This window comes from Aquimarina spongiae (genome assembly GCF_900141785.1).
GTDB lineage: Bacteria > Bacteroidota > Bacteroidia > Flavobacteriales > Flavobacteriaceae > Aquimarina > Aquimarina spongiae.
Window position 1 is genome coordinate 57,672 of record NZ_FQYP01000007.1, and the last position, 115,343, is coordinate 173,014.

The window sequence follows — 115,343 nt, forward strand, 5'->3', positions numbered from 1 at the left end:
CCTGGAAATTTCAGGACAAGAAAAAATTAAAGAGATTAAGGAAAAGAAAGGGAGAATTAGAAAGAGAGATAAAACTGAATTAAAAAAGTAATGCTAAAAAAACATACAAAAAGATAGTAAAGTCAATAAAAGTAACTAGTTTCAATACAACATACATGATCATAATTCACTAACAAATCAATAAAATACGCAGCATTCGTATTAGGCAATTAAAAAACAAAGTTCATCACAGATTTACTACCTTAGTAACACATAGGAGATATGAATTTCCAAAAACTTGCAATAAGTGATCTACAAATTGGGATATACCATGTTTAAATCTGTAACACAAAAAATAAAAACGAATACAATGCTAAGAGCTCAAACCATCTTGGTATTGATATTCTCCTTTTTTGTTGTAAATAGTTACGCACAAAATATAGAAAAGCATCAATGGAGGAATAGAATATTAATCGTTAAAACACAAAATACAACATCAAAAAAGTATCAAAAACAATTGAAAGAATTTGTAAACGCCAATGACGAGCTCATCGAAAGAAAATTGATACTCTATAAAATAACTAAGAATGATTTTACTCTAGCCAATTTTGAGAATAGTAAATGGAATGACTCAGGAAAACTATCAAAAGGATTTGCAGATAGTATTTTGAATAAACAAGAGGACTTTGAAATAATCTTAATAGGCTTAGATGGACAAACAAAACTACAACAGAGCGAAGTTCTAACAAAAGAAGAACTGTTCAAAACCATAGATGTTATGCCTATGAGACGGCACGAAATCAGGAACTAAAAAGCACATATCCTTACTAGGATCATTAGATGTAATTCATGATTAAAAAAGAACATAAATTTTTGAAAACCCCAAACAAGAACTCTAATTCTATATTTGATCTTTTGGAAATGACCGGAAAAGTTGGGGAATTCCTTGTATATCTTGTCCCCTATTTGATTCTTACCTCGATAGGTACATTGATCAAAATGACCTTTTTGACCTTGATTTCTTTGGCAACCTTTAATCAGTGGATCAAACTAAAGAACTTATGGAATCGAAAATATATCAGCTCACAAATTGGTAATCCCTAGAATTGTATCCTATCTATTGTCTGTTTTATTTTAATGATAAGCTTAACTTAACAACTAAAACTACCTGTAACAATATCCATAATTAATTGTGATTGTAATGTTAATTCGAATGGTTGTTTTATTCAATTAAAATATATTGTATCCTGAAAGGGAATCTTTGAGAAACCTGCAGCCACTATGCACAAAGTGTTTTTACCAATTCAAGAACAATAATTACCATGCTAATACAAAAACGTACACTATTTGTTTTACTGCTGATATCACTGCATGCTTACACACAACAGTTTTCTGAAAAGACAGGTGTTATTAACAGCTTTGAAATAGCATCAAAACACTTAGCCGAAAAAAGAACTATAGAAATATACCTCCCTCCCAGTTATCAAAAATTAGAGGAAAAAAATTACCCGGTGATGTATGTCATGGACGGGCAAGAGTATTTTTTACATCCGGTCGCATATCAAAGGATGTTACGATTCAAAGACAAATCCCCAGAATTTATTGTGGTGGGTATAAACACCGACAGAAAGAGAAGAAGAAAACTACTATATGAAGATGCTAACAAGTTCGGCAATTTTTTGATGGAGGAACTCATCCCCCACATAGATAAAAATTACAGAACATTAAAAGAGAAAGAACGTATATACTTTGGTTGGGAAATGTCTGGAGGTTTCGGACTAGAGATTTTAACGCGACATCAAAATGCCTTTAATGCCTTCTTTATAGCAAGTCCTACGCATATTACTGAAAATAGAATTAATGCCTTAAGTAAAAATATAGCAAACCATTCTTCTGACACCAAGTTTCTATATTTCTCTATAGCACCCGAAGAAACCTATATAGAACAATCATTACATCAAACGGATAGTATTCTCAAAATCAAGAATCTTTCGAATATCGTGTGGAAAATTGATCATTTATCAGATGAAGATCATTACACTACACCTTTTCAAACTGTAAACAATGGTTTAAGGAACCATTTTCAGGACTATAACACCTTACGATTTTATACCCTCAAAGAATTTGATGATTTTGGGAGTTTAGAAAGTATCAAAAAGTATTATCAACATCGAGGGAATCGTTATGGTATTTCTACAGACGTTCATAGAACTACAAAGCATTTCTTACTGTTTAATGCCATGAAAGAGAACAATTTTGAGCGTTTCGAAGTATACGCCAAAGAGTTTAAAGAATACTTTGAAGACCCTACTTTGGAAATATGGGCCATTAGATTTGGAGATTATTTTGCCAAAAACGACAAAGATCAAGATGCTTTAAAAACTTATACTGCAGGATTGGCAAAATTCCCAGAATCAGCAGCAATTCATCATGCAGTTGGTCGGTTTTATAAAGACAAAGGAGACCGATCAACAGCAAAGGCGCATTACACGAAGGCGATTGCGTATGCAGAAAAAAGTAAAGACTCAAATCTAGAGCAATATAAAACTGCCTTGGAGCAACTATAATTATAAATGATCACTGTTTTTGTCACAAAGTCATTGAAGTAACATGAAAACACGATTCACATTTTCGTTTGTATTAATCACTATTTCAATTTTATGTTGCAGTTGCAAAGTAACGTCAACAAATGGCAAAACTCCATAGTGGGCACATAGAAAAACAACTCAATTGGAGTTAAAAGACTTCATGAAAAATGTCATTTACCATGTAAAGATTTAGTTTTTACTTTTGTTTTGGAAGGATTATATTATTACAGTAGAGTTTACGTTGACGGAGATAAAATCATAGAATTAATGGCGATCTATGATAATCCAAACGAGTATCAAAATTTTAGGCAAGTCTATGAATCATTTGGAAAATGAAAACTGTATTTTATATCTTACCTTTGAAATAGCTATCTCCAATCGAGATGTATGAATAAACTTCTTTTCTATATCACCATGCTCTCTGGCTGTATAACTTATGGTCAACAAAAGGAAATCTGGTGGAATAGAGATTTGATTGACAGTATACACTCCAAAAGACTTTGCACGGATTACCCTGGATTAACCAGATTAAAAAGTACTCAAGAGGCTTTTGAAGAATCCGAAGTAGTATTTACAGGAAAAGTCATCGAGATTATTCGAATAGAAAAAATGGAACCCTCTGATTATGGGTCTGGGCCAAATGGAGAATCCATACCACTCGATTTTCAACCTACACAGCATTACTGGTACATTCTTGAACCGAATAGAGTTTTTAAAGGCAAGAAAAAGAAACGAATAAAAATTTATTCAAGAATCTTTAGCACTATATCTCCTTTACTTTTTTTGGATAGAGAATATCTGATTTATGCCGTAAAGGGCGAGACTCAAAAATCACCTTATATTTATTGTAATGGAAACTCTAGTCATATACAATATGCCAAAAAGGATATTCTTGAGCTAGAGCAATTGAGTAAACAATAAACTTATATTGAAAAAAAGCTTGAACGAATACGAAAACATACTCACTAATATTAATAGATACGTTTCTTTAAATGAGGAAGACGAAAAACAATTTTGTGCAATTGTAAGAACAACAAAAGTTAGGCGCAGACAATTTATTGTCCAACCCGATTTTGTATGCTCACATCAGACTTACATATTAAAAGGTGCTTTTCGTAGCTATTTTGTTAATAATGAAGGAGTTGATCACACCATACAATTTGCTATAGAAGATTGGTTTATAAGTGATTTCAACAGTTATATTAATCAATCACCAGCCTCTTTATTTGTAGAGGCACTTGAAGACTCTATAGTTCAGCAAATTTCATACACAGACGTTGAAAACTTGTGTCGCGCAAATCCAAAATTCGAACGATTCTTTAGACTAGTAGCTCAAAAATCATTCGCCTTTTCGCAAAGACGGGTATTGTCTAATCTGGGCAAAACTGCAGAAGAGCGCTATGTAGAATTCGAGAATTTGTACCCATCGATTGTAAAACGCGTTCCACAATATACTCTGGCTTCATACCTAGGAATGTCTCCCGAGTTTTTAAGTAAAATCCGGAAGCGTTTGATACAAAAATCTTGAACTACTTCAAGAGAATTTCCTAATCCAGTTCATTTTTAAAGTTCCTATATCGCTACACCTTTGTATTGTCGATTTTGACATAATTAAAACAAAATAAGATGAATACAAAAACAATTTCTTATCAAGAAGGATTACAAGATTTGCGAAACAATTTAGGTACAATGCTTCCCAAAGAGGCGCTGGATGTATTTGACAAAGACGCAGTGCATTTGCAAGAGCACCATCAATCTATACTAAAAGTACAAGCAGGTGACAAAGCTCCAGACTTTTCCCTTTCAAATGCTACTCTCAAAACAATAAAACTCTCAGATGTACTCAAAAAAGGAAAAGTAGTTCTTACTTTTTATAGAGGTTCTTGGTGTCCGTATTGTAATTTGCAATTATCTCACTATCAAAATTCACTTAATGAGATTCATGATTTGGGCGCACAATTGGTTGCTATCTCACCTCAAACCCCGGATGAATCTCTAAATATAAAAGAGAAAAACCAACTCAACTTTGAAGTTTTAAGTGATAATGGCAATATAGTAGCGAGAAAATACACCACTGTATTTACTAATGCTGATGCCCCGCTACAAACAATGACAGCACTCGGTTTTGATTTTGACGCTCATTATTCTGACGATTCGAGAGAATTACCGGTTCCCGCTGTATTTGTTATCGAAAAGGACGCAACGATTTCCTTTGCAAAATCCCTGGGTGGCGATTATAGAAATCGTGTAGATGTTTCAGAAATCATAAATGCATTAAAAAAGTAGATCAAGGCGAACAGGGCAATCACAGAATCAGTAATGGACAAAGCTGGTTTTATGATTGCTCTATTTCATCAAAAATCGCTAGAAGAATTATCACATAAAAACACCTTTTCACCAAAGCATATGAGCATTCGGATTCCATAATTTCTGATTTCAAGATCTACTCCTCCTGGTCAAAACATTGTAACATATACAATAATCTTAAGACCTATTAAGTACACATAAAAGCTGACCAAATGACTGAGGAAACAAAAAAAGAAGAATCAAAAAAACACAATGGATTGCATTGGCAAACCGAGGCAGACTCCGAGCTTAATTCTTCTGAGTGGATTGGAGCTATTCTTCGATATTTTTGGCATCTGAGAAGAAAAAAATTTGACACTATTTACAACCCAAAACAGTTAAAAAAGAATGCAATAATAGGATGGTTATTTAAAATGACCATACTACTTACCATGATTTACATTGGATATCGATATATGAGTTCCATTTAAAATCTTGTTATAACAGCCTACACAGCTCGTTGTTTCCAAATGTCATTACAATTTTATTACTTTGGTACTACCTGGATTTTAAACCACCAATCCCCTAAACGTTAGAAATGAATGACCCTAAAACAACATGGAAACCTGAACTATATAATGAAAAACATGCTTTCGTTTATCAATATGGAGAAGACCTGATACAACTACTTGATCCAAAAAAAGATCAAAGAATTTTGGACCTGGGGTGTGGTTCTGGACAATTGACTTCCAAAATAAACGAATTTGCCAAAGAGACGATTGGAATCGACAAATCTGCTGAAATGATTGCCGATGCCAAATCCAAGTTCCCTGACATTAAGTTTGAAATTGCAGACGCCAGTAATTTTGGATTCAGTGAAAAGTTTGATGCTATATTTTCGAACGCCACGCTGCATTGGGTAAAAGACTACAAAAATGCTATCCGCTGCATGTACGAAAATTTAAATCCTAACGGAAAAATTGTTTTGGAGTTTGGTGGCAAAGGAAATGTACAAACCATAGTCCACGCATTGCGAGACTCATTAAACAAAAGAGGTTACGTCAAACAATCCAATCTGGATTTGTGGTATTTCCCTTCGATCGGAGAGTATACTACTGCACTCGAATCCGCAGGATTTAGAGTTCTTTTTGCTCAACACTACGACAGGCCTACTGAGCTTGCTGACGAGCACTCTGGTATCAAAGACTGGCTTTCGATGTTTGCAGAAAGCTTTTTTACTGGAGTTGCAGAAAATCACATAGAAGAAATTAAAAATGAAGTACAGGAAAATACCAAAAAACAATGTTTAATCAATCAGAAATGGTTTGCAGATTACAAAAGAATTAGAATAGTAGCTAGAAAGGAAAGCGGGTCTGATGGCGATATATGATGAAAACGTATTTCAAGTTGAATCAAATATATCATACATATAATTAATTATCCAATCCATACGTAGCTTATTTGGATGATAAGGTAACATTTTGCTTTCCTACGACACCAATAATGAACTCAGATATTTATTAGTAATGACAATAGAAGAATTAAAATCTAATTTAAAATGGTGGGAATCCAAAAGATGGATTTACAATGTCTTAGTTGGGATATCTGGAGTAATCGCTATCTTCAATGCTCTTGCAGAAATCCCCTACCAATGGGGACTTGAAGACACTTTAGGAATAATTATATGGGGAATTGGAGCAAATATCTTTTATTCCTTAGGAACCTTGTTCGAACTGTTTGAATGGTACTATTTGAACAATAAAATTGGAATCAAAAATTTCAGGTTATTCTTTTTCATTTCTGGTACTTTTGTAAGTTCCATCTATACTTTTTGGTGTGTTATTGTATATTTTAACGATTATGTTTGATTGTAAAATGGATAAATATGTTGAATTGGTTTAAAAAGAACAAAAAGCCCAAGTCAGAATCTGAAGTTCTAAAAACAAATTCTGATGAATATTCTTTTCGTTGGTTTGAAGAAGAAGACCCTGACAACCCATTTAACAAAAGAATTCTTGACATTAGTCCCTACACGACAACAGCAATGGCATTTACCAAAGAAAAGGCCGTTGCAGAAAAGTACAATGAATTAAGGGCTTCTTTGGGAAAGGAACTAATTGAGATTGACACTTCGGGTTTTGATACAACATCGGCTAATCTTCAATATCCACATAATGGAGAACAGTTAGAAGGTATCGCATTTAAGGCTGATTCTATGGATTGCAAATGGGATATTTACGCTTATGATAATTATCTGTTTTTCTCCAGAAGTTGGGACGGACGATTGGTTTATAAAGCCAAATATACCATTACAACCGAAAAAATATCGATACCCGAAATCCAATTTGAGAATGATTTATCAAAAAAAGAAGCAATAAACGATGTCCATTTTTTAATTAAAACCCATGCGGTGGGTCAAGCCTTCCCTCATATGATCCCAAAAGACATAAAAACTGAGGCCCAAATTGCACAATGGTCTTTTAGCAAATTTGGAAATCGAGCCTATTATGCCTGTTATGATGATATTACCGATACTCTTATTACATCAAAAAAATGAAAAAATAAGGTAACGTTTTACATTGATGCAACATACATATTCAATGTTACAAACTATTCAAACCCAATTTTAGAATATGAAAAAAATGACCTTAATACTGGTAACTATTACCACATTGGCAATAATAGCATGTTCATCAGATGATCATTCTCCAATTGAGAATGAAGATATAACTAGTGAAAGTGAGGATACAACCTCTGAAGATGAGGACACAAACAATGAAAATGTAATCAAACTTTATAAAAAGTCTGAAATGTACCGTAATGGTGTTTTAGTTTTTGATAAAGTCATAAATTACAATTCCGAAAATAAGATTCAATCTATTATTACAACTAATTATGAGCACTTTATAGAGACCATCACGGCTACTTATTCAGAAAATACAATTACTAGCATTACAAAAATAAACACCTTCAAAGATCCTGATAGACCTGAAGAACATTTGACCTTTGAAGTAATCATGGGGGATAATATAATTACCTTGAAATCAAATACTTTTAGCGTAGAGATAAAACATTCAGATGGCTATGTAGATTCTACTAGAAGACCTCATATTACGCATCCAAATATTACATTACAAAAGTTTACCAGAGATTCAAATCAAAATTTACTTTCAAACACAGCTGGAGACGATGAAATTTCTACATATTACTATTCAGATTTTGACTCTGATAAAAAGGTTGATCCTCTCGGTAGCGTAACATTTTTTTCATATGCTGACTTTTTCAGAATATTGGGTCTAAAAGTAACAAAAAACAATCCCTTAACTTCTAATTACAATGGCTCAGGTGTAATCTCTACCACCCATATACGCTTAGAATACGATGCATCTGGATACGTTACCAGAACATTTAACGAGCCAAATACTGATAATACCTATATAAAACATGAGTACATTGAATTGTAAAAAGCTTTGGATAGAAAGCTATATAAGTAACGATTGGGCTTATACAACACAATAATCCTTTTTAATTTTGGATCAATCAACTAATGGGTTAAGAAAACCATATAATTTAGAAATAAAAGTACTGAATCCAATATCATTAATTCCCAAATTAAAAATAAAATGAACGCTAAAAATAACCTTTTAACTCTTTTCTTATTTTTTGCTGCTTTTTCTCTAAACGCTCAAATAAACATTCCTTTTTTCGAAGACTTTAATAATGATTTCTCTTTTGTGGAACCCGATACTTTTGCGCTTCAAATAGCAGGAAGAGATGATCGATATGCTCTCGGTTTTGTAGAAGATCCCAATCCTAACTCCCCATCCTGGAGAGATCAATATTTTGAATGGCTAAGCGATACTATAAATGGTCCTAAAGGCTATAGTATTGACTTTGGAGAAGAAACTAATAACAAATACTTAAAACTTACCGTTAACCCAGGAGATATGCCTCCAAACGGAAATGGTAATGAAAGAGCCGAGACCGGGATAGGCACCAGATTCCAGGAAGGTAAAACCACTTTCTTTTCTTACAATTTTCGAATACCTCTAGATGATACATTCACAGATGTGGATGATCATTGGTTAATGATAGGACAACTAATAAGTGGGTCAAAATCCTTTTCGGTTGAATATGTGAATGATACAAGTTTGAACGACAACGAAAAAAGGAGTTTATTTTTACCATTGTATGACACAAAAGAGATAAGAAGAGGTAACGTCCGTATTAAAAACGCTATAAAAAAAGGGGTATGGCATGAAATAATACTTAAAGTCAAAGCTTCAAAGGATGAAATCTTTCACAATGTTCAAGATATTAATGATTTTAATACTGACAACGGTTATCTATCGATATGGATTGATAAAAAACCAGTTATCCTAGAAAAATTGTTCTTTGATGATACAAACAGAAAATTTTCTTATGACTGTAAAATAGGAAATACAAATGATAATGAAGCTAGATTTATGCACTCAACGATTAGAGAAAATGAGATTTCTAGAATCTTAAATATAAAATTTGGACAATATCGAATGGCTACAAACATTTCGAATACGGTACATTTTGATAATTTAAGAATTACAGACATTTTCCCTGATAATCGTACGAAGTTAAAGTCCGAACATTGTAATGCCATAGTTCCAATTGATAATTATAAATTACACATTTATAAAATAATTGGTGCTACAGAATACGTTGCTCAATTTGAATCTGGTGGAGAAATCAACTATGTTGGTATGGGAAATTCAACTGAAATAAATCTCAATTACTTAAACTTTCTTGAAGCTGGCAAAACCTATAATGTTCGTGTTCGAGCCAAGGGAGTAACTAATAGTGGATATGGAGAAAGTTGTACAATTACCATCCCATCAAAAACAAAATTAAAAACAGAATACTGCAATGTCATTGTTTCTACCAACAACAATACATTGAAAGTTTATGAAATACCTGGCGCAACAGAGTATGTTGCTCGATTTGAATCTAATGGAGAAATTAACTACGCAGGAATGGGAAATTCTACTACGCTAAATTTAAATTATATAAACTTTTTAGAAAGTGGCAAAACTTATAACGTTCGTATTCATGCAAAAGGAGTGGTAAACAGCGGCTATGGTGAAAGTTGCTCTGTAACAGAAAGCAATTTTGGAAGTGGAAATGAGAATTTAGCCCCTGATCATAAGATTTCAGGAAGCAAAAAACACTCTAACTATAAAGAAATTATTTACCCAAATCCTTTTAAAGATTTTCTACATCTAGATTTCCAAAATAACTATATTAATGCAGAGCTATACAACACAAAAGGAAGTAGTATTTTAAATATAAACTTTAAGAATTCAACATCAATTAATTTATCAGAACTCTCGACAGGTATTTATTTCCTTAAAATAATTAATATGGATAATGAAGTAATAATTCATAAACTAATAAAAAATTAATATTAATCAATGATTTACGATTCTCTATTTGATAAAATGCTGTGATCAAAATGAGTATCATAAAATAAGATCATGTTCTCATTTTAAACAATAAATCAATATATGAAAAACCTCTTTTTAGTCTTCACCCTTTCAATACTCTTTTTTTCATGCAAACAGAAAAAGGAAACTCCAAATACCCTAGAAAATAGTTCTGCTGCAATAAATGATACATTAACAAAGAATTTGAAATCAGCTTTTGAAAAAGAGGCTATTATTGGTTTTTCGGTTGCTGTAGTAGACGATAAAGGATTGATTTACGAGAATGGATTTGGATACACCGATATCGAACAAAAAAAACCTTATACTTCTAATACCACTCAAAACATAGCCTCGATATCAAAAACGTTGATCGGAATTGCACTCTTGAAAGCTCAAGAATTGGGTAAGTTGAATATCGATGATCCAATCAACAATTATTTACCATTCAAAATCATCAACCCACATTATCCAGAACAACCTATATTGATCAAACATCTGGCCTACCATACCTCCTCAATTACAGATCTTGACGAGGTTTATTCGAAATCCTATGTTTTAGAAAAGTCCAAACATAACGACAATGAAGGCGTATACGAATGGTTTTCAAAGCCAGAAGACAAGATTTCTCAAATTGAATTTATGAGAAATAGTTTGACCGAAAATGGGAAATGGTACCAAAATGAAATCTTCCTAAAAACAGAACCGGGAAAAACACGTGAATATTCAAATATTGGGGCTGGACTTTGTGCTTACATCATCGAATCAGCTACAGGTCAAAGCTATGAGTCTTTTACAAAAGAATATATCCTAAAGCCTTTGAAAATGAAAGCTTCGGGTTGGTCATCAAAAGATATAGACACTACAAATCGTTCTAGGTTGTTTGCCCATCAAAAAATGATGATTGCCGAATATTCGCTTATTACCAAAGCGGATGGTGGGTTTATTACCTCTAGCCAGGATTTAGGATTATTCTTAACAGAGTTAATCAAAGGATATAAAGGCTCTGGTACATTACTAAGCAAAGCATCCTATCAAAAATTGTTTGAAAAGCAGCAATTTCCTAATGTAAAAACCAATCAGGAATTTGGCATTTTTATGGAATTCAGCGATGAGTTTATACGAATTAAAGATCAAATCATTGGTCACAATGGATCCGACCCTGGAGTAATGACCGCTATGTATTTTAACCCCGAAACTGAAATAGGTAGAATACTGTTAGTCAATACAGATTCTGATTTTAATGATAATTTTTGGCCCGAAGTACAGGAAATTTGGAGATCTTTAATTCACTATGAGTCTCAAATAGACACTAATCATACCAACAGATGAGAATAAGTAACTACCATTAGATCAAAAGCGATGAAGTTAAAGAGCATCTTGGCAAAATATCAAAAATACTTACTTGTAATTGCTATTGTAATATCTTCTATAGCTGTTTCTATACAATCTAGTGAGGGGAAAGTTAAATTAGTCTTGCGCGATTATCCTTTCCTCATTTTCTTAATGGTAGTAATAAGCTCATTCTTAGTGATCATCTATATTCAAATAACCAAAAGAAAAATCGAAACGCTTTCGGATCAAATTAGGAATCAGTCCAAAACTAAAAGTGAAGAAATTGAGGTACTTCTACATGAATTAACGGAGAGGCAACGAGAAGTCTATAATTTAATTCTTTCTGGAAAGACCAATAAAGAAATAATGTCCGAGCTATTTATCTAACAAAGCACGCTGAAATCACATATTAATCAGATATACAAGAAGCTAAACATTAAAAGCAGGAATGAATTAAAATCAAGATTAAAAACCTAAAATTTTATCTCAGGGTATAAAATCAACCTTTTATCAACCCTGGATAATTTGTTCATATAGACGCATCTCATGAAATTGCCGACAACAATTTTAATCAAAACTATATCTATATGAAAAGCGGCTTGTTATACGTTTCCATGTTTCTAATCATCTTGTGTATTCCTTTTAGTGGAGATGAAAATGAGATACGTTGGTTATGGTCAGACCTAATTGAGGTCCCTGTAACATTACTTTGTACTTCATTGACCTGTATCGCATTGTATTTGTTTCAAAAAGAATCAACACAAAAACGTACTAAGAATGGTGCATAACCAAGTTTGAGAAGTGAACGATTATAGCTATTTGTTTTTATAACTACTTAAGCTTGGTGAATCCAAATGCTAAATAAGGCCCTTAATAAGGTTTTTTTCATACGAATTCGTTATTTTTAAAGTTTAACTCCTGTTGTAACCCTAAATACACCTACTTTGAAAATTAAAAAATTCTGGAAACGAATTTTATTAGCACTACTCCTGGTCCCCATAATAGTAGTTGGAGGGCTAATGCTATATATCCAGAGCAACCAATCCGAAATCATTAAAGGAGAGATCGCAAAGCTCAACCAAGAACACCAAGGTCTCATTCGCGTTGGTGAAAGTGAATTATCACTTTTTGGCAATTTCCCGTATACCTCTATAAAAGTTTATGATGTAGGCATTTTTGAAACCAAAGCAGACAATGCACCGGTCATCATGGATGTAAAAGACATATACATTGGTTTCAACCTCATCGATATTGTAAAAGGAAACTACGACATCCAGTCTTTAATTATAGAAGAAGGAGTATTAAATCTTGTTATTCACGAAAACAACACCACGAATATTCAGAACTCTTTGGCTAGTACCTCAGAAACAGAAACCCCTTCTACCAATATTCACCTCAAAAAAATAAAATTTAAAAATCTGGATATCCATACTCTGGATGAAGCCACCAATACAGATGTCGAAAAATTCATGTATGCCGGCACAGGTGGTTTTAGTCAAAAAGACAGCATCATTGCCGGGCATATCGATACTCATTTTGAATTAAATGTGATCAAAGATGGGGATACCACTTTTATCCATAATAAACACTTTGAAGTGCACACCGATGTTGTATTTAATGAATCTACGGGTATTCTCGATATACAACCCTCTGGTATTGCCATGGAAAATGGAGATTTTGAATTAGAGGGGTCTATCGATACCAAAAATGATGTAGACCTCGACCTTTCTATAAAAGGTACCAAGCCTAATTTTGATATGCTTATTGCCTTTGCTCCTACAGATGTCATCCCTGTTTTGGAGAAATATAGAAACGCTGGCGAGATTTATTTTAATGCTACTATCCAAGGTCCTGCCAACAAAGGGAACCGACCTTTTATCAATGCTAATTTTGGAGCTGGAAAAGCCTATTTGGAAAATACTCAAAGAGCAAAAAAGATAGATCACATGGGCTTCAACGGTCATTTTACCAATGGTGCCAATAGAGATGCCAGTACCATGGAGTTCTCGCTAACCGATATGACCGCATCTCTGGAAAAAGGAGAGTTTGAAGGGTCTATTTTAGTAAAGAATTTTGAGTCCCCAGAAGTCGATATGAAAATCAATTCGAATTTCAATCTGGATTTTATTGCAGAGTTTTTTGAACTAGAGCAAGTACAGGAAGCCTCTGGAGAAGTGTCGTTGAAAATGAATTTTCATGATATTATCGATATTGACCAACCCGAAAAAGCATTGCAAAAACTCAATCAGGCATACTTTACCGAGTTGATTGTAAAAGACTTGAGTTTAGTCTCCAAAAATCTTCCTGCTCCCTTACATAATTTGAATATCAATTTGGTAATGAATGGCAAAGAAGCCACCTTGAATCAGTTTGAAATGTTGATGGGAAATTCGGATCTATCCATAAGTGGTTTTCTTTCAGACTTACCTGCAATAGTACATCATACTGCAATCCCAGTAGAAACTCATTTGGATATAGCTTCCAAAAACCTTGATATTGCGGAATTAACTGGTTTCTCAAAACAAGATTCTACTCAAAACGGTGTTGATGAACAAATAAAAGACCTTAGTTTGGGACTTTCTTTCAAAGCTTCTGCCAAAGATTTTACAGAATCTGAGTACTTACCCAAAGGAGAATTCTTTATCGATAGTTTGTATGCAGACCTGAAACATTATCCGCATAATCTGCATGATTTTCATGCCGATGTATTAATCGATGACAAAGACTTAAAAATTGTGGATTTTACCGGTTATATAGACGATAGTGATTTTCATTTTGACGGGCTCATCCATGATTATGCATTCTGGATGCAACCCGAATTGAATGGAGATGTAGATTTGGATATCAACCTCAATTCTAAAAAACTAAGGCTGGAGGATGTCTTTTCGTATAAAGGAGAAAATTACGTCCCAAAAGAATACCGACATGAGGCTTTTGATGAATTGGCTTTTCATTTTGCCTCCAGTATGCATTATAAAGACTCTGCATTACATTCCATCGATTTGGCTCTAGACAAACTAGATACAAAAATGAAATTACACCCCCTTCGTTTTCATGATTTTAGAGGAAACATCCATTACGAAGACGAGCATTTGGTGATCAAAGATTTTCATGGGGAAATAGGAACCACCAATTTCAATTTTGCGTTAAACTATTACCTTGGGAAAGATCCACAAATAAAGAAAAGGGACAATTACTTCGAGTTAAAAGCAAATTATATTGACTTTGATGCATTGTTTAATTTCGATTTAAATCCACCAAAATCTACAGAAGCAGTTACTTCAAAAACTGCAGATGTAAAAGAACATGCAGAGGCTTTCAATTTATACGAATTGCCATTTACCGATATGCAATTTAAGGCCGATATTGCGCATTTTATTTATCATCGCATAGATCTTCAAAATATCAAAGCAGATTTAAGAACTACTCCGGATCATTACATCTATATTGATACTTTACATATGGATGCAGCGGGAGGAAATATTCGATTAAATGGGTATTTTAACGGTAGTGACCCTAAACATATCTACATGCAACCGGATTTGGTGATGAACAATGTCGATTTGGATAAATTACTATTCAAATTCGAGAATTTTGGGCAAGATCATCTCGTTTCAGAAAATTTACAAGGGAAACTCACCTCCAGAATCAAAGGGAAAATCAGAGTATACCCAGATATGGTACCAGATCTGGATCAATCTACCTTAGAAATGGATGTAAAAGTATTGAACGGAAGATTAAAAAATTACGATCCTATGCTTGCACTTTCAGACTATATGGGGGATCGAAACCTACAAAATATTCGGTTTGACACCTTGCAAAACAGCTTGGATATCAAGAAAGGAAAGATTACTATTCCTGCGATGACGATCGAATCTACTTTGGGTCATATGGAATTATCTGGTACTCATGATAACAATCAAAATATAGATTACTATCTGCGTATCCCCTGGAAAACGGTACGCAAAGCCGCCTGGCAAAAATTATTCGGGAACAAGAAAAATGATTCCATCAGTACCGGGCAAGAAGATGAGATTGTAGAAGTAGATCCCAACGAAAAAATAAAATACCTCAACCTTAAGATCAAAGGAAATATAGATGACTACAAAGTATCCTTAGGTAAGAAAAAAGAAAAGTAACATTTTGTCTTGACTATACACCTATACTAAAAGGTTGTATACAATTAAAGCGTTATGAGAATATCACTCCTCATTCTGGTATCTTTTCTATTTGTACTCTCTTGTAAATCTGAATCAAAAACAGATCTTTCGAACTCGAGCAAAGACACGATAGAAGAAGGAAAACTAAAAAATCAGGTCAATCCAAAAATTAAGGATAGTATCATAGAAAAATTCTTCCCCGATACAAAAGATCCTATCAAAAATGATACTTTGATTCAAAATCGTGGGATACGGATTTCTATTGTACAAACCCCATTAGATTCTTATGTTGTCAATGAGTTTAATAGTGATGGAATTAAAAACATCCATAAATACCGCGACTTTGAAAATCACCTAATCATTGAAACGGATTCTAAAATTTTGACCGACACCGTATTCAGAAAGGTAAATTTCTTAGAAAACACCGGTCAAGAATTCCAGGAAATATCGGTATTTCATGGGTATTGGTTTAGTGAAATAAAAGATAACCAAATCGAATTATTTGGAATCTTATCAAAGCCAGAAACAGATTACTCATTCGGTTTTCAGCATTTTTTTGATATAACTTCTGGCGAGTTCAAAATTCAACCATCTATCGAAGAGGATTATTAAAAAACACCATGCTAAATTACCTGCAGCTCGTTGTAGATTTACTACCTTAGTAGCGCTTTCAAATATTCTATAATAAAGCGCTATGTGCCATGCCAGCAAAAAAATCAAAGAGAATTTATATTTTGATCGCTAGAGAGATCCCTAGAATACGTAAGAACTATCTGGTTTTTCTTACAATTTTTCTTTTACCATTCGCTATACATGAAGTAGTAGCACAATCATCAGATTCGATCAAGACAACAGAAGTGACCTTCGAGAGTGAAGGAGTTACTCTGGCAGGTACCTTATATGCTCCCAAACAACCTGATGCTGCTGTAGTAATTGTACACGGTTCTGATCGCGTTCCAAGAATGCCAAAGTTTGCCGAATTATTGGCAAAAAACAACTTGTTGGTACTCACTTATGATAAACGTGGAGTTGGAGCATCTGGTGGAATGTACGCAGGCCCCGAAGTGGGCACTAACAATATCAGTACAGATAATTTAACGCTATTAGCAAAAGATGCAAACGCTGCTGCGCAAATCATTCATCAACATCACAACGATGTACCAATAGGTTTGGTAGGTTTTAGTCAGGCGGGATGGATCATCCCCATTGCTGCCCACAATAACCCACTGATTGAATTCATGGTGTTATTTAGTTGCCCTACCATTACCACGCTCGAACAACTGAGATTTCAGTTTTATACCAATGGCAGAACTGATTTTTGGGAAAATCATACCGAAAAAGATGCGCGCTACCATATCAAAAACGATCCCGATCAATATCAATTTACAGCCACTGATCCAAAAGACATGTTGAGCAAACTTTCAATTCCGGGATTATGGTTGTTTGGCGAAAAAGACATTCAAATCCCTGTAAAAATGGGTATGGAGCATTTAAACACCTTCAAAGCCCAAGGTAAACCGTTTGAATATGTACTTTTCCCAACATTAGGACACAATACTGCTTTTGCAGATACGACAGAACCAGTTGATATTTCTATTCATTGGATACAACAAGAGGTTTTGAAGATTAAAAAAAATGCGAGATAAAGAATAAAAATCCATTATCACTTTTGAAAAAATATCTATCGTCATTTTACGAAGTAAATGAACCCATTCTGGAGTCGTATATCTCTAATTGGTCAGCATATACTGTACCCAAAAGGACGATCATCACCGAATCCGGAAAAACGGAACGATATCTCTATTTTGTAGAAGAGGGAATTCAAAAATCATATTACTTAAATGATGGCAAACAGCATGTGATGTTTTTTGCATATGCACCTTCCTTTAGTGGTGTCGTCGAATCCTTTCTCACACAAACACCTTCAAAATACTACCTGGAAACCATTACCGATAGCAAGTTGCTACGCATACCTTTTGCCAAACATACCGAATGGATACAAAAGCATAGAGAATTGGAGACACTCTTCAGAAAAATTACCGAATCTTTTTTATTAGGAATCATTGAACGACACCATGAATTAATGGCTTTTAATGTGGAGACTCGTTTTAGAAATTTTGCACAAAGAAGTCCTCATTTGCTCAATATGGTTCCTCAAAAAGATATCTCCTCTTACTTGCGAATAGATCCTACCAATTTCAGCAAATTAATCAACGCTATCAACATCTAGAAATCTTGGTTTTTACCAAGATTTAGCTTAAAGACGTTTTAGAACTTTGTCATCATATCAATGACAAAAAAGAAAACTATGACAAATCAAGAAATTGTAATCCAATTCTTAAACGGTTTCAATGACCCTCAACGTATTCATGAATCTCTGGCTTTACTGGCAGATCATTATCGATTCAAAAACCCTATGGTAGCGCTTAATCATAAAACCGAATTTATCACATTAGCTACAGAAATGGGTAAAGTATTAACAGGTGTAAAACTGATTAGTACCGCCCAAAATGAAGATTGGGTAGCTACGCATTATGAATTTCAATCCTCTATCCCAGGTTTGGAAAGTAATCTTGCTTCAGAATGGTTTCGATTGGAAAAGGGCATCATTCAAGAGTCCATTTTGATATACGATGCCTCCAAATGGCGAAAAGTGTATGAGCAAATGAAAGCATAGAACCATTGCTGATCAATTACAAATGCAATAGCGGCTTGATCGTAAACTCAGACCGCTATTCTGTTTATTTAAGTATCTTGGCCAACCAGAAGTTAAATTGCATCTATTCAAACCCGTTATGTCCCATTCCAAAAATATGCTGATCAAAAAATACACTGCTGATTGGATTACAAACTTTACTCATTTAAAAAATGAAATTGAAAAAGGGTTAAGTGGGCTAGCATATCAAATAGAACATGTGGGGAGTACCTCGGTTCCCAATTTGGATGCAAAAGATATCATTGATATGGATATCATCTATGAATGTGAATCAGAATTTGAGAAAATAAAGTCAGGATTACTTAAAATTGGATATTACCATAACGGGAACCAAGGTATTGAACAGCGTGAGGTTTTTAAACGAAACGGAGCGTTCAAAAATGAAGTTTTGGATACAATAATACACCACCTGTATTTATGCCCAACAAATAGCAAAGCCTTAGAACGACATATTTTGTCCAGAAATTATCTAAGAAAAAATGAGTGGGCAAGATTGAAATATCAAAAGATGAAGTATGAACTCGCAGAAAAAGCCAATCAAAATAAAACCATCTATGCCGAATTGAAAGAACGCTATGTAAATGAATTCATAGATCTCATCATAGAAAAGGAAAAAAACAATCTATAAGATGATATGGGTGAACTTAGCATGTAAATGATTTTGTATTTAAGGTGACATACTCTATCCAAAAAAATAATTAATAGTGTCCTACAAAGAAGTATATGACGATTAAGTCCATATTTATTATCGCCAAAGTATCCTAAGGGCATAGTACAAGCAACAAAATTCGTAACGATTTCCCTATCTTGGTGCTTGAGTGATATATTTCCAATATACCTAACTTATACAACCGAAACAGACAACCATTATGAAATACGACGATCATTTTAAAACTTCTTGTGAAAAAAGAGACAACTATTGGAAAAGTATCGGCGAACCTTTTTCTGATGTTGTAGGGAACATGATTAATCCATCCTTTATGGGAGGTCCCCGATGGCCGTCTATGAGACAAGCGCATATCGGAGTTCAAACCGATCAGGGAACCATTATCGCTACCGATGGGTTGAGTGATCCTTATGATGACTTCGATACCAACGCCGACAATCAAGGATATAATGGTATTGGAATTGAGTTGTATACCCTAACAGATAATAAGTACACCAACATCCAAGAGATCATTGATTCCTGGGAGTTTAAAATTTTGAGGCAAGTAAGCAGTATGGCGGCTTCCAATCCAAATATCTCTTATATGCTGAATGACTACACCTACCTGTCTTCGGCTGTAAACGGAGATGGTTTACCGAATACCTTCTTAGGAGAAAATGGAGAGGCTGGTGTTTTAATGGGATTAAAAACCAACGAAGTTTCAGATAAAATTCAATTAAGTATTGAAGAGGTAATGTTGGTCAATGTAGTTCTTTTAACCAAGGAAGAGCTATCATATATTATGCAAAATGGCGCCAAAGGTAGAATTGAAGTTGCAGAAAAATTGATGGAGCAAGGCTATTACAAATTATTAAACGATAGGCCGTCTATGGTATAAACTCGGCAACTAACAATTATTTATCAGAAGTAATTGTTTCTCGATTTGTTGGGATATGAATACTATAATATCTGGTACTCATTGTTATTTTTACCTTGATACTCATGGCGAAATTCTGTAAAGGAGTTTCAAACGACATACATTAGACTTTGTGAACCATTAAACAAGAAAGTTTACATGAAAAATTTGATTTTGAGATTTTCGCTCCCTTTAACCTTTATTTCATTTGCGCTCATAACAAAATGGTGGTATGGAGTTGTAATCGATGGACCAGATGTATTTTTGTATGGATTTCCGATGATTTATAAATGTTCGGCATTCCATACTTCATTGGCTACGCAGTATTTTTTATTAGAGCTAATCGTTAATCTAGCAACTTACTTTGCTTTTTGGTTAATGATCGGTGTATTCATCAATAAAATTTGGACAATTCACATTCCGCGCAAAATTTCTATCCTATTTTGGATAGGGTGTTCCCTGATTATCGCAGGAGCCATATTTATTTCATATGAATTTAATGATGTGTATCTAACGAAACGTGACTTTGAAGTCAAAATATTTGATAGTGGTTGCTCCATACTCGAACAAACTCCCGACAGAGAAAAATACATCAAGGAAGTACAAGAATGGTTTGAGAAATAAAACATAACAAATAGAAATCAAATACAAAATGCCTAATACTTTTCCCATTTTAGAATCCGAACGTGTAACCTTGAGACAATTTGTACCGTCAGATATAGAAAACGTTTTTAAAGGACTTTCTCATCCTGATATTATAAAATATTACGGAGTTAGTTTTGATAGCCTGGAGGCAACAAAAGAACAGATGATTTGGTTTGCTGACCTCGAAAAAAACCAAAAGGGTATTTGGTGGGCAGTTTGCTCAAAAGATGATGGAAAATTTCTGGGAGCAGGTGGTCTAAACGATCTGAGTACAAGCAATAAAAAGGCTGAAATTGGGTTTTGGTTATTGCCAGAAAACTGGAGTAAAGGATTAATGACAGAAACCATACCCCTCATCTTAAAATACGCTTTTGACACCCTTGGGTTACACAGAATTGAAGGTTTTGTTGAAACAGAAAACCAGAATTGCAAAAAAGCGTTGGCAAAACTACAATTCAATTTAGAAGGCACTATGCAAGACTGTGAGGTTAAGAACGGAGCATTTATCAGTATCGATATTTATGCAAAATTAGCAGATAAGTAAAGTGTATTGCAAGATATCGGTTAGTGTAAAAACAGAAAATTTAAGCTAATGGATATTTCAGAAAAAATCTTGATCACTAGAAAAGAAAAAGGCTTTACGCAACAAATTCTGGCAGATAAAGCCAACTTATCCTTAAGCACCATCAAACGGATCGAAAATGGGAAAGTGATCCCTAGAGTCTATACCTTAACTATCTTATCAGAAATATTGGAAATAGAATTACTCCCTGCCTCGTTAAGCAACGAAAAAAGTAAAAATGAGGTAATCACTTTACTAATATCCACACTTCTAACTTTTCTTCCTCCTCTCCATATCTTGTTTCTTTTAAGGTATCGATCAAAAAGCAATAAGAATTTGAATCGATTCTTAGTATTTCAGAGTTATTCTTTTATCCTATTCTTGGTATTACTATTCCTTGTACCTGGTATTACTTATATCCTTACAGGGCAAAAGATGTATGGTCAATATAATAGTCAGTTGATATTGTATATCTCTTTTATTGTCTTCAATACGATTTCATCAATATACTTGATAAAACCAGTCAGTTCTGAAAAAGACACCTCAATGACACCTGACTGATACTAATGGTTCCCCCTTTTCTAATACCTTGTTTCAAATAACAGTAAAACAGTTCTTGGTATATGAAAAAACTAATTGTTTCTATCGTTTTAACAGGAGTTATCACCACTTTAGCCATATTAACCATCTTCGAATTCAACGCTCAGAAAGCCCAGCTTAACGCCAGCAATATCGAAACTATAGATTCTTCTATTTTAGGAGAAGGGCGAAAATTACTAATTCACCTACCCAAAGATTATTCTTCAAACACCCAAAAAAGATTTCCCGTCATCTATGCGCTGGATGCCACATCACATGATCGGGATATTCTTAACGCAGCGACGATACTAAGTCTTGCCAAACACATCCCTGAGATGATCATTGTTGGCATTGTAAATGAATACAGAAATAGAGATTTAACTCCGCACTATATCTCCCAAAGCCAGGATGCTTCTGAACCAGGTAGCGGAGATGCATTCTTAAAATTTCTGGAGCGCGAAGTAGTTCCCTTGATTGACAACAATTATAGAACTACTGATTACAGAATGATCTCTGGTCATTCTAGAGCAGGTCTTTTTGTGTTGTATGCCATGCTAGAAAAACCTACTCTTTTTAACGGATATTTTTGCTATAGTCCTGCATTTTGGAGGGATGATACCATAATTGCTCAAAAATTAGAAGCGGCCATGGCCAAAAACACATTTCACAATTTTATATATCTTAGTCTCGGGCAAGACGAGAACGAGAAGATGAAAAATGGATTTGATAAAGTGATCAAGATTTTGGATCGAGATAATTCAACAGCATTGAAGATGCATTATGAATTTACCCAAAATGCCAATCACGGAACCAATGCGTTTTATTCTATACCCAAAGCCTTAAGAATTTGGAATGAAAATCATTAGCCTACCATAGCTATCTAAATTCTGTCTTCTATCGGCCTTGCTTAACATGATTTACCTAAGCATAACTTATAGAAATGAACAAACTCAAAATTATAGTATTAGTCACCATTAGTTTTTTGAGTTGTAAAAATGATCCCGTAAATCTCAAAACGCGGTTCCTGTCTCAGGAGATTCCCAAAGATGTTCCAATGATTTTTAAGCAAGATATCGTTCCTGCACATAGAATCATACATCGAGGTATATTCAGCCCAGACTTCGAAGCATATTATTATACGTTATCCGATAAGGACTTTCAAAATTTTGACACCTATGTCATCCGCAAAGTAAATAATACCTGGTCTGAGCCTGAAAAAGCTTTTTTCAATACCACATACAACGAACATGGGATGAGCTTTTCTCCGGATGGAAATTCAATCTATTTCAGTTCTACACGACCTGTGGGTATCGATAGCTTACCCTCTACCTGGCATATTTGGAAGTCAGATAAAGTCAATGGCCAATGGGCGAAACCTGAGTTTGTCGATATTCCAAATTTAAGAGACAAATTGGTATCCCACCCAACCATTACGAATTCTGGCACTTTATATTTTCATGCCAGTAATTTAGATTATAGCGAAATGGATATTTATCGTTCAAAACAAGTGAATGGCACATTTGAAGATGCAGAAAAAATTGCTGTATCTATACCCAAAGATCCAGGAAAATGTACTCCTTATGTTGGTCCCAATGAGGACTTTCTCATTTTTGCTACGATCGGAAATCAACTGGATTTGCAAGTAAGTTTTAACGATGGAGAAGGGAATTGGACTACAACCAAAAAATTAAATGATACCATCAATAACTTGGGGCAAGGAAATCCGTATGTAACCCCAGATCATCAATTTCTGTTTTTCGCAACTGGAGATCATCATGAGAAAAAATGGAACATAAAATGGGTGAATATTGCATCTGAATTAAAAATAAATTAGTTCGTTTGATGTATTTATGGTATTAAAACGTAATTTATACGAATCATTAGACCACCATTCCAAATGAACCAGAAATGACATTCTATCAAGAGAAACTGAATCATATCAAAAATGTCTGTTATTCGAATGATGCACAGATTAAAGCGATAATAGACACTCGTCATTTCATTGATCATAATTTTGAGAAAGACTTAAAACTAGACGTTTTATCTCATATACGATTTACTTCCAAATATCATTTACAAAGACTGTTTAAGAGGTATTATGGACTTACACCCAGGCAATACTTAATTGATAAACGGATTGAGAAATCAAAAGAATTTCTAAAAAACGGAATGACTGTTACAGAAACCTGTTTTGCAGTGGGTTTTGAAAGTTTAGGCTCTTTCAGTAAATTATTTAAAACAAAAACAGGGAAATCACCCAGTAAATTTCAAAAAGAGCAAGTTTCGAGAAGCAAATTAGATACAGACTTCTAAACTTTGAAAAATAAATAAAAATAGATCAAAGATGAAAGTAACACTAATTAGCATTCCGGTAAGAGATCAAGAAAAAGCATTACAATTTTACACTGAAAAATTAGGCTTTCTCATAAAAAAGGATGCACCGTTGGAGGGGGGAAACAGATGGATAACCTTGGTATCAAGGGAATGGCAAGACGGACCAGAATTATTATTAGAACCAGCTCCAAATCATTTTGAACCCTCCAAAGTATTTCAAGACGCATTGATGGAAGCAGGAATTCCGTATACACAATTTGATGTTGATAATGTGGATGCCGAATATGAAAGGCTTTGCAAGCTTGATGTAGTTTTTAGTGTAAAACCAACAGAGATGGGAACTGTAAAATTTGCTGTTTTTAATGATACATGCGGGAATAACATTCAAATTGTAGAAACACTTTAAATAAAAACAACTAGATATTGAAAATAAAAAAAACGTACCTAAGTGGTAAGTCGGTATTCTTTATATCCCTAATCGTAGTCATAATTGCCGCACTCACAGTGTATCTTACCGGGATAAATTACAATCGTAGCATAACTTCCAACTTATACATATCGCTATCCATTATTGCTACTGCTCTGTTTTCATTTATGACGTATGGTCTTTTTACCGGAATAGGACTAAAAGACGATTTGCCCAACTTTAAAATCCTCGAAACAGGAAATTTGATTGGTAAATCGGGAACTATCCCGGATTTACCAGACATCGATGGTGATGATGATATCGGAGCAATTGTCTTATCAATAGTCCTATGGATAGTGTTGACCATTCTTTTCATTATCTTATTGCTATTATTAGAAGCCGTTTTCTGGATTTCAATTTCAATAATTGTTGGAATGATGTATTGGATCTTTTTCAGAGCGCTAAAGCTTGTTTTTTCCAAATCCTTAGATACCAAAGGTGAAATTGGAATTTCAGCCTTCTATGCTCTGGGGTATACCACTTTATATACTGGATGGATATTTGGAATTGTATATCTCACCCAAATATTGAAATAGGATATGAGTAAAATTATAGTGAATCATTTACCGCAGCATAAAATAAACCTAAACGCCCTATGAATCCTGAAAAGATCAAATACCAAAGAGGTGATCAGAACCTTAAAAAGGATTTTGTGAGAGCAGGAAGACTTTTGCAAAAATTCAATACAGTCGATTACGAACAGGAAAGTATAAAAACAGAAATATTAACTCAACTTCTGGGTACTGTTGGCTCTGGAATTTTTGTAGAGCATAATTTCCATTGTGATTTAGGATATAATATACATGTGGGCAAGAATTTTTATGCAGGTTTTAACTGCACCATATTAGATATGGCAGCAGTACGAATAGGTGACAACTGTCTGATAGGGCCTAATGTTGGTATGTATACGGCAGGGCACAACATACATCCTGTCGATCGACACAAGTCTGGATTTGCGAAACCCATAACTATAGGAAACAATGTCTGGATCGGGGGACATTGTGTAATTGTAGGAGGCATAAAAATTGGGGATAACTCAATTATTGCAGCAGGTGCAGTATTGACAAAAGATGTTCCCGAAAACACCATTTTTGCGGGAAATCCGGCCAAAAAGATAAAAGATATTACTCTTTGAAAAACAATAGGTAAAAAAGTTACAAAATGCGTGGTAACTTCTTGCCTTGTTCATACACGTACAATAAACATCCAAAAACAACACGTTAAGTAATTACTATGAAAAATCTAAAATACCTATTCATTATCAGCCTGTTTATCATCGTATCCTGTAGCTCTGATGATGATGGTCCAAACAATACCAGAGTAACCAATTTCTTAAACAACTTGGTGGATCAGATGCAAGCCAATTCAATGAATCGAAAGACCATCGATTGGGATAATTTTCGAACTCAGGTTTTAAATGCAGCTGCGGATGCGCAAACCTTTGATGAAACTGATGAGGCCGTAATTCTTGCATTGCGGTTACTTGGAGAAAACAGTAGTTTCATCGAAAAAGAAGATGGAACATTTCTTGCTGCCACTCCGTCAATTTGTAGCCTTTCGAATATCTCCCCCGTTACCTCCGTGCCTGATGGTATTGGATATGTACGTGTCAATGGGTTCCGAGGAACAACAGCTGAAGCTGTAGCATTTGCCGAAAATATGCACGAAGATATTAGATCGCAGGATAACCAAAATATCAACGGTTGGATTGTTGACTTAAGAGATAACTTGGGCGGTAATATGTTTGCGATGATAGCCGGCATCGGACCTATTTTGGGAGAAGGAACTGCAGGTTTTTTTATAGATGCAGATGATAATATGCAAGCTTGGTCTTATGAAGATGGAGCGTCCAGATTAGATCAGGGAAGAGTAATAGTAGTACCAAATCCTTATGAATTGATCAATCCCAATGCCAAAGTAGCCGTTTTAATTAATAATGGAGTTGCTTCTGGCGCAGAGGCAGTTGCTATATCTTTTATTGGTAGAGCTAATACTCGAAGTTTTGGAAGTGGAACCTGCGGTATTGCAGCCGACAATGCTCGATTTTCTTTGTTAGGTGGTTCAACATTGTTTTTGGCGGTAGAATCCATGGCGGATAGGAATAAAGTTCTTTATGGATCGATATCTATTACTCCTGATACGTCTACCACAGACGAAAATGTTCTTCAAACGGCTATAGACTATATTAACAACTAAATCGGAAGTATCAACTGTATTATCTATGGTTGTAAAAATAAAATATCAATGGCTTGATGATCTCAAACCATTGATATTTGTATTTAGAAAGGCTTCATTTATTGTTAAAAGGTCTTAAAATCCCTTAAAATGACCTAAATACGACATTTTTATACGCTGGTAACCTCTATTTTTATGGAATGAGTTTTAACATCCCAAATCCATTTCAACCAGAGCTAACAGATGCAATTCTAAAGTTTGACAATCAAACCTTTATACAATTTCATAAAAAGGAAGAATGCTCTAAACGCCCCATAGAATTAGAACAACATGTCATTACTATAATTCTAAAAGGAAAAAAAGTACTGATTTCGACAGAACAGGAGATCACTGCCGAAAAAAATGAATTGCTTTTTGTGCAAAAGGGAACGTATTTAACTTCGGAGAAAATACTTGAAGATGGAACGTTTTCTTCTCTTTTATTTTTTATTCATGAAGATTTTCTAAACACTTTTAAGAAAAAATACCATGGTTACTTGACAAAAGTAGTCAGCACTCCCGTCTCAAAAATGTTCAAGGTAGAGCGATCCGAAAATTTGGATACCTATATCAAATCTCTACTCCCTTATTTTGATCATCCTCAAAAGACCGCACAACCTCTTTTACAAATAAAACTAGAAGAATTACTGCTCAGTCTTTTATTGTCGGACACCAAAAATCAACTTCAAAACTATTTACTATCATTAGATAAGGTTGTTAACACATCTTTTAAAGAATCCATCGAGAATAGCATATTCAAAAACCTCACCATAGAAGAAAGAGCTTTTTTGTCTAATCAAAGCGTATCAAGTTTTAAGCGAAAATTCAAAGAAGTCTTTCAGGATTCACCTGCACATTGGTTGAGGGAACAAAGACTAAAAAGAGCAAAGGTTTTGATTAATGCTACAGACAAAAGCATTGCTGATATTTCTTACGAAGTCGGTTTTGAAAGCCCTTCACACTTTATCCATATTTTTAAAAAGAAATATGGAGTCACTCCAAAAAAACTGTTGACCAAATAAGCTATTTTTTGAACTAAACGAGCTATCATAGAGGGCACTTCTCACCTCATCTTTGCAACATAAATTTTAAAAAAAAGATTATGAATGTTGTAAAATTAGTATCTCTTTGTCTTGCTATACTCATATTTGGATGTGACAAAGATGACGAAAGACCTAGAGTTTCTATCCCAGACCAGATTTCTATAGAAGAAAACGGTTTATATCCAGAAGGGGTTGCTTTTGATGCTGAAGAAAATGTGTTTTATGTAAGCTCTGTAGCCAAAGGAAAAATAAGTAGGGTAACGCTCGATGGAAACATCGAAACTTTTGCTGATAGCCCTAACTTGGTTACTACATTGGGGATGGAAATTGACAAAGCAAACAATCGGTTATTAGTATGTGTTACCGATCCGGGATTTAATCAGGCAAGAAGTGATTCTACCACTTTGGCTCAGCTAGCAGCGATTGCCATCTATGATTTATCTAGCGGGAATCAAACAGATTTTATTCAATTAACCAACGGTGCTCCACATCTTGCTAATGATGTTGTCTTGGATAAAGCAGGAAATATGTATGTCAGCGATAGTTTCTCGCCAAGTATACATAAAATAGATACCAATGGAAACGTAACCACCTTAATTACGGATGCTGCATTTCAACCTCAACCCATGAATTTTGGTTTGAATGGATTAACGTATCACAATGATGATTTTTTAATCGTATCCAAATACGATGAAGGGAAATTATTTAAAATACCATTATCCAATCCGAATAATTTTTCTGAAATAACCATTACCAATGGTACTATTCCAGCGATCGATGGTATTCTGCTTACAGATAATAATACACTTGCAGTTTCCAGTAACAATCTTACAGGTACTGCCCCAATTACCGAAGCACTCTATCAATTAAAATCGACGGATAACTGGGCCACAGCCTCCATAGAAAAAACCGTTCAAGCTGGTACAAATTCATTTCCTACCACATTTACTATGGTCGATGATGCTTTGTTTGTTCAATATACCCGTATTCAAGCGCTAGTGGCTGGCAATAATCCTGCTGCAACAGATTTCCCAATTGTTAGGGTGAACTTTTAACCATTAAAAAATAGTAACAATATGAATAACGAAAAAGTCATTATGATCGTTAGTGCTCAAATTAATCCAAACCAAAAAGAAGCATTAGATGGCTACCTTGAAGCTGCTGCGCCTATGTTTAAAGCTGCAGGAGGCACCCCCATTAACAAATACAAAATTGAAGGTCAATTAGTAGGTAGCCATCCCACAAGTTTAGTCTCAATTATGGAGTTTCCGAGCCAAGAAAGTTTATTGAAAGTTTTTGAAAGTGAAGATTATAAATTCATTTTACCATTACGAGACAAAGCATTTTTAAATTTAGATGTGTACATCAGTGAATCATAAGCTTCAGTAAAAAAGTGGAATTGGGTATAAGCGGTAATAAGAGTTATAGTTCTTATTCCCGCTTTTTGACATTTTAATCTTCTTCAAACTATGTTTTTAAAAAAATCTAGATAAAAAATTCACAGTTTCCATGTATGACTGTCTAATCAAATGTAACCGAAACAAATCGATTACATAAACTCTAAAAATTATGCAAAAGACAGCATTCGTATTTATTGCATTGTTATTGGGAATCATCTCTAATGGAAATGCACAGGTAAAACAAAAAGAAAATCATTTAAAAACAAGTAAAAACATGGAACACAATTTTAATGAAGAACAAAAAAAAGTATTTGGTACTATTCAACAAATGGTAGCTGCTTTTGAGAAGAAAGATATTGATGGTGTACTGGAAACCTACGAAGAAAATGCCATAGTAATGTTCGAACCTCAACAACCCGTTCAAGGTAAAGAGAACCTGAGAACATTCTTTACTCAGTTTGTTTCGATGAATCCAAAATATACATTTGGTGAACACGAAGTGTATATTGCAGAGAATATTGCCACTCATATTGCTCCGTGGCACATGGTTGGCAGTATGCCCGATGGAACTAAAATCGAACAAAATGGATTGTCGGTGGCTACTTTAAGAAAACAACCTGATGGGAAATGGTTGATGATACAAGATAATCCTCACGGACAATTTTCAATAAATAAGTAATAAAAGAAAAAAACGGGTTAAATTTAGGTTTAACCCGTTTCTAACATTGTAGATCATGACGGAAAAAGAACTTATCGCATCGTGCGTAGCTGGCAATAAAAAGAGTTTTGAACAACTCATCACTACTATACAGCCTTTGGTATTCAATATATCACTCCGGTTTTTATGGAATCGAGCAGATGCCGAAGATGCTACCCAAGAGATTTTAATAAAAATCATTACTAACCTTGCCAAGTTTAACCATCGCAGTAAGTTAAACACCTGGGTGTATCGAGTAGCAACCAATTATTTAATCAGTCTGAAAAAAACCGCTATCGAGAAATCTCCTTTGTCATTTGATTCATTTTCAAAGGAATTGCAATCCATTAAAGAACCTGTAACCTATGATTTACCGGATAAAAATTTGTTAGAAAAAGAAATGAAAACCGGGTGTACCCTAGCAATGTTGCAATGTTTAAGTAGAGATTTACGTATAGCTTTTATACTGGGAAGCATTCTGAAACTAAAAAGTAATATCGCCTGCGAAATCGTAGATACCACTCCAGAAAATTTCAGAAAAAGACTGGAAAAATCAAGAAAGCTAATCGGTTCCTTTTTGGGTGCAAATTGTGGAGTTTATAATCCTAAAAACGGCTGCAGATGTAATAAAAGAATACCTTCTGCTCTTACAATAGGTAGAATAGACAGAGACAATTTGAGTTTTGTAGATCCTCTGGAGACTTACAATAAAGAAATGGAAGAATTAAATTCAATGGCTGGGATCTACAAAAACCATGGAAACTTCAAAAATAAATCTGATTTTCTTGAACAAATAAACAAAACTTTGGCTACAAAGAAAATCTTTGATGCTTAAGAGAAGTTGATAGTTCTTCAGATCCATTCACGAGTTTGAAAATTCCTTCAAAGTATGATACGACATCATAGTATCTGTTGCGTATAGATAGTTAATTTTCCACTGGAAAAATCATAACTGTTTAGTATTAATGCTTTCCTAAATTCATCCAAAAAATCAAGTGCATTACTTATATTTGATGGAGCAGAGTATCTGTGGTAATCTCTCATCCTTCAATCAATTGCAAACAATGGAAAAACACAAAACTTTTGATACAGAACGACTACACCTAAGGCCAACCACAGAAGAGGATGCTTCATTTATTTTTGAATTATTAAACACGCCCAAATGGATCAAGTATATTGGAGATCGAAATGTTACTTCAATTGAGAGTGCTGGGGAGTACATTCGATCAAAAATGACCCCACAACTTATCGAACTCGGGTATTCAAGCTACACTGTAATTACAAAAGAAAGCAATCAAAAAGTAGGGACTTGTGGGCTATATGACAGAGAAGGTTTGGAAGGGATTGATATTGGATTTGCCTTTCTTCCTGCATTTGAAAAAAAGGGATTTGCTTTTGAAGCTGCAAACCGGATAAAAAATGCGGCTTTTGAAGAATTTGGAGTTGACACCATTCATGCGATAACCACACAAGACAATATCTCTTCGCAAAAATTATTGGAAAAACTTGGACTAGAATTACAAGGCACTACCAAAATCCCTAATGATGATGAAGAGTTACTATTGTATACGATTGAAAAAGGAAATTAAAGAACGGTAAACCTCTAGGCATTGTATCAAAAGCTTTTCATTGGTAAAGCTTGGTACATATCTCAGGTTTCATGCAGTTTTGGCATCTTAGTAATGAAAAGGGATGCTATTTAAAATCATATATCAAACTTCAATTGTTATGAAAATAATAGTAATGTTTTTAAGCTTATGTATCGTATCGATTCATGGATATGCACAAGAAAAAAAAGTGCCCGAACTAGACTCTAATTTCACAGCAATTATCGTAACAGATATAGATGTTTCCTCTACATGGTATACAGAAATTTTGGGGTACGATGTTGTTGATAAAAGAGAAATAACAGAAATTGGGTTAAAACAATCAAACTTAAAACGCGGAAATGCTCATATAGAACTTATCGAACTAGATTCAGCTTTACTCCCTCAAGAAGTAATTCCAAATCACAATCCCAAAACAAAACTAATCGGATTATTTAAGATTGGATTTCTAGTATCAGAATTTGATCGTTTTATAGACCATATCAACAAAAATAAAGTGAAACTTCACGGTAACATTGTAACTGACAAAGCAACCGGAAAAAGAATGGTAATTATTATGGATCCAGATCACAATAGAATTCAAATATTTGAAAACTAGCCACATACGCACAAAACTCTAAAAAACACAAGTAGACGCTACAAAAACGAATTGAACATTCATATTTCCAGAACATTCGAAGGTATGTTAAGCTATCCTTAAAACAGAAGCATACTTGATACAAAACCACAAAACATTATTATCTTACTTTCTAAAACAAAAAAATGAGCAGGAAAGTACAGGTAATCAGGAGCGTATCTAAATTCATTTTCATTATTCTTTTTACTCTTTTAGGAGTGCATCAAGTAAGTGCTCAGGAAGCGTCAAAAGCTCATAAAGATTCACTTAACGCTATCGTTAAGCAATATTATGATCTAAACCTGAAGATATTTCAGGCAAATTCTACAGTAGAAGACATTGATAAGGTTTTTGAGATTTTCACAGAGGACTTTACCTATGTTCACCCAAAATATGGAGGAACGTATAGTAGAGAAGATTTGTATAACGGATATGTCAGAAATCAAAAAAACGGGGGTTATGATGGAACGGTTACTGATATCGAAATAGTAAATAAAATTAGTGGTTTAAATGCAGTGGTTACTCAAAAAAGATTTATCGAAACTAAAGATGGAAAAGTAGAAAAAGGAGAACCACAGATGGCTCTTTTTGAATTTAAAAAAGGAAAAATATCCCGCATTTTCGAGTATTGGTAACTACAAAAGCCAATCAAACACTATAGCCTGTTTTTCTTAATTACTAGTAGTACCTATATGAATACTTTGATCAACTATATCATTGACCAACTTACAGAGATTCAACATGGAAAAATATGGATCGGAAGCTCTTATCAAAGTAAATTGAGTAAGGTTGACGAACATCTATTTTTTACAAGACCAATTGAAGGGTTACATAGTATTGCGGAGATCTTTTCGCATGTCACCTTATGGAGACAGGAAACCATTTTAAAAATACAAACTGGGAAAGGAAGTAAAACAGATGACTGCGAAGAAAATTGGTTACCAAATGAAGTGCTAAAAACCAAAGGTTGGGAACGCATAAAATCAGAATACGATACTAGCTTATCGCAGCTCATTAATCTTCTAAAAGAAAAAGAAGATAGTTTTCTGGATGAGAAATATTATGATACTGATTTTAAAGGAGAGTATGCCTATAGTTTTTTAATCAACGGTATGTTACAGCATGATATTTATCATCTTGGGCAATTGGGAATCATCATCAAGTATTTACATCAGTAATTTCTTTGGTCTTGTGATCAACACACTAAATTTTAATAAGCCTTATACACCTAAAACCCATGATTTATTTAACCATGATGATTTTTGTAAAAGAAGGTAAAGAAGCTGTTTTTCATCAATTCGAAGAATTTGCCATCCCATTGCTCGAAGACTATAACGGAAAGTTAATATATCGTATCAGGCCAACAAAAGACACCTTTGTTTTGCAGCAGGATGAACTTCCTTATGAAATTCATTTTTTATCATTTGAATCTGAAGATGATTTCTTGAATTTTACAAAAGATGAAAGACGTAAGGATTTTTTACATCTTAAAGAAGAATCAATACGTTACAGTTACCTTATTAAAGGCACTAAACTATGATCGTACACTTAACAATCTAATAATTAAAAAAAGAAACCATGAGACTTATTCTTGCACTATTTATCCTAAGCTTTACTTCTTTGTCCTATGGACAATTAGACCAAAGAATTTCAACAATGGATTTTGTTCAGATCTTGAACAATAACAAAAAAGAGGTAACCTACTATTATCAAAACAATTGGAAAGTACTACGGGACATGGCCATAAAGAAAGGGTATATCGAATCTTATCAAGTATTAGAAACCCCTTTTAACGAAGAGCAACCTTTTGAAATCATCCTAATTACTACCTATGCCAACAAAGAGCAGTATGACCAGAGAGAAGATCATTTTCAAGAGCTAATCAAAGAGAAAGGGGCATTGGATTTATTGAACGAAAAAAAACCCGGAGATTTTAGGAAAACGCTATTCAATAGAGAAATAGTAAGGCATTGGGAAACTCCACATAAAAACAAAAGGTAAATAGCAAAATACACTGTATTTCAAAAATCAATAAATAATATCTGGTACTTTAGTACCTTTGCAATACCGTATGAAAGTAATTGCAATCATATTAGCACTTCTCCTATTCTCACCTCCAGCGGTTCCCTGCTCTGATGAGAACCCTACTGAAGATCTGTGTCAAAATGAAACTGGTGATGACCATAATCATCAGGATGAGAATGAGGATTCGTGTGCTATGACTTGCATTTGCAGTTGTTGCGGAACTACTATTACCTATCAACCTATCCCAACTTTTGATTTAGAGTTAAATGCGGATATTTCTTCCTCATTATTCTCTACCTATCAATCAATTTATCGATTTGGTTTTCTAGCCAATATCTGGCAACCTCCAAAGGTGATTAGCTAAAATACACGGATTTAAAATCATTTTTTTAGTTAATCTACTTTACATTTTCAATGAATACATACCGATTGAGCGTTATGCTCACGCTTATAGCTTGCCTTTGTGTAAAGGCACAGACTTCTGAAATAACTATAACCGTAATTTCAGCATCCGAAGAAAAGCCCATACCCGGAGCTACCATCTATTTTGAAGCACTGGATCAAGGAACAATCACCAATTTTGAAGGAGTCGCAACCTTCAATGAAATTCCCTACGGAAATCATGCTGTTAGTATTTCTTATTTAGGCTTTGAAACTCTAAACACCAGTGTTCAAGTATCTGCAAATTCGAACTTTGTTTTCAAACTAAAAACAGCACATGACGAATTAGACGAAGTCATTATTCAATCTTCAAGAAGTACCAGGACCATACAAAAGATCCCTACAAGAATTGAGTTTATCGGACCCGAAGAATTAGGAGAAAAGGTAACTATGAATCCAGTCAACATCTCGATGACTCTTCGGGAAAGCACTGGAATCCAGATGCAGCAGACTTCGCTGAGTAGTGGGAATACCAATATTAGAATACAAGGGCTAGATGGTCGATACACACAACTTCTTAGAGACGGATTCCCACTCTATGGAGGATTCTCCAGTGGTTTGAGCATCCTGCAAATCCCACCCGTGGATTTACAACAATTTGAAATCATCAAAGGAAGCTCATCCACGCTGTATGGAGGTGGTGCCATTGCAGGTTTGGTCAATATGGTATCCAAAACACCCAAAATGGAACCTACATTAGATATTATGTTAACCCAAACACATGCCTTAGGAAGTACTGTAAATACTTTTTACAGTAAAAGAAATGAAAAGTTTGGGGTCTCTATTTTTGGTTCGGGAAATTACCAAAAAGCATATGATCCCGAAGATGATGGCTTTAGCAACCTACCGGAAACAAAATCCGTAGTATTAAATCCTAAGTTTTTCTATTACCCTTCAGAAAAAACTACATTTTGGCTGGGTGTAAATGGAACATATGATGACCGTATTGGAGGGGATATCTCAAGAATTGAAAATGGTGATAACGGCACAGATCAATATACCGAAGAGAATCTATCCAAAAGGTTGAGTACTCAAGCGGTTTATAAAACCCAAATTGACTCCATAGCTTCGCTAAGTATCAAAAATAGTGTTTCATTTTTTGATCGTAATCTCGCTATTCCTAATTTCAACTTTGAAGGCAAACAGATCAATACCTTTTCTGAAATCACTTATAAAAGAGAAACCACTAAAACCAATTGGATTTTTGGTGCAAACGTATATTCTTCGGACTTTGATGAAAATGACGATGCACCACTACAACGCGATCAAAAAGACCTTACCTACGGAGCATTTATCAATAACATTTATGACTTTTCAGATCATTGGATACTCGAAACCGGATTAAGAGCAGATTATGATACTGATTTTGGCTTTTTCCCTTTACCAAGAGTATCATTGTTGTATAAAAACGATAACGGATTTTCTAGTAGAATTGGTGGAGGATTAGGGTATCGAATTCCTGATATTTTCACTGATGAAGCAGAATCTATTAATTTCGAAAATGTTCTTGCCATAGACAAATCTATAGTAGATGCAGAGCGCTCCTACGGAGCGAATTTTGACGTAAATTATCAAACACAATTGTTCAATACTATTGGTTTTTCTATCAACCAATTGTTTTATGCCACAGTGATTGATAATGGTTTACTACTAAATCCTGCAAACAATGGTTTTTTTGAATTCGAAAACGCCCCAGATAGGATTGTTAGCAAGGGAGCAGAAACCAATATTAAGTTTACCTACAAGGATTTTAGATGGTTTTTAAACTATGCCTTGATCGATACGCAACTGAATTACCTTCCAGGAAACCCACAAAGACCATTAACTGCCAGACATAACGCAGGTAGCGTATGGATGTATGAAGGTGAAAAATGGCGATTGGGATTCGAAACCTACTACACTGGAAAACAATTATTGTCTAATGGTACCGAAACTACAGATTACATAAGTATGGGATTGCTTATTATTCGAAATTTCAAATTTGCCAGTGCGTATATGAATTTTGAAAATTTTACAGATCGAAGACAAAGTAGATTTTCTCCTTTGGTGTTACCACCTATAGAAGATCCCGTTTTTCCTGAAATATATGCTCCGACAGATGGATTTATTTTTAGTATTGGTGTTATTATCAAACCCTTTGGAAATCACCATGACCATTAAATATTGATCTTATATAATTTGATCTCTATTACCAACACAACTGAGAATACGGTTTAAGTTTTTCTTAAACCGTTTTTTGTTTCTAATTCTGTAAATTTAAATCCTACACTTATCCGTATAGCTATTACGATTAGAAAATAGGAAACCAATGAAAATTTGTATTGCTCAAATCCAATCTTTGAAGGGTAACATTCAAAAGAATATTCAAAATCACTTGGAGATTATTCAACATGCCATTACATTAAACGGTGAGATGGTCATATTTCCCGAGCTTTCTGTTACAGGTTACGAACCAGAATTAGCAAAAGCACTTGCTCTGGAGGTTAATAACCCTATTTTTGATCCTTTTCAACAACTCGCTGATGATCATGATATAGTAATAGGGGTAGGAATGCCAACGATAGCACCAAATGGAATACACATCAGCATGTTAATCTTTCAGGCCAAAAAAGACAGGTCGATATATGCAAAACGAATACTACATCAAGACGAACTTCCTTACTTTGTAAGTGGTGATCATCCTCCATCTTTGGATCTGAAAGGAGAAAAAATTGCTATAGGTATCTGTTATGAAACACTACAAAGAGAACACTTTATAAATGCTGTTCAGAATGAGGTAACGGTTTTTATAGCCAGCGTAGCCAAGCCAGAACGAGGGTTGGAAAAAGCATACGTTCACTTTCCATCGATGGCCAAAGAATTTGAAATTCCTATCCTTATGTCGAATAGCATTGGCTATTGTGATAATTTTTTAAGCAATGGGCAAAGCGCCGTTTGGAATGATAAGGGAGAATTATTATCGCAACTTGACCAGGAAAGACCAGGTTTATTAATTTATGATACTCAAACCAATCAGGTTGACAATTTTTATGTAGACCGTAAAATAAGATCATCAGTCCACAAACTTTAACAGGCTTTAACCTATCTAAACAAATCATTTTTACATCTTATGAAACAAAAAATAACACTCACCTTTACGCTAATTCTATTATTTGCAATGAGCGTTAAAGCCCAATCCAAAGAGGATTCTTTGGCCATTAAAAGAGCTGCACTAGATTATATCGAATCACAGCACCTCGTAAAACCAGAATTATTTGAACGTTCTGCACACCCCAGAATGGTAAAAAGAACGTTCTGGAAAAATAAAAAAACCAATACCGAATACTTGAGAGAAACCTTTACAGATGCTATGATCTTATTGGCCGAAACCTATAACCAAAAGGGAGATAAGTTTCCAGAAAATCCTAAAAAAGAAGTAATTATTCTAGATGTTTTTGACAAAACTGCTTCTGTAAAACTCATTGCCGATGATTGGATTGATTACATGCATATTGTAAAATTAAACGACAAATGGCAAATCGTAAATGTACTATGGCAGTTTAATGACTCCAAAGAGCATTAATACATACTGCGATCAAAATATTGACTAATGAAAAATTTTGAAGAACGCTTAAAAGGAGGGCATCCCAATTCTTTGGGAAATACGGTAGAAATCGTTGACGAAGTTCTTGCTCAACATGAACTGTTCAATGAGTTGTTCAACTGTTACTTTAGTAATGACGAAATTGTTAGGTTAAGAACATCCAATGCGATGAAAAGGATTTGCAAGGCCAAGAAAGGATTACTTATCCCCTATGTTGATCGATTTCTACATGAAATTTCTAAAATAAATCAAGCCTCTACACAATGGACACTTTCTCAATTGTTTGGATTGTTGGAAAAAGATATGAATGAGTCCCAAATCGAACATGCCAAGAAAATTATGAAAGGAAATCTTGCCCATCATAAGGATTGGATGTTCTTAATCAAACTATGGATACCCTAACCCAATGGTCTGCAAAAGACAGTGAGTTAAAGCAATGGATGATTCCACATTTGGAACTACTACAAGCCGACGAAAGAAAATCAGTTTCAGGTAGAGCAAAAAAAATGTTGGATAAACTGAGCTAGTCTTCTTCAAAAATTATAAATAACCTATTTCATCAAACCAAACGATTGGAAAAATAGTAATTAAACAATCTTCACTTTAAGGAAAAATACAATGAAACAATCTATTATTCATATTGCATTGGTCGTAAAAGATTATGATGAGGCCATTCACTTCTACACCCAAGTATTAAACTTTGATCTTATTGAGGATACGTATCAGCCAGAACAAGATAAAAGATGGGTGGTTATTGCTCCTCCCAATTCTACGGGAACTACTATTTTATTAGCAAAAGCTTCAGCTCCAGAACAAGAAACCTTTATTGGAAATCAAGCAGGAGGAAGAGTTTTCCTATTCTTAAGTACGGATGATTTTTGGAGAGATTATAACGAAATGACTTCAAAAGGAGTCGAATTTATAAGAGAACCCGTAGAACAACCATATGGAACTGTGGCAGTGTTCAAAGATCTTTATGGAAATCTGTGGGATTTGATACAATTAAGTGCCAGCCATGCTATGGTAGACCGAACAAAATAAAGTACCTAACCACTTTGCAGTTGGCTTTTATGGGCCTAAAGCGTAACAAATTATAAAAACATTCGTCCTCATATTAGGTTAGAGATCATTTTATGCAAAAAATCAAAACCTATATCTGGACACAAATCTTCATTATCTATACCCGATATCTTATTGGTGGGGCTTTTGTTTTTGCTAGTATCATAAAGATAAAAGGAAAACGATTTACTACAGATAGTGGCGCTTCAAACCCGATAGATAGTGCATGGCATTTTTTTGAAACCATGTATCAATCAGGACTCTATTGGAAATTTATAGGCGTTGGACAATTGATCGCTGGTATGTTGCTGATGACACAACGCTATTCAAAACTTGGGGCTCTGATCAATCTGCCCATAATAGTAAATATCTTTGTGATTACACTATCCTATTACTTTGCCTACACTCCTGTAGTTACAGGCTTAATGTTGTTGGCTAACCTTATTCTTATTCTCTGGGAGTGGAACGAAATCAAAATTTTGTTCAACTTACCAACAGTTATAGATACCGACTACAGACTAGAAAAAGACCCTTGGTGGCAACTCATTGGTTTGCTCTTGTTTTCTTTTACCTTCTTGTATAGACTTATCATTGATAAATACAATATTGGATTTTGGTTTATGGTTTGTTTTACCATTGGTCTTGTTGGTTTGATTAATGGAATATTGAGAAATAAAAAAAGAAAGAAGCTGAGAGTGCATCTCTAACTTCATCATCACAATTTGTAATTTCATAACATGAGAACATTCATATACATCTTTACACTTATATTTTTAGGATTTATCTCCAATGCACAGCCTACCAAAGCAAGTTTTAATTTTGAGTTTGAAGGAGTCGTTTTGAATGGTGTATTAAACATTCCCGAAACCACTACACCAAAAGGGATTGTTCTTATTGTTCATGGTTCTGGAAAAACAAATGCGGTAGCTCAAGATTGGTATGCTGATGTGAGAAATACCATGATTAATGCCGGTTATGCCACTTACATGTGGGATAAAATGGGATGTGGTGCCAGTCAAGGTACTTTTGATTATAATCAAGCCGTTTCTAATAGCGCTTTAGAAGTAATCGCCGCAATTCGTACTTTGCAAAAAGAGAAAGTACCAGGAGCAAAAACTATTGGATTATGGGGGATTAGCAGAGCGGGTTGGATCAATCCGATTGTAATTAATCAATATAAAGATATTGCATTCTGGATTTCGGTAAGCGGTGTTGATGATAAAGAAAACTTCAACTATCTTTTTGAAGAAAACCTAAAAATACAAGGAGTTCCCAAAGACACCATTGCTCTATTATCCAAAGAATTAAAAGAAGGTGCCCGCCTGTCTTATGAAGGAAAAAGTTTTGAAACCTATATGAAAGCCACACAAAACCTTAGAAAAAATGAATTTTTGCAAAGGTTTAATAATCACACTGATGTTACAGAGAAAGGCTATTACGATTACCAGAAAAAATTTATGCAAGAAGAATTTGATCAGGAGACAGGACTGCAGATATACGTCAAAGATTTTGATACCATACTATCCAATGTAAATTGCCCCGTTTTAGCATTATTTGGAGAAAAAGACAAGAACGTGGATTGGCAAAAAACCAAGGTCCTATATCAAAAAACATTAGGAAAAAATACCGATCTTGCAGTAGTCTCGTTTCCTAATGCGAATCACAATCTATTTCAATGTGAAACGGGAGGGTTTTATGAGTTTCAGGATCACAATTTACCATGGATAAGACCTGAAGACTTTTTGAAAACAATGGCCCAATGGTTGAATGAAAAGTTATAACACACATGCAGTATACACCCAAAGATGGATTTCCTTATTACTATAGTTTAGTAGAAGATAAAGAACTGTATGCGCTGTTTTCTTCAAATACTAATTTTTCGCTACTACGATCAATTGATGATAATAAAGGGAATTACCGATATGCTGCAGACAAATGGTCGATTAAACAAATTATTGGCCATATTACCGACCACGAGCGAATAAAAATGTTTAGAGCTTTTCAACTTAGCAGAAAAGAGGTTGTTGAACTATGGGGATATGATCAGAATCTTCTGGTAGACAACGCCAGATTTGATGAACTCTCAGTAGAACAATTACTAAGCGACCTTTCCAACGTTAGACAATCATCTATTAGTTTTATCGCAAGCTTATCTCCTCAACAGCTACAAATCAAAGGCAACGCAAGAACGCATTCAATTACTCTTCAGCAGTTCCTAAAGTCAATTATTGGTCACGAATGGCACCATATCAATATCATCAAACAGAAGTATTTATCTTTCGAATAAATAAAAACAGACCGTTAAATACTGCTTAAATTACTTCAAATAGTTGGATCAAAACCCAATAGTAATTTGACGCATTTCTATGTATATTGTAAGGGCTTAACTACACTAATTTTCAAAAGATAAATAAACACTCGAACCATGAGTAAAAATCGAGTTACAAATGCATTATTTTCCATAGTAATAGGGATTATATCTATACTAAATGTAACGGGGCAGGACACTAATTTTCATATTTATTTAGCTTTTGGGCAATCCAATATGGAAGGGCAAGGCACTATTGAAAATATGGACAAGGACGTTGATCCTAATTTTTTGGTTCTGCAAACCTTGGATTGTCCTGAAATCGGAAGAAAAAAAGGAAAATGGTATAAAGCCACACCACCCCTTTGTCAGTGTAATTCTGGGTTAAGCCCATTAGACTATTTTGGTAGATCTATGGTTCAAAGTTTGCCCGATAGTATTAAAGTGGGTGTGATCAGCGTAGCCATAGGAGGCTGCGATATCAGATTGTTCGACAAAGACATTTACAAAGATTTTGATACCACCTATAACGAGGATTGGTTTATGAATAAGGTAGCATCTTATCATGGAAATCCTTACCAATATCTAATCGATCTTGCTAGAACGGCCAAAAAGGATGGGGTTATCAAAGGAATTTTATTACATCAAGGAGAAACCAATACTGGTGATTCACAATGGCCCAAATATGTACAAAAAATTTATCACGATATGCTCAACGACCTATCCTTGGATGCCACAGAAGTACCTCTGCTTGCCGGCGAGGTGGTAGCTGTAGAAAATAGTTGTTGTTCTGATATGAATGCAATCATTAATAAACTACCAGAAGTAGTAGCTACGGCTCATATCATTTCGTCAAAAGACTGCACCGCTCAGGATAATGCTCATTTTGATTCAGCTGGCTACAGAGAACTAGGGAAAAGATACGCTTCAACAATGCTGTCAATATTATCGAATGAAAAGTAAAACCATATCTCTATTATTTCTGTTGCTGATTTCTTGCCATAACAGTCATCATACAAATCCAAAAGTGGTTGATGAATCTCAAAAAATCAAATCAGATACAGCAATCTCAACTTCAGAACAGAAAAATTCTGAGCAATTACAGGAATATAACAATCATTTTTCCGGTTTTAATGCAGACGAGCAACTGATGTTAGTCTTACGAAGGGTATTTCAAGATAGTCATCAAAATATGTGGTTTGTTGGTGATGGCGTTTTTTGTTATACCGGGAAAACGCTTATCGATTTGTCTAATCATCCTATTTTTAATAAAACGGTCGTACGTCAAATTACAGAAGATCAAAAAGGAAATATCTGGTTTGGGACTTCAGGTGGAATAATAAAATATCAACCACAAGAAGATATCCATCCAGAAACTGGTACATTCACAAAGTTATCCAAACAACATGGACTTATCGACAATGATGTTTGGAGTATGGCTATTGATCATAAAGGGATTATCTGGATCGGTACTTTAGAGGGTCTAAGTAGATTTGATGGTCAAGAATTCACTACTTTCCAGATTCCAGAGGCAATTCCAGACAAAAGCAGAGGAGTTACAAGCGCCAAAATCGTTCACGATATTACCGAGGACCGTAAAGGAAACATCTGGTTTGGCACCAATGGTGGTGTTTATTTTTATGATGGAAAAACGTTACACCATATTTCTGAAAAAGATGGCCTTTGTAATAATACCATAAATGATATTTTGGAGGATAGGCAAGGAAACATTTGGTTTGCCTCTCATCATAATGGAGTTTGTTTTTGGGATGGAAACTCAATTACTCATATCACTGAAGAATTAGAATCACAAGATCTAGAAGTATGGAGCCTTTATGAAGACAAATCTGGCGCTGTTTGGTTCCCGGTAGAAAACAAAGGAGTATACCGTTATAAGGGAACTTCATTAACTAATTTTCATCAAGAAGAGGGACTCTCGATCAATGGAGTACATTCGATTCTGGAAGATAAAAACGGGAATCTTTGGTTTGGAGGATTTAACGGATTATACCGTTATGATGGTAAACGTTTTGTAGCCATGACCAGATACAGCTCCTGGTAAATTACTACCAAAAAAAAACAACATATATTTCTTCAAGAAAGGACCGCAATATATTTTAACTACTCAAAAAATATGGATACAACCAATTCATTGCTAACCAATTTTATCAAGAGTGTAATCCCGATCCCAGAAGTTGATGCCAAGGCAATTGCCGACTCATTTCATTTTGTAGCAATTAAAAAAGGTGATCTATTCCTGAAAGAAAATCAAATTAGTGATGATTACTTGTACCTGAAGCAGGGAGTAATGCGAATTTTTCTGTATGATCTGGAAGGAAATGAAATCACCACCGATATTTTTACTGAAAATAACATTGTATTTGAAATCACTTCTTTCTTTAACCGGGTAAAATCTGAAGCTAATATTGAAGCTATAACTGATTGCGTAGGGTATCGGATTTCTTATCAAGAATTAAATAAACTGTTTCATGACAAACCAGCATTTAGAGATTTTGGAAGAGCTATTTTGGTAAAAGAATTTATTACTTCCAAGAAGAGAAACTATTCGATGATCAATCAAACTGCGGAGCAACGTTATCAAAACCTATTGACCAACAGACCTGATATTATAAAACACGTGCCTTTAAAATACATCGCCTCCTACCTTGGGATTACAGACAGTACCCTAAGCAGAATCCGAAAGAAAATCTAGCTATTAATTTTCTTGCCTTTTGTCAAGTAGCATCCATTTTTTACATCATACTTTTGGTTGTATACTTAAAAAATAAGGACATGGCAGAAGTTTCAATTTTCATTTCCCTCGCACTTATAGCAACTACAATACTAACCGTTTGGTTGTTTTTCAAAACTTCACATTATAAAAATATACTCTATGGTATTGGTATATGGATGGTTATTGTAGCCTTTCTAGGAATAACAGGATTCTATCAAAAATCAGGAACACTTCCTCCCAGATTTGTCTTACTCATCGCACCTACCATCTTATTTGTACTTTTCCTTTTTACACAAAAGAAAGGTAAAAACTTTATCGATCAACTCCATCTAAAATGGCTGACCCTTCTTCATGTTGTACGCATTCCTGTAGAGTTCATATTGTATGCAGTTTTTCTAGAAGGGCTCATTCCTGATTTGATGACCTTTGACGGATACAACTATGATATCATATCTGGTATTACCTCTCCCATTATGTATTACTTGGTGTTTGTAAAGAAAAAATTAGGACGAAAAGGGCTTTTGGTCTGGAATTTTATTTGCCTTGCGTTATTAATTAATATTCTTACCATTGCAGCCTTAAGTGCAAAGAGCCCTTTTCAACAATTAGCATTTGATCAACCTAATGTCGGGGTAACTTATTTCCCTTTTGTATGGCTTCCTGCTGTTATTGTGCCAATCGTTTTGTTTTCTCACTTAGCCAGTATAAGACAACTAACTCGCAATAAACAACTCCTCAGCCAACAACTGTAACAATTCTTTTTTTTGTGGGTCTGTACATCTATAACCAACCTATAAACCCATGCAAAAAACATTGATAATTCTATTGGTCACTATCTTATGTATTTCTTGTACTCAAAAAGAAGAAAAAGCATACAACTTAGGACAAAAATCTCTAACCCTAGTAGATGAATCCCGAGATAGACCCTTATTGACAGAAATATGGTATCCAACTTTTGATCAACCTAAAGAAACAGTATCTAAAGAAAATCAAAAACAAATTTTCAAGCCAATTACAACCATACAAGGAGCAGCCATTGCAGATCAAAAATTTCCATTGTTACTAGTTTCTCATGGTACTGGAGGTAACAGATTTTCGTTAACCTGGTTTATCGAAAAAATGGTAAAAGAAGGGTATGTTGTGGTCTCTCTTGACCACTATGGAAACTCAACTTTCAATAAGATTCCTCGAGAGTTTGTAAAATGGTGGGAACGACCAATTGATGTTCAATTTGTATTGAGCTATATCTTGGAAGATCCCGAAATTGGATCAAAAATAGATCCCTCAAAAATAGGCGGGGTTGGTTTTTCATTGGGAGGATATACCAATATTGCATTGGCGGGAGGCTACGTAGATAGAACTATACGAGAAAGTGAAAATCGAGACGATCGAGCCATGCCTGCAGAATTTCCAAAAACCGACGAGATTATAGATTTTGAAAATGACAGCCTCATTGTTTCCTCCTATCATACTTACAAAGATCATGTAAAAGATGATAGAATAAAGGCCTTTTTTGTAATGGCTCCAGCAATTGGGTTTGGATTCCATTCAAAAGAACAGACCAATAAGATTACTGCACCGGTTTTTATTGTAGCAGGAAAAGGAGATACGAATACCAATGTAGAACGCAATGCAATCAATTATCACAATCTGATCAAAACCAGTAAACTCCATCTCTACAACGAACATGTAGATCATTATGTATTTCTAAATGAGGCTACTCCTTTTGGCAAAGAAATCATGCCAGCAATAACCATAGATCATCCCGAGGTGAATCGAAAAGAAATACATAAACAAACACTAACAATGGCTCTAGATTTTTTTGAAGAACATTTATGAAATAAGTGATATTACATGACTTAAAAATCAAGATCTGTAATTTAATATGGTTAGGTAATGCCCTAAGAAAAATACTGATCGCAGCAATAAATATTGTAAATTCGTTTCTAAATAAGATCCTTACAGGAAGTTATTTTTATGTTGAAAAGGTAACCTTAGTTTAAAGAAATGAAATTAATAATTACAATAATCACCTTCGTATGGGTAGGAATGGTATTGGGGATTTCATTTGTGGAAGCACCACTCAAATTTCGTGCTCCAAACATAACCAGGCAACTGGGCTTGGGGATCGGTAAAATTGTTTTTGGAGCTTTAAATAAAATAGAAATTGTTTTTTCTACAGTATTAATTATTAGCTTTTTACTAGGCGAATTTTCATTGAAATACAATTTCGTTTATGGCCTTGTCCTTTTTTTACTTTGTATTCAAACTATTTGGTTGATCCCAGTATTAAATCGAAGAGCCGATCGTATCATAACGGGTCAAGAAGTATCCAAAACCTATCACCATATCTTGTTTATCATACTCGAAGTACTCAAAATAAGCTTACTTCTGATTGCAGGTATCCGTTTTTTGAAGGCATTTGGCCTTCCCACGATCTAAAATGAAGATGTATGCAATTTCATAAAAAAAGTAATCGGATATTATGAAGGACATCTCAAAATTGGCTCGAATTCAAATGATCTTTATTCTACTGTTTGCGTTTTTTAAGTTCATACGACCGACAGTATTAGCTAGTAATGCTCCAGAGATATTCAAAATCATTTTGCTTTCATTACCTAATTTCTTTGAAGGGGTTATCGGTACTTTGGTACTTACCGCAATAGGGCTCTATCTTAACGCAAGAGTACTAACAAAGCAAATAAAAAGACAGTTAATCTATATAATGGCAACGATATTAGCTGCTATCTATGTAATCACTCAAGAGCTAAAAATTCATAACTTAGGAGGGAATAATGTATTCGACATCAACGACATCATATTTTCAATTATCGGATTAGCAGTTGGTTTTACTATGATCATGATTATTAAACCTAAAATTGATGTAGTTACTGATTAAAACTATGAGTCATCTAAATCCATCCATCAAGTATCATCTGATTATTGGAGGCTTAATCAGTCTTTGGATTTTTGTTTTCATTCTTTTAATTCGATCTTTTGATGATGTAGAGCTTGTTCCGGTGTATCCAGGTAGCGAAAACTTATCTGCTACAGAGTGGAAAAAATGTTTTAAAGAGCATGTAGCTAAACTGGTAGGGTAAGGAATTTGACTTTAACATTCCCAAAAATCTTAAAAGCCTAAAATCCCACAAGGCAGATGTATTTTTTATGGTAGATGAAAAAGGAAAAATCAAAAATCGTAAAATTGTAAATACCGAGATACAAGTACAAACTGAAATTGCTCGAATACTCAACCAAATCCCAAATATGGAACCCGCCACATATAATGGGAAAGAAGTTGGAGTAATTTATACCTTCCCAATTGTTTGGGGTACCAAGGAATGATAATCTGAAATCAACCAATATCTTCTACCAGCTCAATTCTTAGCTCTGAATTGAGCTTTAGTTTTGCTACCTTTACCATCTAAAAAAGTAACAAGATTTTATGCCAGAAATTATCGACTTGAGCCAGGAAATTTATGAAGGAATGCCTGTTTTTAAGGACCTTCCTCAAGTTAAAATGTCGATCCACAATTCGCACGAAGAATGGGATGGTATCAAAAACCCTAAAAAGAGAACTCCAGCCGTTCATAAGTTAGAACTTGGCGAACATACAGGAACACACGTAGATGCCATTAATCATATGGCCAAACAGTATGAAGGGCAATCTATTGATACGATGCCCTTATCCATGTTCTATACCGAGGGGATTTGTCTGGATTTTTCGCATAAAAAACTAAAAGAATTGATTGAACCTGATGAGATAGCAGATGCCTGCAAGAAAGACAAGCTTGAAATCAAACCAGGTGATACCATTCTTATTTATACCGATCACTATAGAAACCATTTTAATACTGAAAACTGGGGTAATGGACCAGGATTATCGACAGCTGCCGCCCGCTGGTTAGGCAATAAAAATATTGCTGCGTTTGGTGTAGAAACGATGTCACCAGGAGTACCAAAAGTATCCAACAAAGAAGTACATCATATTTGCGGCGAATTGAATTTTACCCATTATGAAAACATGATCAATCTACATTTACTTATTGGTCGAGGACGGTTTCGATTTATTGGCTTACCTTTAAAAATAAGAGGAGGCACAGGCTCACCGGTAAGAGCCGTTGCTGTATTCGAAGATTAATTGCAATACTAAACTGAGTTTGCAAGCTTACTGTAATGATACAACTTGAAGAAATAACGACAATTCCTACCTTTTCAAAACAGTTTGAAAATAAGATGTTGTATTCTAATCATGCCGATGATATCTCAGTGTCTTATCAGTCTACGTATACCCTAAAATATGTTATCACTGGCAGTAAGTGTTATCACTACAACCATCAGGATATTGAGGTTTCAAAAAATCAATATTTGATTTTAAATAAGGATCGGCAGATCACTACAGAAGCCAAAAAAGGTACCCAAGGACTATCATTCTTCTTATCTAAGGATTTGATTAATGAAATTTATCATCATCATTCACCACCTAGTGACACTTCAATAGAGTTTCTAGAGATAACGCATAAAGATCCTAGTAGTGATGCACATATCTTACTCCATAAAATTGCTTTTTTATATCAATACGACAAAACTGCTTTCACACAACATATGGAAGATTTGTTTATCAAGCTTTCAGAACTCATTGTGCAAGAACAAACCCATATAGATGCTAATTTCAGAAAATTAAATATCGTAAAACACCATACCAAAAAGGAGTTGTACCGATTAATTACTGATGCCAAAACTTATCTCAATGACAACTTAAAAGAACACGTCGATCTGGATAGTCTGAGCAGAACCATGGGCATCAGTAAATATTATTTGCATCGACTTTTTTCAGAAATCAATGGTTGTACCCCTCTAACCTATCTTACCAATCTTCGTATACAAATGGCAAAAGATAAACTTAGGCATTCTAAAGACTCTATTTTTGAAATAGCCTTAGATTGTGGTTTCGATAACACTGCTTATTTTTCTAATACCTTTAAGAAATATACTGGTGTTTCCCCAACTCAATTCAGAGTCAATTCGTAAAATCTGCAAGATTTTATAAATCAAACCCAAAATGGAATACTATTTTTGATTGTATAAGATCAAACAAAATGATACGAATAGCCCATATCACCGACTCACACCTGGATGAATCTTTCCCTTTTAAGGATTCGATCTCGGCAAGAAAACGATTTGATCGTATTCTAAAACATATCGAAGATCAAAACATTACTCAGATTGTATGCACAGGAGATATTGGAGAAAATGATGGTGTACCCTATTTTTTCCAACAGTTGGAGGGAAAAGATCTTTCAATTACCCTTGGCAATCACGATACCTTTTTAGAAACTGTAAAATATCTGAATACTGGTGCAAGGCATGATACTCAACAAATCTACTACAGTTCCGAAAGTATGAACACAAAATTCATATACTTAGATTCTTCATCTGGTACTATTGACTCCAACCAACTCAATTGGTTAAAACAAGAGCTGAACACCACAAAATCTATTGTCATTTTTATTCATCACCCAATCATCGGGCTTAACCTAATGGTAGACAGTGTGGGTAAGCTTCAAAACAGGCAAGAGGTCTCCAATACACTTACCCAAGTCCCTAATCCAATCACTATTTTTTGTGGACATTATCATATAGAAAGTTCGGTAAGTCTTAAAAACGTAACACAACATATCACCCCAGCCATATCCTATCAAATAAAGAAGCATCAGGACACTATTGAAATTGATACTACTTCTTCAGGTTATAGAATCATAGAAATTATGGAGGGTCAAGTTTCTTCAACTGTTAATCGAATTTCTAATGCAGACTAAAAAACAATCTCTTTTAGAAAGCCTAGCTAATGTGACTATAGGGTTTTTAATTACCATCATTTCACTACACCTTATATTTCCAGTCCTGGGTATCGAAAATCATTCTGGAAAAAACACGATATTAACGGTATATTTAACTATTCTAAGCATTCTTAGAAATTATCTTTTAAGACGATATTTTAATAAAAAGTCGCTGAGATGATCGACTTGTGTTAAAACCCAAATAGATAAAATATGGTTCCGAAATAGACTTAATCAAATTTATTTATCATCTAATATGTCTCTAGATCTCATCACAAAAAAAATGGTGTCAAAACCCAAACAACTTTTTATAATTGATGGATTGGGCGCCTTATTATCTGCATTTTTATTAGGAATTGTATTGGTAAAATTTGAAAGTGTTTTTGGAATCCCTGTTTTTACCCTATACATCCTTGCTAGCTTGCCCATACTTTTTGCTCTTTATGATATAAGTGCCTACTGCAGTCAAGCAAACAAGACTCCATCACTTCTAAAAGGTATTGCCATTCTGAATCTGCTATATTGCTTTTTATCCATTGGGTTTGCTTTTTATCATTTACAAATCATTACTACTTGGGGTTGGATCTATTTTATGGGTGAAACGTTAATTGTCCTCACCTTATCCCTATTAGAATATAAAGTTGCTCAAAGCTTAAGACAAAAAGTTAATTAGTATTGGTTATCTTAGGCCTTTTATCTATCAAAAACATATAGAACATAAGATAACCTGATATAATTTTTTATGAATCCCGAAAATATTATTGGAGATCTTGGTAAGATTACCGTTTTTCTATTGGTTTTGTTAGCACTGTATCTGTTTTCTGCACCAACAAAGCGTAAGCTTCCTAATCATTTATTTGCTAGTTTCCTTTTGGTAACCGCATTCGACATGATGGGGTGGTTTATCGAACTCCCACAAAGTAATATCCTAAGAAGCTTAAAAATTTCTAGCGTCCTGCTTCAGATGCCATTGTTCTATCTGTATGTAAAATCTGCTTGTTATTACAATTTCAAACTAAGCACGAAACACCTCTTACACGGTATTCTTTTTTTGGCAGTTTTTATCCTATTCATCTTGACGGATCTATCCGATCAAAGTCTTACCGTTTTTGAAATACTATCAAAAATCCAATATTACTATTATATCATTGCTATTTTTTATTCCCTTACTATATTCAAAAGGGTATATCAGAATAATTACTCAAGCAATCATAAGATTACGTATCAATGGTTGCTACGTACTACCATTCTGTTCCTAATTGGAAACACTTTTGTTACCGTTCGTGAATTAATGAATAGTAACCATCCAGTTTTGATATACCTTAATCTGTTTATTAGCCTATTTGCACTATTTGTGATTTGCTGGTTTGTATTAAACGGATTGCGGAAACCTAATTTGTTTGTTGGTGTTGATCATAACTTAACACCTGTCCATTCGCATAAGCCCGAAACCGAAAAACCAGAAGATCTAAAAAAACTAATTGAGTATATCGAAACTGAAAAACCATATTTAGATGATAAACTCACCCTACAAAAATTGGCAGAACCATTAGACGTTCCAGAAAAACAGCTATCTGCTTTAATCAATAAAAAGACCGGCATGCACTTTTTCGATTTTATCAATAGCTATCGAATAAAAGATGCACAAACTCTGCTTAAGGAACAACCTGATTTAACGGTGTTGGAGGTGTTGTATGATGTAGGTTTTAACTCAAAATCTTCTTTTTATACCGCATTCAAGAAAGCCACTGGGATCACTCCTACTGCCTATAGAAAATCAACTCTTTGAAGAAGTTCGACTTAAAGTCGGACTATTTTTTTATCAAAAAATGAGTTCGACATTAGGAACTCGGACCTTTTAACTAGAATGATTACTCAATTTTGTTTCAAACTAAATTTTGAGACAAATGAAACATCTATTATCACTTACGTTTTTAGCTATTCTTTGCAGTATCACATTTACCTGTACCGCACAATCCTATGTAAAAAAAGCAGATAGCCTATTTTATATTCATGAACAAGAAAACGGACCTGGGCTTTCGATTATCGTATCCAAAAATGGTGAACCCCTTTACAAAAATCATACAGGTTTTTCCAATATAGAACACCAGATCCCGATAAACGATGATACTCGTTTTTTGGTAGGTTCGATATCCAAACAATTCACAGTCTTTTCGATGCTCTTGCTAGAACAACAAAACAAATTATCTATTGATGACCCCATCACAAAATATCTCCCCGAACTCAAAGCTTTACCTCATCAAATTACAATCAGAATGTTGGCCAATCACACCAATGGTTTTCGCAATAATACAGACCTAAACGGACTAAGAGGTCGCTCAGATCAAGATTTGATTGGGCAAAGAGAAATGGTTTTCCTTTTGTTGAGACAACGCGGATTAAATTTCGAACCAGGAGAGCGATTTCAATATAACAATGCTGGGTATGTTTTGTTAGCAGAAATTGTTACCAGAGTTTCCGGAATCCCATTTCAAGAATTTGTTAGAGAACGTATTTTTAAACCCTTGAACATGACAAGCAGCCAGTTTATAAATGGGTCAACATCGGTAATCACCAAAAAGGCAAATTCGTATTATAAAAATAAAGATAAATACCACTACTATCCCATGAACAGATCAATTGTAGGATCTACGGGTTTATATACTACTACACAAGACCTAATCAAGTGGACACAAATTTTTGTTGATTCCAAACTAGGAAGCCCTGCTATCATTTCAAAAATGATCCAGCCTTCTACCCTAAATTCTGGTGAAAAAATCCCATATGGTTTAGGGTTGGAAACCAAAAATTACAGAGGAGTTAAGGTCATATTTCACGGAGGTGGAGATGCCGCCTTTAGAGCATATCTATTACACATCCCTGAACATAATTTTACCGTTGCCGTTGCTGGAAACTACGAATCCTTTAATCCTCTTACCATCGCCTACGGAATGATAGATGTTTTTTTAGAACAATCCCTTACGCCAAAAACGACACCATCAAACCCTAAGCCAACTAAGACTCAGTTGGAAGCATATACTGGAACCTACCAAGTTTTTCCTGGTTTTTATATCCATATCAAATCAAGGAGAGATTCACTGTTTCTTCAACCGCATAATACTACAAATGAAGTCTTTCTTCCAGTAATTTCTGAAAACTCATTTCAGTTTACTCCTAGGCAGCACAGCAAACTGGTTTTTGGTAAAGATGAATTGCTATGGCATTTTTCAGACTTTTCATATCCGGCCAAAAAGGTAACACTTACACCGATTGACAATTCTCAAATCCAAATCGAAGAATATCTAGGTACTTTCTATAACGACGAATTACAAACCACCTATACTTTTGTAAAAAAAGGAGAAAAGATAATTGCAAAACATGCTTTCAATTCGGATGTAGAACTGGTCCCAATCGATAAGGATTCTTTCATCACAGATAGTTCTATTTTGGGAAGGGTTGATTTTGAACGAAATGAACAAAACATTATCATTTCCTGTAAAATCAGCGGACAAACTGCTTACAATATTCCATTTATAAAATATCGCGAATAGGATTCTCCATAAAAAATACAATGAGTATCTTAACCTACTGTTTCTTGCATCTACAATACATTTTAAATCTACCAAAAAAGCAAATGGCAATACCAAAATTCTTGTATCATTATTATGAAATTAATAATGGACCCTTTCGTAATATTACCGAATTGGGCTATCAAAAGGCCGCTCAAATTCAAAACCAAATCACCGAAGGATGGAATAGTAAAAGACCCGATAACTATCTGGATTTAAGGTTCTCTTTGGAAAAAAGAATCAAAATGCAATTCGAGCAAAAGGGTGGACTACCCAATAGAAATGATCCTTTTTATTTTACCTTGGGTCCATGTGATTGGGCAAAATCCTGGTACATCAATCCAGGAGTTATAAAAATACCATTGACTGATCTAAATCCAGAGCATCTTAGCTTTACGTATCCCGATAGTATGGTGTCATTTCAGTTTCATGACGAACCTAAACTTGGTACGTACAGAAAAGACTGTAATGGTCAGGTGTTTTTGCTAAACGAACTCAAAGATTTAATTACAACTTATGGACTCCCCTCTGAAGAAAAAAGTGAAGCAGAAGAGCGATACAAGTATGATAAGTATATCGAAGTTCAATTATGGGATGATACGATGATTAAAAAGTATAAATGATACAAGATAGGAACTAATCTGTTTTAAAATATTGAAGGATGAATAAATACCTCATCCCTATAAAAACTAAAAATCAAGAGGAATGAATTTTAATAAAAGATATTTAATACATTTGAGTATTAAATGACCGACATTTTAAGCTCTTTTTACACAAAAAATCATAAAACCATCACATTTCATTTTTTATAAGGCTATGAAAAAATTGTTTATACTACTCACCTTGCCCTTTTTAATTTCTAATACCTCTACTTCCAACTACGAAAACGAAATTCTCTGGGATACCTGGGGTATTCCACATATATATGCAGATAATGATGCTAATCTTTATAAAATGATGGGTTGGGCACAAATGCATAATCATGCAGATCTTATGCTAAAACTTTATGGCGAGGCACGAGCTAAATCTTCAGAATACTGGGGTGTTGATTCGAAAAGAGATGTATTACTCCATCAACTTGGACTACTGGAAGCCTCCGAAAAAACATTCGAAAGCATGGAAGAAGAGGACAAAAAAATCATAGCATCATTTGTTGAAGGTATTAATGCTTATGCTGAAAAAAATGCTAATTCAATAGATGAAAAATACAAAGCTGTATTACCAGTACAATCGGTAGATATCATCTACCATGCTACTCGCGTGATGTATATGGAATTTTTGATCAATAGAAATTTAAGAACAGTACAGCAATGGTCTCCTGGTTCTAATGCCTGGGCAGTCAATGGAAAAAAAACAGCATCTGGAAATTCAATGCTTTTGGCTAATCCTCATCTTCCCTGGAATGACTTTTGGTTATTTTTTGAAGCTCATCTCATTACAGCCAACAATAACCTTTATGGAGCTACTCTAGTTGGCCTACCAACTCTTGGTATTGCTTTTAATGAAAATCTAGGATGGACCCATACGGTGAACACTTTGGATAATGTAGATTTTTATGAATTAAGTATCAAAAATGATACATATCTGATCGACGGTCAATACAAGAAGTTTGAGATAGATAGTATGCCTATTTTAGTAAAAACTGATGCTTCGTTAAAAAAAGAAATGGTCATTAAAAAACAATCTGATTTCGGAATGATTGTTAGAGAATCTGGAGACAAAGCCATTGCCATTCGTTGGCCTAATATGGATGGTAAATTGAATGCCATAGGACAATGGAGAGCTATGGGACAGGCATCAAATCTTGAGGAGTTTAAAGCAGCAATAGATAAAAATGCACTTCCTCTTTTTAATGTCATCTACAGCGATAAGAATGATAATATTCTATATCACTTTGGAGGTCATGTGCCAGAAAAGAATGGGGATTGGGAAAAATGGCAAGGTATTTTACCTACTTCTTCCAGCAAAGATATTTGGAAAGGGTACTATCCTGCTTCAAAACTGCCAAGTTATATTAATCCTGATAGTGGTTGGATCCAAAACGCAAATGATCCTCCTTTTACCAGTACATTTCCTGCAAAAATAACACCAGATCAGTACGCATCCCATATCGCTCCCAATAGCATGTACTTCAGGCCTCAGCGATCAGCTAAACTAATCATGGATGCTAACAATCTGACCCTGGATCAGTTTATTACTCTTAAGCACGATACAAAATCCGAACTCGCTTTAAGAATCCAAGACGAACTCAAATCTCTAAAACAACAAACCAAAGACAGTCTTACTTTGGCTGCCCTTGATGTATTGACCAATTGGGATGCTTCTTTTGATGCTTCTAGCACAGGAGCTGTTTTATTTATGAATCTTATCAGAAACATTGGGACAGGAGGATACTTTGAAAAGCCATGGTCTTATAAAGATCCTATAAATTCTCCCGATGGCTTTGCAGATAATGACAAAATGTTGGCAGCGATACAAAAGACGGCTAAACAACAAATGGATAAGATCGGTTCGCTAACTCCAAGTTTTGGAGACATTTTTAGGTTAAAGGTTGGATCATATGAATATCCGGGAAATGGTGGACCCGGCCAAATCGGTTTATTCAGAACTATGCACTATGTCCCGGGAAAAAATGGTAAATTTTATCCTTATCACGGGGATAGTTACGTCTGTGCAACAGAGTTTGGCAAACAAGTTAAAGCCAAAGCCTTAATGTCTTACGGTAATGCCACTCAAAAAGGAAATGCCCATGTAGGCGATCAATTACAATTATTTTCAGAAAAGAAACTTAGAGATGTTTGGTATACTCGGGTAGAACAAGAAAAACACCTGGAACGTATTGAAAAACTTAGTGAAATGTAGTATCCTACTTATTCTAAATAATTCTTTTCGGAAAGCCCACATACGCAATATCATTTATAACACATAACAACTAACAGTTAATTTACAACTCATATACAAACAGTTACACAATATTTCTGGTTAACTGTTATTTTTGATATTTTAGTAGTATTAAACGAAGTAAACACTTTCAGCTTTTAGAATTTGAAAATCAACATCAAATTCTAAATTTTGAAATGATACCCCTAACCTCTTTTTTCATGAAATGTCTAATACCAACCAGAATGTTTGTATTGTTGTTTATGTTCTTATCAATAAACTCATTTGCCTGTGATTGCGATTGCCAGGGTGACTGTAGTTTTAAAGGCATTATTGATCAGACAGAGTTTATAGCCTTGGTAAAGGTAATTGAGTATTCTGATTATTTATATTATAAAGACGATCGGGGCTATGATAAAAAAATGCCTTTCTCTACTACGGTAGAAATCGTTAAAATATACCAGGGAAATGAATCCAGAAAAAGGATCAAAATATGGGGAGATGACGGTATGTTATGCAGGCCTTATGCTTCTACTTTTCAATTAGGTAGTTATTACATTATCGCTCCGCGTAAAATCAAACAAGATTCTGAATTCGGCAAAAAGGATGATTTCCATCTCTTTTCTTGTTGGACCGACTATCTAGCTGTCGATCTCGATAAAAATAGAATATTTGGAACCTATTCAAAGCAGATAAAGAATATATCACTTACAGATTTTGAAGGTGATTTTAAAAACTAATAAAACTTCGTATTTACTTTTGGGATGAGACATCTAATCAAGGTATTTATCATCACATTACTGCTAAGTTGCCAAAAAGCAGCATTAAACGTAAACGTTAAAGCGGTAGAAGAAAATGGTATTGTTGGAGAATATCTTTTTCAAAAGGAAAACATCCAAAATCCCATAATTGTTGTTTTACCAGGATCTGGTAAAGGGCTATTACATGCCAGAGAATTAGAAGGATTGGTACAAGAAGGATACGACGTTTTTTCTGTTGCTTATCAAGGTCAAAAACTACTCCCAAAAAGAATAAACAGAATACCTATCGAATATGTAAAAAAGTGTATCGATTGGGCACAAACAAAAAATGAAGGTACTAGAAAAATTATTCTATTGGGCATCTCTAGAGGTGCAGAATTGGCTTTATTATATGCAAGCAAATTTGATGATGTTGATGGTTTAATAGGATATTCCCCATCTAATATTGTACTTCCCGATCATGTTGGAGTCGACGATACAATGCCATTACTATCTTCGTGGACCTATCAGGGTAAGGACATACCGTTTGCTAACATCAGAAGATTTGATGACGAAGCAGGTAAAATTATGTATAAAAAATACATCGATCCCATATTGAAAAATAGAGTTAACTCGTCAGAAGGATTTATTGATGTTTCAAAAATTAAATGCCCTACACTATTATTATCTGGAAAAGCAGATTTGGTATGGCCATCGTATGAAATGTCTGAAATGATGGTAGAAGAAACCGAAGGGCGCAATACCATAAAATCAATTGGATACGAAAATGCGGGACATCAATTTTTATGGTTTTCTAAGGGAGAACCTACTCGAGTAGCTACCAGTCAGTCGTTGCGATTAACAGGCATTAAAAAACATCGGTTTTTGTATGGAGGAACAGAAGAAGGAACAAAAAAAGCAATGATCGAGTCCAGAAAAGAGGTATTGAAATTCATTGATTTCATCAACAATAACTAAACACCATATATGCAAATGACTCTAGAATATTGGAACAGCCTAGCCAATCAAATGCTTTTAATCTGTTCTTTATTGAGCGGTTTTTCTATAACCATTGTTGCTAATCTGATCATATCCGAAAAAGCCGATAAATTGACAAATCGCTTATTAAAAACAGCCACAATTTCTGCTGGTTGCTTTCTGGTTGCTCTATTTGCAATGACCAAAATTTCGATGACGACAACTCCTGGTGGATATCTGCAAGATGTAACCGAAGATGATTTTTTACTCGCCAGAATCATAGGGATGTTCACCTTTATGATTGGGCTTTTTGCCTTGTCTTTTTTAATTGCGCTTTCCGGTTGGACAAAATCAAAAAAAATGGGAATTTTTACAACAGTGGTGGGAGTCGTTTGTTTACTGTTGATATTGATTACGCTTACTGATGTGGGTTTTAACTAATGTGCCCTAAAAATACGTATTTCCACTTATGAAAAAATAGGTCTAATCTGATCCTCCAAGCCTTAAGAAACCACTAACTATTTATATATTGCATCGCATTTATCAGTACCATAAAATTTCAAACGTTGGATCAGCAACCTACCAAAAACACCAAGCGAATTGAAATATTAGATATTTTCCGTGGATTTGCAATTCTGGGAATTTTTGTTGTCAATATTGTCATCATGAACTCTACCTTTTTAAATCAGGATGAATTTGCAAAACAATGGACTTCTCAACTCGATTTAATTTCTCAAAAAATACTACAGCTATTTTTCTACACCAAATTCTTCCCTATTTTCTCATTACTCTTTGGTTTAGGAATTTCTATGCAGGCGATCAAAATGCTGGAAAGGAATCAACTATCATTTTCATTTTTTGCCAGAAGAATGTTCATTTTATTCATTTTTGGGGGTATCCATATTCTATTTCTATGGTCTGGAGATGTATTGTATCTGTATGCTATCCTAGGGCTTATGACCACTTTACTGCTGAGAAAATCTAATAAATTCATTCTTATACTTTCTGGTTTTTTTCTGTTTTTCCCTTTCTATGATCAGTGTTTAGGATATATATTCGAACTACTTCATTTTCAACCAGAAATCTTTTTAAAAGGATATACAGGAGAAACCGTACATCAAATTATCCGGTACGGAACATATCTAGAGGGCATTCATTTACGGCTATTAGAATATCCATCTAATATCCCGATGTTGCTTGGTTTTATGAGTCCGATCGCATTATCCATGTTTCTCTTAGGTTTGTATTTGGGTAAAAATAAAGTCTACCAATCTATGGACACTTTTATCCTGAGTATTAAAAAACCTATGATTCTAGTTGCTTTACTGACAAATCTCTATAGAATCCTATTCTTATTTGTTCTTACCGATTTAGAAATCTATAGAATAGAATTTGTAAGAACTCTTTTCATCAAAGGAATGGTCGTCTCCGATGTGGTTATGGGATTGTTTTACCTTTTGGTAATAGGCTGGATATGGTATAATACCAAATGGAAAACGCTACTTGCGCCTCTCAAATACGCAGGAAGAATGGCGTTAACAAATTACATGGCTCAAAGCTTGATTGGGGTTTTGCTATTTTCTTCGATTGGATTAGGATGGTATGAAACATTGAGCCCATCTCAAACCTTACTAATAGCTCTGGTAGTCTTTGTATGCCAAGTAATACTAAGCAAAGTTTGGCTGACTTACTTTAAATTTGGTCCTCTGGAATGGATATGGAGATGTTTGACTTATAAAAAAGTATTTCCTATCAAAAGAGATACAAGAATAGAAATCAAATCTACATAGAAAAGTTTCCAATTAAACTTCAGTTTAATCAGTGAGTATTACCAAAGTTTTTTTCTAAACTCGGTAGGAGTGTTCTTCTTTATCTTCTTAAACTTCCGGTTGAAATGAGATAAATTTTTAAACCCACTTTTGTATGAAGCTTCTGCAATCGATATGTCCGGTTCTTTTGACAAAAGCAGACATGAATTTTCAATTCTAATTTCGGTCAAAAATTCAAAAAACGTTTTATTGGTTCTTTTTTTAAAGTACCTGCAAAAGGCATTTTTTGTCATGTTTGCCTTCTTAGCAACTTCTTCCAGGGTAATATCTCTATAAAATTCATTCATTACCAATTGAAAAACCTGAGCCATTCTCTTCCCTTCATTATCACTGTATTTTTTCTTCAATAAAGAGGAAGATATTGTCTCTTTACGGGTTTGAGAGAGTGTTTTTAGCATTTGTAAAAAAATGAGCAATCTTTCCAGTTTATTAGGCTCATTCTTTATATCCAAAAACATCTTTTTTAAGTTTTCCTTTTCTGAAAGCACTCTTATTCCAAATGGAAACAAATCAAAAAAACTTCTCACCTCATCAAATTCAGACAGATCAAAAAAATCATCCCCAAAGGATGTTCTGGTAAAGAACAAAGAAATCATATGAGAATGCGATGCTATGCTACTGCTTTTTAGCACATGAGGTACATTACTTCCAAAAATAAATATATCGTTGGGCTGATAACTTGAAACCGTATCACCTACAATCAGACTCCCTTCTCCAGAAATGACCCATGAGATTTGAATTTCTTCATGCTGATGAAAAGCATCATAAAATGTAGCTCCTCGATCCTCCTGCACAATAAGGGCATCAGTAGTAGTTTTGGGTATTTTAAAAGAAAGTGCCTTCATCTTACTTCATCAATATTACTCAATAAAATCAAAACAAACACAAATTAAGGTAATATAGTATCAATATTAGATAACTTATGCGTATTGCATGCTAAGTAGAGATTCTACTTTTGGTCAAAACATTTATCATGGCAATACAATGGAAAGGGGTAATGCCCGCAGTGACTACAAAATTTACACCACAAGACACCTTAGACCTCAAGATGTTTGAGGTGAATATAAAAGCTCAGTTAGAGGCCGGAGTTCATGGAATTATTTTGGGCGGTACTCTTGGCGAAGCAAGTACATTAAGTGATCCTGAAAAAAGAACTTTGGTGCAAACAACAGTAGAGATCGTTAATGGCCAGGTTCCTGTTATCATTAATATTGCAGAACAAACTACCCAAGGAGGGATACAAGCGGTTAAAAATGCAAAAGAAGATGGTGCTAGCGGCTTGATGATGCTTCCTCCTATGCGATATAAAGCTAGTGATAAAGAAACGATCGCTTATTTTAAAGAAATAGCCAAAAATACTGATCTACCCATAATGATCTACAACAACCCTGTGGATTATGCTATCGAAGTAACTCTAGATATGTTTGAGGATTTACTGACCTTGGACAATATACAGGCTGTAAAAGAATCTACTAGAGATATTTCTAATGTAACCAGAATTAAAAATCGATTCGGAGATCGATTAAAAATTCTATCAGGAGTAGATACCTTGGCATTAGAAAGCCTGATCATGGGCGCCGATGGATGGGTAGCAGGTCTGGTCGATGCATTTCCCAAAGAAACCGTAGCTATCTATGAGCTTCAAAAAGCAGGAAGAATCGAAGAAGCTATCGCCATCTATAGATGGTTTCTACCATTGCTAGAGTTAGACATAAACCCTAAATTAGTACAAAACATTAAACTGGCCGAAGTTGCCACAGGAATAGGGACCGAAAATGTAAGACCTCCCCGATTACCGTTATCCGGAGAGGAGCGAAAACAGGTGCTCGAAATTATTGAAACAGGACTAAAAAATAGACCGAAATTACCAAATATAGCGGCTCTTCAAAATGCATAAGATCAAATAAAATCACACGTATCAATACATAATAAAAACATGATAACCGGTAAAAATTATATAGGCAATCATCTTTCCTCCCAAGGAGATAAAACCTACACAACCTTTAATCCAAAGGTCAATATCGAAAATGAACCTTTGTATTATGAAGCTTCCGAAACGGAGATCAACCATGCAATTGATCTGGCTTCTGAGGCATTTGCTGCGTATAAAAAGGTTTCTGGAAAAGATAAAGCTCAATTTTTGAATACGATCGCCGAAGAGATTCTTGCTCTGGGTGATCTATTAATTCAAACCTATATTTCTGAAAGTGGACTCCCAGAAAAAAGAGCTATTGGGGAACGAACAAGAACCATAGGTCAATTAAGAGCTTTTGCAAATTTGGTAGCCGACGGAACATGGGTCGAAGCCACTATAGATACAGCAGATCCTAATCGAATCCCCATCCCAAAACCAGATCTTAGAAAAATGTTAACCCCATTAGGTCCGGTGGTGGTTTTTGGTGCCAGTAATTTTCCTTTAGCCTATTCTACCGCTGGTGGTGATACAGCTTCTGCTTTGGCTTCGGGATGTCCCGTGATTGTAAAATCGCACCCAATGCATGCTGGTACAGGAGAGCTCATTGCATCTGCTATCATAGCTGCTGCAGAAAAAACGAAAATGCCCAACGGAGTATTTTCTAACCTCAACAGTTCGGGTATCGAAGTAGGTGTGCAATTGGTCAAACATCCAAAAATAAAAGGTGTCGGTTTTACCGGAAGTATCAAAGGAGGGCGAGCATTATTTGATCTTGCAGCTCAACGGCCAGAGCCCATACCGGTATTTGCAGAAATGGGAAGTATCAATCCCGTTGTGATCTTGCCGGAAACCCTACAAAAAAGAGGAGCATCTTTGGCAACTACTTATGCCAAATCTATCACTTTGGGTACCGGGCAATTCTGTACAAATCCAGGTTTGATTTTGGGGGTAAAAAGTGAAGCGCTGGATCATTTTATTGATAAATTATCTACTGAAATCTTAACGATCACTCCTTCTTGTATGTTGCATCCCAATATTGTAAACAACTACAAAAACAACTCAGCAAATATGCTTCAAGAATCAGGTATTTCTAAAACAGCCGATTATCAAGGTGATTTGGAACCAAACTTTGCTGGTCAAATGATTACCACAGTAGATGGAGATTCCTTTTTAAACAACACCAATCTGCACCAAGAGGTTTTTGGGCCGTTCTCTCTGGTAGTACAATGTAAAGATCTGGAGGAGTTAACCACTATTATCGATCATCTCGAGGGACAGCTTACCGGGACTATTTTGGCAGAGCAAGAAGAGATAGCAGATCACCGTACTATTATAGAAGCACTGCAAAACAGGGTAGGTCGACTTATTTTTAATGGAGTACCCACAGGAGTAGAAGTATGCCCATCGATGCTTCATGGAGGACCATATCCTGCATCTACTGATAGTAGATTTACTGCCGTAGGCATACATGCTATAAAGCGTTGGGTACGCCCTATGAGTTATCAAAACTGGCCTGATCATTTATTACCAGATGAGTTACAAAATCAAAACCCTCTTGGTATTTCCAGATTGGTGAATGGAGATTCCACACGAAACCCACTGTAATATGAGTATCTCAGTATATCGATGCATAGACGCACATACCTGTGGTAATCCTGTACGAGTAGTGACTACCGGTCATCCTCCTTTGGTAGGAAATTCTATGAGCGAAAAACGGCAACATTTCTTAAAAGAGTATGACTGGATTCGGAAGGGGTTAATGTTTGAACCCAGAGGTCATGATATGATGAGTGGTAGTTTTTTATTCGAACCTCATGATCCGAAAAATGATTTTGCGATTTTGTTTATTGAAACTTCGGGTTGTTTGCCCATGTGTGGTCATGGAACTATTGGTACTATCACCATAGCTATCGAAGAAGGACTAATTGATCCTAAAACACCTGGAAAAATACGAATGGAAGCCCCTGCTGGGTTGGTTGAAATTCAATATCAACAAACCGGAAAAAAAGTCGATTGGGTAAAATTAACTAATGTCTCATCATATTTAGCTGCTGAAGGATTAGAAATAGATTGTCCCGAACTGGGAACACTTGTTTTTGATGTCGCCTATGGGGGAAATTTTTATGCCATTATCGATCCGCAATTGAATTTTGAAGGAATGCACGCTTTCGAAGCATCCAAACTAATTCAATACTCACAAGTATTACGCAAAAGCATCAACCAAAAATATCCAAATACCTTTATCCATCCAGAAGACGAAACGATTAGAGACGTAAGTCATATGTTATGGACAGGAGACGCTATCGATCCAAAATCCTCTGGAAGAAATGCAGTTTTTTATGGAAACAAAGCGATCGATCGATCTCCTTGTGGTACTGGCACTTCTGCTAGAATGGCGCAATTACATGCAAAAGGGAAATTAAAAAAAGGAGAGGATTTTATACATGAAAGCATCATTGGTAGTACATTTATAGGACGTATAGAACAAGAAACCATGTTGGGTGATCAAAAAGCAATTGTCCCCAGTATACAAGGTTGGGCTAAAATCTATGGATATAATACGATTACTATCGATGATGACGACCCTTATGCCCATGGATTTCAAGTAATTTAACCGATGTAGTTTTTAAAAAACAGAGCAATGAAAAATTGTATTGTGATTGGTGGAGGTGTTATTGGTTTATGCACTGCATATTACCTTCATAAAGAAGGGCATCAAGTTACGGTTATCGATCAATCCTCGATGGATTTTGGAGCTTCTTATGTCAATGCAGGATATTTATCCCCTAGTCATATCATACCGCTAGCCGCTCCAGGAGTCATGAAAAAAGGATTGCAATGGATGTTTAATCCTTCAAGTCCTCTTTTTATAAAACCACGACTTAATTCTAATTTTCTGAAATGGACTTTAGCGTTTAATGCCTCATGCTCTAGCAAAAATGTACAAAAAGGGATTCCTGCTATCAAAGAGATTGCAATTTTGGGGAGAGATCTGTATACGGATATCAAAAATGATGAAAACTTTTCCTTCCAGTTAGAAAAAAAAGGACTTCTGATGCTCTGTCAAACCGAAAAAATGCTGGAAGAAGAAATTCAAGTCGCCGAAACCGCTACAAAAGAAGGGTTAACTACCAAAACATTACCAAAAGAAGAACTACAAAAACTATATCCTGATACTGCAGTACAGGCAATTGGTGCAACCTGGTATGAATGTGACGCACATACCACACCCAATACTTTTATGAAAGAAATGAAAAACTACCTGGAAGCTTCTGGAGTTCGATTTCATAAAAATGAAAAGATTGAAAATCTGTCCTTCAACAATGGAAAAATAGTTTCTATAGACAATAGCACTCATACCTATACCGCAGACGAATATATCTTAACTGCAGGCTCCTGGTCTAACCAGTTAAGCAAATTACTTGGTATCAACCTGCTGCTGGAGGCGGGAAAAGGGTACCGAATCAATTCTGATAGAAATTTGGGCATCACCATTCCCGCAATTCTTGCAGAAGCAAAAGTAGCAATCACCCCAATGGATGGATTTACCCGGTTTGCCGGAACTATGGAAATTGCCGGAATTAATCATCGAATTAATCAAGTACGAGTTGAAGCTATTGCTAAAGCTACGCAGCGCTATTTTCCTAATATCGAGTTAACCCCGGAAGAAAAAGGCAAAGCCGCTTGTGGATTACGACCAGTAAGTCCAGATGGTTTACCATACATAGGAAAATCATCAAAGTGTAACAACCTTACTATAGCTACAGGTCATGCCATGATGGGTTGGAGCATGGGGTCTGCCACCGGAAAATTGGTGTCCGAACTAATTAGCGATAAAAAACCTTCTCTAGATCTGGACGTATATCATCCGGATAGAAAATTCTAGCTTCAGTTGTTTTTATAAAATTCCTGTTTGTTTTTTATAAAAAGCATCTTGCTGTTTTTTCATCATTTCTCTAGCCACTTTCTTTTTATAAGCATAAAGTTCTTCCTCTTCGGTAAGATCACCGTATACTCGATCATTGATATCAAAGTCTGTTTGTAATACCACAGCTCGCTGACCTTCTTTCTGCTCTACCCAGGTTCTTATTTCTCCCTCGGCATCTTGCAATTTAAAATCATATTCCCCCTTTGGAGATATCAGTTTGGCAAAAATCGGAGAAGTTTCGATAGCCAGGAACAATAAAAATATAAAGAATGAGGGCAACCATGGCAATTCATTAAGCGCGTTGATCCTTGCCATCAATCCATCAAAATTATCGATAATAGGTTGTGAGTTATCCACTTGAGTTTCGTACTCAGTAGCTAGCTGCACTTTTTGATTTTCTAGCGTAGCTATTTTCTCGGCGTTATTCTTTTTAAGTGCTACCAGTTCTTCTAGGGCAGCATCGTGCTTTTCTCTTTTTTCTTTATATACAGGGCCTTTACCTATGATTTCGGTTCCTTTTCGACCTTCGGCTTCTGCAATATAGGTTTCGTATAAGTCATTAACTTCAGTTTCCTTGGTCGCAATTTCTTCTTTTAGGGCTCCAATTTCCTGATCGATTCCATTAATCACCGGAGTGAATTGAGTTGCGATCTGTTCCTTGTTGGCAAGAGTATAATCATTCTTCTGCTCTAATAACACGCGATCTATTTCTTTCTCGAAAATTTTTAATTCCAAGGGTTTTGAAATGACAATGGCAATGATGATTGCCAAAATTATTCTGGGGGATGCCTGTAGCAGTTCATCCAAAAAGTTGTCCTTTTTTTTGATGGTGGATACTATGAATCTGTCCAGATTAAAGATTAACAATCCCCAAATCAGCCCAAAAAAGGCAGCAGTAAAATAATTATCAAAAACAGTATACAGTGCATAACTCGCAGCAATAGAAGCCATTACTGCGGTAAAAAAAACCGTAGCTCCTATACCAGCATACTTGTTTTGTTCTCCATTACTACAACTCTCTAAAATGGAAGTATCTGCTCCCGAGCATAAAATAAAAAATCTCTTTAACATCATCTAAGGGTTTTTTGATTGATACTAGGTATAACGCTGATTTATAAGTAAATGTTGCACAAAAAAACTCCCAAAAGGGAGTTAAAAATTATATGCGGCTACAAAAATAAATCAAGTGTTTTAGCGGTTATTATCTTTTCTGGCTTTGGATTTAGCTCTTTTCAACTCTTTTCTTGCCTTTTTACGAGCTTTTTCAGCTTCTTTACGAGCTTCTTCCAAAGATTTTCTGGCTTCAGCTCTTAATTGCTCTCGCTCTTTTGCTACCAGTTCTCTATCTTTCCTTACTTGCTCCATAGCCATTGCTCTTGCTTTTTCGGCTTCCTCTCTTGCCATCAAAGCCTGTTTCATGGCTTGTTCTCTTGCCTTTTCTGCCTGGAACATGGCTTCTTTTCTAGACTCCATAGCTTGTTTAATGGCACGTTCTCTTGCTCTTTCTGCATCTCGTTGTGCTTTCAACGCATGTTCCTGAGCAATCATAGCAGCTTTTCTAGCTTCTTCATGCGCCCGAATTCGCACTTCTTGTTGCTGTGCTCTTTCCCTTCGGACCATTTCTACTTGCGATTTAGCTCTTTCTCTTGATGCTTCCACAATTTCCCTGGCTCTTTCTGCTGCTTCTCTTGCTCTTTCAGCTATTTCTTCTCTGCTTACCATAGCTATTTCGTTAGCTTCTTCTATCTCTTGGACTCTTCTCTCTTCTTCTTCCTCAATTTCAGCCAACACCGCTTCTTCTACTTCATTATCTTCAAAAACCTGAGAATCTGAAGTTGGAGTTGGAGCTCCTGGAGGAGTTGGTGGTGCTGGTGCTCCACTACGTTTTATCCTTTTAGTCTCTTTTGGAGGTGGCGGAATCGCACTTGCTTCCCCTTTGCGTACTATTGGCGCAGGAGGTAATGGAGGGGCTGATGGAATTAGATCATGTTCTGGATTGGACCGATATAATCTAGTTTTTTTATACTCTCTGTTTATTGCCTCAATAAAATCATCATTAGCATTTTGTAATTTCACATCAAAATTAAACCCTTTCAGCTCTTCATCTTTCCATTGTTTGGTGGTATTATCAATAACCGTAGCAAAATTGGAGATACTAGTGGCCTTCCCGTTTACCGTGATTTGGTTTCCTGTTACTTTTATCTTTATTTGTTTATCAGAATCACTATCCTGAACGGTTTTGGAATAATTGACATTTCTTTGCTGGGCTACAATTTCATTAGTAAATAACAGCATACACCCAAACAAAAGGGGTAAAAGCAGCAACAGCTTTGTCGCTGCTTTGGTTCTAGAAAATTGTTGTGACATCATAACGATTCGTTTTTTGGTTAATGAATAATTGATTGAACTCGCTAGCACAGTGTGATTAGGACTGCTGTTATACCCAACGAGTAGGTCTATATATTTTATTATAGAATTTCCTTGATGCAATACGCTTTGGTCTGCCAGGAATTCATGATTTAGCTTTATTGCTCTTTTGATCCAATACCACATCGGGTTAAACCAAAATATGACTTGCATAATTTCAACAAATAGAATATCGAGTGTGTGTTTTTGTGCTACATGAGTTTGTTCATGTAACAATACTTCTTTCGGGATTTTGTTTTCTTTAAATGCTCTTCCTGGTACAAAAATGTAACTCCAAAAAGAATGAGGAACTACCGTATTACCCAATAAAACATGTATAAATGAAGGTGTTTTTAGTTGCTCATGAGTGGTAATTTTTTTGAACATCCTCCTCAAATTCAATAGGAATCTGGTACCAAAAATAAGAGCACCGATCCCATACAATGTCCATAATACAATAGGCCAATAATTAATAGAAGGTACTTCTTGTGGCACATCTTCCAGATAGACATACGATGTGGTAGGAGTAACAAGGGCTTCTTGATCAGCTACAACATCTACCGTATACGTAATAGTAATTAATGGGATCGTATATGCAAAAACTAAGCTGAACAAAAGGTAAAAACGTTTCAAAACGTGCATACTTTCTTTCTCCAGAAACCATCGGTAGAAAGCCCATAACAGCACTAAGCAAAGTGTAGATTTAAGGATATATGCTATCATTTTTTCTGTTTTTGAAGTTGTTGGTCAACAATCTTTTTGAGCTCTTCTAATTCTGAAGTTGATAAGTTCGTCTCTTCAGTGAAAAAAGAGGCAAACTGAGAAGCAGAATTATTGAAAAAATTCTTAATCAATCCATTAACATGCTTCGAAAAGTAATCGGTCTTTTTTACCAAAGGATAGTATTCTCTCGATTTTCCGTAGAGCGTATAATCTACAAAACCTTTATCCTTCATTCTTTTAAGCAATGTGGCTACGGTAGTCGTTGCCGGTTTAGGTTCGGGAAAAGCATCCAGCAAATCTTTCATAAATGCCTTTTCTAACTTCCATAAGTATTTCATCAGTTGTTCTTCGGCTTTGGATAATTGCATTGCTCTACTAAATTAGAATTAACTCTACAAATGTAGAATAAAAAATAATAAATACAAAAAAACTACCATCAAAACCTTGTAAAAAAATAGTAAACTATTGATTCTATAGAGGTTTTCAGGTAGTTTTAATTAAAAAACAAAACCTACCAAGTTATTGCTTGACTATCGGAAGTACTATATTGGAATTAGCCGATTTTATTTTTACAAAGTACGTCCCTGATTTTGTTATCTCTTTTCCAAACGATATTACACTTGGACTATTGGTATACATTCTGTCGAAAAGTTGTTGCCCCAAAATATTATAAACACTTATGAATAAAGATTCCCCATTTAGTTTGGATACATTTATTTGAACAGTATTGTTGAAAGGGTTAGGCGAAATGGTAATTTCATGCAGATCTTTATTCACCTCATCCATATTATTTCGGTTGAAAGATGTATTTACGGTTGTATAGATGCTTGTGTTGGGTTTTGTTTGATAAGCATAATCCAATATGGTGAAAGACAATCCATCATTTGAAACTATACCATGAAACCAACCATAGTGTGTATTTCCACTTATTAAGAATTCAAACCCTATAAATCCTGATTTTCCATTCCAATCCGAATACGAAGAAGAACTAATAATATAACTGTTCGGGTCATTTCTGAAATTACGTAGGTTTCCAATTTCTTGGCCTTCCTCTATTAGCGTAATATTACTGGTGCTCTCATTACAAACTACATCCTTGCCATAGGTAACCAAGCGAGCCGAGTTATTGGTATACCAAGCTCCATATCCATTGTCATCTCCTCGTTCTATTCTAAAGAAATCCCAGGTATTTGAAGGGCTGACAGACACATCCTCAATATCGACGTAGACTACTCCATCATCGTTGGCACATGGATCACATGATCCACCGCAATCTACCCCGGTTTCATCTCCATTCTGGATTCCATCATTACATGTAGCACCCGAGTCATCATTTACAAGAATACTATAATCCTCTACCTCACCCAGATAAGAGTCGATACCGCAAGGTGTAATTTTATCTTCAGATCCATATCCTATTCGAACTCTCATCCGCAACGTTGTATTGGAGATCACCCAAGAAGGAACATTTATGTTATTTATATATGGCCCTGGGCCATATTTCGAGAATATTCTTTCACCTGTATCAGTAAAATCTCCATCATTATTCCAATCTATCCATACTCCTACCGCATTATAGGTCCAATGTTCATTATTTACGTTTACACTTAATTCTGTTTGATCATTTTTTTTAATTGTGGTAGATAATGAAGTATAATCTGAATAAGGATTATGAGTACTACTGTTGTTGATTTCTCCAAAATTTACTTTGGTAATGTGTAAACTTGATCCTGCATTGGATGCCTCACAATACGTAATTGTTGTAGAACAGGGCTCACAGGATCCTCCACAATCTATTCCTGTTTCATCTCCATTTTGGATCCCATCATTACAGTTTGGTGTGGTACCTCCCCAAACTTTACTTCCGGCATTAATTGCTCCAAACGGTTCTGTACTATATGCATAGTCCAACAAGCTATATGAACTTCCATCTGGGGTTACCTGAATTCTAAACCACCCATAATTAGTTTTCCCAGGATATATCTCCAGTTGAAAACCAATGTAAGCTGTTTTTCCATCCCAAACCGTATACGAAGCATCTCTTATAACATGCAAATCTGGATAAGCGCCTCCTTCAACCCAATTACTTTCAGAAGATATCAATGTATTTTCTTCTATCGGGATTGGGTTTCTTGTTCCTGAATTACAGACTAATGCTTTTTGATAAGTTTCTAATTTCAGATCATTATTCTCGAAAAAAGTACCGAACGAATTACTATCTGCTCCTTCTATTCTGAAAAAAGTCCATGTCGTGCTTGCGTTTGCAGTATAATCTTCATTATCTACGTAAACCACTTGATAGGGATCATAATAAGAAAAGTAAAAGGAGACTTTATCTGTGTTCAAGGTATTAATCCCACCTGAAATGAGCCCATCTTTGAGAGTAATACTTCCCGCAGTATTATCAACTATTGCATGGTTATTTGCTTTTCCATTAAATTTTACGCTTAGCCTCGTATTATTAACAACCGTTATCGTGGGAGAATATCCAGACGGAAGTTCTGAAACATAATGAATTCCTTCTACCAAGGTTCCTGAACTTAAGGCAAAAGTGCCGCCTTCTATATTGATATCATAACTACTATCGACTAGTGCTCCTTCGTTTGATAAAGATTCTTCTACAGTATTGTTGTTTACAACCAATGCAGCACCATTTAGATTAACACCTGTAGCTGTCAGATTCTCAGGTTGCCACAAGGGTTTTCTTGTAGGGTGCTGTAATGCTGCCAGCATTCTATTGACCTGACCCTGGGTATACATTTTTGCACAGCCTGCTGCCGAATCGTATCCCATATAATTTTCATAATTGATTAAATTCCCACAATCAGTGGCACCAACTACGCAACCATCATCACCAGAATTTTCATCCTCTTTAGGAGTATCATCAACTTCATCTCCATTGGGATCATTACACCCTCCTTCGAAAGTATGTATTAAATTGAGCCAATGCCCAAACTCATGAGTAAACACCGACGCAAATTCTTTATCTGTATTCCCGTGTAGATATTGACCATTATATACTACCCGAGCAATATTTTGATCAGACATAGTGGTATTGGGATACCAGGCAACTCCTGAGTTATTTGAAACCCTATCACCGTATAGGTCACCAGTGATGTACACATTCATATATTTATAATTATCCCATCCATCTCTAGCCACAACAGGACTATTGTAATTACCCATTCCAGAAGCTTCCGGGTGAAAAATCACGCCATTGGTACTTCCTCCGTTTGGATCTATTTTTGCCAGTGCGAACCGAACATTTAGCATTGATTTTCTACCGTCAAAAAAGGGATCTATACTATTCCAATCATCATTGAGCCCATTAAAATCTCTATTGAGTGCATCTAAGGCTTCTTTTATGGTGTTATAATCTACCGTTTTCCCATGTTGGACGGTTCCATAAACATGAACAACAACTGGAATCGTATATGTCGTTGCAGCTTCTTTCAGAAGTGTTTTGCTATTAACAAACTTGTTTGTGAATTTATTAAAGTTTTCATGCTCGGATTTTGATTTTGGATTCATTGAAAAAATAAAATCGTTTACATCTTTTGCTTTACACTGCTTAGCATTTATAGCTTCCCGTTGTGCTAATAAAGAAGAGAAATAAAGGCATAGCAAAACCGTTAAAAAAAAGGCTTTAGTTTTCATAGTTGAGTTGATTTTGTGTTAGTTACGATAAAATTAAAGCTATCCTCGTACTTCTAATTATACTATACTAACTAAACGACATACTATATTATCCATCTTTGATGATTCGCTTAATCCAGCTCATGAAAATGGTCTAAAAACAAAAAATCCCAGTACAAAATTATGTACTGGGATTTTCTAAAACTTAGATTATTATTCTATTGATCTATTGACTCAGCTCCGTAAAATATTTATAAAACAACGGAATTGTTTCTATTCCTTTTAGATAGTTCCATACTCCAAAATGTTCGTTTGGAGAATGAATAGCATCACTATTCAAACCAAATCCCATCAAAATGGTTTTACTTTTTAGTTCTTTCTCGAACAGGGAAACGATTGGAATACTTCCTCCACTTCTTTGTGGAATCGGAGTAGTACCAAAAGTATCCTGATAGGCTTTACTCGCTGCTTGATAACCGATATTATCAATTGGGGTAACATATCCCTGGCCTCCATGGTGCGGAGTCACTTTTACGGTTACCGCTTCGGGTGCTATGCTTTCAAAGTGTTTTGCGAACAATTCGGTAATCTCTTCCCAATCCTGGTTAGGCACTAATCGCATCGAAATTTTGGCATAGGCTTTACTTGCAATAACCGTCTTGGCTCCTTCACCTGTATATCCTCCCCAAATTCCATTTACATCAAGTGTAGGGCGAATCGAGTTCCGCTCGTTTGTGGTATATCCCTCTTCACCATATACATCATTAATCGCTAATGCATTTTTATAAGCTTCGATAGAAAACGGCGCTTTGGCCATTTCGGCTCTTTCCTCTTTTGATAACTCTTCTACCTTGTCGTAAAACCCAGGTATGGTAATATGATTATTTTCATCATGTAACGAAGCAATCATTTTGGTCAACACATTGATCGGATTAGCCACAGCACCACCATATAATCCACTATGTAAATCCCGATTAGGTCCAGTAACCTCAACCTCAACATAACTTAATCCTCTTAAGCCAGTGGTTATCGACGGAACATCTTTTGCGATCATTCCTGTATCACTGATCAAAATAACATCATTGGCTAGTTTTTCTTGATTTCTCTCTACAAACCATCCCAAACTTTTACTACCCACTTCTTCTTCACCTTCAATCATGAACTTGACGTTACAAGGTAATTGATCAGTTTTGGTCATCAACTCTAATGCTTTTACATGCATATACATCTGCCCTTTATCATCACAAGAACCGCGAGCAAAAATTGCCCCTTCGGGATGGATATCTGTTGGTTTTATTACAGGTTCAAACGGAGGACTATCCCATAGATCTAATGGATCTGGTGGTTGCACATCATAATGACCATATACCAATACGGTCGGAAGCTTTTTATCGATTATTTTTTCTCCATATACGATAGGATATCCGGGAGTTTCACAAATCTCTACTTTATCACATCCTGCGTTTTCAAGACTATTTTTGATCTCCTGAGCAGTTTTTATCACATCCTTTTCGTATGCAGAATCTGCGCTAATCGATGGAATTTTAAGCAAGGCTAAAAGTTCGTCTATAAATCGATCTTTATGCTCTTGAACATATGAGTTTATATTTTGCATGAAATTGAGTTAATTAAGGCTTAAAAGTACTAAAACTTTATATTTTTTGAGAAGGTTGTTTTTATTTTAAAAGTATTGTTTATATTTGCACCCGCTTACTAATAAAAGTGAGACTTTTTGTACCGAGTCCTAAGGGGGTACAAAATTAAAAATGCGGGCGTGGTGGAATTGGTAGACACGCTAGACTTAGGATCTAGTGCCGCGAGGTGTGAGAGTTCGAGTCTCTCCGCCCGCACCGAAGAAAAGCTTCTCTTTATCGAGGAGCTTTTTTTATACCCAAAAGTTAAATACTGCTTAGGAGAGACGAGAAGTTTATCCTGAGCGCTTCGACTTTGCTCAGAGTGACACGAGGTACGAGCCGAAGAAAGTCTCTCCGCCTACACTACAACAGAAAGGCTGAATCAGTTGATTCGGTCTTTCTGTTTATACACATTCGACAAAAGTATCCATCACTTATTTATCTAAAAAATACATTTATAGATTGTAATAAACCACTTATCAACTCAATCGGACACTTACTCATTTTCACTACCTAGACCCCGTACATCTGGATTAATTTTACACCGTAAAACACTGACAACTAATATAATAATATTACATCATGAAAGACGGTAAACTATCCATAGACATCATCATCATCTTTGCTTTTGTAGTGTGCTTGGCGATGCTATCGGCTGATATTTATGGAAGTTATCTAGATTTCTTTGTAGACAAAGGATTAGTAAATAGTTACCTAAATAATATTCTGATTAGTATTTATAGTAAGGTACCTGTTTTACAGTCTTCGGTATTTACAAGATTCGTTTGTATTTTATTATTCGCCTTCGCTTCACTAGGATTTCAAGTCAAAAAGAAACCAGAGGGTAATCATCAGATCAAATATTACATCATTGGTCTAGCAATTGGGGTTATCATATTTGTTTTAACGCCTTCAATACCCACTCCAATTTTCCTAAACTTAGGACTTACCGTTGTTTCTTTTGTAGCGTTTATTTGGGGATTTATCAATTTCAGGAGGCATTTTGATTTCTATGGTCAAAAGGATGAGTTTAATGAGAAGAACCTCATCTTCAAGCAAGAAAAAGATGTGATGGAGAACCCGTATTCGGTGAACTTTAAGACGAGTAACGGAGTGGTAAACGTGGTGAATCCTTTTAGAGCTACTATGGTATTAGGAACTCCAGGTTCAGGAAAATCATACTCTGTTATAGAAGAATACATCAGACAGCATATTCAAAAGAAATTTACAATGCTGGTATATGATTTCAAATTCCCATCATTAGCCAAAGAAACCTATGCTTTTTTTCAATACTATAAACAACAATATGACATAGAACCCGATTTTAGTGTTATCTCACTGGATGATATCGAACGTTCTAACTTCGTAAACCCGATCAGTCCCGATTTGATCAATAAAGCGGCAGATGCGATTGAGGCAGCACAAACTGTATTATATAACCTCAACAAAGAGTGGATTACTCAAAAGGATTTCTTTGCACAATCCGCAATCTCTTACTTCGCTTCTTGTATCTATTTCTTAAAGATATATGAGGATGGTAAATACTGCACACTACCACATGCCATAACATTGGCTGCTTGTCCAGATGAAAAGGTCTTCAAAATATTTGGGGAGTATAAAGAGCTTAAATTCTTCATGACACCGTTTGCTGACGCACTCGAAAAAGAAGCATTTGAGCAGTTATCCGGACAAACCGCATCTGCCAGAATTCCGCTATCACAACTAGCCACCAAAGAATTATTCTGGGTAATGGGTAATAATGTGTATCCGGAACTAAATGTTCCTTTAGAAATCAACAATCCCAAGGAACCATCGATCATGATTCTGGCGAATTCGCCAGCTACCCAAACCACAAATTCACCAGCCTTAGGTCTGATTGCTACACAGATATTAAAAAAGATCAATCAGCAAAACAGACAACCCTGTTCTGTGATCATTGATGAGTTGCCTACCATGTATTTTATGGGATTAGACAACTTGATCGCAACGGCAAGATCCAACAAAATATCTACGACTATTGGGATGCAGGATCTAGAGCAATTAAAAAGAGACTATGGAGATAAAATCGCCGAAACCATCTTCAATATTGTAGGAAACATTTTTAGTGGATCGGTTAGAAGCGAAACAGCTACCAAACTACAAGAGGTATTTGGTAAGAAAAAGCAAAAAATGAAAAGTGTATCTGTAGATACCAGTGCTACCTCTTACAGCATTAGCGAAAACCTGGAATATGTAATGCCTGTAGCTACGCTTTCGCAATTATCTCAAGGAGAGTTTGTAGGGATAGTGGCCGACAACTTTGGAGAAGAGATTAATCGAAAAATATTCAGAGGGAAAATACAAATAGATAAACGTACGGATGCTATAAAAACAGCCATTCCAAAAGTATTGGATAAAGATGATGATGTGGATAGTTTAATGGATGGTAACTTCAACAGAATCGTAGAAGAGATAGATATCCTCGTAGCTACCGAACTATACAATATTGAGTTTGCTCAGGAAAACGAAACCAATACTGTATCTGAAACTACATAAAAAAACAAAGGAGAAAAAAGATGAAAAATTGTAAAGCAACATATGGTGTTTGCCTATTGCTACTCATGTTCTGTGTAGCTACGATAGCCGCACAAACTGCTACAGTAAAAAAGTATGAGAACATTCCGGTTTATTTCCCATTGGATAAGAATGATTTTGTAACTGTTTCTTCACCATATGGATTTCGGAACCATCCAATTCTTAAAGAAAACAGACTACATCAGGGTATCGATCTGGTAGCCACAAAGGGAAAGCCTGTGTATGCCGCTGCCAGCGGAACCGTAGAAAAGGCTGATTTTGTAAACGGTTATGGAAATCGAATTCTACTAGCTCACGGTGAAGAGATCAAAACACTGTATGGTCACCTATGGATTAAAATGGTAAAGAAAGGAGATACCATAAAACAAGGACAACTCATCGGTTTGGTTGGAGATACCGGAAGAGTAACCGGCCCACACCTGCACTATGAAATATGGCTTAAGGGGAAAAGAGTAGATCCACTGCTGGTTTGGAGAAGCTGGATCAAAAAAGAAGATAAGGAAATCGCAATGAATCAATAAAAAACAAAAATGGACAAAAACAAAAAAATAATAGCGACAGTTGTATTTGTAGCCTTTATGGCGCTGATAGGTGTTTTCATAAAAGTAGCTATCATGCCATCTGGTGAGTCAGATAAATCAGAAGCCAAAATCAATATTTTGACGCCAAAGGTTGATGACAAAAAAATTAAGAGAACTTCAAAAATTCAAAACTACGAAAAAGACAAATCCATTTTTGGACTCAATAAGGTAGTAAAAAACCTTAGTGATGTAGAAGATGCTGAAAAACAAGTTTACGTAGAAGAATCAATCATCAGAGGAATGGAAGATTCCCTGAATCCACAAGAATTAGAACAACAACAAAAATTATATCAAAACGATGCTTATGCTAGCGCTGCTAATCCGGCTTATAATCAAGCAACAAAATCTCGGAATACTCAAGAAGTTGAAGAGGTTTATATAGACGAAGAATTGCAAAGAATAATGGCTTTGCAAGATCAACTTATGGAGCAATCCAGAATGGCTGCACAATCCGACAATCCTGAAGAAAATCTAAGTGCTTTTGTGGATTCGTATAACCAAGTTGCTGCCGCTCACGGACAACCTTCTATGGAGATGAAATTTGAAAATGGCCAAACTGGTCTGGGAACAGGAGTTGGTGGAACTAACCCAGAAGATATTGCTAAAACTGCACAAATGGCAAGTGAACGAATGTCGAATGCTATTAAAGATAAGTTTACCGCAAAAAATCACTTTCAGGGAGCGGGATCTGCCAGAGGGGATGATAAAATCGTAGGATTAGTACCCGCAGAAACTGTAGACCAAGGGGTATTGGTAAATGGAAGTACCATAGCGATAAGAACCAAGAAAGATGTACGATTAAAAGAACCCGCCTTATACATTCCAAAAGGGTCGGTGGTTTATGGAAAAGTTAATCTTTCAACGAATAGATTAATGATCGACGTCAATAGCTACAAGGCCCATGATAAACTTTACCTATTGGATTTTAGTCTCTACGATTACGATGGACGAGAGGGGATTCATTTAGGCAATCGAACCTGGCCCAAAATTCCTTCCAAAGTAGCTAACGATGTATATGATTATGCTTATCAAAGAGGAACTCAAGCCGCAGCATTAGGTGGAAATAACAGCATTAATCTGGATGAGGCAAAAGACATCGCAATCCTATCTGCTGCCAAAGAAATAAGCACGGAGATATTCGATAAAAGAACAGTGTATATGCCCAAGAAATATCACTTATGGTTTAACATTAACACCCAGTAACATGAAGAACGACACACTAAATACCGTATTTCCGATATATGCTGTAGAGAACGATCTAATCGTATCCAAAAAGGGAGATATCAGCGTTGGGTACAAGTTAAAACTGCCACAAATATATTCTCTGGATATGGCTGCTATCGAAAGGATCAATCAACTATTTGACAAAATCATCAGGTCCTTACCAGAAGATACGATCATTCAAAAACAAGATTACTTCTTTGTCGATACCGTAAAAGAAGCTATTGCAAAAGGAGAGCACATGCTATCCCGAAGTGATAACAAGTTTTTCTACGAGAAACCCACGCTAAGTCATGAGTGTTACTTGTTTATCACCAAGGATTCGAAGAAGAAAATGAGTATCACCAGTAGTCCAAAACAATACGAGAAGTATATGGAAGAAGTAGATACTTTTCTAAAAACAGTGACTACCAGTATTTCTTTCTTGATAAAAGAAGAATTTTTTGAAGTCGAAAAGATGAAAACCGATTGTATGCTAGAGGTTATCGGAAAGTATTTTTCTTTATCTCCAAAAGGGAATCAAGCACTACAAGATATCTTCTTTGACAAAAAGCTTCAGGTAGGGAATAAAGTGGGAGAAATGTATGCCATCACTTCATACGATCAATTACCACTTACCATAGAGACGACAAAAAAGAATATTGATTTTTCTACCCAGAAAACAAATTTTCAGATTCCGTTTATCCAACCAGTATGCCTAGGATTAGAATGCAATCATATTTATAATCAGGTGATCTACATTAGTAGCTCTGACAGTATTTTTTCAAAACTAAAAACCAAACTCAACCAGTTTAAAAGTTTAGCCATTTTATCCAAAGAAAATGAAGTTACCTATGATCAAATTGATGAATTAGTAAGTACGGTGATTGAGAAAGAATTGAAATTCGTAAACCAACATTTCAATATCATTCTTTGGGATACTTCTGAAGAAAAACTAGAAAATCATAAAAACCAGTTAGAGAATTCCTTTAAAGAATTAGGGATTACTCCATACCAAATAAAATACGCTTTAAAAGATTTATACATCAATAATGCTCCTGGTGCATCGGTTTATATTCCGGAAAATTACAAATTCATTGGGATTTCTGAGCAAACCCCAGTATTCCTAAATTTTGAAAGTTATTATGAAGGAAATACCAACGGAATTTTATTAACCGACCGTAAAAACGGGGCTCCTGTACGATTAGATTTATGGAATGAACCCCTAAAAAGAGGACTTATTGTAAATCGTAATCGACTCATCTTTGGTCCTTCGGGTACGGGAAAATCATTCTTGATCAATCATATCGCCAGCCAGTATTATGAGCAAGGACATCATATCGTAATGATCGATATCGGTAACTCCTACAAGAAATTGTGTCAACTCGTAAACGGTCAATATTTTGCCTACGATTTGGATATGCCACTACAGTTTAATCCTTTTTATTTCCAGAGTTTAAGTGAAATAGATAACGAAAAAAAGGTATTCCTTACTTCTCTGATCTTGTTTTTATGGAAAGGTGATGATCCTCATATGAGAGAAGAAAAACAAATCATCGGGTTGTATCTGGACGCTTACTACGAAAGTTTTGAATCTGATAAAGACAAGTTTCCTTGTATGTCTTCTTTCTATGAGTTTGTAGATCAACATTCGGTAATGGATAATGAGGAGAAGTACTTTGACAAAACGAGTTTTCAGTTGTCACTAAGGGATTTTCATGATGGGAAATATAGTCAAATCCTAAACTCCAAAGATCAGATCGATTTGGTACAAGAACGATTTATAGTTTTTGAGATGGATAACATCAAAGATCATCCGGTTTTATTCCCACTGGTTACGATGCTGTGTATAGATGTGGTCATGGGAAAAATCAGAAAAATCCCTGAGATCAAGAAATCCATATTTATAGACGAGTGCTGGAAACCTATTTCTAAGGGAGAAATGGCACAATTCATCAAATACCTATACAAGACGGTAAGGAAATTTTACGGAGAGGTAGCTATTGCAACACAGGATGTAGAAGACATTTTGGACACACCTGCAGGGCCTGCCATGATTAACAATACAGATACGATGATTCTTCTTTCTCACAAAAAGAAGATGGCAACCAAGGATAAGTTCGCACAATATCTATCCTTCAGTGAGTCTGATCTTGAAAAACTATTCTCTACCGATAAAAGAGAAGTTTTTATCAAAGTGGGTAGTGTATCCAATGTATACAAAGTAACCGTATCACCAGAGCGATATGCCTGCTACTCCTCTAATGCAGATGAAAACAAATTCATCTACGATGTCTACAACAAGAAGAAAAATATGCAATTGGCATTACGAGAATTTGTAGAGAAATAATAAACAGTTTAAACGAACAGCATAAAAGACAACCAATTATGAAACGCATTTTTTTAATACTACTAACGATTATAGCAAATCACTGCTTAATTCACGGTCAGGATAACCTGGTACCTATCAACAAACAGGATACTCTGTTGGTCTCTGACGTAAAAACAACACATCTGTTATTTGATAAAAAAATCAAGTATGTAGATATAGGATCTCCATATTTTGTTGCAGACACTTTACCACAGATGATTCGGTTAAAGCATATTGGAGAAGAGCTTATCGATAGCCGAAGCCAACTCTCTAACCTTACTGTGATCACTGATGATGGAGGTTATTATTCTATCGCATTAGGATATGATCGTTTTGCTCCATCTGTGACTTATAAAGTTAAAGCCTCAGATCATTTAGTATCTGTCTTTAAAAAAGAAGAGGAAGAAGAAAAAGAAAAAGAAGATCAGTTTGAATCCCTTTGTACTCAATTGGCAAGACACAGCCGCAACATCATGAACATTAAAGATGGTAAAAAAGGAGATTTGAGAATAGAGGTTGCAGGAATATACTATATCGAAGAGAAAATCGCCATTCGCATAGCGTTAAAAAACGAATCTACGCTAGATTTCGATATCGACAATATACTGTTTAGAACCAAGCTACGTAAACGAATGAGCAAGGATTATCTGTACCAGGAACGTGTCATTCCTCCAATCTTTACCTGTACCGATAATTTTGAAATCATAGGTCATGGTGAACAATCGGTAACCTTACTGTTTAACAAGTTCATGCTGAATGAAAACGAGAAACTAGCCATAGACATTTTTGAAGAAAATGGCGGTAGATCGGTAAGTATCGATATCCCAAGAGAGCGATTATTACGCCCAAAGATTATCTAAAACTTGAAAGAAAAATGAGAGCACTTATTGTAATAGGAAGTCTTTTTATCACTATGACCTCATCTGCTCAATATCTGGATTTCCCAGGAATGTTCATGAGAGGAACCGAAAGAAATAAGGTAAGAGAATGGGGTCGTCAAATGACAAAAACGACTACAGCCTACACCAGTACTGTAGCCCCCACCGCAACGATTATGGCTGCAAAAGAGCGCTATTTTTTTACTCCGGGAATTACCATCAAGTATGATGATTATAGTGATATCTGTAATGGATACATAGGGTTTAAATCAAGAGGAGCCTGCAACAATAAAAAAAACTATCTGATATACGCTCACAAAAGGGTACTGTACCTCTTATTAACAACCACCAAAAATAGGGTAAACGTAGGGGTTATGGAGCAAATTGAAGAGAAGTATGTGAGCATCACCAATACCATATATAAAGAGCTTGAAGCTATGAAACGGGAAGCAGAGCGGAAAATTCTGTACAGATTATTATCCAAAAACTAACACACAGGGGATTAAAAAACAAAAATACAATATCATGAAAGGGACACTAAAATTAATCATTGGACTGCTATTTATTAGTCAAACATGTTTAGGACAATTTGTTCATGTACATACACATTTCAACAATAACGACAAGAAAACACGTCAAAAGTTAGTTGAGCTTGGAGTCACTGTAGGAGCGAGAAACGGTATCATGGAATACCAGAATTCTTTGCTGTCGCAATCCAACAGGAATATGGAAAAAATGTTGGACGAAAACTACAAGCGCAAACATAACTATGAAGAAAAGGATGGGGCCTCACTAGCTGCTTCAATTGTATCCTCTTTGGCAAGTACTACCGTATCTAAGTATGCTGTACTCCCGTATATGACAAGAACGAAAAGAGAATACTTTGAGAACCTTTCTAAAGACAGAGCTATTCTTCTTGCCTTAATGTATTTAGATAAATCGAAAATTAAGTCCTCTAAGCGTCAAGAGATTTATCAACTGCGAAGTGAACTTATAAAGGAGTTTTCAAAATACGATAAAGATGCCAGAAGGATTCTATTCTTTTCTGCCCTTGGATTAGTGGTTATTAACTATGCTACTTTCTCTGAGCTATCCGGAACATTAAAGGTAGCAAACATCGTACTCTAAATATCAATGTAATCAACAAATCATAGCAGCAATGAAAGCTATACAAAAAATAACGATAGTGATCTGTCTCTTGAAAGGGTTAACCATTTCTGCACAGGAATATCCTTTCCTAACAGATCCAGGGTCTATGGGAGGTTCTATTGGCGCCTACTACTTATACAGATCATTACTATCTGAAGAGAAGAAATTAACTTCTGAGATTAACAATTACAGAAACAAATACTATGAGCGACTTGCTTACCTAACAGGTCCTACTGCAGCAGGTGCTCTTTATGTTAATGACAAACTGGATGAGGAAATGTCGAATGCCAGAAAACGATACAATACACTCACCAATAGAAATAGCACCATGGCTTTCTTTAATTACACTAAGAAAAAGAGAAACACCAAGAACCTGGCGACTGCAAAGCAGATGATCGATAACCTGCAAAGAGAACTCGACAACAATAATTCGCTGATTATTCTATATGGAGACAGGCTCAACCTATATCAAAATGCGATGGAATCTATTTTCAATATTCATCGACTTCTCGATATGATTGAAGATAGTGTAGAACAAAGTGCACTGACTGATTTTATTACAAGACGAAAATAACGCTGACACTGAATTAAAGAACTAAGACATGAAAAGAATTTTGATATATGTACTGTTTGCTATGCTAAGCTTTTCGGCAAAGTCACAAGCGGTTATTACACATACTATGAATGTAAGTTGGACGGATAACCTTTCTCAGAGCCGATATAAAAGCATCAATAGCGAAAATCATAAGTTAACCGGGAAACTAACTGCAAACACTCCTTTCATCCTAGGACTTAGCAGGGTGTACAAAGAACAGTACGATGAACTAAAAACATTAAATCGTTTGTTTGAGTTAAGAGCTAAAGGAAGTATAGCAAGGTTCGCAAATGGGACAACCTTTAGTAATAATGTTTATGACAGCATGGGATATATACATACAAAGTACCCCGTACTCAATCTAAATCCGGGAGATACTTTTAGAAATCTTATCATAAGAAGAAGATATAGCACCAAACTAAATAGGGAAAAAAAGAGGATTGAAAACTATGTAAATCCCGACAACCCAATTCCTGAAGGAGAACGTATTTATCTCATACTCTCAACCATAGAAAACGTACTAAATATCACTTTACACAATGAAGAATATTAGCATAGTTACAATCATCTGTTTGTGCTGGGGTATGAGCATTCAATCACAAACGCACTCCTCATCTATAGCCGATGTAGTTGTTGCTGCAGAAAAAGGAGTTATTGCAGGGCTTCTAGGAGTTGAATTAGACAATAAGAAGGATCAACTTAGACAGATTAGAAACCTAAAAACCAAAGAAACTACTTATGCAAAAAACAGAAGAGTTACGGGTAATCTTAAAACTTCTCCTGTGTATGGAGCGGTGTATATCATGTCCAACAGTTTAAGTACTAAAATAGACAAAGTAAAATCAAATATAAAGACCAGAAAGTACGCCACCTTTGGTATCATGCATGGACTCAAACGTCACGAAGTTGATCTGGAAAAACAAGAAGAATACTATAAAAAATTAAAGTCTGAGTTAGAAGTTATTTCAAGTGGTTTGCTCCTTAGCGGAGGAACCGGATATAACTACACAGCCTTCCTAAAATTATTGATTCGGATGATGAGAGTTAGAGAAAAAGTACATCAGATAGATAAAGACGTATTGAATCTAATGGGGGTTTCCAGGATCCTTGCAAAGTAGAACACGATCCTATTTAGGGGACTCTGGAATAATAATCATGTCGTATTGGGAATAAACAAAAAACAAAAAAATGGATTTAACAGATATTATAAACAGTCTACAGACTGCTATTTTTGAAGGGAATGTTGGAGATAAAAACCTCTTTGGGTTATACCAATATATAGATCAAATCATAGATTATGCTTATGGCTTAGCTGCCGTACTAATGATCATCTTAGTAGGATCTAAAGTAATCACTTACTTTGCCAACCCATCAGGAAATTTGGACCCATATACTCTGGTAAGGCCCATCTTAATCTTGGTAGCCTTAGTACTATATAAACCACTAGTAGAGCTTCTTTTGTTTAGCCCTACGGATATTATAGCCGATGTGACCGAAAATGCGGCTCATTATGTAACCAAAGTGGGTGACGCGAAAGAATTTGAGGACAGTTACAATGGAAGTATCACACATATTCAGGATAGTAATGCCGACGGAAGTGGTGATGGTGTCTATGACGTACTACAAATCAATCCGTTCTTAGAACTACTACACCTTATCATCTTTTTTATTGCATCTGTAGTTGCAGGATATATCATGCTGCGGCAGATTATTTATAAAGCTATTTATTTTGTTATCGGAGTATTTGCCTTACCGCTAGCTTTAATACCGGGCAATCAAGATGTATTGAAAAAATGGTTCTTCGGTTTTTTAGCCGTTCTGTTATGGATCCCTATTCTTACCATTCTCAAGACCATTTTAATATTAGTTCATAATAATACTGCATCGGGAGGTTTTACTCAGATACTCATGTCAATATGTTTACAAGTGGTGATGATCATTGCAGTGCTTAGAGTCCCAAAATACGCGAACATTTTGGTGAGTGCTGGTAGTGACTCTGGAAGCAATTTTACAGCCAGCTTCATGACCGTACCTGCCATGGCGATGTATAAGAAATTAAGAGGAAAATAATCATTAAAAAAACAAATTATCATGGAATATAAAACACCAAAAGTATTAGAAAAAAAGCCGGTAATAGCAGGGTATGACCTTCAGACTATTGTCATCATAGTAGCTTCTATACTCCTATTTGTATTTACCATATTCAAGTCCTTTTTGTTATCACTCATATTTCTTGCCATTGGCGCTATGTATGTATATGTAAATAAGAAATTCCCGCAAAAAGGAGAGTTAACCACTTTATTAAAATACAACTCAAGTACAAAATGTATTAGAATCGATCAGCAAATCAGATCGATGGTCAAAAACAAGTAATCAAGAATTGTAAAAATAACGAATAAAATAATTGTCAAACTTTAACCAAACAACAAAATGAAAACTTCAAAATTTAATATTAAAAATTTAAAATTAAACAACATGAAACTTGAAATTAAACATTCAAAACTATGGCTAACAGTATTGTTAATCGCCATTAACATAGCACCGTTATTTGCCCAGACTGACGATGTAAACACCAAGCTAGCGTCTTGGGGAGAAGACATTAAAACCATTCTTAATGCAGTAGTAGGGATCTTCTCTTTCGCCGGGGGTTTTTTAATCTTCGTTCAATACATGCAAGGTAACGAACAGGCACAAAGAAACTTTATTCGATTTATTATCGGTTTAGCGATATTTGGATTGGTGGCTTTGATAGCAAATATTTTCTTACCAGACGCAACAGCAACGACTACCCCATAATTAATTAACACACTGAAATTTTAATAATCAACAGCCACTAAAATGTCTTATTAAAAGACCTGCAATGTCGCTGTAAAGAATGTATAGCTGAGCCCAGGGAGGTTATCGGCCGGGATAAACCATGTCCTTGAGCTCGGCGCACATTCTTCAACTTAAAAAGAAAACACAATGGATTTAAAATCACTAAAAGATATTCCAGCTAGTTTTGCGTTGGCAAAAAAATCGCTGCTCTTTGGACTCATCATTTCTACTTTAGTGTCTTTGGGCAGTCTTACTTGGGCATTTTTTACAACTCAAAGTATTAGAGATACGGCTTATGTACTTACCAAAGATGGAAAAGCAGCCTTAATGCAAGGCGTGAATGTAAGCGAAATAGACGCGTATAGAAAACCCGAAATTCTTAATCATGTAAGGATGTTTCATACCGCATTTTGGGAGATAGATGAGTTCAATTACAAAAGAAACATTGACAAGGCCTTATACCTTGCAGGAACCTCAGGGAAACAACTCTATAAAACACTAGATGCAAATGGACATTTTGCCAAGATATCGACAGAAAATCTGAAACAAAAACTCATTGTAGATTCTATACAAGTGAATGATCAGGTTAAGCCTTACCAGGGAATATTCTACGGAAAATTAAGAGTATTGAGGACAGATCAAAAGACAGAGTCGATAAATGAGCTAAGAGCCAAATTTGTTTTACACAATGTTTCCAGAACCGATAAGAATCCGCATGGATTGCTTATAGAAAACTATCATTTGGATCTAAAGCCTATTGAATCCAAGAAATAGACAAAAAACACTAATCAATTAAGGTTAAAAATTGAAGTATGGAAGAAAAAAAATTATGGGCCGGAGTTCCCTCGCAATGGATAAACTTCATGTTTTACCTTTGTTGTATACCATTAACTGCAGCTTTCGGATTGGGGTTGATACTCGCCTTATGGAAATATTATGACACAAGACTTCATAAGTTGCTAGTAACCGACCAACGCATTATTGAAGAACGAGGGATCTTCTCTAAAACCACTAATGAAATAGAATTATACAGAGTAAAAGACCTTACGTTTGAGCAACCCTTTTTTCTCAGAATTTTCGGTTTATCCAATATTGTTCTGGTCACTGCAGACCACTCCAGTCCAACATTTGTTCTAAAAGCAATAAAAGAAGGGAAAAAACTAAAAGAACAATTGCGTATTGCCATTGATATTAGAAGAGATCTTAAACGAGTAAGAGAAATAGGTTTTAGTTAATTCGGCAACAATTGACAGCACCCAAAACATCAAAATCAGGGTGAAAAGAATATGATTCTATCCTGATTTTCGGCTAATCGTTAACCTTTTCACAAGAGTTAAATAACTAATTAAAAATCAAAAACATAGAAATTATCTGAAGATGCATTCATCTTTTCAGGAGCCACTCTTTATTTCAATTTCTATAGATAACATAATAATAAAATTAATAGTAACCTTTAAAATTAGTACAACATGCCAAAAGAAAGATTAGAATATGAAGGTGATTTTTATGTGCCTGAAAATATTGTAGCCTATACCGGAGATCTTAGCAACAATCCAACGGTATACTTCAAACAGATCATGGAGGATGGTAATATCAAATTTGGACATATTACTCAGACACATGAACGTGATAAAATTAATATTGGAAGGGAAATGGTTGAGTCTGATCCTACCTATACCTTGGAAAACGAAACTATCGACAACGAATACATTTCTGTTGAAAGAGTGAATAACGAAATTATTCACCCCAGTCGAGGCCCCCATACCGTAGTAGGTCCCAACGATAATCTGATAAGGGACGAACTTGCACAATCAATCACAAAGCACAAGGGCTGCAAAAAAATGTATACCCGTGATTATATCCAGGAACAAATGGATTTTATCAAACAGGAACCTAAGATTGGAGATCAAATAGAGCAATTGGCCGATCTTAACCAAGAGCTTGAAGAAATCATGGACCAATATGTTGACACCTATCCTGAGCATACCAAGGATTTGCTTCAAATGAAAAGTGAATTAAAAGGAAAAGTAGGAAACGAATACTTCAAGTTAGTTGAAGAAAGAAAAGAACAGAAAGCTGCTTTGGAAGCATCCAAAAACTCGAAAAAGGAAAAGAAAGCTTCAAAAACGGGTAGAAAGTGGTCTTTTTCCTCCTTTTCCAGGGCACAAAATAAAGATAAAAAACCTAAAGAAAAATCAAATAACGCATCAAAAGACAATCAAAAATCTAATAATAACAAGAAAAAGAGAAGTTTCAGTTTTAAGAGATAACTCCTAAGAATTTCTAATACCAATACATATAAATCAAGTAATAACCTTTAAAATTTAAATATCATGCCAGACAAAAGAAAAAATTACGCAAAAGATTTTTACACCAAAGACAATATTATAGGATACACAGGAAACATTGATGATAATCCTACCGTATATTTCCAAAAAGAACACAGTAACGGAGACATCACTTATGGGCATATCACTCAAGCCCATAAATACGATAAAGTAAACATTGGAAAGGAAAAAATCAACACCAACAAAACCTATAAATTGGTTAATGAAGTAGTTGGTGAAGATTTGGTATCCAAAGAATACGTAAATGGTAAATCATTTCATACCAGTAGAAATCCGCATAAAAAAGTATTACCTAACGATGACAAGATCAAGGACAAACTAGCAAAAGCTATTGAAAATAATCCTGGTATCAAGAAAATGTATACCAAAGATTATGTACAAGAGCAATTAGAATTCATCCAGCAAGAAGATCTTAAAGATCAGCAAAATCAATTAATCGAGCTAAAAGACGAGGTAAAAGAGATCAATCATCAGTTACAGGAGATTCGCAGACATAAACCAAAGACGATTGTTCGTCTCGAAAACGAACTGGAAGCTTTTGAAGACGATTTAATAGAAGAGTTTGAAAAGGTTCAAGAGAACATTAACAAACAGAGCCAAAAAGACAAACCAAAATTAAACTTTAGCGAGCCTTTAAATAAATCTGCTAAGCTTAATAGTGACCAAAAAGCACAACTAGATAGTTCTAGTAGTCAAAACAAAAGTCAGAAAACAAAAAAACCACTTAAAGTATAGAAATAAAACCAAGGTTTTCATGTTCAACATGATTTCATTTTGGTTGGTTGAAGAGGAGGTATTCATTTTCAATTTATGCTTATGAATACTTCCAAACTTCATCATTAATAAATAGTAACTTCAAAAAACGAGTACAATGCCAAAAAGAGAAAAAGAGTACGGTGATGAACTTTATAAACTAGAAAACATCGTAGCATATACCGGAGATATTGATAAAAATCCATCTGTGTATTTTCAAATCAACCATGATAATGGTGATATTACTTATGGACACATCACACAAGACCATAAGAACAAATTCAATATCGGTAAAGAAGAAGTAAGAACAAGTGATTCTTATGAATTTAAAAATGAAATGGTATATAACGAAGAGACCGAACTAAATGAGTTGAGATCTTTTGAATATGACCAGAATGTAAAGCAGGGCACTCACTTTCACAGGAGTCGTAATCCACACATAAAGGTAGATCCAAATGATCTTGAAACCATAGCAAAACTTGCTGAATCGATCGGATCCTGTAAGGATATTAAGCCAAAATATCTTGATCAATATGTACAGGACAAAATAAAAGAGTATGAGGACACTCCTGATTTTGAAAAAAAATTAGATGAATTAAGTACGACCATAGAACAGGTGACCAAAAAATATGTAAAGAAAAAGCCTGGTAACAAACTAAAGTATGAAGCAAGGGAGAAAAGGTGCAAGGATCTAATAGACATAGAGAAAACAGCATTACAAAAAGATAAAATAGAAAAAGAGAAGGTAAATGAAAAACCGAATCTTAAGGAGATGAGCAAGCCTGTAAATTTATCAAGCCAACTAAGTGACTCTCAAAAATCTCAATTACAAAACGTGCAGTCACAGAAAGATCCAAAACAGAGCAAGGATAACAAGAAAACAGTACAACTATAGGTAGTATCCCCTCTGGATATTCAAAAAATGTGATATAACCGAAGGATTCATGTTGCACATGATTTCATTTTGGTTGGTTGAAGTGGAAGTATTCGTTTTGATGTTTCAAATATGAATACTTCCAAACTTCAAAAAAATCAGAATAACTTCAAAAAGGAAATAACATGTCCAAAGACAAGAAACAACAACAAAAAGAAGGTCAGGAAGAGAAAGAAAAAAACAAACGTATCAGCTTTGAGGAAGCCATAGACGCTATGCCTCAGGAAGCGCAACTTGCTTTACGTTTAATTATGGATGCTTTGAAACTCTCTTTTCAAATCATCAAGTCTCCTCATACAGCTTGGAAATTTTATAAAAAACACTCTTCAAAAGACGATACTTCTGAAGAAATTGAATCTGAAGTTGAATTAGCATCGGTGATAGCACAAATTGAAAAAAACATCATAGCTTTTGTAGAGAAACACCCAGATCCCAGCAAAGCTAAGCTAGATGAAGTGCTTGAAGCATCTTTTAAAGATATACCAGAGCATTTGCAACCGGTGGTACAAATGACTACCGAAAATGTGATGCACCGGTTAGAAGCCGAGAAGAAAGAAAAAGCGGTTAAAATCCAAGAACAAAATCAAAAAGAACCCTTGAAAGAAAAGCATCAAAAAGAAGATGCTAACCAGAAGAAAGTAGAAAACATTGTACAAAAACCTGATCCAAATAAGGAAGTTGAAAAGCAGAAAAATGTCAAGCAACAGCCTGAAATACTCCCAAATTCCTTAAAAGCAAAAGGTAAAAACAAAAAACGCAGCCATAGCGTTATTGAAAACAAAAAGGAGAAACAGGAAAAAAGCCGACAGTATGAACCAAGAATGAGAGCTGCTTTTTGCCAACCTTTAAATCAAAAAAGCAGCCCTATTAGGGATAAGTACAAACAGAAGAGTAAGCAAAAGAATAATCGTAAACTTGATCAACCAAAAAAGATAAACAGAAGATTTAGCGTCTAATCTAACCCCCTATATGATACAAACAACATGCATCCCAAAACCTTAAAACCTTGTATAAAGAAATCGTTGATAAACGAAACTCCTTTACACAAGGTTTTTGATCATTATTTTACAGAAAAAACAGGGTTTATTTTATTCTTAAGTATTGATAAAAGGAATCTATTCTTCTTTTTGATACCGGCAAAAACTGCTGATCCACAATTTCTAAATATACCCCATCCTTTTTCTGTACGTTGGATACAAAGTTCATGTTCACCAAATACGAGTGATGTGTTCTAAAAAAGTTGTTGTGCTGTAGTAAATTTTCGTAGCTCCCCAGGTTCTTACTCGATAAAATCATTTCCCCATTACTGGTGTGAAAAACCGTGTAATTCCCATCAGATTTTAAATATAAAATCTCATCTACCTTAATGATCTTTACTTCGTTAAGACAAGAGATAGCTATAATTTTTAATGGATCTGCTGCGACAGGTTTTTCGTCTTTTCTTGTGTAAGATCTTTTTAGTTCTAAATTAGACTGTGCTTTTTCGACTGCTTTAATTACATCCTCGGCAATAATCGGTTTAAGTATATAATCTGTTGCTGCATAGCTAAACGCTTCTAATGCATAGTCTTTTTCTGAAGAAATAACTATTAATTCCTTTTCTTTAAGATGCTCAGGAAAATGTTCAAATAATTCAAAAGCGCAATCACCTCCCAAATTAACATCCAAAAAGATAATGTCGAATTTACCTTGCTTAAGGATTTTAAGAGCTCCTTTCTTACATTTTGCAACCGTCTTTACCGCCACATTCGGGCAATTTCTTCGTATTACCTGTTTCAGTAACTCTACCTGACAGGAATCATCTTCAATAATAATTGCTTCTAATACATCTAACTTATTCATAATATATTTTTAATCAACAATTTGTAATGATTTTAATTGTATTCAATCTACCTTATTCATCAATATAAATAGTGCTAGTAGGTATTCACGAAAAGGGAATTTTGACGATTGAATTTACATCTAGTACGAAGGTGTTTTACTTCGTTGATTTAATCATTATTAATTTGGGATGTATTTTTAAAATCTGAAATAGTATTTGGGTAATATTATGATTCATTTTGTTTAAGCCCCAAAGTTTTTCAATAAGATCGTTGGTAAAAAAGTAATTTTTCATCTATAGAGTAGTTTTAAGATTATGTATCAAATGTAGTTTCAGAAATCTTAATATGAAATACGTATTCCCACCTAAATCTACTTCTATTTTATTCTTATTTACAACCTACAAATATGGATCTACCAAGGTATAACCTAGTTGTTTTCTAATTTTCGTTACGTATTTGGAAATGTTTCCCGGTTCTATAGTCTTAGTTTTTGACGGTATGATGTAGCTATCCAAAACCTGATCATAAATCGTTTTAGTGCCAAAAGCTCCTAAGTCTGCACATATTTTTATATGTATCGCAATATGTTTATTTACTGTACTACAATTATACACTTCAATCCTTATATCAGGATCATCATTAAGTTGTGCAGTAATGTAACTATTAACTGGGATCTCCATGTTTTCAATTTTCCCAGTTCTCATTTTATTAAACTGGCTTGAGTAATGGATATCATAGCAATTCTCTCCACGTTGTACCAACTGTAAAGTTGTTTTTATACGTTTCCCAAATAGCCCACTCCCCAATTTGACTATTTGCGTTCTTGTATTGATAATAGGATATGACATACAATTCAATTTTAGATTAATAATGAAGTAGTAAATTAATTATGGAATAAAATTATAGAATAATGAGGGCTAGAACTATTTCACGGTATTTCATTAGAAGCTTAACTGATTTTAGAAATCCCCTTAAATGCCAAGCGCTGTAGAACCATACCCCCCAGATTCTACAGCACAATTATGTTAGATTGTAAACTTGGCTTTATGAATATCAAATCATTTTGTTTTCCTGCAATTTTCCCTTGCTCATTGATTTGATATAACTTTCTTTTTAATGTTGGCTAATTTTATCTTGTAAACACAAAAAATACCTTCAATATCCCGAACACTATACTTTTTCTATATGAGTTTTGTGTGTCTTGAGTTATCATTTCAAAAGATGTTTTTTAATTGTTATTGTTTGATGAAACAAATATATCTCGATCACTCAGAAAATAATATTTCATCATATTTCATTATTTATTTCAAAAGTTATAAATAGTCCCAAAAAAAAAGCTGTAGGATCTACCCCCAGATCCTACAGCTTGGTCATCTAACATCGTCCTCTTAACACTCATTGTACATCAAATCATTTCTCCCTATGTTCTCCCTGAATTATAAATCGATTTGATGCAACTTTATTCTTTAATACGTTTAATTAGTTTGACAAGACAAATATATGTGGGGCCATCAAAAAATAATATTTCATCATATTTCATTACTTATTTCATAATCCTCAAACATCACAAAAAAAGCTGTAGAATCTACCCCCTGATCCTACAGCTTAGTCATCTAACATCGTCCTCTTAACTCACATCACACATCAAATCATTTCTCCCTATGTTCTCCCTAATTATAGATTGATCTGATGCGACTTTATTCTTTAATACGTTTAATTAGTTTGACAAGACAAATATATGTGAGGCTAGCAAAAAATAATATTTCATCATATTTCACATCTTATTTCACCTTTCTAAAATGCTATAAAAAAAGCTGTAGAATCTACCCCCTGATCCTACAGCTTGGCCATCTAACATCGTCCTTGACATTCATTTAGCATCAAATCATTTCTCCCTATGTTCTCCCTGAATTATTGATTGATCTGATGCTGCTTTATTCTTTAATACGTTTAATTAGTTTGACAAGACAAATATATGTGGGGCTAGCAAAAAATAATATTTCATCATATTTCATCACAAAACAAAAGAGCAGTAATCACTTGATTTACTGCTCTTTGATATCTATTTTATTTTCAGAAACACTCTAAGTCACTAATGCATTTGCGCTAACGGCACCTTTTCTTCTTTGAATAATTCAAACAGATCTCCGGCACTCTTGGTATGTTCATCGTATGGAATCAATTTAATTTTTCCTTCTCCATCAGTTTCGGGGGGAGATTGAAGGCTCTTAAGCACAAAATACTTTTCTCCGTTAATCTCGGTTACTCCATCCAACAATACTCGATTAAGGTCATTCATAAAAACCGGCCCTCTTACTGTTCTTGCCAGACCACTAGTTTCCTTTTGAGCTTCCTGAAAAACACGAAGTGCTTCTGCAAGAGGTACCCTAAAGCACGATTCTGGATTATGATCTGCTTCTACAAACAGATAGTAAGGCACTAAACCATTTGCTATTTGATGTTTCCATAGCGCAATAAGATCCTTTGGAGTATCATTAATACCTTTTACCAGAGGTCCTTGACAACGTATCACAGCTCCTGTCTGTCGTATACGTTGGATGGCTTCTTTTACCACATCATTTTCTAACTCTCTTGCGTGAGTAAAGTGCGCACAAAAGTTCAAATGTTTTCCTTTGGATTGTATGTATTCAAAGAGTTCTAATAGTGGCTCAGCATCTTTATCGGTAGTAAATCGGTATGGCCACCAGGCTAATGCCTTAGAATTAAAACGAATGACTTGTACTGATTCTATTTCCAAAACAGGATCGATATATTCTTTAATTTTTGATGCTGTCAATACCAAAGGATCTGCACCAGTAAACAACACATCGGTAATTTCTGGATTAGCTTTTAAATAGGGTATTGGATCGTATGGATCTCTATACGCAGTCTTTTTTTGAGCTTCTACATTATCAAACGCCACCCACCTGAAGCAATAAGAACAATACGCATGACAAGTCTTTACCATAGGATCAGGAAACAGATTTAATATGGTTGGAAAATTTCTATAAGCTCCGGTAATAATCTTCCCATCCATTTCGGGATACCCGGTATCGGCATGCTTTACTTCTGGATGCATCTTTTTTCTAACGGCTTGCACAAAACTATTCCTGGTTTTTGCATCCATGCCCAATTGAAACAATTGTTTTAGGTGTTCAAAATCAAAAGCACTTAACATTTCCTTTCTTGGGAAAATCAACTTATAAATTGGGTCTTCTGGAACCTCATCCCAGTTAATCAGGTGTTCTAAAACATAATTATTTGCCTTAAAATGAAAAACAGTAGATAAAATGTCGAAGACCTCTCGCTCTCCTTCTGGTAATCTGTCGTAATATGGGGTGTTTTTAAAAGTTTTATTGTTGAATGATTTGAATATCATAAGATGTGTTGTTGACGATTAAATAAAGATACTTTTAGGATTGAGTTGGCTTTCAGACAATTTATTGTCTAACCACCCCATTTTGACGGGTACATCATATAGTCTTCCTGGTCCCGTCCTTCTCCAGAAGTGACGCAGCCCAGGCGCTATTACTTTTACAACGGGCAAACCTACATCTCCTTTTGTCAAATCAAGAAACAGGACCTCCAGATCATTTCTTTTTGCTGTTTGAATACAAAAATCTAGTGCGCTTTCTAAATCTGGATTGCACAAGGCAGGATAATCTGTTTGAAGATTCTTCTTTTGAGTAGCTGTTGGTTTTAAATATTGATCTGTTTCTAAAGTTGCTGTATTCAACCAATCTATAAAAACAGGATCCTTTGTAAGATAGGTTTCTGATTGAACAATGGGTAATAATTGATTTAACTCTATTACTGCTCTCTCTATGGCTATATGAGCATCTACATGTGTTCCAAATGCATAAATAATATCACTTTTCTCAGCATTAATCAAGGATGAAATTGCCACAAATGTGGGTATATTCAGATCAGAAGTAATATCCAAAACATAAATGGTACGATCTAAAGATCTGTAATATTCGCTTACCGTTTGCAGATAAGGATTTTTTGTAGTCGACAAATCTACCTCGGGCCTTCTAATTCGATTATACCACCAAATAGCGGCAGCATCTCTTTCTACCAGTTCTAGAAAACCTTGTAAAATAGCTTCTTTAATAGTATTTCCTGCAGCACAACCATTAGAATCGGGATACGAGTACAATTTATTCTCGTCTTCTGATGGATATTGAGAATAACTAAAACAAGAAGGCAAGTGTTTATACTTTTGATGGGTTAATGAATAAAAAGAAGTCCATTCCATTTTTTCTTTACCATCAAAAGGCTGTGGAACATATGCATAAAACTTGGAAGTATTCTTGTTAATTTCTTCTCTGTTTTCAAATTGTGTTTCACTAAAATTCATGCATTCATTTGGCAAAATAGCATCCTCCAAATCCTCATAAGACGCGGTAAAGCTATACTCGTCGCCATGATACATCAAACTGTAGCGTTCTATTGCTTCGCAAAGTGCCCCTGTTTTTGCTTGACTACTATTTTTTCCTTTACCTCCGTTTCCACTACGCAAATGATGATTGAGCCAAAATAATGAAGTGCTTTGTAATGCTCTGTTACGACCAGAGGCAAAATTGAATATAGGCGTACCTTCCTTTTTATGGTATGGTGATACCTTAGGCACCACTCCCGTGATCTTACTTATATGATGCTTATATTTTTTAAATGTTTCTTCGGCTGGAACGGTTCTATAGCCGCCCAAAGTATTGCTAATAGTTGTTGTAGCATCAATAGTAATCGAAGCTGTCTTTTTCTTAAAGATATATTCATCACCACATGCTTTACACTGTGGTCGCTTGGTGACCGTATGGAGTGTACTTTGTATTGTTTTTGTGTCAAACGAAACAATTTTTCCTTCCAGTTTATGATTTTTTTCTTCGTATAACCATTGTATGGTTTCCATAGCTACCATATTATTAGTAATACGATTAGAAATAGGGTGTTTGGGACGTATTTGACGCTCCTCATTATACCCTGTTGATTTATAAAACTGCTTAAACGGTTGGTTAATCATCAACCTATGATGCAAGCATTCCCAACATGCTGTTTGACCTGGAACAAAAATTGGCCCTATCATAGTTTCAATACCTGTGGGTTGAACCATTAACCATGTTTTTTTCTCTTTTATAAACTTCTTGTTGAGTTCTTTTAAGGAGTTATTACTGTAATCGTCCGTTATTACAATAGTAATTGAAGATGGATCCGTACCAATTCGTATTCCAGTTTCGACGCAGATGTTTTTTAAAACAGTATCATCAACGTTTCCTACGGTATGGATTTGAATTGATTTTTTTGACAATACTCTTTTTAGCCTTTCGACATCAAAGCCCAATTGCTCCCAATACGCGGTTTGCTCTTCTGAAAAAGAGGAATCACCTTCTCTGATAAATCCTTTCCATTCGAAAGAGGATATAATTTTAAAAATTGAAATAAAATCTGACCGATCCAAAAAGTTTTGAGCAAGTTCCTGGGTAGAAAATTTACCCTTTCCTATTTCTTCCAAAACATCTATTTCTAATGGATCAGATAAGGTAATAATATCATGATCAGAAATTACATGAAGTAATTTCTGATCAATTTTTGTGATATTAAGATTAGATTTTAACCTAGGGTTATCAATCATAAATTCTATAATGATTACTATTTAGCAGCAAGTCATGATGATTTCTGCATCTGCTTTTTCATTAGCTTTAATTGTCAAAAGCATATCAGTATTAGGTATGTAATTTGGCATCACTAATGTTTGATTGTAATTATCCAAATCTTTAATTCCCAAATTCATAGATGCAGTAGGTTTATCCTTATTCACTTTTGCAATAGTTTGGCTTTCTCCTCTATCGCTTAAAACCACTTTTTCTACCACCATAGGAGACTCCTTTACTGTGATAATTTTTTGATGATCGTCATCCGCAAATTTTTCTTTTGGCGTCACCAATAATGTTGGCCAGGCAGTGTGATGATCTAAGACTATTTCTAATCCTTGCTTTGGAAGCGTCATACCTACACCTTCAAAAGGTATTTTTTCTTCATCATCAAAATAAAACACATATTTGCTCTGGTCGTGTAATTTCCCATCGGTTAGAAAAGCGATCGTCTTTTTAGGATTTGTGAACGCATCATACAGGTCACTATCCTTGGCGCAGGCTAGACATAATTCGTAGTATTTTCTACAAATCTCAAAGATCTTTTCCTGGTCATCTCCCCATGCAATTTTTTTTGACACTGCAGGTTCTGCATTATTGATAATACTTTGTAATTGATCAGTTTTAGAGTTTTCCATTTTTAATTATTTAGATGTGAATACTTAGTTCAATGATTCTATCCGTTTGGATATAATTTCTTCTTTTTGTTGATCTTTAACCCAACTTTTATATGCATTACATGCATGTAGTTCAAGGATTCCGGCGCCTTGCTTTTTGGCAATTTCTATTGCAGTTTCAAAGAGTTCAACTTCGGTATCTGATATTTTTCCTTGTTTAGCACATTGTGCGTTTGCGAGCATATGGTATAATGAAGACAAAAATGCTTTTTCATCACTATTCTCACACCATTTTATAGCGTTTTTAGCTCTTTCTATCGCTTGATCATACAATTTCAGATTACTCAAAGTGTCAATCAAAACTCCCTCCAGATAAGAATGTAGATAGGTCTGTTTTGAAACAATCCTCATCTCAGAAAAACCTTCTTGATTTTCCGTTTTACCTATCCTCCAGTAATTATATACATTGGAGTACTCTGCCAAAAATCCCATTTCGGGGTATTCTTCAAAAAATGTAGTACTGATACCATTAAGTTCTTCGATCCACTTTTCGTCTCTGGTTAGCCAAGCGATTTGTATAAAATATACATTTGTGATCGCTATAGAAGGTACATGTTCTATTTGTATCGCCCAATCACGACCTTCTTTGACATGACGTTTGGCCGCTTCAATATCTCCCTGTAGCGCTAAACTAAATGCGTAATTGACGTGCGCATGAACTTTGGGATCAATCCCATTACGAAAAGCGATCTCTACATCCAAATCCTTATTATACAAGGACAACGCTTCTTCAAAATGTGCAGATGCTTCAGGCAGAAAACCATCGGTAGTCACAAACATTCCCATAAGAGGTAGACTATCCAACAAATTCTGTCTTGTTTCTGTTTTCCTGGCTTTTCTTATCATTGCCTTACACAGATACATCGCCTCCTTTCGATTAGAACGCATATGGTGATACTGCGCTAATCCCCAGTTACTGGTATGATCCGCACCACTGGATTGGAAGGTTTCCATAAAATCAACATCGTCTTTGAGCAACTCCTCTAATTGCATTGCTCTTTTCGAAAACACTTCAATCTGCTCACTACCATATCCTTCTAAAACCATAAGGGCAGGAATGATAATTCGATTGGTTTCCAACTCATTTTTCCAAGAGGTTATTCCTTCATCACATTGCTCAATCCATTCCAAACATTTCAAGGATTCGTTATAGGCTTCTTGGTTTAAGGATCTTCGTATAGAGAATTTTGTTTTGTTCAGCCCGTGATGTATGGCTTTTTCGTAAGACTTGGCATTTGCATAGTGCTCTGCAAGTTCAAAAGGATTATCTCTCACCATATCATCAAAATCACTCTCGATGGTTTCTGCAATTCTACCATGGACCTCCTGTTTGAGTAAGGACACCATACTATCATAAGCTGCATCCCGAATTAAAGCGTGACGAAATACATACTTTTCATTTTGCACTTTACGATGATGATAAATCAGATTGGCGTCCATCAGTGCGTTCAGATTGGTTTGCACCATACCCTCATCATGTAGTGATGATTTCACCAATAAATCATAAGTAAACTCACGCCCTATGGCAGCAGCTAATTGAGCGGTTTCTTTGGCAAAACCGATATGATCCAATCGAGCATTTAATAACCCTTTCAGTGTTACAGGAACCGAAGTAGCATCAAAACTTTGTGCCAACGTATATGTTCCCTCTTCTTGAACCAAATACTTCTCTTCCAACAACATTCGGGTCAAATCCTCTATAAATAATGGTATCCCGTCTGCCTTTTCTACGATATAATCAAGAGCAGCAGATGCTATTGGTTGTTGTGATAATATATCTTTAATCAGAGATTCTGTAGCTATCTGATCCAGTGTTTGCAGTGATATCTCGGAAATGTTTTCAGAATTCCAATCATATTTAAACTCTGGACGAGCGGTACCTAACAAAAAGAAGTTTTTCTGGTCCAATTTTGAAATTATCGTGCTCAAAAAGTCTAAACTTGTTGGGTCGATCCAATGCAAATCTTCGATAATGACCGTAAACTTTTTATGTGTATCTATATGAAATACTAGTTTTTCTAAGGCATCATATAAGATCTCCTTTTGTTCAGTAGGGGAGGCTTCAGAAACTTGATAGGAGTCTCCTAATGGAATAGAAAACCAGGAACATATTATGGGGATAGCTTTTTCAGTATCGCAGTTTGCTTCTTTTAAGGCTTCCTCTAGATGTGGGATCACCAATTCTGGATCATGTATCCCAATATCTCTTTTCAACATTTCAAAAACAGGATGCAACGCATTGTTCTGATGTTCTGGAAGGCATCGACACTCGCGTACTATAAACTCATTATTGATCAGTTGTTTTTTGGTTTCGTAAATCAACTTGGACTTTCCTATTCCGGCTTGTCCTTTGATTACAATCGCTTTTCCATTATTAGATTGTATAGATTCCCAAGTGGTAAAGATCTGTTTCTGTTCTTTCTCACGACCAATCATCTTTTGATCGGCGCTACGTGGACTTAAATTAGAAAGGGCTTCGGTCTGGCGCTCTCCTGTTAACAAATACACATCTGTTGCATTTACAATTCCAGAGAATTCTTTGGTAGTAAATTCTTCAAATTCTAAATGCGCATCTAATAATTTTCTGGTCGTTGCAGTTGCCAGAATCTGCCCTGGTGGAGTCGTATATAAAAGATTAAAGGCAGTATTGGTTACCAATCCCTCTGGAGCTGTATTGTGCTTAATAAGTACTGTTCCAGAATTCATGGCTATTCTGATTTCTAACGCAACTCCATGATTTGCAAACAACAAAGTACTTCTTTTTTGTAGTTGGCCTATTAATTCTAAAGCTGTTCGTCCTGCCCTTCTAGCATCATTATCGCTTCCTTGAGGATAACCAAAACACATGACAATGGTATCTGCCATAACCCCCGAAATATGTGCACCGAAACGAACCCCTACATCCTTGCATAAATGCAACTGATCTTTCTGAATCGTTTCTAATGTCTCCATATCCATTACTGCATGATCGGACACAGATAGAATGAGTTTTGCACATAGCACTGTAATCTGTCTTTTTTCGCTATGCGCACTTCGCCATACTAATTGATTTACTTCGGTAGCGTCATCTGATTGTAATGCGGTTTCTTTTTGAGGTTGTACTTGCCCTACCAGAGTATTAAAATTGATTTTAGAAAACTCTTCGTAAGCCAATGCTGCACTAGCAATACGTCTCGTATGATTTTTTTCTAAAACACGGTTGAGTACTTTACCTAAAGAATGTCCAAAAATTGAAGGAGGTAAAGGTACGTCTGCCGGGTTTAATTGTTTTTGAAACACCTCTGCTACATTTGATCCTTGAATCGCAGGTTGGCCTGTGAGGCATTCCAATACAATTAACCCCCATGCATATAGATCAGATTTTACTGTGGGTGGTTCTCCTCTTAGCTGTTCGGGGAACTATAGGCAGGGGTACCAATCACCTCGTGAGTAAGTGTAATATCTTTATAATCGTCGGTCCTGAAATCATGAGTAAATATTCCTATTCCAAAATCTAATATCTTAATGTGTGATCTGGTTCCGGTTTGGGTCACCATGATATTATGAGGTTTAAGATCCCGATGAATAATCCCTTTGGCATGCGCTGCTACCAGAGCATCCAGGACTTGCCCCATAAGGACACCCGTTTCATCGGCAGACAAACCGTTATGTAGAGTGATTAAATCTTTTAAGGTCTGCCCAGAGATATATTCGAAGACAGCAAAAGGCTCTTGATTGGCAGTAAAACCCTTATCCAATAACTTTACAATATTGGGGTGATTAATTTCTGCACAAAGCTTTGTCTCGCGATCAAAACGAGCAATTTGTTGCTTTATGGACTTTTGATCCGGTATTTCTTTAAACTTCAGTATTTTGATGGCTACGGTCTGGCCTGTACTAATTTGTTTGGCCTTATATACAATTCCGTAACCTCCTTCACCAATCTTTTCAATTATGCTGTAGTTTTCAAGTTCAATATCGACATTGGGGGTATGCTTAGTCGAGGGATTTTCCATGATTTAGTTTTAAATTATTGTCTTTCCGTATTTATTAAGTTTATAATTCAATTTAATTTGCTATCGCTAAAACTTCACCTATACACTGATCTTCTTTTAAGATTTGAAAAAACTGATGTGCAAAGCGTATTTCACCATATCGTCTTTCAATAATATTAGAGAAGAGATAACCATATGGTTTTGTTTCCAGTAATAATTTTCTGATGCGATAAATTTTTAGATTCAAGTAGTAAGGATCTAATTCTTTACCAAACTCCTTGCTCATGTCTTCCAGTAAATCCTCGATTGACATCCAGCCCTGATCTCCTATAACAGCACCCATTTGTACATCTTCTAATCTTTTTCTGGCCAGCGCCAAGAGAATATAATTGTGAACTCGTTCTCCCAAATCCAGTTCAAGATTTTGAGTAATAATCTTGATATTAATATGTTCTTCATCAGAACTTAAGATAAATTGGAAGTAAGCATTGTTTACTACATACCCATTATCCATAGTATCTTCTAAGACTTGATTTTCGATAAAGATGTATTCTTCATCATCAATGATGTAGCTGCTATTCTGAATCAAATCTATTATAGTTCCTTTTTTTTCGAGTTTCCAGACAGCATCTTCAGGATAGATCAAAATCTCTGGTTTTTCTTCATTTGGAAATGCATGACCCGAGGTAAGTTCTATTACTTTGTTTGGGTCTTTAACAGATCTAAGATAACTAGATGGAGGATCCACATTTAAGATGTCCCACTGTGTTGATTCGTGCTCTCCAAACTGTATTTTATGTCCTTTGGAAAGCTTTACCGCTGTATTGTTTATATACTCTCCATTTACAATAGTACCATTTCTACTATGATCTTGAAGATACCAATTACTACCGCGCCATGATACTAACGCATGTGATTGAGATATATCCTTTTCTGCAATATAGGTATTAGCAACGTTGCGATTTCTCCCAAATGTATGTTGGGTATTAAGGTATACAATTTCTCCAGTACTTTTATTTTTAATGATTGCCATTACGTAACTAGCCCATGAAGTTCATTAAAATTCTTATCAGAATAAAATCGACCTTTTAAATTTCGGATTTCATAATCTACAACAACTAACCTTTCAACAAACAAGAAATTTAGTTTATGATCAATGTATTTTCTAAGCAAATTTTTTAAATATTTTCCTAAGGTTCAAAATAGAAACCAACTATAATCCTATTAGATTCTGTGAGTTACATTTTGATGTTAAATATTATCCCTAATCCCTATCAAAAATCATCTTTTGAAGATTGTAAAGTATCTTTCTTTAACATAAGCCCTTTTCCCAAATATAAAAAAGAATCTCACTCTTTTTATCATTAAAACTAAATTATGTGATTAACAGATTGCATTTTGCGGTTTACCCGTATTCTTACTGCGTTAACAGCGCATTTTTGAATTTAATTGATCGATCATTTTTGGCATTTTCCTGTAGTATTTGAACCTTGTGAGACCTGTCATTTTTAGTGTGTTTTTTTTTGATTTCCAAAGGTAATTTCACCTATGTAACTTATTGACTACAAAAACATAAACAATGTGAATCCCCAAAGAATTATTATCTATTTATACTTGTAAAAAAATAGTGTTTTGAAGTTCCATTTTGAATGACCATCATATAAACAGGTCATTAAATTCTATTTTCTTTTTTGGTCAATACTAAATTTGCTATTCCCCAACATTTCGACAAACACGAAATCCTTGATCTGGTCCAATCCCATTCGCTTCAAAATAATCTCGATCATTATTTTTCATAAACATCTCGACACCTATCCAACCTCCTCCTCTATGACTGCGAAAATGTCCTGAGGGTATTTCTTGGTTTTCAAACCAATCTTCGCACCATTCACGAACGTTTCCCGTCATATCAAAAAGACCAAGTTCATTTGGTGTTTTACTAGCCACTGGCCGTGTTCTTCCATGATTGTTCTCAAGGATTTGATAGTTCCAATTTTCGGTTAAAAACTGATCTCCGCAATTCCTCCAATACCAGGCTATTGTATTCATATCATTGCCTCCGCTATACGTATAGCTCTTACTGAGTTGCCCTCCTCCTGCAGCATACTCCCATTCTATCTCTTTGGGTAATCGATACCCATTTGAAAGTGGATATATGCTAATCACACATTTCACAGTATCATACTCAGACTTGTTAAACTCATCAATAGAGTCTTTAAGAATTTTGTAGTATGGTTGCAATCCTTCCTGTTTACTTCTTTGGATGCAATAAGCGATACAGTCATACCAACTCACCATTTCTACAGGAAGATCATCTCCTTTATATCTGGAAGGATTAGTCCCCATTACTCTTACCCATTCTTTTTGAGTGATTTCGGTTCTACTGATGTAAAAATCATTGACACGAACATCACGTTTATATAGATTTGAGTTTTGATTGACAAAAAAGCCTCCTTTTACCAGAACCAAATCATTAGAAACACTCTTATCATCTTTTATATATGTACAAGAATAAAAAAAGAGCACACCTAAAAAAACAATTAGTTTTTTCATAATTATCCTACACAGCAATTTAAGGCCGTTTGCAATAGCAACGGCCTTTTTTATACTTTTTATCCTAGTTTTTACCAAACGGTGGCGTTAATCTTTCCCCAACCCTGGCTAAAGGACTCTATCCCGAATACCTGATAGTCAAAATCTCTAAGGTTACCCCATTGCTGTTGGTGTCCTCCATGCTGATTCCAGTGATTGATATGGGTTTGCATACTTATTTTCTTATTGCTGCCAGTACCGACGTTTCCGTGTTGACTGATGTATTGATTAAATGTTTTGGTTCCCAAAATAGAAGGTGCATTATATCGGGTGTTTTTCTTGAACTTGTAATTTCGGCCATTGGCATTAAAATTTTTGTTTTGATCTTGCCCGGCAATGTTTCCGCGTTCTACGATATAGTATTCTACCAAAGGTGTTCTTGTCCAACCATAAACACCTACAAAATCATAGGAGCCTTGTAACGATCCTACATTATAGTTGATCGTTCTGCCACTTCCTGTTCTCCAACCTTTTCCTCCAACAATATCCTTATTGTCTTTGTACTCAATCTGAAAATTTCCTGCATATTGATTAGCATAGGGAAAGGTAAGTCTTCCCCATCCTCCTTCTTTGTAAATAGTCCAAAAATACCCTTGGTTATACCCATCGGTGCGGTTATCACTAATATAACCATTAGCATCTATGAATTTTTCCTGTGCTTCTGCATCTTCTGGTAAATTATCAGTGTCTAAAGTGTCTGAACAACTAAAAAACATAAGGGTAATACATACGGCAATACTTGTTATTCTTTTCATAATTAGATGATTTAAGTTAGAATACTACTTCGATTTTGGATCAACAATCAAATTTCGCCTTTCGGGAACATCTTGATTATCAATACCACTTGGTTTGTGTTAAAAATTTATAAGCATCCTAAAGTAAATCTTGAAAAAATAAATATTTGATAATCGAAGGGTTTTAAGAATTAATTCCACGAAATATTTTCGTAAAAACCGCCTAACCATAAGCAGCTGATTTCCAAATATCCAACAGTAACAAGTTGGTATTTTGATCATGTTACATCTTTTTGAAAAGTAATCGGCAACTCAAAACAGAGATGTATCGCTAATGAGAGCTTGTAGCAAATAGAATAACCTTAACAAACTTTATGATTTACCTACGGGATTGGGAATAGATTTTGATATGGATCACGATACCTTAAAACCTGATTAAATAACCCCAAACTAAACGTAAAATGTTCTTTTTTAGAAAAAAAGTACCCAAGACCTTGTCTCAAGTAGACAAATTGTACAGAAAAGTGATCTCAAAACTTCCTGATGCTAATCGTATTGACTATTGTGAATCATTAGTATACAGGACAGAGAAAGATGTTGCCGAAACTAGATGTAAAGTAAAAAAAAGGAGACTTAAAAAATTATTACATGCTGCTCGGTTGGAACGAAAAAACCTGATGAGCTAGCTCATCAGGTTCTCCTTCTGGAATATAAAATAAAATAATTTGCCTACCCTTTTTATCGTATATCCAGCTAACTATTCCTTTGTCTTTTTTCAAGGTGAAGAATTAGCAACAATTTGATTCACTATTTGCTTCATCCTTGCATTCAGTTCTTTGATATCTCCGGATAATGCAGATGGGTAATATTTATACTCTTCTCCATTAACTCTTAGCGTGGTAACTGGCCTATCTTTTCCTTTATTCAAAACCACTTTTTCAAAAGAACCTTGATCGATCATACTTTTTAAAGCGTTGAACTCCTTTTTCTTCAATTTGCTTTTTATTTTTCCTTTTACTGAAACATAATCTATGCCAGAATACAAAAAGCTTCCATCCTGATATACCCAAAGATCATATACCGGGCATTTCCCTAAACACCTTCCTTTGGAGTAATACACCAAAACTTCCGGATCTTCGGTTACTGATTTTGAAGACTGACATGAAAAGTTCAGCAGGACCAAAAGCATCATCAAATATTTCATACTTTTCTTATTTTGAAGTTTCTTGATTTCCTATTTGCTTACTTTATGCCCATGACTACAATGAGATTTATGCTTATTCCCAAAAGTGTTGGCCCTTCTCCATGCCCCCGGTTCTGGTAAGAAACTCCTACTACTCTTGGCAATATTACCTCTGATATAATCTCTTAACTTCACCATTTCTGTACTATCATATAGCAATTGGATTTTCTTTTCGGCACCACTCGTCCCATTTACCCCTCCGGCCCGGGTAACAAATGTGGCAAATACTTCGGCTATATCTTCTCCTGGATTTGTGGATGCATACTGAGTAACAAAACGCTCCCGATACTTGTTATAAAAGTTTTGTGCATCAGTTTCTGTATTTACATCTTGAAACTCACTCCAGATATCGGCCCAATGGTTTTGGTAAATTTTATTGATGTGTGATTCATCTTTTGCACATCCTTCTCCGGTAAAGTAGGTTTTACAATCTGTGGGTAATACCGCAGAATCTACTTGTTGTTGTTCTAAAGTGATGATGTGCCCAAATTCATGGATAATTGTGTATGCCAGCTCCCCGTCTGCATTAAAACCCCTTTCATAAGCATAATCGATTGCAATTCCCATTTGCCATTTAGCTAGATCTGGTGTTCGTTCTACTACATATCCCAACACACCACTTTCTCCACCCAGATAAATCATAAACTCATTCATTTTAGATCTATAATCCAGTGGAATTATCTTTTTTGTTAGCTCCCAGATTTCCTGATGTTTTTGAGTATCTCTTTGAAATGCTAATGCTTGTCCAGTGACTTCAAAATCTTGGTCTTTTATGATATTTTCTCCATCTACCTTATAGCGTGTGATATTCTTGATATCTTCTCCATCTTCATCTCCCGGATCGGTTCCTACGACTGGTGTATCCGTGGGTCCAGTTGCATCATCATCTTTGCTACATGATTGTATGCTAAGCATTGCCATAGCCACAAAAACCACTAGTAAATAATTCCACCTCACTTTTTTCATAATTAATGATCTTTAAAAAATTAAACGCTTTTTTAATAGAACACAGAATTATGAAGCCACCCTAAATTTTTTAGCTATTTTCTATTCAACAAACCATATAAATAAAGGAAATAAAAAAAGCCAGATCTTTTACCAGATCTGGCTTTTTGGGTATAGAAACGGACCATTTGCAATCTTTATTCGCTGATCAAAAAAATCATTCACTTCTTAATGAATAGCGTGGGGCGAGTGTATCATTTTTTTGACCCAAAAACAAAGATTTAACGTAGGTAAATAGTGACTTGTAATAATTTTGACGCACGCTTATTGATGCGCATTCAAACACTTTGCTATCAGTTAATTAAAAATAAATTTCTATATTTATTCTACCAACTATCTATAGATTTTCTTCGAAAAACACACTGTTAGATTGATCAAAAATCAACCAAAAAAAGAGTTTATATGATAAATATTTAAAAGCTTCTTACTATATTGTGCTTGAGGAATAAGAAAGACTCCATCAATACATACAAACATTTATAGTAAGATTTACTATAGCTATATTCAAAAAAGCATATCAAGATTTTTTTGAATATATCTATTTAATAAAATCCTTTAATGGTTGATTTTTTTTTAAATCAATCGTTATTCAGACCCTGCTTTTGTTGGCTCGCCAAAGTTTTACAATTGCGGGGTTGTTTTTATTTGTACAATATCCAAATTTCGCCACTATTGTACATAAATAGGGCGAAATTCAAAATTAAAATTAATAAATGACAATTCCTTACGGGAACCCGTAAGCTCCATATTTTATAACTACAATAGACCTAAATCTTTGGTCATTGCTACCAAATGAATGGCATTTCTAGCTTTAAAATTAAATTTTAGCTTGTTCAATCGTTTTTCGATAGAACTAATGCTGTTTGGAGATATATGATTTTTCTTGAAATATTCTCCAATCTGTTCTTGCGTAAGTCCATCAGACAAATGTTTGAGCAACAAAAGGTCATAATCCTTAAGTTCAAAAACATTGTGCTTACTCATCATATTAGACAATCGTTGCGAAATAAATCGATTCTCGTTGTACACTTCGTATACAGATTGCACCAATTCATTCAGCCCATAACGACCTTTACATACATATCCGTTAATATTATGTTCATCAAAAAGAGATCTCACTTTTGCAGGTCGATCCTCCATAGAATACACAATGACCTTAATATTGGGCTGTATAAGACGTACAGCCTCGATAAGTTCTACTCCTGAAACTAATTTTCGTTCTCTATGACTTTCTTTAAAAGACAAGTCAGTTACTAATAAGTCAAATGGGGTTTGATCTTTTAGTGCTCTTCTAAATTTAAGATAGGCATCATCACAATACTGTGCTTGCTGTATCTCCTTTATTCTCGTTCTTTCATGAAGGATGTTAGCTACTCCATGATTAATACTTCCGAGATCTTCGTTTACTAAAACTTTCTTAAACATAGCTCACTATTATTATTAATTCGGGAAATGTACTGTGGCTTTAAAGCCTCTTTCCATTTCTGAATCAAATATAAATGATCCTCCGATCGTTTTTATACGGTTTTCCGCATTTCGCAATCCACTACTATAAATTATTTCATCTTTATCCACTCCAACACCATTATCGGCATAAGTTATTTTTATATTTTTTTGCTCCTTTTTGAACGTAATGGCTACCAAGCTTGCCTCACTGTGCTTTTTCATATTGATCATCAGCTCTTGCAATATTCTATACACAATGATCTTTTTTTCTGGAGTGATGGATTGCCAATTGATTTCACCTACATCTTTAATGATGATCTTGGTATAATCAGCACTATAACTACTCAGCATATTACTCAACTCCAAATGGAAATCTCTTACTTCATTAAAGCTACTATTTTCTCTGGAGATATCACGAGTGCTATTGTAAATATCTTCTAATTTATCCAATACTTCTTTGCGACTTTGTTCATTTTGTATTTGGATCATCACATTATACACATCGTTGGCTAACTCATCATGCAACTTTTTGGAAATCCTAGCCTCTGCGTCATAGACATTACGGATAATTTGTCTTTTGTGCCGTTGTTGTACCATATAAAAAACAGAACCTGCAATTAATATGATAAGAATAGAACCAAACAGGTAAATAATACGTTGTCTTTCTTTTTTGGCAGTCTCCGCTTTTAAAACCAGGTTTTCTGTGGTAAGCTTGTCGTTTTCGTATTTTGTTTCAACATAAATGGCTCTATTACTTTGATTGATTTCTTCTAATTCTTTACTAGTTTTATGATAAATCCTAGCTTCTTCAGGGCTATCTTTTAATTGAATTACATAGCCCAATGCTTCTATAATAGATACCAAACTTTCCCTTTTTAAAGCATTTTGATAAGCAGAATTTGCAAAAAACAATGCTTTTTCCTTATTATTTTCTTGGTAAAACTTTGTCAAGTGTATATTACTAGCTATCAATCCTTCCGCATCATTTATTTCTTTTCGAATACCTCGAGCTTGCAGTAATAATTGCTCTGAGGTAATATTTTGACTATCCTGAAGCCATAAAATATATCCTAGATTACTTAATACTCTAGCATACATTTCTTTATTGCCTATGACAGATGGTTCTTTTCTTAACGTATCTAGAATAGAAATTGCCTGATTAAAATCTTTCTTTCCACTTAAAATATTTGCCTTTGTATTTTGGTAGTTAAACATATGGTTTCTTCCAATTATTTTGGCATCCTCTTTGTTTTCTCCTAGACTAAGGGCTGCAATATTATATTTTAAAGCTTCATCAAAATTATTTTGTTCTAGGTTGGAAACAGAAATTATATGATATAACCCTGAAAGTCTTTTTATATCCCAAATCTTCTCTGCAAATTTTACTCCTTCAATTGCGGTTGCTTTGCTTCCTGAAAAATCTCCTAATATATTTTGAATATTTGCCATTTGTAGCAAGTATCTTCCTGATCTAGCACTGTCCCCAACCCTTCTGGATACTCTGAAAGCTTCATTATAAAACTTAAAGGATTCTTTTAGTTGGTTATTATTTTTATGATAAAGACCTAGCTTTGCCGATGCCCTAATAATATGTAAGGTATCATTGTTACGATTCGATAAATCATATAGTTTTTCTGAATATGTTACAGCACTATCATACTGCTTTGCTAAATTTTGAAGTTTTGTCTTTCGCATCAAACCCATATAAACTAGAGTATCCTCTTGATATGGTTCAATTAGTTTTAAAAAAGTAGAAATGTAAAATAACCTTTTCGATATATCAATAGAATCTACATCGCTTTTTTGATAATAACTGAGTACCGTATCTAATTGTCTTTGAGCAATTAAATCCTGTTGTAAGTTAGTTTGACTATAAACCGAGATGTTAAAAAAGAATATAACTCCCAAGCATCCAATTAGGATATGGAAATTGACACGCCAAAGTTTCATATCCCAAAATTAGTAAATTAAATTGGGTGTATATTACTTAAAGTCAATATACACCCAATTTAACATTACAAACGAATTACAAAATTGTAGTAATAATACTATCCTTCATCTTCACCACCCATTTGTCCATTTTCTCCGGTGGTTGAATAATACTCAAAAGAAACATCTTCGTCGGCAACACTATCCGTTGTACAAGAGGTGAAACTTCCAATCATAAAAAGGGCTACTAGGGTATACAATATAGTTTTCATACGTTTTCATTTTTTAGGTTTATACATAGTGGTTCCTGCCAGGGTTGACCCGGTATTTCTAGGCAGGGGTGATTAATAAGGGAGTACTCCTATTTTATTTTTGGAAAGTTGAAAATCCAGAGGCGATACGTTATGGCTACTTTCCCGGTGCCATCGGCATCACTTTACGGATTCCCGTAACAAGTAAGTCCATACATTTACTATGTTAGCAATATGTAATCGGAACAAATTGTTAATGTGAATTTACTAAGAACCCAAATCTATGTGCATAAACAATTCCAGGGATTCCAAAGATTCCTTAGAAATCCTATAGATTCCAATAATTTAACACCATTATGGAGAGAAAAACGAGTGTTACTTACAAGAATGAAATTCTTGAAAAGTACAAAAGGGAAAAAGGCGGAGAGATGAGTAGCTATCTTCTCCAACCTACTAGAAAACAGATTAAAGAGGCATGTATATGGCTATTGTCTCGAAGAAATGAAAAGTATGACGAGGGTATTCTCAATCGCTTCTTTAAATTTAAAGAAGGAGAAAACAAGCTTCATGCAATCGAAAGGGTTAAAGGGGATAAATTTAAACCGATCGTAAATTTCTTAAATGGAGAAACAAAATCTACAACACCGGCAAATTTGGAATTAATAAGCTGGTTAATTGATTTTAATCCTAGGCCGTTATCAGTGTATTTAAGGTCGGACTTTGTGAGAGAAGATCCTAAACCGGTTCAATTTATGAGTCAAACGGATACGTTGTACAAGAGAGGAAGTCCTTTGCAAATTAAAAGGGATAATGAAATGATCGATATTCCAGAGACCAAAGTGATTCAACAAACCGATAAGAGTATCACTATCATTTCTCAAATTAATCCTTCACTCAAAATTACAACCATTGTGTCTCTATGATTTATTAAAAAAATGCTATCAAAAACAAACAACTTATTTGATTAAAAAATTACATTCAACAAACGAAAAACGGTCAGGTTAAACACCCTGACCGTTTTTTGTTTAAGAAAATTGGAACTATTGCGTGTTAACAAATGCTCGATAACAGAACAATATTAAAAGTTAGTTTGTGAGAATTCTGATTTTTATACGAAAGAGGTTTATAAAATTTACATTTTAGACAACCTCTTTCTTTTTCTCTCACCCCAATTCGTTGTACCTTTACCTCATTAGTAAATAAAATTATGATATCTGTACAGCAAGCCCTCCAACTCATAGAGCAACAAACACAAAAGACCAGTAACACGGTTACAATCTCGGTATCCGAAGCTTTAGGTTATGTATTGGCAAAGGATGTTTTTTCTCCTATCGATATGCCTCCATTTCGGCAATCGGCTATGGATGGTTATGCACTAGGTTCTGTTCAGGAAACGACCTATACCTTGGTTAATGAAGTGAAAGCAGGAGATACTGAGGATCCCGAAATAAAGGAAGGACAAGCTATACGCATCTTTACCGGTGCTCCAGTCCCATCTGCTGCAAAAACGGTGGTTATTCAGGAAAAAGTAGAAGTCTCTAACCATCAAATAACGCTTCAGGAATCAACTGTGCCCATGGCTAATATCCGAGAAGTAGGAGAGCAAATTAAGAAAGGAGACACTGCCTTATCAAAAGACACCAAAATTACCCCCGCTGGTATTGGATATCTGGCTACGCTTGGTGTTACCGAAATTGAAGTATACAAAAAACCAACTATTGCTATAATCACTACAGGGAATGAACTTGTAGCTCCCGGACAACCTTTATCATACGGGCAGATCTACGAAAGTAATTCCTTAATGTTGGTAAGTGCGTTACAAAAGTCTGGTTTTTCTGCAGTGAGCACCTACAAGGTCTCTGATAATTATGAAGATACTCAAGCCCTTCTAGAAAAAACCATTGCAGATCATGATGTTATTCTTATTTCTGGAGGAATCTCTGTTGGCGATTACGATTTTGTGGGTAAAGCCCTTCGAAATATAGGTGTCGAAGAGGTATTTTACAAAGTAAAACAAAAGCCAGGAAAACCTTTGTTTTATGGAAAACATAAAAACAAAACCATCTTTGCCCTACCCGGAAATCCTGCATCTTCTTTATCCTGTTTCTATATTTATGTATTGCCGGCAATTCTTAAACTTTCGGGATATAGCAATTATCATCTCGAACGTGGTAAAGGGGTTGCTAATTCTAATTTTACCAAAAAAGGAGAACGAGCCGCTTTCTTAAAAGCTCATAACGATCATGGGCAAATAACTATTCTAGATGCTCAGGCCTCTTCAATGTTGCGATCTTTTGCCTTGGCCAACACTTTGGTATATCTTCCTGAAGATACCACAGAAGTAACCATTGGAGATACTATCGAGATCATAAACTTGCCATAAAAAGACCTTAAATCATAAGTAATTACTAAAAAAATTACCATCTAAATCGTTTTTTGCTAAAATTTAGATAAAGAAAGTTTCGTCAGAAAAAATCGTTGTATCTTTAAAAACCAAACGGTTGTTTATGGACTACAAAATAAAAAGCAGAATCTGGATCGAGACTGAAGATGGAGTCTATCTTGGAGAAGGAAGAGTGCGGCTATTAAAAGCTATCGATCAAACAGGTTCGCTAAGCAAAGCGGCAAATGCTTTATCGATGTCCTACAAAAAAGCATGGAATCTCTTAGACAGCATGAATAAGACTGCCAAAGAGCCTTTGGTGATTACAACAACCGGAGGAAAAGGAGGTGGAGGCGCCCACCTTACTGAACACGGAAGTAAAGCTATACAAGCTTTTGACAATATCAATCAGAAATGTTGGGATTTTCTCGATAAAGAGTTTGATCAAATTTCATTATGACTCAAAAAAAAGAGCATACAGGAATCATATTAGCCGGAGGCAAAAGTTCTAGAATGGGTGAAGAAAAAGGATTGCTTTTTCTACACGACAAACCTTTTGTACGACATATTGCAGAGGCGTTACAACCACTTGTAAGAGAAATTATTATTGTAAGTGATCAGGAGGAATACGACCAATTTGGATACAAAAGAGTAGAAGATATCTTTAAAGATACTGGTCCGGTTGGAGGGTTGTATACTGGTCTTTTGTCTTCTACAACCACTAGCAACTTTGTGATCAGCTGTGATGTTCCTTTGATCACCACAGCTTTGCTTTCAAAATTGCAGGACTCAGACGAAGAGCACTTTGATGTTATTCAGTTTAGGGCTCAAGACAAATCGATGCCTTTGATCGCTCTGTATAAGAAAAGATGCGCCGCTATCTGTAAAAAACAGTTAGAAACAGGAGAAAGGCGATTGCGAAAACTAGTGGCTTCGCTATCAACCAAGTCCATTCCTGTAGACGA

Annotated in this window: 125 protein-coding genes and 1 tRNA gene (2 of these 126 cut by a window edge); 105 read left to right on the forward strand and 21 right to left on the reverse strand. The window is 35.1% G+C overall.

The genetic code is table 11. The features are described 5' to 3' along the window. From BUE24_RS15890 to BUE24_RS16255, 76 genes are all read left to right on the forward strand, one after another. A protein-coding gene (locus BUE24_RS15890; RefSeq protein ID WP_073317798.1) for a hypothetical protein crosses the window boundary here: on the forward strand, positions 1–83 show its 3' end. Its footprint begins 235 nt before the window's first position; the window shows 83 of its 318 coding nt (coding positions 236–318); its start codon lies off the left edge, out of view; it ends in the stop codon at positions 81–83. 266 nt (positions 84–349) lie between these two features. Next, positions 350–790, forward strand: a complete 441-nt coding sequence (locus BUE24_RS15895) for a DUF4174 domain-containing protein (protein WP_073318656.1) — start codon at positions 350–352, stop codon at positions 788–790. Positions 791–828: 38 nt separating this feature from the next. Continuing rightward, entirely contained in the window at positions 829–1,083 is a 255-nt protein-coding gene (locus tag BUE24_RS15900) for a hypothetical protein (protein WP_073317801.1), read from the forward strand. 218 nt (positions 1,084–1,301) lie between these two features. After that, entirely contained in the window at positions 1,302–2,546 is a 1,245-nt protein-coding gene (locus BUE24_RS15905) for an alpha/beta hydrolase-fold protein (RefSeq protein WP_073317804.1), read from the forward strand. Between the two features lie 408 nt (positions 2,547–2,954). Beyond that, the gene (locus BUE24_RS15910) at positions 2,955–3,488 is read left to right on the forward strand and encodes a hypothetical protein (protein ID WP_073317807.1); all 534 of its coding nucleotides are present in this window, start codon (positions 2,955–2,957) and stop codon (positions 3,486–3,488) included. A gap of 7 nt (positions 3,489–3,495) precedes the next feature. Beyond that, complete coding sequence (locus BUE24_RS15915) at positions 3,496–4,095, forward strand: Crp/Fnr family transcriptional regulator (protein WP_244548163.1); 600 nt, start codon at positions 3,496–3,498, stop codon at positions 4,093–4,095. 98 nt (positions 4,096–4,193) lie between these two features. Beyond that, positions 4,194–4,853, forward strand: coding sequence for a peroxiredoxin-like family protein (locus tag BUE24_RS15920; protein WP_073317812.1), 660 nt, complete (start codon positions 4,194–4,196; stop codon positions 4,851–4,853). Between the two features lie 233 nt (positions 4,854–5,086). Next, on the forward strand, positions 5,087–5,344 hold the full coding sequence (locus BUE24_RS15925; RefSeq protein WP_073317815.1) for a hypothetical protein: 258 nt from the start codon (positions 5,087–5,089) through the stop codon (positions 5,342–5,344). 107 nt (positions 5,345–5,451) lie between these two features. After that, a complete protein-coding gene (locus BUE24_RS15930; protein ID WP_073317817.1) occupies positions 5,452–6,243 on the forward strand; it encodes a class I SAM-dependent methyltransferase in 792 nt (263 codons plus the stop codon). Positions 6,244–6,379: 136 nt separating this feature from the next. Continuing rightward, a complete protein-coding gene (locus BUE24_RS15935) occupies positions 6,380–6,721 on the forward strand; it encodes a hypothetical protein (RefSeq protein ID WP_073317820.1) in 342 nt (113 codons plus the stop codon). A gap of 17 nt (positions 6,722–6,738) precedes the next feature. Then, positions 6,739–7,410, forward strand: coding sequence for a hypothetical protein (locus BUE24_RS15940; protein ID WP_073317823.1), 672 nt, complete (start codon positions 6,739–6,741; stop codon positions 7,408–7,410). A gap of 85 nt (positions 7,411–7,495) precedes the next feature. Further along, positions 7,496–8,317 carry a hypothetical protein gene (locus BUE24_RS15945; protein WP_139242028.1) on the forward strand — a complete coding sequence of 274 codons (822 nt, stop codon included), beginning with the start codon at positions 7,496–7,498 and terminating at the stop codon, positions 8,315–8,317. A gap of 159 nt (positions 8,318–8,476) precedes the next feature. After that, positions 8,477–10,288: a T9SS type A sorting domain-containing protein gene (locus BUE24_RS15950; protein ID WP_073317828.1), complete on the forward strand. Its 1,812-nt coding sequence runs from the start codon at positions 8,477–8,479 to the stop codon at positions 10,286–10,288. A gap of 102 nt (positions 10,289–10,390) precedes the next feature. Next, complete coding sequence (locus BUE24_RS15955; RefSeq protein WP_073317831.1) at positions 10,391–11,638, forward strand: serine hydrolase domain-containing protein; 1,248 nt, start codon at positions 10,391–10,393, stop codon at positions 11,636–11,638. Between the two features lie 174 nt (positions 11,639–11,812). Further along, on the forward strand, positions 11,813–12,028 hold the full coding sequence (locus BUE24_RS24455) for a LuxR C-terminal-related transcriptional regulator (protein WP_425290167.1): 216 nt from the start codon (positions 11,813–11,815) through the stop codon (positions 12,026–12,028). Positions 12,029–12,228: 200 nt separating this feature from the next. Beyond that, entirely contained in the window at positions 12,229–12,429 is a 201-nt protein-coding gene (locus tag BUE24_RS15965) for a hypothetical protein (protein WP_073317838.1), read from the forward strand. Positions 12,430–12,585: 156 nt separating this feature from the next. After that, positions 12,586–15,780: an AsmA family protein gene (locus BUE24_RS15970; RefSeq protein ID WP_073317841.1), complete on the forward strand. Its 3,195-nt coding sequence runs from the start codon at positions 12,586–12,588 to the stop codon at positions 15,778–15,780. A gap of 54 nt (positions 15,781–15,834) precedes the next feature. After that, positions 15,835–16,413: a DUF4738 domain-containing protein gene (locus tag BUE24_RS15975; protein WP_073317844.1), complete on the forward strand. Its 579-nt coding sequence runs from the start codon at positions 15,835–15,837 to the stop codon at positions 16,411–16,413. Between the two features lie 89 nt (positions 16,414–16,502). After that, positions 16,503–17,447 (forward strand): alpha/beta hydrolase family protein, encoded by a 945-nt coding sequence (locus tag BUE24_RS15980; protein WP_084549592.1) that lies wholly within the window; start codon positions 16,503–16,505, stop codon positions 17,445–17,447. Between the two features lie 23 nt (positions 17,448–17,470). Further along, positions 17,471–18,031, forward strand: coding sequence for a Crp/Fnr family transcriptional regulator (locus BUE24_RS15985; RefSeq protein WP_073317847.1), 561 nt, complete (start codon positions 17,471–17,473; stop codon positions 18,029–18,031). 78 nt (positions 18,032–18,109) lie between these two features. Continuing rightward, a complete protein-coding gene (locus tag BUE24_RS15990) occupies positions 18,110–18,478 on the forward strand; it encodes a hypothetical protein (RefSeq protein WP_073317850.1) in 369 nt (122 codons plus the stop codon). A gap of 118 nt (positions 18,479–18,596) precedes the next feature. Continuing rightward, positions 18,597–19,145: a GrpB family protein gene (locus BUE24_RS15995; protein WP_073317853.1), complete on the forward strand. Its 549-nt coding sequence runs from the start codon at positions 18,597–18,599 to the stop codon at positions 19,143–19,145. Between the two features lie 241 nt (positions 19,146–19,386). Continuing rightward, a complete protein-coding gene (locus tag BUE24_RS16000; RefSeq protein ID WP_073317856.1) occupies positions 19,387–20,061 on the forward strand; it encodes a suppressor of fused domain protein in 675 nt (224 codons plus the stop codon). 177 nt (positions 20,062–20,238) lie between these two features. Continuing rightward, on the forward strand, positions 20,239–20,703 hold the full coding sequence (locus tag BUE24_RS16005; RefSeq protein WP_073317859.1) for a hypothetical protein: 465 nt from the start codon (positions 20,239–20,241) through the stop codon (positions 20,701–20,703). 28 nt (positions 20,704–20,731) lie between these two features. After that, positions 20,732–21,268 (forward strand): GNAT family N-acetyltransferase, encoded by a 537-nt coding sequence (locus tag BUE24_RS16010; protein ID WP_073317862.1) that lies wholly within the window; start codon positions 20,732–20,734, stop codon positions 21,266–21,268. A gap of 48 nt (positions 21,269–21,316) precedes the next feature. After that, on the forward strand, positions 21,317–21,847 hold the full coding sequence (locus BUE24_RS16015) for a helix-turn-helix domain-containing protein (protein WP_073317865.1): 531 nt from the start codon (positions 21,317–21,319) through the stop codon (positions 21,845–21,847). A gap of 62 nt (positions 21,848–21,909) precedes the next feature. Beyond that, positions 21,910–22,731, forward strand: a complete 822-nt coding sequence (locus BUE24_RS16020; RefSeq protein WP_073317868.1) for an alpha/beta hydrolase — start codon at positions 21,910–21,912, stop codon at positions 22,729–22,731. Positions 22,732–22,805: 74 nt separating this feature from the next. Then, positions 22,806–23,699 carry a PD40 domain-containing protein gene (locus tag BUE24_RS16025; protein WP_073317870.1) on the forward strand — a complete coding sequence of 298 codons (894 nt, stop codon included), beginning with the start codon at positions 22,806–22,808 and terminating at the stop codon, positions 23,697–23,699. A gap of 74 nt (positions 23,700–23,773) precedes the next feature. Then, positions 23,774–24,178, forward strand: a complete 405-nt coding sequence (locus tag BUE24_RS16030) for a helix-turn-helix domain-containing protein (protein WP_073317873.1) — start codon at positions 23,774–23,776, stop codon at positions 24,176–24,178. 31 nt (positions 24,179–24,209) lie between these two features. Continuing rightward, positions 24,210–24,605 carry a VOC family protein gene (locus BUE24_RS16035; protein ID WP_073317876.1) on the forward strand — a complete coding sequence of 132 codons (396 nt, stop codon included), beginning with the start codon at positions 24,210–24,212 and terminating at the stop codon, positions 24,603–24,605. 17 nt (positions 24,606–24,622) lie between these two features. After that, positions 24,623–25,201 carry a hypothetical protein gene (locus BUE24_RS16040; RefSeq protein ID WP_073317879.1) on the forward strand — a complete coding sequence of 193 codons (579 nt, stop codon included), beginning with the start codon at positions 24,623–24,625 and terminating at the stop codon, positions 25,199–25,201. Between the two features lie 59 nt (positions 25,202–25,260). Next, positions 25,261–25,800: a sugar O-acetyltransferase gene (locus tag BUE24_RS16045; RefSeq protein WP_073317881.1), complete on the forward strand. Its 540-nt coding sequence runs from the start codon at positions 25,261–25,263 to the stop codon at positions 25,798–25,800. Positions 25,801–25,898: 98 nt separating this feature from the next. Then, positions 25,899–26,861: a S41 family peptidase gene (locus BUE24_RS16050; protein WP_073317884.1), complete on the forward strand. Its 963-nt coding sequence runs from the start codon at positions 25,899–25,901 to the stop codon at positions 26,859–26,861. A gap of 179 nt (positions 26,862–27,040) precedes the next feature. Then, the gene (locus tag BUE24_RS16055; RefSeq protein WP_073317887.1) at positions 27,041–27,901 is read left to right on the forward strand and encodes a helix-turn-helix domain-containing protein; all 861 of its coding nucleotides are present in this window, start codon (positions 27,041–27,043) and stop codon (positions 27,899–27,901) included. 80 nt (positions 27,902–27,981) lie between these two features. Continuing rightward, positions 27,982–28,977 (forward strand): SMP-30/gluconolactonase/LRE family protein, encoded by a 996-nt coding sequence (locus tag BUE24_RS16060; protein WP_073317890.1) that lies wholly within the window; start codon positions 27,982–27,984, stop codon positions 28,975–28,977. A 21-nt stretch (positions 28,978–28,998) separates the two neighbouring features. Continuing rightward, the gene (locus tag BUE24_RS16065; protein WP_073317893.1) at positions 28,999–29,301 is read left to right on the forward strand and encodes a DUF1330 domain-containing protein; all 303 of its coding nucleotides are present in this window, start codon (positions 28,999–29,001) and stop codon (positions 29,299–29,301) included. Positions 29,302–29,491: 190 nt separating this feature from the next. After that, positions 29,492–30,001, forward strand: coding sequence for a YybH family protein (locus BUE24_RS16070; RefSeq protein ID WP_073317896.1), 510 nt, complete (start codon positions 29,492–29,494; stop codon positions 29,999–30,001). 55 nt (positions 30,002–30,056) lie between these two features. After that, complete coding sequence (locus BUE24_RS16075) at positions 30,057–30,854, forward strand: RNA polymerase sigma factor (RefSeq protein ID WP_073317899.1); 798 nt, start codon at positions 30,057–30,059, stop codon at positions 30,852–30,854. 229 nt (positions 30,855–31,083) lie between these two features. Beyond that, positions 31,084–31,608, forward strand: coding sequence for a GNAT family N-acetyltransferase (locus tag BUE24_RS16080; RefSeq protein WP_073317902.1), 525 nt, complete (start codon positions 31,084–31,086; stop codon positions 31,606–31,608). A 139-nt stretch (positions 31,609–31,747) separates the two neighbouring features. After that, the gene (locus BUE24_RS16085; protein WP_170864612.1) at positions 31,748–32,224 is read left to right on the forward strand and encodes a VOC family protein; all 477 of its coding nucleotides are present in this window, start codon (positions 31,748–31,750) and stop codon (positions 32,222–32,224) included. 164 nt (positions 32,225–32,388) lie between these two features. Then, on the forward strand, positions 32,389–32,877 hold the full coding sequence (locus tag BUE24_RS16090) for a nuclear transport factor 2-like protein (protein WP_073317908.1): 489 nt from the start codon (positions 32,389–32,391) through the stop codon (positions 32,875–32,877). 57 nt (positions 32,878–32,934) lie between these two features. Then, positions 32,935–33,420 carry a DinB family protein gene (locus BUE24_RS16095; protein WP_073317911.1) on the forward strand — a complete coding sequence of 162 codons (486 nt, stop codon included), beginning with the start codon at positions 32,935–32,937 and terminating at the stop codon, positions 33,418–33,420. A gap of 59 nt (positions 33,421–33,479) precedes the next feature. Next, on the forward strand, positions 33,480–33,782 hold the full coding sequence (locus tag BUE24_RS16100; RefSeq protein ID WP_073317914.1) for a DUF1330 domain-containing protein: 303 nt from the start codon (positions 33,480–33,482) through the stop codon (positions 33,780–33,782). 38 nt (positions 33,783–33,820) lie between these two features. Further along, positions 33,821–34,243, forward strand: coding sequence for a hypothetical protein (locus BUE24_RS16105; RefSeq protein WP_073317917.1), 423 nt, complete (start codon positions 33,821–33,823; stop codon positions 34,241–34,243). Between the two features lie 70 nt (positions 34,244–34,313). Beyond that, on the forward strand, positions 34,314–34,631 hold the full coding sequence (locus tag BUE24_RS16110) for a DUF6660 family protein (protein ID WP_073317920.1): 318 nt from the start codon (positions 34,314–34,316) through the stop codon (positions 34,629–34,631). 74 nt (positions 34,632–34,705) lie between these two features. Next, a complete protein-coding gene (locus BUE24_RS16115) occupies positions 34,706–36,868 on the forward strand; it encodes a TonB-dependent receptor (protein WP_244548164.1) in 2,163 nt (720 codons plus the stop codon). Between the two features lie 148 nt (positions 36,869–37,016). Beyond that, the gene (locus BUE24_RS16120; RefSeq protein WP_073317925.1) at positions 37,017–37,778 is read left to right on the forward strand and encodes a carbon-nitrogen hydrolase family protein; all 762 of its coding nucleotides are present in this window, start codon (positions 37,017–37,019) and stop codon (positions 37,776–37,778) included. 39 nt (positions 37,779–37,817) lie between these two features. After that, complete coding sequence (locus tag BUE24_RS16125; protein ID WP_073317928.1) at positions 37,818–38,270, forward strand: nuclear transport factor 2 family protein; 453 nt, start codon at positions 37,818–37,820, stop codon at positions 38,268–38,270. Positions 38,271–38,297: 27 nt separating this feature from the next. Beyond that, on the forward strand, positions 38,298–38,693 hold the full coding sequence (locus BUE24_RS16130) for a hypothetical protein (RefSeq protein ID WP_073317931.1): 396 nt from the start codon (positions 38,298–38,300) through the stop codon (positions 38,691–38,693). Continuing rightward, the gene (locus tag BUE24_RS23985) at positions 38,681–38,818 is read left to right on the forward strand and encodes a hypothetical protein (RefSeq protein WP_170864613.1); all 138 of its coding nucleotides are present in this window, start codon (positions 38,681–38,683) and stop codon (positions 38,816–38,818) included. The genes BUE24_RS16130 and BUE24_RS23985 overlap by 13 nt, the downstream gene beginning before the upstream one ends. 91 nt (positions 38,819–38,909) lie before the next feature. Then, a complete protein-coding gene (locus tag BUE24_RS16135) occupies positions 38,910–39,332 on the forward strand; it encodes a VOC family protein (protein ID WP_073317934.1) in 423 nt (140 codons plus the stop codon). Between the two features lie 92 nt (positions 39,333–39,424). Beyond that, positions 39,425–40,057 (forward strand): hypothetical protein, encoded by a 633-nt coding sequence (locus BUE24_RS16140; protein ID WP_073317937.1) that lies wholly within the window; start codon positions 39,425–39,427, stop codon positions 40,055–40,057. A 30-nt stretch (positions 40,058–40,087) separates the two neighbouring features. Then, positions 40,088–41,131: an alpha/beta hydrolase family protein gene (locus BUE24_RS16145; protein ID WP_073317939.1), complete on the forward strand. Its 1,044-nt coding sequence runs from the start codon at positions 40,088–40,090 to the stop codon at positions 41,129–41,131. A gap of 5 nt (positions 41,132–41,136) precedes the next feature. Continuing rightward, the gene (locus BUE24_RS16150; protein WP_084549594.1) at positions 41,137–41,637 is read left to right on the forward strand and encodes a DinB family protein; all 501 of its coding nucleotides are present in this window, start codon (positions 41,137–41,139) and stop codon (positions 41,635–41,637) included. Between the two features lie 138 nt (positions 41,638–41,775). Then, positions 41,776–42,621: a sialate O-acetylesterase gene (locus BUE24_RS16155; protein WP_073317941.1), complete on the forward strand. Its 846-nt coding sequence runs from the start codon at positions 41,776–41,778 to the stop codon at positions 42,619–42,621. Further along, entirely contained in the window at positions 42,611–43,720 is a 1,110-nt protein-coding gene (locus tag BUE24_RS16160) for a ligand-binding sensor domain-containing protein (protein WP_073317944.1), read from the forward strand. Before BUE24_RS16155 ends, BUE24_RS16160 begins: the two co-directional genes overlap by 11 nt. Before the next feature lie 72 nt (positions 43,721–43,792). Continuing rightward, the gene (locus tag BUE24_RS16165; protein WP_073317946.1) at positions 43,793–44,371 is read left to right on the forward strand and encodes a Crp/Fnr family transcriptional regulator; all 579 of its coding nucleotides are present in this window, start codon (positions 43,793–43,795) and stop codon (positions 44,369–44,371) included. 80 nt (positions 44,372–44,451) lie between these two features. Continuing rightward, complete coding sequence (locus BUE24_RS16170) at positions 44,452–45,144, forward strand: hypothetical protein (protein WP_073317949.1); 693 nt, start codon at positions 44,452–44,454, stop codon at positions 45,142–45,144. 49 nt (positions 45,145–45,193) lie between these two features. Next, a complete protein-coding gene (locus tag BUE24_RS16175) occupies positions 45,194–46,231 on the forward strand; it encodes an alpha/beta hydrolase family protein (protein WP_073317952.1) in 1,038 nt (345 codons plus the stop codon). A 168-nt stretch (positions 46,232–46,399) separates the two neighbouring features. Continuing rightward, a complete protein-coding gene (locus BUE24_RS16180) occupies positions 46,400–46,834 on the forward strand; it encodes a hypothetical protein (RefSeq protein WP_073317954.1) in 435 nt (144 codons plus the stop codon). A 43-nt stretch (positions 46,835–46,877) separates the two neighbouring features. Beyond that, positions 46,878–47,291: a hypothetical protein gene (locus tag BUE24_RS16185; RefSeq protein ID WP_073317956.1), complete on the forward strand. Its 414-nt coding sequence runs from the start codon at positions 46,878–46,880 to the stop codon at positions 47,289–47,291. Positions 47,292–47,295: 4 nt separating this feature from the next. Further along, entirely contained in the window at positions 47,296–47,493 is a 198-nt protein-coding gene (locus BUE24_RS16190) for a hypothetical protein (protein ID WP_073317959.1), read from the forward strand. A 67-nt stretch (positions 47,494–47,560) separates the two neighbouring features. Further along, positions 47,561–47,737, forward strand: a complete 177-nt coding sequence (locus BUE24_RS23990; protein WP_170864614.1) for a hypothetical protein — start codon at positions 47,561–47,563, stop codon at positions 47,735–47,737. Between the two features lie 100 nt (positions 47,738–47,837). After that, positions 47,838–48,533 (forward strand): cyclase family protein, encoded by a 696-nt coding sequence (locus BUE24_RS16195; RefSeq protein ID WP_073317961.1) that lies wholly within the window; start codon positions 47,838–47,840, stop codon positions 48,531–48,533. 35 nt (positions 48,534–48,568) lie between these two features. Beyond that, a complete protein-coding gene (locus BUE24_RS16200) occupies positions 48,569–49,423 on the forward strand; it encodes a helix-turn-helix transcriptional regulator (protein ID WP_073317964.1) in 855 nt (284 codons plus the stop codon). 68 nt (positions 49,424–49,491) lie between these two features. Next, a complete protein-coding gene (locus BUE24_RS16205; RefSeq protein WP_073317967.1) occupies positions 49,492–50,211 on the forward strand; it encodes a metallophosphoesterase family protein in 720 nt (239 codons plus the stop codon). Then, the gene (locus BUE24_RS24460) at positions 50,201–50,413 is read left to right on the forward strand and encodes a DUF7220 family protein (protein WP_073317970.1); all 213 of its coding nucleotides are present in this window, start codon (positions 50,201–50,203) and stop codon (positions 50,411–50,413) included. Before BUE24_RS16205 ends, BUE24_RS24460 begins: the two co-directional genes overlap by 11 nt. A gap of 75 nt (positions 50,414–50,488) precedes the next feature. Next, on the forward strand, positions 50,489–50,905 hold the full coding sequence (locus tag BUE24_RS16215) for a hypothetical protein (protein WP_073317973.1): 417 nt from the start codon (positions 50,489–50,491) through the stop codon (positions 50,903–50,905). 69 nt (positions 50,906–50,974) lie between these two features. Then, positions 50,975–52,021 carry a helix-turn-helix domain-containing protein gene (locus BUE24_RS16220; protein ID WP_073317976.1) on the forward strand — a complete coding sequence of 349 codons (1,047 nt, stop codon included), beginning with the start codon at positions 50,975–50,977 and terminating at the stop codon, positions 52,019–52,021. Positions 52,022–52,139: 118 nt separating this feature from the next. Further along, a complete protein-coding gene (locus tag BUE24_RS16225) occupies positions 52,140–53,783 on the forward strand; it encodes a serine hydrolase domain-containing protein (protein WP_073317979.1) in 1,644 nt (547 codons plus the stop codon). Positions 53,784–53,866: 83 nt separating this feature from the next. Continuing rightward, on the forward strand, positions 53,867–54,424 hold the full coding sequence (locus BUE24_RS16230; protein WP_139242029.1) for a hypothetical protein: 558 nt from the start codon (positions 53,867–53,869) through the stop codon (positions 54,422–54,424). Between the two features lie 193 nt (positions 54,425–54,617). Next, complete coding sequence (locus tag BUE24_RS16235; protein ID WP_084549595.1) at positions 54,618–56,663, forward strand: penicillin acylase family protein; 2,046 nt, start codon at positions 54,618–54,620, stop codon at positions 56,661–56,663. Between the two features lie 239 nt (positions 56,664–56,902). Beyond that, positions 56,903–57,421, forward strand: a complete 519-nt coding sequence (locus BUE24_RS16240) for a hypothetical protein (protein ID WP_073318668.1) — start codon at positions 56,903–56,905, stop codon at positions 57,419–57,421. A 24-nt stretch (positions 57,422–57,445) separates the two neighbouring features. Next, positions 57,446–58,399: an acyl-CoA thioester hydrolase/BAAT C-terminal domain-containing protein gene (locus BUE24_RS16245; RefSeq protein ID WP_073317985.1), complete on the forward strand. Its 954-nt coding sequence runs from the start codon at positions 57,446–57,448 to the stop codon at positions 58,397–58,399. Positions 58,400–58,408: 9 nt separating this feature from the next. Next, positions 58,409–58,840 (forward strand): hypothetical protein, encoded by a 432-nt coding sequence (locus BUE24_RS16250; RefSeq protein WP_073317988.1) that lies wholly within the window; start codon positions 58,409–58,411, stop codon positions 58,838–58,840. Between the two features lie 125 nt (positions 58,841–58,965). After that, positions 58,966–60,189, forward strand: coding sequence for a DUF418 domain-containing protein (locus BUE24_RS16255; RefSeq protein WP_073317991.1), 1,224 nt, complete (start codon positions 58,966–58,968; stop codon positions 60,187–60,189). Positions 60,190–60,227: 38 nt separating this feature from the next. On the opposite strand, the gene BUE24_RS16260 is transcribed toward BUE24_RS16255, so the two are convergent. Next, on the reverse strand, positions 60,228–61,073 hold the full coding sequence (locus BUE24_RS16260) for an AraC family transcriptional regulator (protein WP_073317993.1): 846 nt from the start codon (positions 61,071–61,073) through the stop codon (positions 60,228–60,230). A gap of 128 nt (positions 61,074–61,201) precedes the next feature. Here BUE24_RS16260 and BUE24_RS16265 point away from each other — a divergent pair, with 128 nt between their 5' ends. From BUE24_RS16265 to BUE24_RS16280, 4 genes are read left to right on the forward strand one after another with little or no spacing between them, the layout of a single operon-like run. Beyond that, the gene (locus BUE24_RS16265) at positions 61,202–62,125 is read left to right on the forward strand and encodes a dihydrodipicolinate synthase family protein (protein WP_073317996.1); all 924 of its coding nucleotides are present in this window, start codon (positions 61,202–61,204) and stop codon (positions 62,123–62,125) included. Positions 62,126–62,164: 39 nt separating this feature from the next. Next, the gene (locus BUE24_RS16270; protein ID WP_073317998.1) at positions 62,165–63,748 is read left to right on the forward strand and encodes an aldehyde dehydrogenase (NADP(+)); all 1,584 of its coding nucleotides are present in this window, start codon (positions 62,165–62,167) and stop codon (positions 63,746–63,748) included. Position 63,749: 1 nt separating this feature from the next. Further along, the gene (locus BUE24_RS16275; protein WP_073318001.1) at positions 63,750–64,757 is read left to right on the forward strand and encodes a 4-hydroxyproline epimerase; all 1,008 of its coding nucleotides are present in this window, start codon (positions 63,750–63,752) and stop codon (positions 64,755–64,757) included. 27 nt (positions 64,758–64,784) lie between these two features. Next, positions 64,785–66,029 carry an NAD(P)/FAD-dependent oxidoreductase gene (locus BUE24_RS16280; RefSeq protein ID WP_073318004.1) on the forward strand — a complete coding sequence of 415 codons (1,245 nt, stop codon included), beginning with the start codon at positions 64,785–64,787 and terminating at the stop codon, positions 66,027–66,029. Positions 66,030–66,041: 12 nt separating this feature from the next. On the opposite strand, the gene BUE24_RS16285 is transcribed toward BUE24_RS16280, so the two are convergent. The 5 genes from BUE24_RS16285 to BUE24_RS16305 all read right to left on the reverse strand — a co-directional run bounded on the left by BUE24_RS16285 (position 66,042) and on the right by BUE24_RS16305 (position 74,451). Further along, positions 66,042–67,142, reverse strand: coding sequence for a DUF4407 domain-containing protein (locus BUE24_RS16285; protein WP_073318671.1), 1,101 nt, complete (start codon positions 67,140–67,142; stop codon positions 66,042–66,044). Positions 67,143–67,262: 120 nt separating this feature from the next. Beyond that, positions 67,263–69,200: a M56 family metallopeptidase gene (locus BUE24_RS16290; RefSeq protein ID WP_073318007.1), complete on the reverse strand. Its 1,938-nt coding sequence runs from the start codon at positions 69,198–69,200 to the stop codon at positions 67,263–67,265. After that, on the reverse strand, positions 69,197–69,568 hold the full coding sequence (locus tag BUE24_RS16295) for a BlaI/MecI/CopY family transcriptional regulator (protein ID WP_073318010.1): 372 nt from the start codon (positions 69,566–69,568) through the stop codon (positions 69,197–69,199). Before BUE24_RS16295 ends, BUE24_RS16290 begins: the two co-directional genes overlap by 4 nt. A gap of 151 nt (positions 69,569–69,719) precedes the next feature. Then, entirely contained in the window at positions 69,720–72,857 is a 3,138-nt protein-coding gene (locus BUE24_RS16300; protein WP_073318013.1) for a M43 family zinc metalloprotease, read from the reverse strand. Between the two features lie 205 nt (positions 72,858–73,062). Then, positions 73,063–74,451 carry a dipeptidase gene (locus BUE24_RS16305; RefSeq protein ID WP_073318016.1) on the reverse strand — a complete coding sequence of 463 codons (1,389 nt, stop codon included), beginning with the start codon at positions 74,449–74,451 and terminating at the stop codon, positions 73,063–73,065. A gap of 153 nt (positions 74,452–74,604) precedes the next feature. Between BUE24_RS16305 and BUE24_RS16310 the strand changes: the two genes are divergently transcribed. From BUE24_RS16310 to BUE24_RS23995, 20 genes are all read left to right on the forward strand, one after another. Next, a tRNA-Leu gene (locus BUE24_RS16310) sits at positions 74,605–74,686 on the forward strand. Positions 74,687–75,052: 366 nt separating this feature from the next. After that, positions 75,053–77,005 (forward strand): type IV secretory system conjugative DNA transfer family protein, encoded by a 1,953-nt coding sequence (locus BUE24_RS16315; protein WP_073318019.1) that lies wholly within the window; start codon positions 75,053–75,055, stop codon positions 77,003–77,005. Positions 77,006–77,025: 20 nt separating this feature from the next. Further along, positions 77,026–77,565, forward strand: a complete 540-nt coding sequence (locus tag BUE24_RS16320; RefSeq protein ID WP_073318022.1) for a M23 family metallopeptidase — start codon at positions 77,026–77,028, stop codon at positions 77,563–77,565. Between the two features lie 9 nt (positions 77,566–77,574). After that, positions 77,575–78,828 carry a conjugative transposon protein TraM gene (gene traM, locus BUE24_RS16325; RefSeq protein ID WP_073318025.1) on the forward strand — a complete coding sequence of 418 codons (1,254 nt, stop codon included), beginning with the start codon at positions 77,575–77,577 and terminating at the stop codon, positions 78,826–78,828. A gap of 1 nt (position 78,829) precedes the next feature. Beyond that, entirely contained in the window at positions 78,830–81,175 is a 2,346-nt protein-coding gene (locus BUE24_RS16330) for a TraG family conjugative transposon ATPase (RefSeq protein WP_073318028.1), read from the forward strand. Positions 81,176–81,213: 38 nt separating this feature from the next. Beyond that, positions 81,214–82,056, forward strand: coding sequence for a DUF4138 domain-containing protein (locus BUE24_RS16335; protein WP_073318031.1), 843 nt, complete (start codon positions 81,214–81,216; stop codon positions 82,054–82,056). 14 nt (positions 82,057–82,070) lie between these two features. Then, on the forward strand, positions 82,071–82,565 hold the full coding sequence (locus BUE24_RS16340) for a hypothetical protein (RefSeq protein WP_073318034.1): 495 nt from the start codon (positions 82,071–82,073) through the stop codon (positions 82,563–82,565). 34 nt (positions 82,566–82,599) lie between these two features. After that, entirely contained in the window at positions 82,600–83,202 is a 603-nt protein-coding gene (locus tag BUE24_RS16345) for a hypothetical protein (protein ID WP_073318036.1), read from the forward strand. Positions 83,203–83,233: 31 nt separating this feature from the next. Beyond that, a complete protein-coding gene (locus BUE24_RS16350; RefSeq protein WP_073318039.1) occupies positions 83,234–83,797 on the forward strand; it encodes a hypothetical protein in 564 nt (187 codons plus the stop codon). A 28-nt stretch (positions 83,798–83,825) separates the two neighbouring features. After that, the gene (locus BUE24_RS16355) at positions 83,826–84,371 is read left to right on the forward strand and encodes a hypothetical protein (RefSeq protein ID WP_073318041.1); all 546 of its coding nucleotides are present in this window, start codon (positions 83,826–83,828) and stop codon (positions 84,369–84,371) included. Continuing rightward, on the forward strand, positions 84,358–84,936 hold the full coding sequence (locus BUE24_RS16360) for a hypothetical protein (protein WP_073318044.1): 579 nt from the start codon (positions 84,358–84,360) through the stop codon (positions 84,934–84,936). Before BUE24_RS16355 ends, BUE24_RS16360 begins: the two co-directional genes overlap by 14 nt. Before the next feature lie 70 nt (positions 84,937–85,006). Continuing rightward, a complete protein-coding gene (locus BUE24_RS16365; protein WP_073318047.1) occupies positions 85,007–85,888 on the forward strand; it encodes a hypothetical protein in 882 nt (293 codons plus the stop codon). A 21-nt stretch (positions 85,889–85,909) separates the two neighbouring features. Further along, positions 85,910–86,191 carry a hypothetical protein gene (locus BUE24_RS16370; RefSeq protein WP_073318049.1) on the forward strand — a complete coding sequence of 94 codons (282 nt, stop codon included), beginning with the start codon at positions 85,910–85,912 and terminating at the stop codon, positions 86,189–86,191. 102 nt (positions 86,192–86,293) lie between these two features. After that, positions 86,294–86,614 (forward strand): hypothetical protein, encoded by a 321-nt coding sequence (locus tag BUE24_RS16375; protein ID WP_139242030.1) that lies wholly within the window; start codon positions 86,294–86,296, stop codon positions 86,612–86,614. Between the two features lie 168 nt (positions 86,615–86,782). Beyond that, positions 86,783–87,409, forward strand: a complete 627-nt coding sequence (locus tag BUE24_RS16380; RefSeq protein ID WP_073318054.1) for a hypothetical protein — start codon at positions 86,783–86,785, stop codon at positions 87,407–87,409. A gap of 38 nt (positions 87,410–87,447) precedes the next feature. After that, positions 87,448–87,870, forward strand: coding sequence for a PH domain-containing protein (locus tag BUE24_RS16385; RefSeq protein ID WP_073318057.1), 423 nt, complete (start codon positions 87,448–87,450; stop codon positions 87,868–87,870). A 234-nt stretch (positions 87,871–88,104) separates the two neighbouring features. Continuing rightward, positions 88,105–88,905, forward strand: a complete 801-nt coding sequence (locus tag BUE24_RS16390; protein ID WP_073318060.1) for a hypothetical protein — start codon at positions 88,105–88,107, stop codon at positions 88,903–88,905. Between the two features lie 63 nt (positions 88,906–88,968). Continuing rightward, positions 88,969–89,718, forward strand: a complete 750-nt coding sequence (locus BUE24_RS16395) for a hypothetical protein (protein ID WP_073318063.1) — start codon at positions 88,969–88,971, stop codon at positions 89,716–89,718. 136 nt (positions 89,719–89,854) lie between these two features. Further along, the gene (locus BUE24_RS16400) at positions 89,855–90,631 is read left to right on the forward strand and encodes a hypothetical protein (RefSeq protein ID WP_073318066.1); all 777 of its coding nucleotides are present in this window, start codon (positions 89,855–89,857) and stop codon (positions 90,629–90,631) included. Positions 90,632–90,795: 164 nt separating this feature from the next. Then, a complete protein-coding gene (locus BUE24_RS23995; protein ID WP_073318068.1) occupies positions 90,796–91,626 on the forward strand; it encodes a hypothetical protein in 831 nt (276 codons plus the stop codon). 127 nt (positions 91,627–91,753) lie between these two features. Here BUE24_RS23995 and BUE24_RS16410 read toward each other — a convergent pair whose 3' ends face one another. From BUE24_RS16410 to BUE24_RS16455, 10 genes are all read right to left on the reverse strand, one after another. Continuing rightward, on the reverse strand, positions 91,754–92,512 hold the full coding sequence (locus tag BUE24_RS16410) for a LytR/AlgR family response regulator transcription factor (RefSeq protein ID WP_073318071.1): 759 nt from the start codon (positions 92,510–92,512) through the stop codon (positions 91,754–91,756). A 379-nt stretch (positions 92,513–92,891) separates the two neighbouring features. After that, on the reverse strand, positions 92,892–93,341 hold the full coding sequence (locus BUE24_RS16415; protein WP_073318073.1) for a hypothetical protein: 450 nt from the start codon (positions 93,339–93,341) through the stop codon (positions 92,892–92,894). Positions 93,342–94,585: 1,244 nt separating this feature from the next. Then, positions 94,586–95,872, reverse strand: a complete 1,287-nt coding sequence (locus BUE24_RS16420; protein WP_073318076.1) for a KamA family radical SAM protein — start codon at positions 95,870–95,872, stop codon at positions 94,586–94,588. Positions 95,873–95,890: 18 nt separating this feature from the next. Continuing rightward, positions 95,891–98,125: a TOMM precursor leader peptide-binding protein gene (locus tag BUE24_RS16425; RefSeq protein ID WP_073318079.1), complete on the reverse strand. Its 2,235-nt coding sequence runs from the start codon at positions 98,123–98,125 to the stop codon at positions 95,891–95,893. A gap of 21 nt (positions 98,126–98,146) precedes the next feature. After that, complete coding sequence (locus BUE24_RS16430; RefSeq protein WP_073318082.1) at positions 98,147–98,782, reverse strand: hypothetical protein; 636 nt, start codon at positions 98,780–98,782, stop codon at positions 98,147–98,149. Between the two features lie 24 nt (positions 98,783–98,806). Beyond that, positions 98,807–102,157: a TOMM system kinase/cyclase fusion protein gene (locus tag BUE24_RS16435; RefSeq protein ID WP_244548172.1), complete on the reverse strand. Its 3,351-nt coding sequence runs from the start codon at positions 102,155–102,157 to the stop codon at positions 98,807–98,809. Positions 102,158–102,204: 47 nt separating this feature from the next. Beyond that, positions 102,205–102,816, reverse strand: a complete 612-nt coding sequence (locus BUE24_RS16440) for a serine/threonine-protein kinase (RefSeq protein ID WP_073318088.1) — start codon at positions 102,814–102,816, stop codon at positions 102,205–102,207. Positions 102,817–102,868: 52 nt separating this feature from the next. Beyond that, entirely contained in the window at positions 102,869–103,828 is a 960-nt protein-coding gene (locus BUE24_RS16445) for an FHA domain-containing protein (protein ID WP_073318091.1), read from the reverse strand. Positions 103,829–104,505: 677 nt separating this feature from the next. Next, entirely contained in the window at positions 104,506–105,348 is an 843-nt protein-coding gene (locus tag BUE24_RS16450) for a formylglycine-generating enzyme family protein (protein ID WP_073318094.1), read from the reverse strand. Positions 105,349–105,419: 71 nt separating this feature from the next. Continuing rightward, positions 105,420–106,142, reverse strand: coding sequence for a glycoside hydrolase family 11 protein (locus BUE24_RS16455; RefSeq protein WP_073318096.1), 723 nt, complete (start codon positions 106,140–106,142; stop codon positions 105,420–105,422). 440 nt (positions 106,143–106,582) lie between these two features. Here BUE24_RS16455 and BUE24_RS16460 point away from each other — a divergent pair, with 440 nt between their 5' ends. Next, the gene (locus BUE24_RS16460) at positions 106,583–106,807 is read left to right on the forward strand and encodes a hypothetical protein (RefSeq protein ID WP_073318114.1); all 225 of its coding nucleotides are present in this window, start codon (positions 106,583–106,585) and stop codon (positions 106,805–106,807) included. Positions 106,808–106,896: 89 nt separating this feature from the next. On the opposite strand, the gene BUE24_RS16465 is transcribed toward BUE24_RS16460, so the two are convergent. The 5 genes from BUE24_RS16465 to BUE24_RS24000 all read right to left on the reverse strand — a co-directional run bounded on the left by BUE24_RS16465 (position 106,897) and on the right by BUE24_RS24000 (position 112,016). Next, entirely contained in the window at positions 106,897–107,325 is a 429-nt protein-coding gene (locus tag BUE24_RS16465; RefSeq protein WP_073318117.1) for a DUF6438 domain-containing protein, read from the reverse strand. Between the two features lie 30 nt (positions 107,326–107,355). Next, the gene (locus BUE24_RS16470) at positions 107,356–108,330 is read right to left on the reverse strand and encodes a zinc-binding metallopeptidase (RefSeq protein ID WP_073318119.1); all 975 of its coding nucleotides are present in this window, start codon (positions 108,328–108,330) and stop codon (positions 107,356–107,358) included. Positions 108,331–109,125: 795 nt separating this feature from the next. Next, complete coding sequence (locus BUE24_RS16475) at positions 109,126–109,794, reverse strand: response regulator (protein WP_073318122.1); 669 nt, start codon at positions 109,792–109,794, stop codon at positions 109,126–109,128. 15 nt (positions 109,795–109,809) lie between these two features. Further along, positions 109,810–111,765, reverse strand: coding sequence for a sensor histidine kinase (locus tag BUE24_RS16480; protein WP_073318124.1), 1,956 nt, complete (start codon positions 111,763–111,765; stop codon positions 109,810–109,812). Between the two features lie 98 nt (positions 111,766–111,863). Beyond that, complete coding sequence (locus BUE24_RS24000) at positions 111,864–112,016, reverse strand: hypothetical protein (protein WP_170864615.1); 153 nt, start codon at positions 112,014–112,016, stop codon at positions 111,864–111,866. A gap of 335 nt (positions 112,017–112,351) precedes the next feature. Here BUE24_RS24000 and BUE24_RS16485 point away from each other — a divergent pair, with 335 nt between their 5' ends. The 4 genes from BUE24_RS16485 to mobA all read left to right on the forward strand — a co-directional run. Continuing rightward, positions 112,352–112,918, forward strand: coding sequence for a hypothetical protein (locus BUE24_RS16485; RefSeq protein WP_073318126.1), 567 nt, complete (start codon positions 112,352–112,354; stop codon positions 112,916–112,918). Positions 112,919–113,202: 284 nt separating this feature from the next. After that, positions 113,203–114,378, forward strand: a complete 1,176-nt coding sequence (locus tag BUE24_RS16490; RefSeq protein WP_073318129.1) for a molybdopterin molybdotransferase MoeA — start codon at positions 113,203–113,205, stop codon at positions 114,376–114,378. Positions 114,379–114,502: 124 nt separating this feature from the next. Beyond that, positions 114,503–114,838 (forward strand): winged helix-turn-helix domain-containing protein, encoded by a 336-nt coding sequence (locus tag BUE24_RS16495; RefSeq protein ID WP_073318132.1) that lies wholly within the window; start codon positions 114,503–114,505, stop codon positions 114,836–114,838. Further along, positions 114,835–115,343, forward strand: partial view of a molybdenum cofactor guanylyltransferase gene (gene mobA / locus BUE24_RS16500; RefSeq protein ID WP_073318135.1) — the 5' portion only. Its footprint extends 76 nt past the window's final position; 509 of the gene's 585 nt are visible here — the first part of the coding sequence; its start codon is at positions 114,835–114,837; its stop codon lies off the right edge, out of view. Before BUE24_RS16495 ends, mobA begins: the two co-directional genes overlap by 4 nt.

What these genes read in the sequence shown, in the direction of transcription:
- BUE24_RS15905 (WP_073317804.1), top strand. Translation starts at nt 1,302, where the DNA reads ATGCTAATACAAAAACGTACACTATTTGTTTTACTGCTGATATCACTG.
- BUE24_RS15995 (WP_073317853.1), top strand. Translation starts at nt 18,597, where the DNA reads ATGTCCCATTCCAAAAATATGCTGATCAAAAAATACACTGCTGATTGG.
- BUE24_RS15975 (WP_073317844.1), top strand. Translation starts at nt 15,835, where the DNA reads ATGAGAATATCACTCCTCATTCTGGTATCTTTTCTATTTGTACTCTCT.
- BUE24_RS16200 (WP_073317964.1), top strand. Translation starts at nt 48,569, where the DNA reads ATGATACAACTTGAAGAAATAACGACAATTCCTACCTTTTCAAAACAG.
- BUE24_RS16115 (WP_244548164.1), top strand. Translation starts at nt 34,706, where the DNA reads ATGCTCACGCTTATAGCTTGCCTTTGTGTAAAGGCACAGACTTCTGAA.
- BUE24_RS16350 (WP_073318039.1), top strand. Translation starts at nt 83,234, where the DNA reads ATGAAAGCTATACAAAAAATAACGATAGTGATCTGTCTCTTGAAAGGG.
- BUE24_RS16120 (WP_073317925.1), top strand. Translation starts at nt 37,017, where the DNA reads ATGAAAATTTGTATTGCTCAAATCCAATCTTTGAAGGGTAACATTCAA.
- BUE24_RS16050 (WP_073317884.1), top strand. Translation starts at nt 25,899, where the DNA reads ATGAAAAATCTAAAATACCTATTCATTATCAGCCTGTTTATCATCGTA.
- BUE24_RS16400 (WP_073318066.1), top strand. Translation starts at nt 89,855, where the DNA reads ATGCCAAAAAGAGAAAAAGAGTACGGTGATGAACTTTATAAACTAGAA.
- BUE24_RS16055 (WP_073317887.1), top strand. Translation starts at nt 27,041, where the DNA reads ATGAGTTTTAACATCCCAAATCCATTTCAACCAGAGCTAACAGATGCA.
- BUE24_RS16230 (WP_139242029.1), top strand. Translation starts at nt 53,867, where the DNA reads ATGGCAATACCAAAATTCTTGTATCATTATTATGAAATTAATAATGGA.
- BUE24_RS15980 (WP_084549592.1), top strand. Translation starts at nt 16,503, where the DNA reads ATGCCAGCAAAAAAATCAAAGAGAATTTATATTTTGATCGCTAGAGAG.
- BUE24_RS24460 (WP_073317970.1), top strand. Translation starts at nt 50,201, where the DNA reads ATGCAGACTAAAAAACAATCTCTTTTAGAAAGCCTAGCTAATGTGACT.
- BUE24_RS16460 (WP_073318114.1), top strand. Translation starts at nt 106,583, where the DNA reads ATGTTCTTTTTTAGAAAAAAAGTACCCAAGACCTTGTCTCAAGTAGAC.
- BUE24_RS16215 (WP_073317973.1), top strand. Translation starts at nt 50,489, where the DNA reads ATGTCTCTAGATCTCATCACAAAAAAAATGGTGTCAAAACCCAAACAA.
- BUE24_RS16280 (WP_073318004.1), top strand. Translation starts at nt 64,785, where the DNA reads ATGAAAAATTGTATTGTGATTGGTGGAGGTGTTATTGGTTTATGCACT.
- BUE24_RS16010 (WP_073317862.1), top strand. Translation starts at nt 20,732, where the DNA reads ATGCCTAATACTTTTCCCATTTTAGAATCCGAACGTGTAACCTTGAGA.
- BUE24_RS16485 (WP_073318126.1), top strand. Translation starts at nt 112,352, where the DNA reads ATGGAGAGAAAAACGAGTGTTACTTACAAGAATGAAATTCTTGAAAAG.
- BUE24_RS16475 (WP_073318122.1), bottom strand. Translation starts at nt 109,794, where the DNA reads ATGTTTAAGAAAGTTTTAGTAAACGAAGATCTCGGAAGTATTAATCAT.
- BUE24_RS16390 (WP_073318060.1), top strand. Translation starts at nt 88,105, where the DNA reads ATGCCAAAAGAAAGATTAGAATATGAAGGTGATTTTTATGTGCCTGAA.
- BUE24_RS16105 (WP_073317917.1), top strand. Translation starts at nt 33,821, where the DNA reads ATGAGACTTATTCTTGCACTATTTATCCTAAGCTTTACTTCTTTGTCC.
- BUE24_RS16410 (WP_073318071.1), bottom strand. Translation starts at nt 92,512, where the DNA reads ATGAATAAGTTAGATGTATTAGAAGCAATTATTATTGAAGATGATTCC.
- BUE24_RS16345 (WP_073318036.1), top strand. Translation starts at nt 82,600, where the DNA reads ATGAAAGGGACACTAAAATTAATCATTGGACTGCTATTTATTAGTCAA.
- BUE24_RS16060 (WP_073317890.1), top strand. Translation starts at nt 27,982, where the DNA reads ATGAATGTTGTAAAATTAGTATCTCTTTGTCTTGCTATACTCATATTT.
- BUE24_RS16420 (WP_073318076.1), bottom strand. Translation starts at nt 95,872, where the DNA reads ATGATATTCAAATCATTCAACAATAAAACTTTTAAAAACACCCCATAT.
- BUE24_RS16135 (WP_073317934.1), top strand. Translation starts at nt 38,910, where the DNA reads ATGAAACAATCTATTATTCATATTGCATTGGTCGTAAAAGATTATGAT.
- BUE24_RS15935 (WP_073317820.1), top strand. Translation starts at nt 6,380, where the DNA reads ATGACAATAGAAGAATTAAAATCTAATTTAAAATGGTGGGAATCCAAA.
- BUE24_RS16030 (WP_073317873.1), top strand. Translation starts at nt 23,774, where the DNA reads ATGACATTCTATCAAGAGAAACTGAATCATATCAAAAATGTCTGTTAT.
- BUE24_RS16175 (WP_073317952.1), top strand. Translation starts at nt 45,194, where the DNA reads ATGCAAAAAACATTGATAATTCTATTGGTCACTATCTTATGTATTTCT.
- BUE24_RS16140 (WP_073317937.1), top strand. Translation starts at nt 39,425, where the DNA reads ATGCAAAAAATCAAAACCTATATCTGGACACAAATCTTCATTATCTAT.
- BUE24_RS23990 (WP_170864614.1), top strand. Translation starts at nt 47,561, where the DNA reads ATGGTAGATGAAAAAGGAAAAATCAAAAATCGTAAAATTGTAAATACC.
- BUE24_RS16305 (WP_073318016.1), bottom strand. Translation starts at nt 74,451, where the DNA reads ATGCAAAATATAAACTCATATGTTCAAGAGCATAAAGATCGATTTATA.
- BUE24_RS16155 (WP_073317941.1), top strand. Translation starts at nt 41,776, where the DNA reads ATGAGTAAAAATCGAGTTACAAATGCATTATTTTCCATAGTAATAGGG.
- BUE24_RS16425 (WP_073318079.1), bottom strand. Translation starts at nt 98,125, where the DNA reads ATGATTGATAACCCTAGGTTAAAATCTAATCTTAATATCACAAAAATT.
- BUE24_RS15990 (WP_073317850.1), top strand. Translation starts at nt 18,110, where the DNA reads ATGACAAATCAAGAAATTGTAATCCAATTCTTAAACGGTTTCAATGAC.
- BUE24_RS16495 (WP_073318132.1), top strand. Translation starts at nt 114,503, where the DNA reads ATGGACTACAAAATAAAAAGCAGAATCTGGATCGAGACTGAAGATGGA.
- BUE24_RS16465 (WP_073318117.1), bottom strand. Translation starts at nt 107,325, where the DNA reads ATGAAATATTTGATGATGCTTTTGGTCCTGCTGAACTTTTCATGTCAG.
- BUE24_RS16075 (WP_073317899.1), top strand. Translation starts at nt 30,057, where the DNA reads ATGACGGAAAAAGAACTTATCGCATCGTGCGTAGCTGGCAATAAAAAG.
- BUE24_RS16235 (WP_084549595.1), top strand. Translation starts at nt 54,618, where the DNA reads ATGAAAAAATTGTTTATACTACTCACCTTGCCCTTTTTAATTTCTAAT.
- BUE24_RS16290 (WP_073318007.1), bottom strand. Translation starts at nt 69,200, where the DNA reads ATGATAGCATATATCCTTAAATCTACACTTTGCTTAGTGCTGTTATGG.
- BUE24_RS16025 (WP_073317870.1), top strand. Translation starts at nt 22,806, where the DNA reads ATGAACAAACTCAAAATTATAGTATTAGTCACCATTAGTTTTTTGAGT.
- BUE24_RS15940 (WP_073317823.1), top strand. Translation starts at nt 6,739, where the DNA reads ATGTTGAATTGGTTTAAAAAGAACAAAAAGCCCAAGTCAGAATCTGAA.
- BUE24_RS15930 (WP_073317817.1), top strand. Translation starts at nt 5,452, where the DNA reads ATGAATGACCCTAAAACAACATGGAAACCTGAACTATATAATGAAAAA.
- BUE24_RS16195 (WP_073317961.1), top strand. Translation starts at nt 47,838, where the DNA reads ATGCCAGAAATTATCGACTTGAGCCAGGAAATTTATGAAGGAATGCCT.
- BUE24_RS16330 (WP_073318028.1), top strand. Translation starts at nt 78,830, where the DNA reads ATGAAGAACGACACACTAAATACCGTATTTCCGATATATGCTGTAGAG.
- BUE24_RS16370 (WP_073318049.1), top strand. Translation starts at nt 85,910, where the DNA reads ATGGAATATAAAACACCAAAAGTATTAGAAAAAAAGCCGGTAATAGCA.
- BUE24_RS16340 (WP_073318034.1), top strand. Translation starts at nt 82,071, where the DNA reads ATGAGAGCACTTATTGTAATAGGAAGTCTTTTTATCACTATGACCTCA.
- BUE24_RS16165 (WP_073317946.1), top strand. Translation starts at nt 43,793, where the DNA reads ATGGATACAACCAATTCATTGCTAACCAATTTTATCAAGAGTGTAATC.
- BUE24_RS16365 (WP_073318047.1), top strand. Translation starts at nt 85,007, where the DNA reads ATGGATTTAACAGATATTATAAACAGTCTACAGACTGCTATTTTTGAA.
- BUE24_RS16440 (WP_073318088.1), bottom strand. Translation starts at nt 102,816, where the DNA reads ATGGAAAATCCCTCGACTAAGCATACCCCCAATGTCGATATTGAACTT.
- BUE24_RS16275 (WP_073318001.1), top strand. Translation starts at nt 63,750, where the DNA reads ATGAGTATCTCAGTATATCGATGCATAGACGCACATACCTGTGGTAAT.
- BUE24_RS16300 (WP_073318013.1), bottom strand. Translation starts at nt 72,857, where the DNA reads ATGAAAACTAAAGCCTTTTTTTTAACGGTTTTGCTATGCCTTTATTTC.
- BUE24_RS16260 (WP_073317993.1), bottom strand. Translation starts at nt 61,073, where the DNA reads ATGAAGGCACTTTCTTTTAAAATACCCAAAACTACTACTGATGCCCTT.
- BUE24_RS16110 (WP_073317920.1), top strand. Translation starts at nt 34,314, where the DNA reads ATGAAAGTAATTGCAATCATATTAGCACTTCTCCTATTCTCACCTCCA.
- BUE24_RS16185 (WP_073317956.1), top strand. Translation starts at nt 46,878, where the DNA reads ATGAAGGACATCTCAAAATTGGCTCGAATTCAAATGATCTTTATTCTA.
- BUE24_RS16430 (WP_073318082.1), bottom strand. Translation starts at nt 98,782, where the DNA reads ATGGAAAACTCTAAAACTGATCAATTACAAAGTATTATCAATAATGCA.
- BUE24_RS16000 (WP_073317856.1), top strand. Translation starts at nt 19,387, where the DNA reads ATGAAATACGACGATCATTTTAAAACTTCTTGTGAAAAAAGAGACAAC.
- BUE24_RS16150 (WP_084549594.1), top strand. Translation starts at nt 41,137, where the DNA reads ATGCAGTATACACCCAAAGATGGATTTCCTTATTACTATAGTTTAGTA.
- BUE24_RS16445 (WP_073318091.1), bottom strand. Translation starts at nt 103,828, where the DNA reads ATGGCAATCATTAAAAATAAAAGTACTGGAGAAATTGTATACCTTAAT.
- BUE24_RS16240 (WP_073318668.1), top strand. Translation starts at nt 56,903, where the DNA reads ATGAAATGTCTAATACCAACCAGAATGTTTGTATTGTTGTTTATGTTC.
- BUE24_RS24000 (WP_170864615.1), bottom strand. Translation starts at nt 112,016, where the DNA reads ATGAAAACTATATTGTATACCCTAGTAGCCCTTTTTATGATTGGAAGT.
- BUE24_RS16080 (WP_073317902.1), top strand. Translation starts at nt 31,084, where the DNA reads ATGGAAAAACACAAAACTTTTGATACAGAACGACTACACCTAAGGCCA.
- BUE24_RS16395 (WP_073318063.1), top strand. Translation starts at nt 88,969, where the DNA reads ATGCCAGACAAAAGAAAAAATTACGCAAAAGATTTTTACACCAAAGAC.
- BUE24_RS16220 (WP_073317976.1), top strand. Translation starts at nt 50,975, where the DNA reads ATGAATCCCGAAAATATTATTGGAGATCTTGGTAAGATTACCGTTTTT.
- BUE24_RS15945 (WP_139242028.1), top strand. Translation starts at nt 7,496, where the DNA reads ATGACCTTAATACTGGTAACTATTACCACATTGGCAATAATAGCATGT.
- BUE24_RS16180 (WP_073317954.1), top strand. Translation starts at nt 46,400, where the DNA reads ATGAAATTAATAATTACAATAATCACCTTCGTATGGGTAGGAATGGTA.
- BUE24_RS16335 (WP_073318031.1), top strand. Translation starts at nt 81,214, where the DNA reads ATGAAACGCATTTTTTTAATACTACTAACGATTATAGCAAATCACTGC.
- BUE24_RS16385 (WP_073318057.1), top strand. Translation starts at nt 87,448, where the DNA reads ATGGAAGAAAAAAAATTATGGGCCGGAGTTCCCTCGCAATGGATAAAC.
- BUE24_RS16170 (WP_073317949.1), top strand. Translation starts at nt 44,452, where the DNA reads ATGGCAGAAGTTTCAATTTTCATTTCCCTCGCACTTATAGCAACTACA.
- BUE24_RS16245 (WP_073317985.1), top strand. Translation starts at nt 57,446, where the DNA reads ATGAGACATCTAATCAAGGTATTTATCATCACATTACTGCTAAGTTGC.
- BUE24_RS16190 (WP_073317959.1), top strand. Translation starts at nt 47,296, where the DNA reads ATGAGTCATCTAAATCCATCCATCAAGTATCATCTGATTATTGGAGGC.
- BUE24_RS15920 (WP_073317812.1), top strand. Translation starts at nt 4,194, where the DNA reads ATGAATACAAAAACAATTTCTTATCAAGAAGGATTACAAGATTTGCGA.
- BUE24_RS16145 (WP_073317939.1), top strand. Translation starts at nt 40,088, where the DNA reads ATGAGAACATTCATATACATCTTTACACTTATATTTTTAGGATTTATC.
- BUE24_RS15900 (WP_073317801.1), top strand. Translation starts at nt 829, where the DNA reads ATGATTAAAAAAGAACATAAATTTTTGAAAACCCCAAACAAGAACTCT.
- BUE24_RS16070 (WP_073317896.1), top strand. Translation starts at nt 29,492, where the DNA reads ATGCAAAAGACAGCATTCGTATTTATTGCATTGTTATTGGGAATCATC.
- BUE24_RS16095 (WP_073317911.1), top strand. Translation starts at nt 32,935, where the DNA reads ATGAATACTTTGATCAACTATATCATTGACCAACTTACAGAGATTCAA.
- BUE24_RS15955 (WP_073317831.1), top strand. Translation starts at nt 10,391, where the DNA reads ATGAAAAACCTCTTTTTAGTCTTCACCCTTTCAATACTCTTTTTTTCA.
- BUE24_RS23985 (WP_170864613.1), top strand. Translation starts at nt 38,681, where the DNA reads ATGGATACCCTAACCCAATGGTCTGCAAAAGACAGTGAGTTAAAGCAA.
- BUE24_RS16125 (WP_073317928.1), top strand. Translation starts at nt 37,818, where the DNA reads ATGAAACAAAAAATAACACTCACCTTTACGCTAATTCTATTATTTGCA.
- BUE24_RS16355 (WP_073318041.1), top strand. Translation starts at nt 83,826, where the DNA reads ATGAAAAGAATTTTGATATATGTACTGTTTGCTATGCTAAGCTTTTCG.
- BUE24_RS16130 (WP_073317931.1), top strand. Translation starts at nt 38,298, where the DNA reads ATGAAAAATTTTGAAGAACGCTTAAAAGGAGGGCATCCCAATTCTTTG.
- BUE24_RS16270 (WP_073317998.1), top strand. Translation starts at nt 62,165, where the DNA reads ATGATAACCGGTAAAAATTATATAGGCAATCATCTTTCCTCCCAAGGA.
- BUE24_RS15925 (WP_073317815.1), top strand. Translation starts at nt 5,087, where the DNA reads ATGACTGAGGAAACAAAAAAAGAAGAATCAAAAAAACACAATGGATTG.
- BUE24_RS16015 (WP_073317865.1), top strand. Translation starts at nt 21,317, where the DNA reads ATGGATATTTCAGAAAAAATCTTGATCACTAGAAAAGAAAAAGGCTTT.
- BUE24_RS16225 (WP_073317979.1), top strand. Translation starts at nt 52,140, where the DNA reads ATGAAACATCTATTATCACTTACGTTTTTAGCTATTCTTTGCAGTATC.
- BUE24_RS16160 (WP_073317944.1), top strand. Translation starts at nt 42,611, where the DNA reads ATGAAAAGTAAAACCATATCTCTATTATTTCTGTTGCTGATTTCTTGC.
- BUE24_RS23995 (WP_073318068.1), top strand. Translation starts at nt 90,796, where the DNA reads ATGTCCAAAGACAAGAAACAACAACAAAAAGAAGGTCAGGAAGAGAAA.
- BUE24_RS16455 (WP_073318096.1), bottom strand. Translation starts at nt 106,142, where the DNA reads ATGAAAAGAATAACAAGTATTGCCGTATGTATTACCCTTATGTTTTTT.
- BUE24_RS16090 (WP_073317908.1), top strand. Translation starts at nt 32,389, where the DNA reads ATGAGCAGGAAAGTACAGGTAATCAGGAGCGTATCTAAATTCATTTTC.
- BUE24_RS16490 (WP_073318129.1), top strand. Translation starts at nt 113,203, where the DNA reads ATGATATCTGTACAGCAAGCCCTCCAACTCATAGAGCAACAAACACAA.
- BUE24_RS16315 (WP_073318019.1), top strand. Translation starts at nt 75,053, where the DNA reads ATGAAAGACGGTAAACTATCCATAGACATCATCATCATCTTTGCTTTT.
- BUE24_RS16020 (WP_073317868.1), top strand. Translation starts at nt 21,910, where the DNA reads ATGAAAAAACTAATTGTTTCTATCGTTTTAACAGGAGTTATCACCACT.
- BUE24_RS16375 (WP_139242030.1), top strand. Translation starts at nt 86,294, where the DNA reads ATGAAACTTGAAATTAAACATTCAAAACTATGGCTAACAGTATTGTTA.
- BUE24_RS16285 (WP_073318671.1), bottom strand. Translation starts at nt 67,142, where the DNA reads ATGTTAAAGAGATTTTTTATTTTATGCTCGGGAGCAGATACTTCCATT.
- BUE24_RS15950 (WP_073317828.1), top strand. Translation starts at nt 8,477, where the DNA reads ATGAACGCTAAAAATAACCTTTTAACTCTTTTCTTATTTTTTGCTGCT.
- BUE24_RS16480 (WP_073318124.1), bottom strand. Translation starts at nt 111,765, where the DNA reads ATGAAACTTTGGCGTGTCAATTTCCATATCCTAATTGGATGCTTGGGA.
- BUE24_RS16035 (WP_073317876.1), top strand. Translation starts at nt 24,210, where the DNA reads ATGAAAGTAACACTAATTAGCATTCCGGTAAGAGATCAAGAAAAAGCA.
- BUE24_RS16205 (WP_073317967.1), top strand. Translation starts at nt 49,492, where the DNA reads ATGATACGAATAGCCCATATCACCGACTCACACCTGGATGAATCTTTC.
- BUE24_RS15895 (WP_073318656.1), top strand. Translation starts at nt 350, where the DNA reads ATGCTAAGAGCTCAAACCATCTTGGTATTGATATTCTCCTTTTTTGTT.
- BUE24_RS16265 (WP_073317996.1), top strand. Translation starts at nt 61,202, where the DNA reads ATGGCAATACAATGGAAAGGGGTAATGCCCGCAGTGACTACAAAATTT.
- BUE24_RS16045 (WP_073317881.1), top strand. Translation starts at nt 25,261, where the DNA reads ATGAATCCTGAAAAGATCAAATACCAAAGAGGTGATCAGAACCTTAAA.
- BUE24_RS16005 (WP_073317859.1), top strand. Translation starts at nt 20,239, where the DNA reads ATGAAAAATTTGATTTTGAGATTTTCGCTCCCTTTAACCTTTATTTCA.
- BUE24_RS16450 (WP_073318094.1), bottom strand. Translation starts at nt 105,348, where the DNA reads ATGAAAAAACTAATTGTTTTTTTAGGTGTGCTCTTTTTTTATTCTTGT.
- BUE24_RS16085 (WP_170864612.1), top strand. Translation starts at nt 31,748, where the DNA reads ATGAAAATAATAGTAATGTTTTTAAGCTTATGTATCGTATCGATTCAT.
- BUE24_RS16320 (WP_073318022.1), top strand. Translation starts at nt 77,026, where the DNA reads ATGAAAAATTGTAAAGCAACATATGGTGTTTGCCTATTGCTACTCATG.
- traM (WP_073318025.1), top strand. Translation starts at nt 77,575, where the DNA reads ATGGACAAAAACAAAAAAATAATAGCGACAGTTGTATTTGTAGCCTTT.
- BUE24_RS16250 (WP_073317988.1), top strand. Translation starts at nt 58,409, where the DNA reads ATGCAAATGACTCTAGAATATTGGAACAGCCTAGCCAATCAAATGCTT.
- BUE24_RS16360 (WP_073318044.1), top strand. Translation starts at nt 84,358, where the DNA reads ATGAAGAATATTAGCATAGTTACAATCATCTGTTTGTGCTGGGGTATG.
- BUE24_RS15910 (WP_073317807.1), top strand. Translation starts at nt 2,955, where the DNA reads ATGAATAAACTTCTTTTCTATATCACCATGCTCTCTGGCTGTATAACT.
- BUE24_RS15965 (WP_073317838.1), top strand. Translation starts at nt 12,229, where the DNA reads ATGAAAAGCGGCTTGTTATACGTTTCCATGTTTCTAATCATCTTGTGT.
- BUE24_RS16065 (WP_073317893.1), top strand. Translation starts at nt 28,999, where the DNA reads ATGAATAACGAAAAAGTCATTATGATCGTTAGTGCTCAAATTAATCCA.
- BUE24_RS16295 (WP_073318010.1), bottom strand. Translation starts at nt 69,568, where the DNA reads ATGCAATTATCCAAAGCCGAAGAACAACTGATGAAATACTTATGGAAG.
- BUE24_RS16100 (WP_073317914.1), top strand. Translation starts at nt 33,480, where the DNA reads ATGATTTATTTAACCATGATGATTTTTGTAAAAGAAGGTAAAGAAGCT.
- BUE24_RS16470 (WP_073318119.1), bottom strand. Translation starts at nt 108,330, where the DNA reads ATGAAAAAAGTGAGGTGGAATTATTTACTAGTGGTTTTTGTGGCTATG.
- BUE24_RS16415 (WP_073318073.1), bottom strand. Translation starts at nt 93,341, where the DNA reads ATGTCATATCCTATTATCAATACAAGAACGCAAATAGTCAAATTGGGG.
- BUE24_RS24455 (WP_425290167.1), top strand. Translation starts at nt 11,813, where the DNA reads ATGGTAGTAATAAGCTCATTCTTAGTGATCATCTATATTCAAATAACC.
- BUE24_RS16380 (WP_073318054.1), top strand. Translation starts at nt 86,783, where the DNA reads ATGGATTTAAAATCACTAAAAGATATTCCAGCTAGTTTTGCGTTGGCA.